Origin of the sequence: Aeromonas sp. FDAARGOS 1407, from assembly GCF_019048725.1 — a bacterium.
Lineage (GTDB): Bacteria > Pseudomonadota > Gammaproteobacteria > Enterobacterales > Aeromonadaceae > Aeromonas > Aeromonas enteropelogenes.
This window is the reverse complement of record NZ_CP077399.1, coordinates 172,501-283,982: the sequence shown is the minus strand read 5'-3', so window position 1 is coordinate 283,982 and position 111,482 is coordinate 172,501. Positions and strand designations below refer to the sequence as shown.

Below are 111,482 nucleotides of genomic sequence, written 5' to 3'. Positions count from 1 at the left end.
GATGAACACGGACTCATCATTGCCTCCGGTAATCCGGAGCGGCTCCATCAGCGTCACGAGGGGGCCGTGCTGGCGCTGGCCGAGAACCGGGTGGTGGAGATCAGCGAAGCCACCGCCCGCGAGTTGAAAGGGGTGCGCCCCGGCATCAACCTGCCCATCGCCTATCAGGGGGAGCTGCTGGGGGTCATCGGCATCTCTGGCGATCCGGACATCGTTCGTGCTTACGCCGAGTTGGTGCGGATGACCGCCGAACTCATTCTGGAGCAGGCGGCGCTCACCGAGCAGCTGCAGTGGGACAAGCGCCACAAGGAGGAGCTGGTGCTGCAGCTGATCCGGGGGGAGGGCAAGGTCGACCAGCTGCTGCAGGCGGCCCGCTTCCTCGGACTGGATCTGGCCCAGCCCAGAGTGGTAGCGGTACTGGCGCTGGAGGAGGCGGATCCGGCCCGCTTGCGGGAGCTGGTCCATCAGCTGGAACATCCGGAGCGGGACAATCTGGTGGCCATCCATGGGCTGGACGAGATAGTAGTGCTCAAACCGGCCCAGATCGTGGACGAGGTGTGGCAGTCGGAGCAGGAGCGGGGTCGCATCAAGCAGCTGCTGGCGCGCATTCCCCACTTCAAGGTGCGCATCGCGGTGGGTGATTACTTCGCCGGGATTGACGGGCTGGCACGCTCCTACCAGACGGCGCGGGATACCTTGCGCCGCGGCATGCGCCAGGCCCCCCGCAAGCAGGTCTACTTCTTCGAGGATTATCGCTTGCCGGTGCTGCTCGGCAGTCTGGCGGACTCCTGGCAGGCGGATCAGCTGCGTGCCCCCCTGCAGAAGCTGGCGCGAGAGGATGCAAAGGGAACGCTACTGAAAACCCTGCGCCAATATTTCTTGCAGGATTGTGATCTTCATCGCTGTGCCGAAATCCTGTTCATCCACCCCAATACGCTGCGCTATCGCATTGGCCGGATAGAGCAGATAACTGGCTTGAATTTCAACAAGTTAGACGACAAGTTTCTGCTCTATCTCGGGCTCAATCTCGATAACTGATTTGTTTGATGTGACAAATAGATCCTTTTCCAATAGCTAATATTTGTCTTTTTGAACAAAGCTTTCCGGTTTCGGATCACCATAATGGCCACCATTCACTCACATGCAAGGTGTCCGTCATGATCCCGGTTACAGCCCTTGGCGCCATCGCGGCGCTCTCCATCGCCATCTTTCTCATCCTGAAGAAGGTTCCTCCCGCCTACGGCATGATCGTCGGCGCCCTGGCCGGTGGCCTGATCGGTGGCGCCGATCTGAGCCAGACCGTCGCTCTGATGATCGGCGGCGCCCAGGGGATCACCACCGCCGTGATGCGGATCCTGGCGGCAGGTGTGCTGGCGGGCGTGCTGATCGAATCGGGAGCGGCCACCACCATCGCCGAAACCATCGTCAAGAAGCTCGGTGAAACCCGCGCCCTGCTGGCGCTGGCGCTGGCCACCATGATCCTGACCGCGGTTGGCGTCTTCGTGGACGTGGCGGTCATCACGGTCGCCCCGATTGCCCTGGCCATCGCCCGTCGTGCCGACCTCTCCAAGGCGGCCATCCTGCTGGCGATGATCGGTGGTGGCAAGGCGGGCAACGTCATGTCCCCCAACCCCAACGCCATCGCGGCGGCCGATGCCTTCCATCTGCCCCTCACCTCCGTCATGGCTGCCGGCATCATCCCGGGCCTGTTCGGTCTGGTGATGGCCTACTGGCTCGCCAAGCGTTTGAACAACAAGGGTAGCAAGGTTGCCGCCGATGAAGTGGTGAGCTTTGACGGAGTCAAGTTGCCCGGTTTTGCCGCCGCCATCAGCGCCCCTCTGGTTGCCATCCTGCTGCTGGCCCTGCGCCCGGTGGCCGGTATCGTGGTGGATCCGCTGATTGCCCTGCCCCTCGGTGGCCTGGTCGGCGCCCTGATGATGGGCAAGTTCACCAAGGTGAACCAGTTTGCGGTCTCGGGTCTGGCCCGCATGGCTCCGGTGGCCATCATGCTGCTGGGTACAGGTACCCTGGCTGGCATCATCGCCAACTCCGGCCTGAAGGATGTGCTGATCAGCGGCCTGACTGCCTCCGGTCTGCCCTCCTACCTGCTGGCCCCCATCTCCGGTGCCCTGATGTCGCTGGCAACCGCCTCGACTACTGCCGGTACCGTGGTGGCCTCCAACGTCTTCAGCTCCACCCTGCTTGAACTGGGTGTCAGCGGTCTGGCAGGCGCCGCCATGATCCACGCCGGTGCCACCGTGTTTGACCACATGCCGCACGGCTCCTTCTTCCATGCGACCGGTGGCAGCGTCCACATGGGGGTGAGCGAGCGTCTCAAGCTGATCCCTTACGAAACTGCCGTCGGTCTGACCATTGCTACCGTCTCCACCCTGATGTTTGGCGTGTTTGGCCTCGCCTAAGGAATTGATATGAAAATTGTGATCGCCCCCGATTCATTCAAGGAGAGCCTGAGCGCCATGGCGGTGGCCGATGCCATCGAGGCGGGTTTCAAGCAGGTGCTGCCAGAGGCCACCTACGTCAAATTGCCGATGGCCGATGGCGGCGAGGGCACGGTGCAATCCCTGGTGGATGCCACCGGGGGCCGCATCCTGCCGGTCGAGGTGACTGCACCGCTCGGCAACCGGGTGCAGGGTTTCCTCGGCCTGCTGGGGGACGGCAAGCGCGCCGTCATCGAGATGGCGGCCGCCTCCGGCCTGCATCTGGTGGAACCGGAGCGGCGCAATCCGCTGCTGACCTCGAGCTTCGGTACCGGCGAGCTGATCCTGGCCGCGCTGGAGATGGGGGTGAGCCACCTCATCCTCGGCATCGGTGGCAGCGCTACCAATGACGGTGGTGCCGGCATGATCCAGGCGCTCGGCGGCAAGCTCTTGAAAGCGGATGGCACCCCCATCGCCCTGGGGGGCGCCGGTCTGAAGGATCTGGCCAGCATCGACTTGAGCACGCTGGACTCGCGTCTGGCCGGGCTGACCATAGAGGTGGCCTGCGACGTGAACAACCCGCTGTGCGGATCCAAGGGTGCCTCCGCCGTGTTTGGTCCGCAGAAGGGGGCCACGCCGGCGATGGTGGCGCAGCTGGATGCCAACCTCTCCCACTATGCCGACTGCATCGAGCAGGCCCTCGGCAAGCAGGTGAAGGAGATCCCGGGGGCGGGCGCCGCCGGTGGCATGGGGGCCGCGCTGGTGGGCCTGCTCGGCGCCGAGCTCAAGCCCGGCATCCAGATCGTCATCGAGGCGCTCAAGCTGGCCGACGCGGTAGCCGATGCGGATCTCGTCATCACCGGCGAGGGACGGATCGACAGCCAGACCATCCACGGCAAAACTCCCATCGGGGTGGCCCGTTGCGCCAAGCAGTTCGGCAAGCCGGTGATCGGGATCTCCGGTTGTCTCACCGACGACTGTGGTGTGGTGCATGAGCACGGGCTGGACGCAGTGTTTGCCGTGGTCAATCGCGCCATGTCCCTGCCGGAAGCCCTGGCGACCGCCAGCATCAATCTCGAGCTGACCGCTCGCAACGTGGCGGCCCTCTACCGGTTGCCGCGCTGATACTCCCGGGCCGATGCGCATGCATCGGCCCGACCTCGCCCCGTCAGGACGCCGCTCTCGGCTATCGAGATCATCGGGCGCCCTTGGCACCTCTTGGCCGATCCCCTGCGATCGGCATTTTTTATGGCGGTTCGTGGCGGGATGGCGCGGTTTTGATAGGCGCTCCCGCCCCTTTGCGGCATAGTTGTTCACAACAACGACAAGGAGAGAGCCATGATCCTGCTGACCCTGGGGGTGGCGCTGTTCACCCTCATCCATCTCTATCCCTGTTACGGCGCGGAGCACCGGCACCATCTGCGCGAGCGGCTGGGGGAGAACCGCTACAAGGGGCTCTTCTCCCTGCTGGTGTTTATCGCCATCGCCTTCATCATCGCCGGGTGGCGCATGGCCAGCCCCTTGCCCCTCTATTTTCTGCCCGCCTGGGGGCCGCTGGCCATGATGGGGATGATGCCCATCGCCCTGATCCTGTTTTTCTCCGGTCAGGGACAAAACCATTTCCGGCGTTGGCTGGTGCATCCCCAACTGCTGGGCACCCTGATCTGGGCGCTGGCCCACCTGCTGGTCAACAGCGAGGCCCGCTCCCTGGTGCTGTTTGGCGGCATCGGCCTGTGGGCCCTGGTCAGCATCGTCTGGATTTCATGGCGTGACTGGCAACAAGCGCCCCGTCCCGCCGCCAACTGGAAGGCGACCGGGATCAGCACGGGTGCCGGGCTGGTGGCGACGGCCCTGCTAATCTTCTGGGGACACGGCTGGCTGACCGGTATTGCGCTTCGCTGAGGGTGAACCGGGATGAATGTCAGACAACCCCCAAGGAGGTGCGATGATGAAATGGAGTATTTTGTTGCTGTTGATGGTGAGCGGGATGGCTTCCGCCACCTGCCCCGATTATTTCAACGTGGAGATGCGGGAGCTTAATAGCACCCAACGCCACAACCTCTGCCAGTTGACCGAAGGCAAGGTGGTGCTGGTGGTCAACACCGCCTCTTACTGTGGCTATAGCGGCCAGTTTCGCGATCTGGAGAAGCTCTACCAGAACTACAAGGACAAGGGGCTGATTATTCTGGGGTTCCCCTCCAACGATTTCAGGCAGGAGGATGCCAGCGAGGGCAGGACTGCCGAGGTGTGCCGCCGCGACTATGGCGTTACTTTCCCCATGTTCAACCGGGTCGCGGTGCGGGGCTCCGATGCGGTGCCCCTGTATCGGGGGCTGACCGAGGCGGCCGACGGGGATGCGCCGAACTGGAATTTTCACAAGTATCTGCTGGGGCGCGACGGCAAGCTCATTGGCAGTTATGGCGCCAACCAGAATCCAGCCAGGGATCCCCTCAGGCGTCAGCTGGTGCAGGCGCTGGGGAACTGAGCCTACCCCTTGGCGGGCGGCTCTGGAATAATGGGCTCCTGCCTCCTCCAACTGGTTATCCCGTGCTGCAACGTCTTCCGCAAATGGTGATCTTCGATGCGCTGGTGCGCGAGCAGGGTATCTCTGCCGCCGCCCGGCGCCTTGGCGTCTCCAAATCCCATATCAGCAAGCAGCTGGCGCTGCTGGAAACCGCTCTCGGTGCCCAGCTGGTGCAGCGCACCACCCGTCGTTTCGCCCTGACCGAACTGGGTCAGGAGTATGCCCGCCATTGCCACGCCCTGGTGGCGGTCGGGCAGGAGGCGGAGTCGATGATCGCCGAGCGGCGCGGCAAGGTGAGCGGGGTGCTCCACCTCGGCGTCGGTCAGTCGTTCGGCCGGCTGCACGTCATCCCCCATCTGAAGGCGTTTCAGGATCGCTACCCTGAGCTGGAGCTGGAGGTTTCCCTGTTTGACCACAGAACCAATCTGGTGGATGAGGGGCTGGATCTCTGGATCACCACCTATGAGGACAAACCGGAGGGGCTGGTGGGCCAGCGCCTGACCGATATCGGCTTCGTGCTGGCGGCATCACCGGATTATCTCTTGAGTCACGGCACGCCGCTGCACCCCAGGGATCTGGCCCAGCACAACTGCATCACCTATCAGAGCCGTGAGCGGCGCTATCACCAGTGGTCGTTCCGTCAGGGCAAGGAACGCCAGACGGTGCAGGTGGCAGGCAACTATCGGGTCGATATGGCGGAGGCGGTGCGGGACGCGGCGCTGGCCGGGCTCGGCATCGCCTATATCGCCAACTACTTGCTGGACAAAGAGTTGCAGTCCGGCCAGCTGATCCCCCTGTTGCCCGAATGGCGGCCGAACCAGCAGATGGCGGTCCACGCGGTTTATGCCAGACGCGAGCACCTGGATCCCAAGATCCGCCTCTTCATCGATTTCCTCAAGGAGTGCTTCGGCCAGCAACCCTATTGGGAGCAGCGGCTGGCCCCCTGGCTCGGGGGCAAATTGTCCGGCACAGAGGAATAATCGTTTCCATATAAAAACACTGGCTTTCTCGTGATACTAAAATCGAGCCAAATCAGCCAGTTGCCGCAACCGGTATCGTGAAAACGTTTTTTCTAACAGAGCTGTAACCAAGCGGACTTGCAGTGGCGGGGTTGTGGGCGCAGAATCCGCGGCCATCTTTTTTGCCACCTGATGGAGTCCCTATGATTGCCCTGCTCGGCATCCTGAGTATTCTGGCCCTGGCCGTGCTCTGCTCTGATAATCGCCGCCGTATCCCATTGCGAACAGTGGGCCTCGCCCTCGCCCTGCAAGTCATGTTTGCCGCCCTGGTGCTCTGGTTGCCTGCCGGCCAGCATGTGCTGAACGGGGTCAGCGAGAGTGTCAGCAGTGTGATCAACTATGGCCAGGAAGGGATCGCCTTCGTGTTTGGCGATCTGGCCAGATTCAAGCTGGGCTTTATCTTCGCCTTCAACGTGCTGCCGATCATCATCTTCTTCTCCGCGGTGATCGCCATCCTCTACCACATCGGCGTGATGCCGCGTGTCATTGGCCTGCTGGGCGGCGTGCTGCAAAAGCTGCTGGGTACCGGCCGCGCCGAGAGCCTCTCCGCCACCGCCAACATCTTCGTCGGCATGGTGGAAGCGCCGCTGGTGGTCAAACCCTATCTCTCCAAGATGTCCGACTCCCAGTTCTTCGCGGTGATGAGCTGCGGCCTCGCCTCCGTGGCTGGCGGCACCCTGGTGGGCTACGCCAGCATCGGGGTTGAGCTGAAATACCTGATCGCAGCCGCCTTCATGTCCGCGCCTGCAGGTCTGGCCATGGCCAAGATCCTGGTGCCGCCTGCGGCCGATGAGCAGGATCACCATCAGGATGTCGAACTGCCCCGCGCCACCAACGTCATCGAGGCGGCGGCCGACGGTGCCATGGGCGGCCTCAATATCGCGGTCGCAGTCGGTGCCACCCTGCTGGCCTTCGTCGGTGTCATCGCCATGCTCAACGGTCTGCTGGGCTGGGCCGGTGATCTGGTGGGGCTGGATCTGAGCTTCCAGATCATCCTGGGCTGGTTGTTTGCCCCCGTCTCCTGGCTGATCGGTGTGCCCTGGGATCAGGCCCAGGCAGCTGGCGCCCTGATCGGCACCAAGATCGTGGTCAACGAGTTCGTCGCCTTCATCGCCCTGGTCCAGGATCAAAGCCTGAGCGAGTCGAGCAAGGCCATCGTTACCTTCGCCCTGTGCGGTTTCGCCAACATCTCCTCCATGGCGATCCTGATCGGTGGTCTGGGCTCCATGGTGCCGGAGCGCAAGGCCTTCATCGCCCGTTACGGCATGCGAGCCATCATGTCCGGTGTGCTGGCCAACCTGATGAGTGCCTCCCTGGCCGGCCTGTTCCTCTCCCTGTAAGAGCAGGTTTCAATACGGGTATCAGCAGGGGCGCCACCAGGCGCCCCTGTTTTTATCCGGCGAAAAAAAGCCCCGGCCATGGCCGGGGCTTTTTGTGCGCTCGTATCAGTCGACGTAGAAGGTCTGCTGGAAACTGAGGGTCTGTTGCTGCCCTGCGCCCATGATCTTCAGGGTGAACTGGTAGGTATCTTCGTTGCGGTAGGGGAGGGTCGCCAGATAGTAGATGGCGTTACCCTCCTTCACTTCCTGAAAGCTCAGGGTGCGGATGGTGCCGGTGAGGTTTTTCGCCTCACCCGTGATGCCTACCGCCTGGGCTTTCCCCTGTTTGTCCAGTACCGAAATGTTGATGATGCCGTTGTAGCGGCTGCGCTCCAGCCCGTAGGTTTTCGCCACCTCGGGAGTGAGGAAGCTGGAGTTGAAGGCGCTGTAGTGCACCTGCCAGGGGCCCAGCTCCTTCATCTGTTCTGCCTTGAGTGGCAGTGTCATCAGCAGTGCCAGCAGGCAGCTTATCCAGGCTGTTTTCATGGTGTCGTCCCTCTCGTGTTCACTGTTGGCTCAAGTTCAAGTATCCAGCAAGGCGCTCACTTCCGGTGGCAATTGTTTGGGGGAATCGATGGCCACCGTCTTGTGGCGACCCAGTTCCCCCCGCACTATGTTCACCTGCCCCTTGGCCACCCTGAACTGCTTGGCCAGAAACTTGATCAAATGACTGTTGGCCTGGCCATCCACCGGCGGTGCCGTGATGGCCACTTTCAACTCTTCTCCGTGCAGCCCGACGATCTGATCCCGACTCGCCTTGGGCTGGATCACCAGATGCAGTACCAGTTCATCCCCTTGTTGCTGGACGGCTGGCATCAAATCATCCACCACAGCTGACCGAACAGGTCACCCAGCAGGTAGTTGATGGCCTGCAGCCCGATGAAGGCGACCAGCACGGAGAGATCCAGCCCGCCCAGGGCCGGCAGCACGCGGCGGATGGGGGCCAGGAAGGGTTCGGTCAGCTGGTGCATCACGTATTCGATGGGGTTGCGACCCTGGCTGACCCAGCTCAGGATGGCACGGATCAGCAGGATCCAGAAGATCATCGAACCCGCCTTCTTCAGCATGGTCAGGGCGGCAAACAGGCTGATGCTGAGCCAGTCGGCCAGCAGCACGTTCATGCTTTTGAGCAGGGCCAGCTTGAGGAAGGCCACCGCCAGCGCTAGCAGCACGGAGGCCATATCGATGCCGCCAAAGCCCGGAATGATGCGACGCAGCGGCACCACCAGCGGGTTGGTCAGCTTGACCACCATCTGGCTCATGGGGTTGTAGAAGTCGGCGCGGGCCCACTGCAGCCAGACCCGCAGCAGCACCACCATCAGGTAGAGATCGAAAACGGTATTAATCAGAAAGTAAGCGGTGTTCATCTGGGCTCCTGTTAGAAAAGGGTTTCCATTTCGGCGGCGCGGGCAACGGCTGCCTGCATGGCTTGAGCAGTCAGCGGCATCAGCCCCTGCTGCTGGAATGTCTTGATGGCTTCGGCCGTAGTGCCGCCCTTGCTGGTCACCTGTTCACGCAGGGTGGCGAGCGCGAGTGTTGGATTTTGTTCCACCATGGCGGCCGCGCCAAGGGCGGTCTGCTGCACCAGCAGACGGGCCTGCTCAGGGCGAAAGCCCATGGCTTCGGCCTCTTCGGCGATGGCCTGCATGAACAGGAAGAAGTAGGCGGGAGCGCTGCCAGCGGCGGCGATGACGCCATTGATACCGGACTCCTGCTCGACCCAGAGGGTCTTGCCGACGGCCTGCATCATCTGTTCGGCAAAGTCGCGATCCTCCTGGTCAACCGTGTCGGGGGCGTAGAGGCCCGTCATGCCGAGCCCCAGCAGGGCAGGGGTGTTGGGCATGGTGCGGATGATGCGTGCATGGCCACCGGCCATCTCGCCAAGGCGCGCCACCTTGATGCCGGCGGCGATGGAGATAAGCAGCTTGCCGGACAAAGATCCCAGCTCACCGACCAGCGCCCCCAGCATATCGGCCATCAGCTGCGGCTTGACCGCCAGCACTATGATCTCGGCATGGCGGGCGGCGTCGGCGTTGTTCTGGGTGACATGGATGCCGTAGTCGCTGGTCAGGGCCTCCAGCTTGGGTAGGCTAGGGTTGGCGGCGGTGATCTTCTCTGCCGGATAACCCGCCTTGACCAGACCGGCAATGATACTGCGGCTCATGTTGCCTGCGCCGATGAAGGCGATGGTTTTATGCTGCATCAAACGCTCCTGTTGATGGGATGGTTGCAAGAGGGGACGCTGCGGCCCCCTCATGCTTATGAGTAGTCACGTGCGCCGAAGATGGCGGTGCCGACCCGCACCATGGTGCTGCCGTGGGCGATCGCCAGCTCGAGATCTTCCGTCATCCCCATCGAGAGGGTGTCGACGCTCGGGTATTGTCGCGCAAGCTCGGTGAACAGAGCCTGCATGCGAGTCATCTGGGCGGCCAGCACGGCCTCGTCACTGGTGTGCTCCGGGATGGCCATCAGGCCTCTGAGCACCAGTCGTTCGCATTGGGCAACCCGTTCGGCCAGCTGGAAAATCTCTTGTTCAGACGTTCCGAATTTGCTGCTCTCTCCGCTAATATTGATTTGCAGACAAACATTTAGCGGTGCCATCGTGGCCGGGCGCTGATTGTTAAGACGCTCGATCAGCTTGTCCCTGTCGACACTTTGTACCCAGTCGAACCGTTCGGCCACCAGCCTGGATTTGTTTGATTGCAAAGGACCGATAAAGTGCCACTCTATGTCGGCATAGCCCTCTTGCTGGCGCAGGGTATCGATCTTGGCCGCTGCTTCCTGGGCGTAGGACTCACCAAAACGGCGTTGACCCGCGGCATGAGCCGCCATGATCGCCTCAATGGGTTTGGTCTTGCTGACGGCAAGCAGGGGAATGCTTTCTACATTGCGGCCTGCCCGCCCGGCGGCCTGGGCAATGCGCTCCTTTACCTGAAGCAGGTGCTGGGCAATCTGGTTCATATTTCGTAAGTGATCTTGTGATGGGAGAATGACAAATCTATGGATATCACAGAGTTATTGGCTTTCAGTGTAAAGCATAAAGCCTCGGATCTACACCTGTCGGCCGGGGTTCCCCCGATGATCAGGGTTGACGGGGAGGTTCGCAAGATCAATTTGCCCGCCCTGGAGCACAGGGAAGTTCACGCCCTCATCTATGACATCATGAACGACCACCAGCGCAAGGAGCTGGAGGAAAATTTCGAGGTCGACTTCTCGTTCGAGGTGCCCAATCTGGCGCGTTTCCGGGTCAACGCCTTCCAGCAGGCGCGTGGATCCGGCGCCGTGTTTCGTACCATCCCCAGTACGGTACTGAGCCTTGAGGATCTTGATGCCCCCGAGATATTTCGCAAGATTGCCGAATTCCCACGGGGTCTGGTGCTGGTGACGGGCCCGACCGGCTCGGGCAAATCCACCACTCTGGCGGCCATGGTCAACTACATCAACGAGAACTTTCATCACCACATCCTCACCATCGAGGATCCCATCGAATTCGTGCACGAGAACAAGCGCTGTCTGGTCAACCAGCGGGAAGTGCACCGCGATACCAAGAGTTTCAGCGCCGCCCTGCGTTCGGCCCTGCGTGAAGACCCGGACATCATTCTGGTGGGCGAGATGCGGGACCTCGAGACCATCCGACTCGCCATGACCGCGGCCGAGACCGGTCACCTGGTGTTCGGCACCTTGCACACCTCGTCGGCGGCCAAGACTATAGACCGTATCATCGACGTCTTCCCCGGCGCGGAGAAGGACATGGTGCGCTCCATGCTGTCCGAATCCTTGCGGGCTGTCATTTCCCAGACCCTGCTCAAGCGGATCGGCGGCGGCCGGGTGGCGGCCCACGAGATCATGATGGGCATTCCGGCGGTGCGAAACCTCATTCGGGAAGACAAGATCGCTCAGCTCTACTCGGTGATCCAGACCGGGATGACCCACGGCATGCAGACCATGGATCAGAGCCTCAAACAGCTGGTCAGCCGGGGTGTGGTGGCGTCCCTCGATGCCAAGGCCAAGGCCGTCGATCCCAACAGCGTATAACAACAACGAATCCAGGGAAGGAGACATCATGAATCTGGATCAGATGCTGGCCGAGCTGGTCAGCCGCAAGGGCTCGGATCTGTTTGTGACGGTGGGCTCGCCTCCCACCCTCAAGGTCAATGGTCACCTGGTGGCGCTGGGCAACGAGCCCCTCGACAAGAAGGAGGCGCTGACCCTGGTCAGGGAGACCCTCAGCTCGGACCATTTTGAACGCTACATCCGAACCAAGGAGGCCAACTACGCCATCCATCGTGAGGAGCTGGGCCGTTTTCGGGTCAGTGCCTTCTGGCAGCAAGAGCTGCCTGGCATGGTGCTGCGCCGCATCGAGACTCGCATTCCCACCTTCGATGATCTGAGCCTGCCTCCCATATTGCAGGACGTGGCGATGGCCAAGCGGGGACTGGTGTTGTTCGTCGGGGCCACGGGGGCGGGCAAGTCCACCACCCAGGCGGCCATGATCGGCTATCGCAACCAGCATGCGGATGGGCACATACTGACGGTGGAAGATCCGGTGGAGTTCGTGCACCAACACGGCCGCAGCCTGGTGACCCAGCGCGAGGTGGGGATAGACACCGAATCGTTCGACGTGGCGCTGAAGAGCTCTCTGCGCCAGGCGCCGGATGTGATCCTGATCGGAGAAATCCGCAGCCAGGAGACCATGGAGTTTGCCCTGCAGTTTGCCGAGACTGGTCACCTCTGTCTGGCAACTCTGCATGCCAACAACGCCAACCAGGCGCTGGATCGCATCCTGCATCTGGTCCCCCAGGAGAAACACCGCCAGTTTCTGTTCGATCTCTCGTTCAACCTGCGTGGCATCGTTGCCCAGCAACTGGTGCCCAGTATCGACGGGCGGCGACGTTTTGCCGCCTTCGAGATCCTGCTCAACACCCCGCTCATCACCGACATCATCCGCAAGGGAGAGATGCACCGGCTCAAGGAAGTGATGACCAAATCCTCAGAGCTTGGCATGCAGACCTTCGATCAGGCGCTGTTTGCCCTGTTCTGTGCCGGCCAGATTGGCTACAGTGAGGCCCTCGCCCATGCCGACTCGGCCAATGACCTGCGACTGCTGATCAAGCTTTCGGGTCATGAACAGCTGGGATCCGGCATGCTGGACAATGTGACGCTAGACGAATAACGGGACCGCCCGGGCGGGCGGTTCCTCGCCATAGAGGATCCTTATGCTGATTGTGGTATCTCCGGCCAAGACGCTGGATTACGAGTCACCCCTGGTGACGTCCCGTTTCACCCAACCCGAACTGCTGGATCACTCAGCCGAGCTGATCGCCCGGGCCCGTCAGCTGAGCCCGGATCAGATCGCCAGCCTGATGAAGATCAGCGACAAGCTGGCTGGTCTGAATGCCGCCCGTTTCGCCGAGTGGCAGCCGGCATTTACCCCGAAAAATGCCCGTCAGGCCCTGCTGGCCTTCAAGGGTGATGTCTACACCGGGCTTGCGGTGGAAGATTTCAGCGACGAGGATTTCGAGTTTGCCCAGCAACATCTGCGCATGCTATCCGGTCTCTACGGTGTGCTACGACCGCTCGATCTGATGATGGCCTACCGGCTGGAGATGGGGATTCGCCTCGATAATCCGCGCGGCAAGGATCTCTACCAGTTCTGGGGCGACATCATCACCGAGCACCTGAACAAGGCGCTTGCCGTTCAGGGGGATGAGGTGCTGGTGAACCTGGCTTCTGACGAGTATTTCAAATCCGTGCGTCCCAAGGCCCTGAAGGGGCGGATTGTTACTCCGGTATTCAAGGACGAGAAAAACGGTCAGTTCAAGATCATCAGTTTCTACGCCAAAAAGGCGCGGGGCATGATGGCTCGCCATATCATCAAAAACAAACTGACCAGTGCGGAACAGCTGACCGGTTTCAACGCCGATGGCTACTACTTCGTGCCGGAAGAGTCAGATGCCACCACCCTGATGTTTAAACGTGCAGAAAATTAATTACAAAAAGAGGGAACCAATCTTCCTAGTGATGGGTCTGATTATATGAATCCTCTGTTGTAAGCACTTTTTATTCGCCGACGTTTGATACGTCGGCTTTTTTATTGTCTATCAATTGCTTTCGGTGAACCCATGTGGTTCAGATAGACTCAAGAAAGGGTGTTGTCGTCACAAGCTGGAGGTGGATGATGGAACAGAAAAATGCCATTCGGCAGGTGGCCGTCCCTTGGGCGCCCTCCCGCCAGCTACCGCCCGGCCTGGTTGTCGCCGAGCTGCATCAGGATCTCTGGAGCGACTCCCTGACCATCATGCTGGGACGGGCTCGCAGCATAGATCTGCCGCCCCAGTTGCTGTGCCGGGTTCACTTTCGCCATATCTACGCCCTGCGGGTGATGGAGGATTGCGATCTGGCGGAGGGGAAGGATAGTCATGCCATCGAGGAGCAGATCCAGATCATCACGCCGTCCCGTTTTGCCAGCTGGTTTCATCAGGAATCCGATGGCCTACATTTGGACGAAGACTTGCAGCACTACCGCATCTCGACCTGGGACTATTGCGCCGATGTGTTGACCTCCTCCGCGCCCGAGCTCTCTTTTCTTGCCCAGAGCGAATGATGGAAGTGTGATACCAGAGGCGAAGGAGCTCCTTCGCCTCATTTTTTTGTGTCGACTGACCCCCAGTAGTGGGGGAGGCTTGGCACAAAAAAAGCGCCTCAAAGGAGGCGCGGGGGAAAAAGACAGATTGGAAGCGTCACATGGGTGCTACTTGAATCGGCGATGAGCCATGCCAATCAAGTATGAGTTCATATTGCCAGGGGCTATCTGAAGTAGTGCTGAGATGATTCTTCATCCTCTGTTCATATTCTCGGCAACTATTTCCGGCCGCCGTGCCAGTCGCCAGCCTATGCCTTCGGGTATCCTGCCAGCCCGTTCCCATCTTCAGCCCGAGTCTCCATCAGCGCGGTTTTGTCAGGGGAGCAACTCGAATGTTCCCGCCGTCTGTTCCAAAGCCAGTAACCAGCGTTTGATCGGGATGCCGCCGGCATAGCCGGTCAGATCGCCGCTGCGTCCGATCACCCGGTGGCAGGGGACTATGATGCTGAGGGGATTACGGCCATTGGCGGCGCCGACCGCCCGTACCGCCTTGGGATTGCCGATGGCGGTGGCGATATCGAGGTAACTGACGGTGTCGCCATAGGGTATGTCGCACAGTGCCTGCCACACCGCTTGCTGAAACGGTGTCCCCCTGGCTGCGAGTGGTAGATCGAACTGCTGCAGGCGACCTGCAAAGTAGGCGGAAAACTGCTCTTTGTAGGGGGCGAGTGCGGCATCGTCCCGTTGCCACTCTGGCTGTGGCATGACGGGGCGTTCGCCCTGGATGAACTCCACATGGCGCAGGCCATCATCGTCGATGGCGATGAGCAGGGGGCCGCGGGCGCTTTCGCAAAAACTGTATCTCATCTTCTTTCGCTTTCGCTGTGAAGGGGGGCATCACTCCAGTACCGGCTTGCCACGGGCTGACTTGATCTCCCCCTTGCGTTTCTTGGCATCGACCCGCTTGCGTTGGGAGCTGCGGGTCGGCTTGGTGGCATGGCGAGTCTTGGGGCGCCAGGCTGCTTTTTTCAGCAGTTCCACCAGGCGGTGCATCGCCTCCTTGCGGTTCATGTCCTGGCTGCGATGGGTCTCGACCCGGATCAGGATGAAGCCATCGTGGATCCGGCTGTCGCTCAGCTTGTCGAGCCCCTCTATGTAGAGCGGCGGCAGGCTCGGTGAGTGGCGATAATCGAAGCGCAGCCAGACGGCGGAGTCGGTCTTGTTGACGTGTTGTCCGCCGGCTCCCTGGGCCCGCATGGTCTGGAATTGCAGCTCATGCCAGGGGAGGGTGACGCTATTGGAAATCACTAACATGCTGTGGTGCTCTTGTTTGGTGCAGACGTGCAGGTCGCTGCACCTTGGTGCCTCATTATGGGGCGCGCAGATCGGTTGCGGGGGCGGCTCAGGTCAAGGGGACTGCAATTAGACGCTATCTACATGAGATAACACAGTAAAAATTTTTGGCACAAGAATTGATTGCTGGTTCATGACACACCATGGATTGGGAGCAACCAGATGAAGCTGATTACTGCGATTATCAAACCATTCAAGTTGGACGATGTCCGTGAGGCGATTGCCAACCTGGGGGTGGAAGGGTTGACCGTGTCCGAGGTCAAGGGATTTGGCCGCCAGAAGGGACACACAGAATTATACCGGGGAGCCGAATATCAGGTCGACTTCCTGCCCAAGGTCAAGCTGGAGATCGCGACCGCCGACGACAACGTGGAAGGGGTGATCGAAGCCATCTGCAAGGCGGCTTATACCGGCAAGATCGGTGACGGCAAAATTTTTGTCTACGACCTGCTGCAGGCGGTGCGTATCCGGACCGGCGAAGGGGATGAAGAGGCGCTGTGATACATCCGCTGGGTAGTGAAGGCTGGTCCTTGACCATCAGCGGATGACGTATGGCTTCGTCATGAGGCCGCGCCGACCGCCTGTCTCGCTATCAACAATAAGGCCGGATGGCATGCCATCCGGCCTTATTGTCATGCCCGCTATTCGGTGAGAGGTCTCACGCTCAGCACAGGGGCCGCATCTATTTCATCGGCATTCATCATCGACGAGATGCGCTGCAGGGAGGAGAGCAGCAGAGTCTGCTCCCAGGGCTCCAGTGCCTGAAAACGCTGGATGAAGCACTCCTGCAGCGGTCTGGGGGCCTGGTTCAGCAGGGCCCTGCCTGCGTCGGTCAGGGTGGCGTGCACCTTGCGCTTGTCAGTTTCGCTGCGAATGCGTTGCACCAGCTGGCGGCTCTCCAGCCGATCCATGATGGTGGTGGCCGTCGCTTGGCTCATGTTGGTGTGATTGGCCAGTTGGCGCATGGAGATCTGGCCAAGTTCGTCTATCCCTTTGAGCAACAGCAGTTGTGGTGACGTGAGACCCGCCTCCTTGATCAAGCGCTTGGAGTGCATGTCGATGGCACGAATGATCTGGCGCAGCGCTATCAGCACTTCATCATGTTTTTCCATGGGGAACCGGGTCGTCAGGAGGATTTAAGGGGGCAAATTCTGCTCTTGCCAGAGGAAAACGTCAATATGGTTACGACTCTAATGGTTTATGTTCAAAGTATTTTTGTGTTAGTTTAGCCCCCTCTTTGCAGAATTAGCGCTGACATTTGAGGAGTGAAGATGACCAATGAACTGGATATCAAGACCCTGGTAAGTGGGTTGAAAGTGGTGCGTGTACGCTATGAACTGCCGGATACATCGGCTTTTGTACGCTACCAGCCCGCCTACGACGAAGACCCCAACAATCTGAAGGTCCATCACTATGATGGTGAGCTTCCCCTCTCTTGTAGTGAGACAGGTACTTTCAACCTAAAGGAGTTGGTCAACGAGTTGCGCTATGCCTATGTGCTGGTTCATCTCTTCCCCGACGAGAGTGCCATGAACTTCTACCTGACTGGCCTGGATACCGGTCTGGCGCAGCTGGAGTTCATCGGCGGCTCCTATGACTTCAACCGTCTCTGGATCACCAGTGGTATCTCCAACCTAGGCGTGCCCATGGCCATCTTCCTTGGCAAGCGTCATGCAGTGAATGGCCAACCGTCGGTTTCCCTGGTGGATCATCGCGAACAGGCGGCCGGCAAGCTGGTCTATCGCGCCATCGGCGGCGCCGGCGAGCACGTTGGCGAAGACTTTTTCAACCACGACTAAGGAGGCTGGATGCGAGCAAGCAAAGGGCTGTTGAAAGGCCTCAATCCCACCATGGCCATGACGGCACTCACCGTCATCACCCTGTTTCTGTTGTTCGGGGTCTTTGTTCCCGATACGGCCGCAGCCTGGTTTACCGGCGCCAAGGATCAGATCATTGCCGGGTTCAAGTGGTACTACATTCTGGTGGTCGCCCTGTTCCTGTTCTTCGCTGTCTATCTGATGTTCAGCCGTTTTGGCAACATCCGGCTGGGTGACGACGACCAGGTACCGGAGTTCGGCTACTTTGCCTGGTTTTCCATGCTGTTCAGTGCAGGCATGGGGATTGGACTGGTGTTCTGGAGCATCGCAGAGCCCATGTATCACCTGCAGGACAACCCCTTCATCACCGATGGCATGACTCCCGAGGCGGCCCAGGTCGCCATGCGCCTCACCTTCTTCCACTGGGGCCTGCACCCCTGGGCCATCTATGTGATCGTCGGTCTGTCGCTGGCCTTCTTCAGCTACCGCCGCAAGTTGCCGTTGGCGATCCGTTCCGTGCTCTACCCCATTCTCGGTGATCGCATCTACGGTTTCTGGGGCCATGCCGCCGACGTGCTGGCGGTATTCGGCACAGTGTTCGGGGTGGCGACTTCCCTTGGTCTTGGCGTCTCCCAGATGAATACCGGCCTCAACCAGATGTTCGGGATGGAAGTCTCGCAGGCCAATCAGCTGTGGCTGATCGGTGGCATCAGCCTGGTGGCCACCCTGTCGGCCGTCTCCGGTGTGGGGCGTGGGGTTAAGTTGCTCTCCGAGCTCAACATCTGGCTGAGTGTTTTCATTCTCGGCCTCTTTCTGGTGCTGGGCCCGACCACCTATATTCTCAACGCCTATGTGCAGAATATCGGTGACTACCTGCAGAACATCATTCAGCTGAGCTTCTGGACCAACACCGAAGCCAATGGCACCTCGGCCTGGCAGTCGAGCTGGACCGCCTTCTACTGGGGCTGGTGGATCGCCTGGGCGCCGTTCGTCGGCATGTTTATCGCCCGCATCTCCAAGGGTCGAACCATCCGCGAGTTCGTACTCGGCGTCTTGCTGGTGCCTTCCCTGCTCGGCATGCTGTGGCTCACCGTGTTTGGTGGCACCGCCATGAATCTGGAGCTGTTTGGCGATGGTGGCGTGGTGGCGTCCGTCAATCAGGACGTGACCCTGGCGCTCTACAAGACGGTGGATCTGCTGCACTGGGAGACCTTCGGCTGGATTGCCAAGGGGGTGTTGACCCTGCTGATCTGCACCTACTTCATCACCTCCAGTGACTCGGGCACCCTGGTCATCACGACTCTGCTCTCCATCGGGGATCAGGATCCTCCCGTGATGCACCGCGCCATCTGGGGGCTGGGCGAGGGCTTGGTAGCCGCCATCCTGCTGGTATCGGGCGGGCTGGCTGCCCTGCAGGCGGCCAGCATCATAGCCGCGCTGCCGTTCTCGGTGATCATGCTGGCCATGTGCTATTCGCTGATGCTGGGACTCAAGCAGGAGAGTCAGCGCCAGTTCGAGTATCGCCAGAACCTCAAGCGCCACGATGGCTCAACCCACATGAGCCTGCTGGACCGAATTGGTCCGGCCTGACGAGCGGATATCACAAAGGGGGCTCAGGCCCCCTTTGCATCGACAGCGGCCGTAACGACGTGTTTCCCCTATGGGAGTGCATCGTCGGTACGGCCGCTTTTTATTGGGTAGTTGTGGCCGGGAGCCTTACTCCTCGATAAAGGTCCACTCATCCTTGACCCGGCTGATGGCGTCGGTACGCCGCTTGGCCAGCTGGGCCCTGATCTCCTCTCCCTTGAAGCCTGCCGCAACAATCTCTTTCACCGGCACGGCTTGCGCGGCGGCCAGCGCCTCGGCCACATAATCCGGCTCGGCATAGACCCGTTCCTCGAAGCCGGTGCGACCGTGAAAATCGGCGCGGCAGGCATCGAGCAACTGGGCGAAACGCTCCGGTCTGCGCCAGGCGTCGGCCTTGTCGAACACCTTGAGCAGGGTGGCGGGTTTGAGTTCAAACGCGATATGGATGTGGGTGTGCAGATCGCTCACCAGCAGCGCCAGATCCCGGCACTCGTTGGGGACCCGAAAGCGCTGGCAGAAGTCGCGGATGAGGGGTAGCCCCTTCTGGCCATGGCCGTGATGGCTCGGCCAGAACTCCCTGGGCGTCAGCCCCTTGCCAAAGTCGTGGCAGAGGGCGGCGAAGCGCACTGTCAGTTCGGGGGAGAGGCGACAGGCCTGTGCCAGCACCATCATGGTGTGGATGCCGGTGTCGATCTCAGGATGCCACTTGGCGGGGGCGGGCACCCCGAACAGGGCGTCAAGCTCGGGGAACAGCGCCTTGAGGGCGCCGCACTCGCGCAATACCTCGAAGAACACCTGCGGTGTCGGGCCCAGCAACACCTTCTCCAGCTCCTTCCAGACCCGCTCCGGGGTGAGGTGGGCCAGCTCGCCTGCGGCCGTCATCTCGCTCATCAGGGCCAGGGTCTCGGGGGCAATCACGAATCCCTGGGCGTGGAAGCGAGCGGCAAATCGGGCCACCCGCAGGATGCGCAGGGGATCTTCGGCAAAGGCGGGGGAGACGTGGCGCAGCAGCCGGTTTTCCAGATCCCGGATACCGCCGTAGGGATCGTGGAGCTGGCCCTCTTCATCCTCGGCGATGGCATTGATGGTGAGATCCCGACGCAGCAGATCCTGCTCCAGAGTCACATCGGGGGCCGCATGGCAGACGAAGCCGGTGTAGCCCTGGCCCTGCTTGCGCTCGGTCCGGGCCAGAGCGTACTCCTGCTGGGTCTTGGGGTGGAGAAACACGGGGAAGTCGCGACCAACCTGGGTAAACCCCAGCGCCAGCATCTGTTCCACGGTGGCGCCCACCACCAGATGATCCCTGTCGCCCTGCGCCAGTCCCAGCAGCCGATCCCGTACTGCGCCCCCAACCAGATAAGTTTGCAAACCCTGTACCTCTTCAGCAATGATGGGGCCGAGTATATCGTCTTTGCGGCGGCTTTGCTGCCGGGGGCGAGGGAGGGAAAAAATCCCTCTGCGGCGCTTTGACTTCATCTGGGGGAGGCCTTACCCTGCCGCACACATGAGCGCTCGCCATACCCTCCGTCGCCTGTTGCAGGGCATGTCGGTATATGGTGAGCCGAAGGAGCCGGAGAGTTCCTTTTCATATCAGATACATGAGAACAATGTGAACCAATCAACCTTCGCTAGCCGGGTGCTGGACTGGTACCAGCTCCACGGCCGCAAGACCCTGCCCTGGCAGCAGGAGAAGACCCCCTATCGGGTCTGGGTCTCCGAAATCATGCTGCAGCAGACCCAGGTCGCCACTGTGATCCCCTATTACCAGCGCTTTATGGCGCGCTTTCCCGATGTGGTAGCGCTGGCAGATGCCCCCGTAGACGAAGTGCTGCACCACTGGACCGGTCTTGGCTACTACGCCAGGGCCCGCAATCTGCACAAGGCGGCCCGGCAGATCCGCGATCAGCATCAGGGGGTCTTCCCGGAGCAGTTTGACGAGGTGGTGGCCCTGCCGGGCATTGGTCGATCCACCGCTGGCGCCGTGCTCTCCCTCTCCCTCGGGCAGCCCCACGCCATTCTCGATGGCAACGTGAAGCGGGTGCTCACCCGCTGGCTTGCCCTGCCGGGCTGGCCTGGCCAGAAACAGGTGGAAAACGAGCTGTGGGAGATAGCGACCCGCCTCACCCCGAGGTTGGGGGTGGCCCAATACAACCAGGCCATGATGGACATGGGTGCCACCATCTGTACCCGCAGCAAGCCCGCTTGCGAGCGCTGTCCGGTGCGGGATGATTGCCAGGGGCTGTCGCAGGGCAAGCCCACCGACTACCCCAACAGCAAGCCCAAGAAGAGCATTCCTGCGCGCACCGGCATCATGCTGCTGATCCGCCACGGTGACGAACTGCTGCTGGAAAAACGTCCGCCACAGGGGATCTGGGGCGGACTTTATTGCTTCCCCCAGGTGGCATCGCTGGCCGAGGTCGACGGGGTGTTGCAGGGGCTGGGCCTCAATGGCAGCTGTTATCGGGAGCTGGAGGGTTTTCGCCACACGTTCAGCCACTTCCATCTCGATATCCAGCCGCTGCTGATAGAGACGGACAAGGCGCCGGCCCTGCGTCTCATGGAAGCGGATAACCGACTCTGGTATAACTTACGCCATCCTGCACAGGTGGGGCTGGCAGCCGCCACGGCCCGCCTGCTCGCCTATCCGGACTTACAACCACAGAGGTCAACATGAGCCGTACCGTATTTTGCCAACGTCTGAAAAAAGAGGCGCCGGGTCTCGATTTCCAACTCTACCCCGGTGAGCTCGGCAAGCGGATTTTCGACAACATCAGCAAGGATGCCTGGGCCGAATGGCAGAAGAAGCAGGTGATGCTGATCAACGAGAAGAAGCTCAACATGATGAATCTCGAGCATCGCCAGTTGCTGGAGAAAGAGATGGTCAGCTACCTGTTTGACGCGGGTGAAGTCCAGATCGACGGTTATACCCCTCCCAGCCAGTGAGCTGAGAGAGCGTAAAACGGTTATCCCCTCCTGGTACAAGCCAATAAGTGACGGGCGGCCCGGCCGCCCGGTTTGAGGATCCTATGGGCCGAATTCTTTGGCTGCTGTGTGCCTTGCTGTTTCTCTCTGCCTGCTCATCCTCTCCCAAGCCCAGCGGGAGCGACGATGATGATCTGGTCAACGGCAAGGACATTCGCGGTTTTGAACACATGATCAGCGCGCTTTCCCATAACGTGAACGAGATATGGGGGCGGGAGGCGCTGTTTGCGGGCAAGTTTGACTACGTCAAATACACGGATCAGTACAAGAGCCGGGCCCACATCGACTTTTCCACCGGTCACATTATGGTGGAGACGGTCTCCGGGATTGAGCCCCGTGCCCACCTGCGTCGCGCCATCATCGAAACCCTGCTGACGCCGGACGATCCGGCGGAAGTGGATCTCTACTCGGATCGGGAGATCATGCCCGGTGGCGAGCCGTTTCTTTATGGGCAGGTGCTGGACAACCAGGGGCAACCGATCCGCTCCACTTGGCGGGCCGAGCGCTATGCCGACTATCTGCTCAACACGGCGATGAAGAAACGCACCCTGGGGATCCGCAACATCTTCTTCATCGATATCCCCATGGTGGCCAACCATGAGGATAAACGTGGCTACAAGTACGCCAGCATCATCCGGGAGGCATCCCGCAAGTACGGTGTTGCCGAGAGCCTGATCTACGCGGTGATCAAGACGGAGAGCAGCTTCAACCCCTATGCGGTGAGCCATGCCAACGCCTATGGCCTGATGCAGGTGATCCCGGCCACCGCCGGACGCGATGTCTATGTGCGGGTCAAGGGCAAGAGCGGTCAGCCGACCCGGGAAGACCTGTTCAATCCCGCCTACAACATAGATGTGGGGACGGCCTATCTGCACCTGCTGCAGACCGTCTATCTGGCGGATATCCAGGATCCCCAGTCCCGTCGCTATGCGGTGATCTCCGCCTACAACGGTGGCGCCGGTGGTGTGCTCAACACTTTCTCCAGCGATCGCAAGGCGGCGCCGGGCCGGATCAACCAGCTTTCCCCCGAGGCTGTCTATCAGGTACTGACCGAGCAGCATCCCAAGGCGGAGGCGCGCCGTTACCTCTACAAGGTCAATCAGGCCGAAAAGGGGTTCAAACGATCCTTTGCCAGGCAGGCGGGATAACCGGCAATAACGACAAAGGGCGCTTGATATCAAGCGCCCTTGTTGGTTCTGACTGGCATGGTGTTGCCATTATTTACCGATGAAGCCACCTTTGGCCTGGGGAGCCGCGCCCACCTTCTCCAGTGATTCCACTTCTACCTCGGTCTTGTTCCAGCTGTGGTCTACTTCACCGCGGATGCGGATCAGGTCATCCGGACCCACTTCGACGCCACGCCATACGTCCTGATCCACTTCGACTTCTACCTCGCCGCTGGCATCACGGAACAGGTAGTTTTCGTCGCCCAGGTGTTTGACCAGCTTGCCTTCCAGAGTGGCCCAGCTGTCATCAGCCAAGTCTTTCAGTTGCGCGACGGAAACCTTGTTCTGCTCCTGGGGGCCGGTGTAGGCCGCCATGGCGAAAGAAGAGACAGACATCAGGGCCACCAGTCCGATTACGCTTGCTTTGTTCATTTTTATGCTCCTGTCGTTGGTATGGGGCCATTTTGGCGAGGCAGGCGTGAAACAAGCGTGAAAGAACGGCACTTTTTGCCGACGAATGAGAGCGCAATCGATTTAATCGCACAGCTCGGCGTGTTCAATTTCATTTGAATCTGTAATCTGTCGTCTGGTTAGTAAGGGGCTGGTTCGACGCATTCCCGACGTCGTTGCGGCTTGAGGACGAGTTGCGGGCTCTGCCTGCTCAATCAATGAGAATAACAATATGAAAAAATGGCTTGTTTGTTTATTGGGGTTACTGGCGCTGACTGCTCAGGCGGTGGAGCACCCGAGCTTTTCCCGGATCGTGATGTTTGGTGACAGCCTCTCGGACACCGGCAAGATGTACAAGAAGATGAAGGGGTATCTCCCCTCCAGCCCTCCCTATTACGAGGGGCGTTTCAGCAATGGCCCGGTCTGGTTGGAACTGTTGCGAGACGAACACTTCCCCGGGCTTCAGCTGGCTAACGAGGCTGAAGGTGGGGCGACGGCGGTGGCCTACAACAAGCTGGGCTGGCTTAACTTCTGGGCCTGGGATCCCAAGTATCAGGTGATCAACAACCTCGACTACGAGATCGATCAGTTCCTGGCGAAGGACAGCTTGCGTCCCGACGATCTGGTGGTGATCTGGGTGGGGGCCAACGACTATCTGGCCTATGGCTGGAATCAGGAGAAGGATGCCGATCGGGTGATCGAGACCATCCGCCTGGCATCCAACCGACTGGTACTTAACGGGGCGCAGCAGATCCTGCTGTTCAACATCCCGGATCTGGGCAGAACTCCATCCGCCAACAGCATGAAGGTAGTGGATCAGGTACGCCACGTAGCCAGCTATCACAACCAGCGGCTGCTCAATCTCTCGCGCGAGCTGGCCCCCCTTGGCATCGTCAAGATGTTCGAAGTGGACAAGCAGTTTGACGAGATGGTCGGTGATCCCCAGAAATTCGGGCTGAGCGACATCGAGCACGCCTGCTATGGCGGCGGGTATCTATGGAAGCCCTTCTCCGATGCGAGCGAGGCGCCAGCCTTGAGCGTCCCAGAGCGTCTGGCGGTGGCCGGCAACCCGATCCTGGCCCAGGCTGTCGTGAGCCCGCAAGCGGCCCGCAGTGCGGCAGCCCGGAACTGCGATGAGCACATGTTCTGGGATCAGGTGCATCCAACCGCGACAGTGCACAAGGCGATGGGGGAGCGGGTCGCCGCTTTCATCGAACAGCATTACGAGTTTATTCGTCGCTGATCTGCGATCTGTAAACACCGGTGCGGGGCCAACCTCATGTTGGCCCCGCATTTTTATGGTCCTCTTTCCTTTGCCGCTTACATGTCACAACTTTGTCTAAAAATCAGACGCTTGTGCTGTGTTTGTGAACGTTTCTGGGTTATGGTGTTTTTTGTTAATTGGTATCAAGCACTTGAAAATGGACTAACGTTAATATGCTGCGATCGCAGTCGATGTGGTCGTGCCCATAAGATGGGGTGGTATCAAGCAACCCCTCCTACATAAAGTTGCAGAGGCTAAAACATGAAAAAGTCATTGATTACCTTGTTGGTTACCGGCTTGCTCGCGGCCAATGCCCAGGCTGCAGGCCAAGACAACACCTGGTATGGCGGTGCCAAGCTGGGTTGGTCCAACTTCTACGGCATTGATGAAAGCAACAATTTTACCCTTGGCGATGAAACCAACGATGCACTGGGTGCCGGTGCTTTTGCCGGTTATCAGGTCAACCAGAATCTGGGTATCGAGCTGGGTTATGACTACCTGGGCAAATACAAGTATGACGCTACCACTGCCGCCGGTACTGCCTTCGGCGATAGCGTGAAGTCCCAGTTGGCTCAGCTGACCCTGAAGCTGGGTTTCCCGGTCACCGAGAGCCTGGATCTCTACGGTCGTATCGGTGGTGGTTATGGTTGGGCTGACAGCGAACGTTTCGACAGTGACAGCCGTTTCGTCGTCGTCGGAGCCCTGGGTGCCGAGTACGCTTTCAACCGTGACTGGGCCGCCCGTCTCGAATATCAATACTCAACACCTTATGGCAGCCGTGAAGACACGGGCGTGCGCATGGACAACGGTCTGCTCTCGCTGGGTGCCGTTTACCGCTTCGGTCAGGTCGCTCCCGTGGTTGCTGCACCAGCGCCCGAGCCGGCTCCCGAGCCCGTGATGGTCGAGAAGCAGTTCACCCTGAGCTCCGATGTGCTGTTTGACTTCAACAAGGCCACTCTGAAGCCGGAAGCGGGTCAGGCGCTGGACTCCCTCTATAGCCAGATTGAAGAGGCCCGACCCAAGGATGGGGTGGCAACCGTGATCGGTTACACCGACCGTATCGGTTCCGATACCTATAACCAGAAGCTCTCCGAGCAGCGTGCCCAAAGCGTAGCCAACTACCTGGTCGGCAAGGGTATTCCCGCCTCCAAGGTCAATGTGGAAGGTCGTGGCGAGTCCTCACCGGTCACCGGGGACAGCTGCGTCAGCAAGTCCAAGCGTGAGCTGATCGTCTGCCTGGCACCGGATCGTCGTGTTGAAGTGAAGGTGGAAGGGGTAGCCGAGGTTCAGGAGTAATTTCCTGATCCTGACCTGAACTAGCGGGACTGTGCGAGCAGCCTCATATTGAATAGCCAAAAGCCAGTCAATTCAATTGACTGGCTTTTTTGTTGATGGTGACGAGCAGATGGCAAGACATCAGGACGGGAGTGGCATCACCCGGTTGCGGCCCAGATCCTTGGCCTTGTAGAGCATCTTGTCGGTGCGCTCGACCAGGCTGTCGACACCCTCCTGGCCATTGTGCTCCGCCACTCCGAATGAGGCGGTGATGTGGTCGATGCGACGTCCAGATTTGCGATCCAGTACCGACATTCGCTCGATGGCGCGCCGGATACTTTCCGCCATCTGTCTGCTGAGTGCCAGATTGCGATGGGGCACCAGCAGGGCAAACTCCTCGCCGCCGAGACGATAGGCCGTTACCCCCTCCTTGCAGGCATCGCGCAGCCGCTTGCTGAAAGCCCGCAGCACCTGATCCCCCAGCAAGTGACCATACTCGTCATTGAAGTTCTTGAACCTGTCGATATCGGCCAGGATCAGCGAGAAGGGGTGCTTGCTGCGAATCAATCCTTCCAGTTCGAAATCGAAGGCGCGCCGGTTGAGCAGGTTGGTGAGGGCGTCCTCGTTGGCCAGTTTTCGAGTCTCGTTGAGCGCCTCACGCAGCTCCTTGATCTCTTTCTCGGCATTGCTGAGCTGGTTGCGAAAGTGCATGGTGGACATGCGCACATCGCGGGATTCGCGCACCAGATCCCGCAGGATCCCCATGGTGTCCTCCAGACTCAACCCCTCGTCGTCGATCTTGCTCAGCTTGTCGAAGCTCTTGTCGAGCATCTCCTGAAACAGGCCGGTATCAGAAATGGCATCCTGCATCGAGTGACCCAGCTCGTTGGCCATGGCGGCGAGGCTGAGTTTCATCGCCTCCATCTGCTGCTCATCCTGGGCGGCGAGGTGCTGGTGATAGAGGCGCTCGCAGGTGGTCAGCGAGCAGGTGCCCTGAAGCTTGATGGCCTGATCGATGGCCTGGTTGAGCTCGGGCATGCTGGCCGATACATAGTTGTACCAGAGATGATAATTGTCAGGTGTGGTGGGGATTTGGTACTTGATCATCAGGGGAACCGCCTGTTTGAGATAGGCGGCTGACTGGGCAAAAGTGTCCTTACTCATGAGTTCTGTGTCTCACATACCGGCAAACTGAGGAGAGTATGACAGAGAGAGTGGCCAAAAGGCAGCCGATGGATGCCATTCGCCCCCCCCTCCGATATAATGGCACCGTTACCACCAATCCTAAGGCCTGCTTATGTCTCAAAAAGATCCTTTCCTCGAACGCGAGGCCGAAAAATACGAGAATCCCATCGCCAGCCGAGAGCTGATTCTTGACCTCATCAAGGGCCATGAAAAGCCCATGTCCCGTGAAGAGTTGGCCAAGGTCCTCAAGCTGACCGATGAAGAGCCGTTGGAAGCCTTGCGTCGTCGCCTGCGCGCCATGGAGCGCGACGGGCAACTGGTATTCACCCGCAACCAATGTTACGCCCTGCCGGATCGCCTGAATCTGGTCAAAGGCTATGTGCTCGGCCACAAGGATGGCTTCGGTTTTCTGCGTCCGGAAGGTGGTGGTCCGGATCTGTTCCTGAACAATCGCGAGATGCAGCGCCTGATGCACGGCGACTACGCCTTGGTGCAGCCAACCGAGATTGACCGCAAGGGCCGTCAGGAGGCGCGTCTGGTGCGCCTGCTCAAGGCCCGCGAGGCGGACATCGTCGGCCGTTACTTCGTCGAGAACGGCGTCGGTTTCGTGGTACCCGACGACAGCCGCATCGGCCAGGACATCATCATCCCGGAAGGGGAGAACAAGGGCGCGCGTCAGAGCCAGGTCGTGGTCGTGCGCATCAACCAGCGCGCCACCGCCCGTTTCAACGCGGTCGGTACCGTATTGGAAGTGCTGGGTGAGAACATGGCCCCCGGCATGGAGATCGAGATCGCCCTGCGTACCCACGGCATTCCCCACACCTGGCCGGAAGAGGTGACCAAAGAGGTCGCCGGTCTGGGTGAAGAGGTGCCGGAGAAGGCCAAAGAGGGGCGCATCGATCTGCGCGCCCTGCCGCTGGTCACCATCGACGGGGAAGATGCCCGCGACTTCGATGATGCCGTCTTCTGTGAAGCCAAGCGCGGCGGTGGCTGGCGCCTGTGGGTCGCTATCGCCGACGTTTCCGCCTACGTGAAGCCGGGCACGGCCCTCGACACCGAGGCCTACCAGCGCGGCAACTCGGTCTACTTCCCCGAGTTTGTGGTGCCCATGCTGCCGGAGGTACTCTCCAATGGCCTCTGCTCGCTCAACCCACAGGTAGATAGGCTCTGCATGGTGTGCGAGATGACCATCTCCGCCGCTGGCCGCATGTCCGGCTACAAGTTCTACGAAGCGGTGATGAACTCCCACGCCCGCATGACCTACACCAAGGTGGCGGCGATCCTGGATGGCGATCCCAAGTTGCGCCAGCAGTACGAGCCGCTGGTGGGTCACATCGAGGAGCTCAACAACCTCTACAAGGCGCTCAAGCATGCCCGCCATCAGCGCGGTGCGGTGGAGTTCGAGAGCGAAGAGACCCGCTTCATCTTCAACGCCCAGCGCAAGATCGACCGCATCGTGCCGCTGGTGCGCAACGACGCCCACAAGATCATCGAAGAGTGCATGATCCAGGCGAACGTGGCCGCCGCCCGCTACATCGAGAAGAACGAGGCTGCCGCCCTGTTCCGGGTGCACGACCGCCCGGGCGAGGAGCGCCTGACCGGCTTCCGCGACTTCCTGGCCGAGCTGGGCCTGGAGCTCAAGGGAGGCCTGGAGCCCGAGCCGAAGGACTTTGCCGAGTTAGCTGCCAAGTTCGAGGGGCGTCCGGATGCGGAGCTGCTCTCCACCATGCTGCTGCGCTCCATGCGTCAGGCCATCTATCAGGCCGACAACATAGGTCACTTCGGTCTGGCCTTGAAGTCCTACGCTCACTTCACCTCGCCGATCCGTCGCTACCCCGACCTCATTCTGCACCGCGCGATCAAGTATCAGACCGCCAAGGAGCAGCAGGCCAACCTGCGCCACAAGTGGACTCCGAGCGGTGGCTACCACTACCAGCTGGAAGAAGTGGACCCGATGGGCGAGCACTGCTCCATGACCGAGCGCCGTGCCGATGACGCCACTCGCGACGTGGCAGACTGGCTCAAGTGCGAGTACATGCTGGATCACGTGGGTGACGAGTTCGACGGCGTCATCGCCAGCGTCACCGGCTTTGGCTTCTTCGTGCGTCTGGCCGAGATCCACATCGACGGTCTGGTGCACGTCAGTACCCTCACCAACGACTACTACCAGTTCGACCCGCTGCACCAGCAGCTGATCGGCGAGAACTTCCGCCGCCGCTACCGTCTGGGTGACAAGGTGCGGGTCAAGGTGATGGGCGTGAACCTGGACGATCGCAAGATCGACTTCGTGATGGTGGAAGAGCCCCTCAAGATCACCGGCAAGAACGCCAAGCAGGCGGTGCGCAAGATGGCCGAGATCAAGAAGGAGAAGGCCAAGAGCGCCGAGCGCCACGAAAAGCGCAAAGAGAAAGAGGGCAAGGATAACGGCAAACCCGCCAAGGGCGGCCGTGCCAAACCCAGCAACAGACGACCGGGCAAGAAGGCTCGCGACAAGGCCAAGAGCACTAAATGAGTACTGAACTGATCTACGGCATTCACGCTGTATCCGCGCTGCTGGAGCGCACCCCCGAGCGCTTCATCGAGGTGTGGGCCCTCAAGGGCCGCGATGATGAGCGGCTGCAGCCCCTGCTGGCCGAGCTGGATGCGCTCGGCCTCAAGGTGCAGAGCGTGAACCGCAAGACCCTTGATGACAAGGCAGAGGGCAACAATCACCAGGGCATCATGGCCCGGGTGAAGGAGGCGCCCAAGCTGGCCGAACACGATTTGGCCAGCCTGCTGGACGGCTTGGCGGTGCAAGAGACCGCCCCCTTCCTGCTGGTGCTGGACGGGGTGACCGATCCGCACAACCTCGGCGCCTGCCTGCGCAGTGCCGATGCGGCCGGGGTGCACGCGGTGATCGTGCCGCGCGACAAGGCCACCGGGCTGACCCCGATCGTGCGCAAGGTCGCCTGTGGCGCCGCCGAAGTGGTGCCGCTCATTCAGGTCACCAACCTGGCCCGCAGCCTGCGCGAGCTGCAGGAGCGTGGCGTCTGGCTGGTCGGCACCGCCGGTGAGGCGGATCACGACCTCTATCAGGCCAAGCTGACCGGCCCGATGGCGCTGGTGATGGGGGCCGAAGGCAAGGGCATGCGTCGCCTCACCCGCGAACATTGCGACGAGCTGGTGAGCATCCCGATGGCAGGGGCGGTATCGAGCCTCAACGTCTCTGTAGCTACCGGCGTCTGCCTGTTCGAAGCCGTGCGTCAGCGCCGTGCCTGACATGATGGACAGACCTCCCTTTCGCTGGGAGCAGGTCATGAATGAGCAGGAGGCCGCGCGCCTCCTCTCTTTTGCCCGCTCGCTGACGCTTGCCACCAAAAACTACCTCTGGCATGCAGGGGACAACCCGGATCTGCTGGTCAGGGTGGAACAGGGGCTGCTGCGTGCCCGAGTGGTGCTGGCGGATGGCCGCGAGTACATCAAGGAGTTCTACTGGGAGGGGGACGAGTTTCTCGACTTTCACCACCTGCTGAGCGGTGAGCCGGCCCGCTACAGCGTGGAGGCGTTGGAGCCCTGTCGGCTCTTGCTGTTCAATCTGGCCGATCTGCGTACTCTCTCCTGCTGGCCCGCCTGGTACCGGCATCTGCTGGCGGTGCAGCTGCGCATCAAGGAGGAGAAGGAGCTGCTGCTCCTGACCGAGAGCCCTCAGGCCCGCTATCAGCACTTTCTGCGCAGTTTTCCCGCGCTGGAGGCCAGGGTGCCCGATCACCAGATCGCCGCCTACCTCGGCATCACCCCCATCAGCCTGAGCCGCATTCGCAAACGGCTGAAAGCAATTAACAAAGGTTAATGCCGGCTGGCCGTGCCCGGATTATGCTGGCCGTTCGAATCGAGATGGAGTCGCCGATGAACTGGATCCTGAAGCCCTGGTCTGAACTGACCACTGACGAGTTGTACGAGTTGCTGGCCCTGCGCGCTGAGGTGTTCGTGGTGGAGCAGACCTGCCCCTTCCAGGATTTGGATGGATTGGATCGCCGCGAGGGAGTGTGGCACCTGCTCGGTTATCGCGGGGATCTGCTGGCAGCCTATGCCCGGGTCATTGCACCCGGGATCGGGGATGACAGCGGCGCCGCCATCGGCCGGGTCGTTACGTCGCCGAGGGCAAGGGGCGATGGCCTTGGCCATCAGCTGATCGGAGAGGCAGTGAAGGCGTGCGAGGTGCGCTGGCCGGCCCACAGCATCTGGCTGGGGGCACAGGCCCATCTGCAGGGCTTCTATGGCCAGCACGGTTTTGTGGCGGAAGGGGAGGGCTATCTCGAAGACGATATACCCCATATCGGGATGCGCAAAGTCGCAGTCTGACCGTCAGTCAAGGTGATGTATTATGCAGAAGGGCCATCCCGCGGGATGGCCCTTCTCTTTATCGCTAGGCGATCACTTCTTCTTTTTCTTCTTGGCGGACTTCTTCTTGTCGACCGGCTTTTTCTTCTTCACCGGCACCCGCGCCTCTTTGTGCTTGGGGCGTAGCTCATCGATCACCCGACGCTTGAGGCGCTCCTCGGTGTAGCGCTCGATCTTGGCGACCATGGCCATGTCGTGGGCTTCTACCAGGCTAATGGCACAGCCACGGTTGCCGGCGCGGCCGGTACGGCCGATACGGTGGACGTAGACATCGGCGCCGTAGGGCATGTCGTAGTTGATGACATGGCTGACGTTTGGCAGGTCGATGCCACGGGCGGCCACGTCGGTGGCGATGAGGAAGGGCACTTCCCCTTCATGGAACTTGCGGATCGACTCGATGCGCTTGCTCTGCTCCATCTCGCCGCGGATCCAGGCGCAGGAGACTCCCGCTGCCTGCAGCTGGCCGGAGAGCTCCGCCAGCCGCTCACGAGTCTTGACGAAGATGATGGCCTTCTGGGTTTCCGGGTTTTTCAGGATATGCACCAGCAGGGCCAGCTTGTGAGTGGCGTCGTCGGCCAGATGGATCCACTGGGTGATGGGACGACGCTCGCTGCGCGGCGGTTCGGCATGCAGCTCTACCGGATCCTTGAGGATCTCGCTCGCGAACTTCTCAAGGCCAGCCCCTTCCAGGGTGGCGGAGAACAGCATGGTGTGCTTGCGATAGCGCGCCTCTTCCACGATGCGGTTCACATCCTTGATGAAGCCCATATCCAGCATGCGATCCGCTTCGTCCAGCACCAGTACTTCGATGTCGTGGCTCTCGAACTCCTCTTTCTCGATGTACTCGAGCAGGCGGCCCGGGGTGGCGACGACGATGTCGGTGGTCTTGGTCAGGGCGGGCAGCTGCTCTTCATGGCTGACGCCGCCGATGATGGTTTCGATGCTGAGGTTGGTGTGGGCCGCCAGCGCCTTGGCGTGGGCGGTCACCTGCAGGGCCAGTTCACGGGTCGGGGTCAGCACCAGCATGCGGCAGGGGCCAGGCTTGCGGCGCGGGAAGTCCAGCAGGTGCTGGAGTGCCGGCAGCAGGAATGAAGCCGTCTTGCCGGTGCCGGTTGGTGCGGATGCCAGAATATCGCGGCCGTCCAGGGCTGGCTCCAGCACCATCTGCTGGATGGTGGTGGGGCGGGTGAATCCCATCTCGGCCAAGGCCCGGTTGAGGGCGGGATGCAGGTCGAAATCATCAAAGGACTGGCTCATGGCAATACTCGGTCATTTAAGGAAACGGCAGATTATAGGCGATTATCTCGTCGGCTCCTATGGCGAGAGTGGGTTAGCCGTTATAATCCCCCACCATTTTTTCGGATGACGGGGGCCAGATGGGGCGTAGCCGCGGATTTACCTTCAAGCAGTTCCATGTCGATCATGACCGCTGTGCCATGAAAGTCGGTACGGACGGCATCTTGCTGGGAGCCTGGGCCCCGGTCGCCAACGTCCGCCGGGTGCTGGATATCGGGACCGGCAGCGGTCTGATCGCACTGATGCTGGCCCAGCGCAGCAGATCTGACTGTGTCATCGATGCGGTCGAGCTGGATAATAATGCGGTGAACCAGGCCAGGGACAATGTGACTGCCTCCCCCTGGGCGGCGCGCATCAAGGTCATTGAGAGCGCCATTCAGGAGTATCAGGCAGCGCCTTATGATCTCATCGTCTCGAACCCCCCCTACTTCGTGGCAGGCCAGGCATTCAGCGATCCGGCGCGGGCGCTGGCCCGTCATACCGGCGCCCTCGACAGCCATGGATTGCTGGCAGCAAGCAACCGTCTGCTGGCGCCTTCCGGTGAATTGGCGCTGATTGTGCCGACCGCCATGGCGGATGAAATTTTATGCATTTCGGCAGATTATGATCTGCATGCCGTTTGTTATACAGCTGTTATCACCAGGGCTGGAAAAGAGGCAAATCGTGTTTTATTGCGGCTTGGCAGAGGATTAAACAGGTGTGACAGGGGTGAAATTGTGATCCATTCTGCTGATGGAACCTATTCCGACAGATACATCCAACTGACCAGCCCCTTCTATTTGAAGATGTAAATTTCGTCTTGAACTATTTTTTCACGCCATTATGCTGGTTGCAGATCGAGCGCCCGCTCCAGACCAGCGAAAATCACTGGTTGTGATGAAAAAACACGCGGCGCTCTTTTTTTTACCCACCTGAACACACCCGGTCAGCGACCGATAAAAACTATAACAAGCAATAAGTTACAAGACAGACGAGGTTGAACTTGACGAAATCACTCACATTGTCCGATGTACTCGGATTGGGGTTTATGACCTTCGCCTTCTATCTGGGCGCCGGTAATATCATCTTCCCGCCGTTGGCCGGTTACATGGCCGGTGAGCATCTCTCTCTGGCGATGCTGGGCTTCCTGGTGACCGCGGTCGGTCTGCCACTCATCACCATCATTGCCGTGGCCAAGGCCGGCAACGGTTGGGCCGGCATGACCAAGCTGCTGCCTGCCGGCGTGGCGACCGCGCTGGCCGTCGCCATCTACATCATCATTGGTCCGGCCTTTGCCGCACCCCGTACTGGCCTGGTAGCCTACGAGATGGGTCTCAAGCCTTTCATCGGTGACATGGGTCAGGCCGGCCTTGCCGCCTATACCGTGATCTTCTTCGGGCTGGCCATCGTGGTTTCCCTGAACCAGGGCAAGCTGATGGATGCCATCGGCAAGTTCCTGACTCCGGTGCTGATGGTGCTGCTGCTGGCGCTGGCTATCGGTGTCTTTGTCGCCCCGCAAGGCGCCATGCCGGATGCGACCGGTGACTACCAGAACAGCCCCTTCGTGAAGGGGATCCTGGAAGGTTACAACACCATGGATACCCTGGCTTCCCTGATGTTTGGTGCGCTGATCGTGGATCTGCTGCGCCAGAAGGGCATCAATGACTATCAGGGTCAGTTCAAGTATCTGGCGATCGCCGGCCTGATCTCGGCCGTGGGTCTGTCCGTGGTGTATGTCTCCCTGTTCCAGCTGGGTAATACCGCTGCGGGCGTGGCGACTGACGTCAGCAACGGCGGCGCCATCGTCAACGCCTACGTGCTGAGCCTGTTCGGCCAGCCGGGTCAGTTCATTCTGGCAGCCATCATCACTCTGGCGTGTTTCACCACTGCGGTCGGCCTCATCTCCGCCTGCTCCGATTTCTTCCATAACCTGACCGGTATGGCTTACAAGAAACTGGTGGTGTTGCTGGGAGCCATCTGCGCTGTGGTGGCCAACGTGGGTCTGAGCCAGCTCATCAGCCTCTCCATCCCGGTACTGGTTGCCATCTATCCGGTGGCCGTGGCCCTGGTGCTGGTCACTTTCCTGAAAGGTTACTTCGGTCGTCCCCGCCTGGTGTTCCGCGGTGTGCTGATCGTCGCCTTCCTGTTCGGCTGCCTGGATGGTCTGGGTGCTGCCGGCATGAAGATGGATGCCTTCGCCTTCCTGCCGCTGTTCGACAAGGGCCTGGCCTGGTTGATGCCGACCCTGCTGGCCTGTGTGGTAGGCATGGTGGTGCGCCCGAGCGAGAAGCTGGCTGCCGAAGCTGCCTGAATCTCGCCACTGAAATAAACAAAAAGGCCAGCATCAGCTGGCCTTTTTGTTGTCTGGTTTTTGAACCTGACCGGTTGGGAGGGTCAGATCCTCGGGCCCGTTTCGGGCTTGCCATCCATGCCATACCAGTGGGCCGCCACCCGTCCGGCATGCCACTCGAAAGTGCCCCAGGGTTTTTGGGCCTGCCAGCGGGGGAAGTTGATCACCACCCGGTTATCCTCGTACTTGTAGAGCGAGGTGCTGATCTGGATATCGGAGAGGATCAGCAGCAGGGCCCAGCAGATGAAAATCCATTTCAGTGCTTTCCACATAGAGGTTACTCGAAGCAGATTTCGATGGTGGCACGGCCATATTCGGATTCGAATGGCATCATAATCTTGGTGCCGTCGGCGCGGTGGGAGATGGTGTGGTTGGGGCCCGAGACGATGATGGGGGTGGCCATGTCGAACTCGTAACCCTTCTCACCCAGCATGCGCTTGGCGCCACCGGTGACCATGTTGGTGATCTCGCCCACCATGTCGGTCACTTCCTCGTTGATGTTGGCAGGGGCTTCACCCAGCATGCGGCGCATGATCTCCAGCGCCAGCCCCTTCTCGAAGCTGATGGAGAGGGAACCGCGGGTCTGCGGACCCACCATGCCGATGAGGCCGGAAACATCGCCACGGGCCAGTTCATCCATCTTGCGTTTCGGTTTGCCCGGTTTGAGTTCCAGCTGTGCCATGGTCGAGAGCACATTGAGCAAAGAGAGCAGGAACGGGTTTACAAAATCAGCCTTCATGATGACTTCCTACAGTGGGCGTACAGCGGGCACATTGGCCATGTGCCTCAATTGTCTTATTGGTAATAGTAAAGCCATGCTGGTGGGCCTGCTCTGAAAACGCGCTGTCGATGGCCGCATCATGCAGCTCCACCACATCCCCGCACTGGTCGCAGATGAGCAACTGCATCGGATGGGCGTGATCGAAGTGACAGCAGAAGATAAAGGCGTTGAGCGACTCCACCTTGTGGGCAAACCCCTGTTCGAGCAGAAAATCGAGTGCCCGGTAGACGGTGGGGGGCTTGGCATTGGCTTCCGTCTGTTGCAGCTGGGCCAGCAGGTCGTAGGCGCTGATGGCATTGCCGTGGGCCGCCAGCAGGCGAAACACCTGGCGACGTGTCGGGGTGAAGCGGATCCCTCTTTGTATACAGAGTCGTTCGGCCCGTTGTAAAAGTTGGTCTTGATTCATGATCGCGCAAATACCCTTTCTATTAGGCGGATACTATCACAGGGCCCCGCATGGCGCGGCGACAAAATTCATTTTCTGGGGCTGCTTCACGTTGTGATAATATCCGCCCCTTTGTTAAGCCAACCCGGATAATTCTTATGCAGGCGCAGCGTTTTTCCATCGCCCCCATGCTGGACTGGACCGATCGGCATTGCCGTTATTTTCATCGACTGATGAGCCGTCAGACCTTGCTCTATACCGAAATGGTGACCACGGGCGCCATCATCCACGGCAAGGGAGATTATCTGGGCTACAGCGAGCAGGAGCACCCCATCTCCCTGCAACTGGGAGGCAGCAATCCGGCCGATCTCGCCCACTGTGCCAAGCTGGCCCAAGAGCGCGGCTATGACGAGGTGAACATCAACGTTGGCTGCCCCTCCGATCGGGTACAGAACGGCCGCTTCGGCGCCTGCCTGATGGGCGAGCCCGCCCTGGTGGCCGACTGCGTCAAGGCGATGCGTGACGTGGTGGATATTCCGGTGACGGTGAAAACCCGCATCGGCATCGACGATCAGGACTCCTACGAATTTTTGCAGGCCTTCATCGAGCAGGTGCGCGACGCCGGCTGTGACACCTTCATCGTGCACGCCCGCAAGGCATGGCTGAGTGGCCTGAGTCCGCGGGAGAACCGCGAGATCCCGCCCCTCGACTACCCCCGTGTCTATCGACTCAAGCAGGAGTATCCCGAGTTGACCATCGCCATCAATGGTGGCGTGACCTCCATGGAGCAGACCCTTGAGCATCTGCAGCATGTGGATGGTGTCATGATGGGACGCGAGGCTTACCAGAACCCTTATATTCTGGCGCAGGTGGACAACCGGGTGTTTGGCCTGGCGGGCGAGGTGCCAAGCCGCCACGAGGTGGTGCGCATGATGCTGCCCTACATGGAGCAGGAGCTGGCCAAGGGTAACTACCTCTCCCACATGACCCGTCACATGCTGGGTCTGTTCCAGAACATGCCGGGGGCTCGCGCCTGGCGTCGCCATCTCAGCGAGAATGCCTGCCGGCCGGGAGCCGATACCCAGGTGGTGCTGGATGCCATGGCCAAGGTGCCGGAGTTTGCCGACGCAGATGCCGCCGAGTAACCCTCGGTCTGCGAGTGGCTCAAAGAGAAAGCGCGTCCATGGACGCGCTTTTTTTATGCCTGACGAATAGCCTCAATGCCTGAACTGGTTGATCAGACGGGAGAGATCCTGCAACCGCTCCACCAGCAGGGTGATGCCGTCGAGGGCCTGTTTGCTGTTGTCGGCGGTATGGCTGGCCAGCTGGTGGATCTGGTGCACCCCCTGATCCAGGGTCGATGTCACATCCGCCTGCTGGCTCACGGCCTGGGCTATTTCGTCGCTGGTGCGCGTCACCTGACCCAGCATACGGTTGATCCGATCCAGCACATCGGCCGTGGTGCCGGCATGCTGCTGGCAGCGCTCCGAGGTTTGTGCCCCCTGGGTCATGCCGTCCGAGAGCTGGCTGGTGGTCTGTTGCAGCGCCTGGATCATCTGGTGGATCTCGCCGGTGGAGGCGCGGGTCTTCTGGGCCAGGGCTCGGACCTCGTCGGCCACCACGGCAAAACCGCGCCCCTGTTCCCCGGCGCGGGCCGCCTCGATGGCTGCGTTGAGGGCGAGCAGGTTGGTCTGATCGGCGATCTGGCCGATCACCTCCAGGATGCCGCTGATCTTCTGGCTGTCATGGGTCAGTTGCGCCAGCACGGCGTGGTTGGCGTCCAGCTCCCGATGCAACTGATTGACGGCATCCCGGGTGGTGGCCAGCGCCTGCCGACCTTCGGTGGAGACTTGCTGCACCTCGGCTACCAGCTCGCTTGCCTCCTGGGCACTGTGGGCGACGTCCCGGATCGAGTGGCTCAACTCCGTGATGGCGCTGGCCATCTGTTCACTCTGGGCACGCTGTTGCTGCAGGTGGGTGTCAATGGTCTGGATATTGCCCCTGTCATCCTCCGCCGCCTGCAGGATCTGCTGGTTGGTATCGGCAGAGCGCCCGACCACGGCTTTCAGCTCCGCCTGTTTCATCTTAAGGGCCAGCTCTATGATGGCCAGAGAGTCCCGACGCCGGGTGTAAAGTACCTGGCAGAGCCGGGTGCCCTGGGCATCACCAGCCAGTGTCTGCAGATGGCCGAGGCGACGCTGCAGATGCCAGCCATAGCCGGCCAGTGCCAGTAACGACGCCAAAAGCGGGCATAGCCAGAACGGATTGCTGGTGACGGCGGTAGCCAGGGTGGCGAGCAGGGCAGTGGTGGTGAGACCAAGCATGATCTGGCCGGGTTCGATCTGTATCCGGCTCAGCCAGGGAAGCGTCTTGCCGGTGCGCAGCTGGCGATACAGCCGCTCTGCCCAGGCAACCTCGGCCTGCGCCGGTTTGGTACGAACCGACTGGTACTCAATGGTCTCCCCATTGGCGTTGAGGATCGGGGTGACATAGGCATTCACCCAGTAAAACCGGCCCTGCTTGGTGCGGTTTTTGACCAGTCCCATCCAGCTTTTGCCCTGGCGCAGCCGTTGCCACATGTCGGCAAAGGCAGCCTTGGGCATGTCGGGGTGGCGCACCAGGTTGTGGGGGACTCCCTCCATCTCCTCCACCGTGTACCCGGCCACGTCACAAAAGTGCTGGTTGGCGTAGGTGATATAGCTGGCGGGATCCGTGGTCGAGATCAGCGCAATGTTGTCGGGGAAGTGGATCTCCCCTTCCTGAACGGGTTGGCTCATGGGTCGCTCCGAGTGTAGTTAACTTATTGATAAAGTAGTGTTTTATCTGCGCTGTTTAGCTAACTATTCTAGGGGCATCATAGGGGTCAACTTTGGCCTGGGTCAATGAACAGACCCGCTTGCAGGCAAAAGAAACGGGTATTAGCTGGCGGGGGTGAAATCGTGGACCTCTCCGGCTCTCGGTTTGAGGCGTGGGTCTTCATCCTGATAACCGCGGACGAGTTGCATGGTTTTGCAGAAGCTGGCTAGTTTCTCGTAATCCTGGCGGGCGAGATCGATGGCGCGCTCGGCCCGGCGCCGCTCTATCTTGTCTGACTTGCGATTGCTGAACAACTGCTGCTGGTGCAGCATCCACTCGACAAACTCCTGCTGGCATTGGGATTCGGTATCGCTCTGGGCCTGGGCTGACAGGGTCCACAGCAGGGGCAGCAGTAACAGATAATGCATGGCAAACCGGAGTGACAGGAAGGGGATTAACAGGAAAGGCGGCATTCTATGCCTAAAAATCGGGAGTGAACAGTATCAATAAGCGAGGGCCGCCCGGTGCGGCCCTCGCTGTGCATGGCTGGATCAGTGCTTGATCAGATAGAGCTGGCGGCTGTAGGCCACATCTTCCGGGTTGTTGATGGGATATCCCTTGAGCCAGGGCTTGATCAGCCTAGCGTTGGTGTACTGGTAGATGGGGGCGATGGGGGCCTGCTCCTGCAAGATAGCCTCCGCCTTGTCGAACAGCTGGCTGCGCGCTGCCGTGACCCGGGTCTTGGCCGCCTTGGCCAGCAGTCTGTCATAGTCCGCATTGGCGAACCCGGCCATGTTGCCGCTGTGGCCCGAGCCCCACAGGCCGAGGAAGGCGGAAGGGTCGTTGTAGTCGGCGACCCAGGAGGAGCGGATCACCTCGAACTGGCCACTCTGGCGACTGTCGAGATAGGTCTTCCACTCCTGGTTGGTGAGTTCGACCTGTACCTCCAGCTTCTGCTTCCACATGCTGGCGATGGCCAGTGCCATCTTCTTGTGGATCTCCGCCGTGTTGTAGAGCAGGGTCAGCTTGAGCGGCTTGTCCGGGCCGTAACCGGCCTCCTTGATCAGGGCCTTTGCCTTGTCATCCAGCGCCTGCTGGCTGCTTTGCGAGAGCAGATTGTCCTTGGGGGTGAAGCTCGCCGTCACGTCCGGGGTGAAGTGGTAGGCCGGTTTTTCCCCGGTGCCGAGCACCTTGTCGGCAATCAGGCCGCGATCGATGGCGTAGGAGAGCGCCTTGCGCACTCGCACATCGTCGAGGGGAGGCTTGCGGGTGTTAAAGGCGTAGTAGTAGGTCCCCAGCTGCTCCGGGGTGTAGACCTCACCCGGGATCTGCGCCATCAGCCTGGCGTACTGCTCCTTGGGGAAGGATTCGGTGATGTGCAGATCGCCAGCCAGATAACGATTGGTTGCCGTGCTCTCCTGATTGATGGGCATGAAGATGACCCTGGTCAGCACCGTATGGGCTCGGTCCCAGTAATAGGGGTTGGGGGTCAGTTCCAGCTTCTCGTTGACCACCCGCTTGCCGAGCACGAAGGCGCCGTTGCCCACCAGCTTGCCGGGCTGGGTCCACTGCTCGCCATATTGCGCCATGCTGGCCTGGTGGAGCGGTGACAGGCTGGGATGGGTCAGCAGGCTCAGGAAATAGGGTACGGGCTGGGAGAGGGTTACCTGCAGGGTGCGGTCATCAAGGGCCTTCACCCCCAGCTCGTCTGGGGGCAGCGTGCCGGCCAGGATCTCGTCCACCTTGTCAAAGCGGGCCAGCTGGGCGAACCAGGCGAAGGTGGCCGCCTCTTTCGGGTCGACCAGCTTGCGCCAGCCGTAGACGAAGTCACCGGCCTTGACCGGATCGCCGTTGGACCAGCGGGCATCGGGCCGCAGGTGGAAGGTAAAGGTCTGGTTGTCCCGGTTTTCCCAGCGCGCGGCGACCCCCGGTACCGGCTTCCCGTCCGGCCCCTGGGTCAAGAGCCCCTCGAACAGATCCCGCAAAACCTGCAGCTCGGGCAGGCCGACCAGTTTGAGCGGGCTCAGGCTGGCAGGTTCATCTTTCAGGTGACGAACCACCACCTGTTCGGTCGCAAGTTCGGTGCCGGCGGGAATGTCGGCCGCCTGGACAGCGGCGCAGCCCAGCAGGGCCAACAGTGGGCTCCATCCTTTCATGGGTCGGATCCTTCAAATAGTGTGAAGCAGGGAGAAAACTCGACGAGAAACTATCGCCGGCAGATGGGAAATCATGATATCCCGTTTGCAGCTCAGACCGCCAGCGTGTGACTCACATGCTCGGGGTTGCATCCCTCCTTCATCTGGTGGCCGGCATGAGCGCGTGATTGAGGAGTGTGGGACGATGAAATCATGGTTATTGCTGGTCTGCGCCCTGAGTTCGAGCGCTTGGGCGCTGGCGCCGTGCCAGGGTGGCACCGCCGTAGGATCCTGGTGCGAGGCGGGGATAGCCGCGCTGCACCCGACCCAGGGCGGTGTGGGCCAGCTCCAGGTCGATGCAATCCAGCGCAAGCTGGCGGGCAAGAGTGCAAAGCAGCTCGACAACTTGATGAAAAAGAAAGAGATCCCCGTGGTGATCGCCCCGGATGGCGGTTACTGGCTGGTGGACAGGCATCACCTGACCAAGGCGCTGTGGCAGCAGGGGGTGAAGCAGGTTCGGGTCAAGGTGATCGCCCGCCTGCAGGATCGGGCCAACTTCTGGAGCCAGATGCAGAACAACCACTGGGCCTGGCTCAAGGATGAAAAAGGGCAGCCACTGACCCCGGAACAGCTGCCGACCCGTATCGATCAGCTGCCGGACTACCCGTACCGCACCCTGGCGGGTCTGCTGCAGGATGCCGGCTATTTCAGCAAGGATGGGCAGGTCTATTTCGTCGAATTTGCCTGGGCCAGCTGGCTTGGCCAGCAGATGGAGTGGCGGCCAATCGATAGCGCCAACCTGAGGGTGAGGCTGCAGCAGGCCAAGCGGCTGGCCTGTCGCCAGGAGGCCAGCGCTCTGCCCGGCTACCCGGGCCGGCAATGCAGCCTGAACCGGACAAAGTAAGGTCTGAGTGACGCCCTGACAACAGGGAAAGGAAGCAAAGAAGGCGACCCTTGTGTCGCCTTCTTTGTATGCACATCTTTTGCCTCACCCGTCTCAGGGGCTGCTGGGCAGGCTCTTGCCGTCGAGGTATTCGGGCAGGAACATCGACACCTGCGGCACATAGGTGATCAGCATCAGGAACAGCAGCAGGAAGCCGACCCAGGGCAGGCAGGCCCGGATCACCCAACCCATGCTCTGGCCGGTGATCCCGGCGGTCACGAACAGATTGAGACCGACCGGCGGGGTCAGCATGCCTATCTCCATGTTGACCACCATGATGATCCCCAGGTGGATCGGGTCTATGCCCAGCTGCATGGCGATGGGGAACAGGATGGGTGCCATGATCAGCACGATGGCGGAGGGCTCCATGAAGTTGCCCGCCAACAGTAGCAGTATGTTGACCACGATCAGGAAGCCCCAGGCCGGCAGGCCCCAGGTCACGATCGTCTCGGCAATGGCGTGGGGGATACGCTCAGAAGTGAGTACGTGGGCGAACAGCATGGCGTTGCTGATGATGAACAGCAGCATGATGCTCACCTTGGCGGCATCCCGTACCACATGACCCACCTCGCCGTTGAAGGGGGATTTGATCATGGAGAGGGGTAGCAGCCAGAGGTTGCGCAGTGCGGCGGCTGAGATGGACTCCCCCTCGTGGCGCCAGGGGATCCCCTTGAGGGGCCCGATGTCGCGATAGCCATACACTGCGATGAAGAAGGCGTAGACGGCGGCGACGGCTGCCGCCTCGGTCGGGCTGGCGATGCCGCCATAGATGGAGCCCAGTACCAGGATGATCAGGAACAGGCCGCCGAGCGCCTTGCCACCGCTGGCCAGCAGGGTCAGCACGCCGGGGAAGGGCTGGCTCGGTAGTCCCTTGATGCGGGCCACCACATAGATGACCACCATGATGCAGACCCCCATCAGTAGTCCCGGCAGGAAACCGGCCATGAACATGCGCGAGGCGGAGACCTCGGTAGCGGCGGCGTAGACCAGCATGACGATGGAGGGGGGGATCAGGATCCCCAGGGTGCCCGCGTTGGCGATAACGCCGGCGGCAAAGGCGCGGGGATAGCCGGAACGCACCATGCCGGCGATGACGATGCTGCCGATAGCTGCCACCGTGGCCGGGCTGGAGCCGCACACGGCGGCAAACAGCATGCACGCCATGACCGAGGCCATGGCGAGACCGCCGCGAATATGGCCGACCGAATCCATGGCGAAGTGGATGATCCGCTTCGCCACCCCTCCGGTCGACAGGAAGGCCGACGACAGCACGAAGAAGGGGATGGCGAGCAGGGTGTAGTGCTCCGAGGTGGCCTCGAACAGCTTGAGCGCCAGGGAGGCCAGGGAGTCGTTGGAAAAGAGCAGTATAGTGGTGACGCTGGAGAGGCCGAGCGCCACCGCAATGGGCATGCCGAGCAGCATGGCGCCGATCAGCAGGGTAAACAGGGTCAGGGTCGCCATGATGGTTATGCCTTCTGATTCGGGTCGTTGTCGATAAGGTGCATGCTCTCTTTGGCCTCATCGGCCAGGGCAAAGCCGCTCATCTGGCCACGCCACACCATGATGCCCACGTTGAGGAAGCGCAGGAACAGCAGGGCCAGCCCGATCGGCAGTATGCTCATGGCTTGCCAGCGGGGGATGGGCAGATCCTCCATCTCGATGCCGATCATCTTGAGCTTGCTCAGATAGACCCAGGCGCCATAGAAGTAGAGGGCGCAGTAGATAAGGCAGAGCGCCACCGCCAGCAGGGTGAGGCGTTGCTGCCAGACTCCTGGCAGGATCTTGATGAAGGCGTCCACGCCGATGTGGGCCCCGACTCGCACCCCCCATGAGGCGCCGAACAGCACCATCCAGGCACAGAGGTTCAGGGTCAGCTCCTGGGCCCAGAGCAGACCGGTATCGAAGAAGAAGCGCATCACCACTTCGAGGAAGACCAGCAGGGCCGTGCTGACCAGGAGCAGGCCTATGATGGCCTCTTCCAGCTGATGCATGAGTTTTTTCATTGGACTATCCCTGTGAGTAGGCCCGCCTCGCGGCGGGCTCATCCTGACGGCTTAGGGTTGATTGGCGGCGACGGCTGCGTCGATCAGCTCCTTGCCTATGGTGCCTTCGAACTGCTTCCAGACCGGTTTCATCGACTCGACCCACTGGTTGCGCTCGGCGTCGGTCAGGGTCACCAGCTGGCTCTTGCCGGAGGCAAAGATGGCGGCCTTGTCTTCACTGTCCTTGGCGGCCGCGATCTCGTTGCCGAAGGCGACCGACTCATCCAGCGCGCGCTTGAGCTCGTTGCGAACCTGCTCCGGCAGGCCGTTCCAGAAATCCGCATTGGTGACGATGAGGTAATCCAGCACCCCGTGGTTGGTCTCCGTGATGTAGGGCTGCACCTCGAAGAACTTCTGGGAGTAGATGTTGGACCAGGTGTTCTCCTGCCCGTCGATGGCCTTGGTCTGCAGCAGGGTGAATACCTCGGCGAAGGGCTTCTTCACCGGCACGGCATTGATCGCTTCGAACTGGGCGGCCAGCACATCCGAGGTCTGGATGCGGAATTTCTTGCCCTTGGCATCGGCCGGGGTCTTGAGGGGCTGGCTGGCGGAGAGCTGTTTCATGCCGTTGTGCAGGTAGCCCAGACCAATCAGGCCGTATTTCTCGAGGGAACCCAGCATGGCCTGCCCCTCCTTGCCCTGCTGGAAGCGATCCACCGCCGCCATGTCATCGAACAGGAAGGGGAGATCGAAGATCTGCAGCTGATCGGTGAACTTCTGGAACTTGGAGAGGGAGGGGGCAATCATCTGCACATCCCCGAGCATCATGGCCTCCAGCTCCTTGCCGTCACCAAACAGCTGGGAGTTGGGGTAGACCTTGACCTCGACCTGGCCTTTCAGGCGCTCATCCACCAGCTGCTTGAAGTGGATGGCCATCTGCCCCTTGGGGGTGTTCTCTGCCACCACGTGGGAGAACTTGAGTTCGACGGGGGCAGCAAAGGCGGAGGAGAGGCCGAGGGCCAGGGTAAAGGCGGCGGTCAGGGCGCGGAGCTTGAGTGTCATTGTTGTCATCCTTGAGTGGGTTCAGGTAAATCACCCATAGCAAGGCAACTTGTGTGCCATCTTCCTTATTTTTGAAACAAACCATTAACAACGGGCGCTGGCGCCAGGCAGGGGAAGACGGTGCGGGTCAAAAATGGGGGGAAATCCCCCCATGGGGTCGGGCAGGCGGGGGGAATGCCGCCCATGGCGGCAAGGTTAACCGGGTCAGCCGGGGGAGGAGGAGCCGAGCCTGCCCAGGCTCACTCGCCCCCGTCGTCGAACTTGTAGTCCTGCTTGTCGAGGCCGTACTTGCGCATCTTGTCATAGAGGATCTTGCGTGGCAGACCGAGGGCCTCCTGCACCTCTTTCAGTCGCCCCCTGTGCTGGCTCAGGGTGTCGGTCAGCAGGATGCGCTCGAACCGGTCTACCTGCTCGGCCAGGGTCAGCGCCTCCCGCCCCAGGGTGAGATCGGCAAAGGCGCCCTCTTCGCCCATCAGCACGCAGCGCTCCGCCAGGTTGCGCAGCTCACGCACGTTGCCCGGCCAGTCGTGGGCCAGCAGCCAGGCGCGCTGCTCGGCACCGAGCCGCGGCGGCGCCAGCTGGTAGCGGGTGGCGGCCACCCGCAGGAAATTCTCGAACAGCAGGGGCACATCCTCCTTGCGATCCCGCAATGGGGGGATATCCACCCGCACCACGTTGAGCCGGTAGTAGAGGTCGGCGCGAAAGCTGCCCTGCTCGACCAGGGTCTTGAGCTCGACCTTGCTGGCGGTCAACACCCGGATGTCGAGCGCTATCTTCTGGTTGGTGCCGAGCGGCTCGACCTCCCTGTCCTCCAGCACCCGCAGCAGCTTGATCTGCAGCGCCATCGGCATGCTCTCTATCTCGTCGAGGAAGAGGGTGCCCTTGTTGGCCCAGGCTATCTTGCCCACCCGGCGTTTCTGGGCGCCGGTAAAGGCTCCTGCCTCGTGGCCGAACAGCTCGCTCTCCATCATGGTTTCCGGCACGGCCCCGCAGTTGATGGCGACGAAGGGTTCGGCCGCGCGCACCGAGTGATCGTGCAGGAAGCGGGCGACCAGCTCCTTGCCACTGCCGGTCTCGCCCATGATCAGCACATCGGCGGGGGCATCCTTGATATGGGTGAGGATCTGGCGCAGCCGCTTGATGGCCGGATGGGTGCCGAGCAGCCTGGGACCGGGGCCGCTCTGGGCCTCCAGCTCGCTGCGCAGCTCCCGGTTCTCCAGCACCAGGCGCCGCTTGTCGCAGGCCCGGCGCACCACCTCCAGCAGCTGCTCGGTGCTAAACGGTTTCTCGATGAAGTCGTAGGCCCCCAGGCGCATGGCCTGCACCGCGGTAGAGATGTCGCCGTGGCCGGTGAGCAGGATCACCGGCAGCTCGGAGTCGCGCCCCATGATCTCCCGCAGCAGGTCGATGCCGTTCATGCCGGGCATGTTGATGTCGCTGATGATGATACCGGGCCACTGGGCACCGATATGGGGCAGGGCCTGCTCGGCGCTGGCGAAGGTGGTGACCTGCCAGTCGGCCAGCTCCAGGGTCTGGCCGAGAGAGAGGCGCAGGTGATGTTCATCATCGATCAGCATTATCTGGGTCATGGCTCTCTCCTGAAGAGGTAAAGGCTGGGGATCCTGGCTCGCTGCGCAGGCTGGGGTCGACGGCGGGCAGAGTGATGGTGAAGCAGGCGCCGCCGTGGGCCGGGCTGTTGGTCGCCTCCAGCTGGCCGCCAAAGGCGGTGACGATGCGCAGCGAAATGGTGAGCCCAAGCCCGAGCCCCTGGGATTTGGTGGTGTAGAAGGGGGCAAACAGCCGGCTCGCCTCGACCGGGAGGCCCGGGCCGTTGTCACTGACTTCGATCACCGCCCGATCATCAACCCGTTCGAGGGTGAGCCAGACCCGGGGAGGGGAGCTGGTGGCGCAGGCCTGCAGCGCGTTGTGCAGCAGGTTGACCAGCACCTGCTCGAGCTGCACCGCATCGGCCTGCACATAGAGGGGCTCTGCCGGCAACCGGGTTTCGATCAGCAGGCCCTGCTTGATCATCTGGCTGTGCAGCAGCGCCAGGCTGGCGTGGATCACCGGCTGCAGCGTCACCGCCTGCAAGGTCTGCTCCCCCTTGCGGGCGAACACCTTGAAACGGGCGACCAGCTCGCTCATGTGATGATTGAGGCTGTTGATCTGCAGCAGGTTGTCGCGGCAGCTGTCGAGGCGTCCCTTGTCGAGCAGCTGCAGCGCATTCTCGCCATAGGCGCGCATGGCGGCCAGCGGCTGGTTGAGCTCATGGTTGATGCCGGCCGACATCTCTCCCAGCAGGGCCAGCTTGGCGGCCTGTACCAGCTGCTCCTGGGTATCCACCAGTTCGCGCTGGGTCTGGCGATACTTGTCGATGGTGGCCACCAGCTCCTGGTTGCTGGTGGAGAGGGCCAAAGTCCGCTCGCTGACCTTGTGCTCCAGCTGGTTGTTGAGGCGGGCGAGACGGGCCCGGCCGAGCAGCTCCTGACGCCAGTAGAGCCAGATCATCAGCACCAGCAGAGAGACGAGGGCGAAGCTGGCCAGTGCCTTGGCCATGATGGGCAGCAGGCCGTGCAGGGGCTTGAGGGTATAGAGATGCCAGCCGGCGCTGGGCATGGCGGTGCCGGTGAAGAGGTAACCCTGCCCCCAGCGCCACTCATCCTGGCTGCGCAGCAGCCCCAGGGTGGGCTGATCGCTCAGGGGATCCCCCAGCTTGTCGCCATACTTGCGCTCATCGCTCAGGGTGGCGCGGGTCGTATCGTTCAATCTGACCAGGGGACGGTAGAGCCACTCTGCCCTGGAGGAGAAAAAGACCACGCCGTATTCGTCGGTCAGCAGGTAGTCGAAGTCATCGCGGCTGTCCCAGCGCTCCTCAATGAGGGAGAGGGCCACCTTGACCACGACCACGCCGAGGCGGTGATCCCCCTCCTGCACCGGATAGGAGAAGTAGTAACCCCGCCGCCCGGAACGCTGGCCGAGGGCGAAATAGCTGCCGGCCCGCCCCTGCATCGCCTGCTGGAAATAGGGGCGAAAGCGGTAGTTGTCACCGACAAAGCTGTCCTGCTGGCGCCAGTTGCTGGCGGCGATGACGTCCCCTTGAGCGGTCATGAGGTAGATGGCGTCCGTGCCCAGGATCTCGTTTTGCTGCTCCAGCAGGGGGTTGAGCCTAGTGGGGGAGAGCGCTCGCAAAAGCGCCTGCTGTAGTTCACTGCGGGTGGCGATGAGGGCGGGCAGGCGGCGATACTTGTCTAGCTCCACCAACAGCTGGCCCGCCAGCCGCTCATTGTCGAGCTGGGCCTGCTGGCGCAGGCTCTCCAGTCCCCATTGGCGGGCCATGAAGGCGAGCACCACCATCAGCGTGATCCAGAGGCCAATCAGCAGGCCCCGACTTCCATTGTTCATCATTCCCTTCCTTGGTTGGCCACATCTTAACCTGCGTCCGGAGGAGAGAGGATGGCGCCGGTGAAAGAGTGTGACCGGCGCAACAGGCGCCGAGATCCTGCACAGTCTGTCGGCTTGATATTCATTCTCAATTAGGCATCATGAAGGACTCCACCCAGAGGAAGGAGCCCTCCCATGACACAGGCACAAGACGGGCCGGATCAGGCCCAGACACACTGGCAGCGCTACATGATGGAAGCTGAGCACTCCCTGAGCCAGGGGGCGCTGGGCTCTGCAGTCTGCCTCTATCAACAGGCCCTTGGCACCATCTCGGCGCCGATAGAGATGACGCAGGAAGAGCCGGATCTCGAGATGCTGGCCTCCATGCGGGTTGCGACCTGCCATCGTCTGGCGGATTTCTGGCGCGCCATGGATGAACCCGCCTACGAGCTGCGTTACCTCAAGCTCGCCTCCGAGCTGGTGACGGCGCTGGTGCCGCAATGCCCTAACCGGGAGTGCGAGTCGCTGATAAGCGAACTGGGTTGCTGCCGCGCGGCCCTGCTCGGGTTTCTCAAGCGCCACCCCAACCCCGAGATTGCCAGGCTTATCCAGTTGCAGGACAAGGTGCAGGGCTGCGAGTTGATCGGACGCTTTCGCCTCAACTGACCGGCGCGCTATGGTGGCAACGGGCTAGCCCTTGCGACCGAGCCTGGCGGCGATGCGTTGCTGCGCCTCTTCCCCCTGCAGGGCCTGGGCGAAGGCGCGCGCCTCCAGATCGATGACGAAGTGGACCGCCTGCCTGAGCTCCTGCTTGAGCAGCGCCTTGCTCTTTTGCACTGCCCTGGGCGGTTTGGCGGCCAGCTTCAGCCCCTGTTCGCGGGCAAATGCCAGCAGATCCGCGCTGGCCACCACCCGGTTGGCAAGGCCGAGGCGCAGTGCTTCATGAGCATCCATGGATTCGGCCAGCAGCAACAGCTCGGCGGCCTTCAGATGGCCGACGGCGCGGGGCAGTAGCAGGCTGGAGGCAAACTCCGGCACCAGCCCCAGCTCGACAAAAGGCAGCTGCAGGCGGGCATTCTCCCCCAGATAGACCAGATCGCAGTGCAGCAGTATGGTGGTGCCGATGCCGACGGCCGGGCCCCCCACGGCGGCGATCACCGGTTTGGGAAAATCGGCCAGGGTGTGGAGGAACTGCAGTATGGGATCGTCCGGCTCCAGACTGCTCTTGCCGACAAAATCGGCCAGATCGTTGCCGGCGGTGAAGCACTCCGCCTGACCCTGCAACAGCAACACATGTACTCCCTCATCGGCTGCGGCCTGTTGCAACTCGCTCACCAGTTGGCAGTAAAGTTCGGTGTTGAGGGCATTGCGTTTGTCAGGGCGGTTGAGGGTCAGCGTGAGCAAGCCGTCCTGCTGCTCGGCAATGAGAATGGGCGCCATGTCTAAATCCTTGTTATTGAAGGGTGCATAAAAGGTTTCTGTTGGAGTAACCTTTGCCTCGTTTAACAACATCATAAAAGGATTTCAACCATGTTTAAACGTGCGTTTTATTCTCTGCTGCTGCTCGGGATGACGGCTCCCGCCCTGGCCAAGGTGGAGGCGGTCGACGGTTATGTGCGCCTGTTGCCCCCCGGTACGCCGAATACGGCGGCCTTCATGGTACTCAAGAACGATGCCGATCAGGCGGTCAAACTGGTGGCTGCTTCCTCTCCTGCCGCGGACCGCGCCGAGCTGCATACCCATCTGCACGAGAACGGGGTCATGAAGATGCGCCAGGTCGAGAGCATCGAGATCCCGGCCAAGGGGGAAGTGGTACTGAAGCCGGGCAGTCTGCACATCATGCTGTTCGAGATCGGCACCCTCTCCGAGCAGACCCCCATGCCGCTCACCCTCACCCTGGATGATGGCCAGCAGCTGGCGTTGTCGCTGCCGGTGAAGCCGATCGAGCCGATGGGCGAGATGCAGCACATGAAGCACTGACATTTGTCGTCGTTTGTTCAGGATTCTCGCTGGGTATTTTGGCTGCGCGGAGTAAAATAGTGCCCTTTCCATCCATGCAAGAGGAAGTGACGTGATGAAAAAGACACTGATTGCCGGTGTTGTTCTGGCGCTGTGCAGCCAGGCTGCCATGGCTGCCGATGACTGGCGTTTTGCCGCCGGTACCGACGTATGGTCTGCCCAGGGCAGCGGCCAGGCATACGGCAGAAGTGCCGATGGCGGTTATGACGACAACTACAACTGGAGCGGCTACCTGCAACTTGAACACGGCATCATCCTGCTGCCGAACGCCAAGTTCGAGATCTCCGATTTGAGCAGCTCGGGCGGCAACTTCAAGAACGATCTGACCGCTTACGATCTCAGCCTCTACTACCGTCTGTTCAACAACGATCTGTTCCAGATCGATCTGGGCCTGACCGGTCGTCACTACGACGGTGAGCAGATGTACTTCAGCCGCAAAGGCTATGACGAAGACATGCTGATGGCCTATGCCGGCACCGAAGTACGGATCCCGGGTACCGGCGTCTCCTTCTTCGGCGACGTGCGTTCCAAGGATTCGGACAACCTGGACTACCGTCTGGGCGGTGCCTACAAGTTCTCCTCCGTACCGGTCAAGCTGCGTGCCGGCTGGCGCGAGGCCAAGGTTGACTTCGACGGCGTCGATCAGCGCATCGATGGCTGGTTCATGGGCGGCGAATTCACTTTCTAATCTGACGGAAGTCGGCATGATGATGTCTCACGTCATGGTGCTGGCAGGTATCTAGCAAGGCAGGGAGAGGAGAGATAATGGGGCACATCATAGTGACAGGGGCGGGCTCCGGGCTCGGCCGGGCATTGACCATCGGGCTGGTTGGCCGGGGCCATCAGGTCGCCATGATGGGGCGCCGTTATCAGAAACTGCAGGAGCAGGAACAGTTGCTCGGCAAGGCGGTGATCGGCATCGCCGCCGACCTCTCTCACCACGAAGAGGTGGAGATGGCCTTTACCGCCGCGGTGGAGTGGGGAGGTCTGCCCGACCTGGTGATCCACTGCGCCGGGGTGGGCGAGTTCGGTCCGGTCGGCGTCTACACCGCCGAGCAGGTACGCAGGGTGGTGGAGAGCAACCTGGTCTCCACCATACTGGTGGCCCAGCAGACGGTGCGGCTCATCGGCGAGAAGGGCGGGGTGCTGGCTAATGTGCTCTCCTCCGCCGCTCAGGTGGGCAAGGCTAACGAGAGCCTCTATTGTGCCTCCAAATGGGGCATGCGGGGCTTTCTGGAGTCTCTGCGGGCCGAGCTCAAGGGCTCGCCCCTGCGGCTGGTGAACCTCTATCCGAGCGGGATCCGCAGCGAATTCTGGGACAACTCGGATCACGTGGATCCGAGCCGTTTCATGACCCCGGAAGACGCGGCGGTCTACATGCTGGATGCGCTGGAAGCCAGAAGCAGTTGCCACGTCACCGATCTCTTTATCGGTCGCAACGAGTAGGGCCGGCTTTTCCTGCTGTTTTGCCAACAGATAGTCAGACAAACAAAAAGCGCGCCATCTGGCGCGCTTTTTTTATCTCGGGCTGCGGGGCGATTAACGGCCCAGCTTGGCCTTGATCATGGCGACGATGTCGCTGATGGCCACTTCCTGCTTCTCGCCGGTGCGGCGGCACTTGTACTCCACCACGCCGTTGTCCATGCCGCGCTCGCCGATGACGATGGCGTGGGGCACGCCCAGCAGCTCCATGTCGGCGAACATCACGCCCGGGCGCTCTTTACGGTCGTCAAACAGCACGTCCACACCGGCGGCTTTCAGTTCGGCGTAGAACTGCTCGGCCAGCTCGGCCACGCGCACTGACTTGTGCATGTTCATCGGCACGATGGCCACTTCGAACGGGGCGATGGCGTCCGGCCAGATGATGCCGTACTGGTCGTTGTTCTGCTCGATGGCAGCAGCCACCAGACGGGAGACACCGATGCCGTAGCAACCCATCTCCATGGTGACGGACTTGCCGCCCTCGTTCAGCACGCTCGCCTTCATGGCTTCGGAGTACTTGGTGCCGAGCTGGAAGATGTGGCCCACTTCGATGCCGCGCTTGAGCAGCAGCTTGCCCTGGCCGCACGGGCTCGGGTCGCCTTCCACCACGTTGCGCAGGTCGGCAACTTCGTAAGAGGCGATGTCGCGATCCCAGTTGGCACCGGTCAGGTGGAAGCCGGTCTCGTTGGCGCCACAGACGAAGTCCGCCAGGTGGGCGGCGCTGCGATCGACGATGATGCGACCGGCAAAGCTAACCGGGCCGATGGAGCCCGCGTCGCAACCGGCGGCGGCCTTGATCTGCTCGTCATTGGCGAAGGCCAGCGGATTGGCGACACCCGGCAGCTTCTCGGCTTTGATTTCGTTCAGTTCGTGGTCGCCACGCAGCACCAGGGCGATGACCGCCTGGTTGCCGTGCTCGTCCGCCTCGCCCAGCACCAGCAGGGTTTTGGCGACGGCGCTCGGGGCCACGCTCAGGAAGGCGGCGACTTCGTCGATGGTGTGAACGTTCGGGGTGGCGACCTTGGTCAGCTCTTTGGTCGCAGCCGGGCGCTCGCCCGCCGGGGCCAGCGCCTCGGCCATCTCGATATTGGCGGCGTAATCGGAGCTGTCGGAGAAGGCGATCAGATCTTCACCGCTCTCGGCCAGCACCTGAAATTCGTGAGAACCGGTACCACCGATGGAGCCGGTATCGGCCTGCACCGGACGGAAGTTCAGACCCATGCGGGTGAAGGCCTTGCAGTAGGCTGCGTGCATCTTCTCGTAGGTCTCGACTAGGGAGGCCTTGTCGATGTGGAAGGAGTAGGCGTCCTTCATCAGGAACTCGCGGCCGCGCATCACGCCGAAACGGGGGCGTACTTCGTCACGGAACTTGGTCTGGATCTGGTAGAGGTTCAGCGGCAGCTGCTTGTAGCTGTTTACTTCATAACGGACCAGGGCGGTGATCACCTCTTCGTGGGTCGGGCCCAACACGAAGGGACGATTGTGGCGGTCGGTCAGACGGCACAGCTCGGGGCCATAGTCGTCCCAGCGGCCGGATTCCTGCCACAGCTCCGCCGGTTGCACCACCGGCATGGAGACCTCGACGGCACCCGCATTGTTCATCTCTTCGCGGACAATGTTCTCGATCTTCTTCAGGACCCGCAGACCGGTCGGCAGCCAGGCGTACATGCCGGAGGCGAGTTTACGGATCATGCCGGCGCGCAGCATCAGCTGGTGGCTGACGATTTCCGCATCGGACGGGGTTTCCTTGAGAGTGGAAAGCAGATATTGGCTGGTACGCATCGCGGTAGACCTTAGCTAAACGGGCGCGGGGCCCTGGATAAATTCAAGGGCGGAATTTTAACAGGCGCAGCGTTGCGGCCCAAGGGCTAAATTTGCCGCAATGGCCAAAGGGACGGCGAGCCAGCGCGGACTCATGGGGGATAACATCACGACAAGCAGGTTTTTTATGCCTGCAATTTGGCCGGATCTTCGCTAAACTCTGCCACCTTTTCTCGACGGGCAGGGCTATGCCACTCCCGTCCCCCCTTATTTTTTGTACTTTTGGAGCCGCTCATGCCGCTAGTGGGACATCAACACCAGATCGAGATCCTGGAACTGACCGACAAAGGAGACGGCAAGGGACGCCTGTTCGACCGCCCTCTCTTCGTCGAGGGTCTGCTGCCAGGTGAGCAGGCGTTGGTCACGCTCACCGAGGTCAAGCCCAACTACCTGCACGGCAAGGTGGCCGAGCTGCTCCAGCCCTCCGCCGATCGGGTCGCCGACTTCTGCCCCAACACCGAATGCGGTGGCTGCCAGGTGCGCCCGCTGACCTATCCGGCCCAGCTCAAGCTCAAGCAGAGTCTGGTGCAGAGTGCACTGGAACAGGTCGGGCTGGGTGAGACCAAAGTCAATCCCATCCTCGGCATGGAGACGCCGTTCGCCTATCGTAACAAGGCGCAGTACGCGGTGCGCGGCTGTGAGGCCGGCGCCGAGATCGGTTTTTATCGCAAGCACTCCCACGACCTCATCACCGCCGACGACTGTGCGGTGCAGGACTCGCTCCACGTCGAGCTCAACGCCCGGGTGCGCAGCTGGATGCGTGAGCATGACATCGCCGCCTATGACGAAGTGGCCCATACCGGCTGCGTGCGTAATCTGATGACCCGCAAGGGTTTCAAGAGCGGCGAGCTGATGGTGGTGCTGGTGACTCTGGATGAGGAACTACCGTTTGAGGCCGAGCTACTGGCAGCCCTGCAGGATCTACCGATCACCACCCTGGTGCAGAACATCAACGAAGCGCGCACCAACCGCATCCTGGGGGATAAAAACCGGGTGCTGCTGGGCAGCGGGGTGATCCGCGACAAGATCCACGCGCTCGACTTCGAGATCTCGCCGCTCTCCTTCTTCCAGAACAACCCGAGCCAGACCGATGTGCTCTACTCCAAGGCGCTGGAGTACAGCGAGCTGACCGGCAACGAGACGGTGTTCGACATCTACTGTGGTATCGGCACCATCTCCCTGTTCCTGGCCGGCAAGGCCGCCAAGGTGGTGGGGATCGAGTCGGTGGCGAGCGCCATCGAGGATGCCCGCCGAAATGCGGCCCTCAACGGCATCGAGCACACCGAGTTCCACGTCGGCAAGGCCGAGCAGCTGATGCCCGAACTGCACGCCCAGGGGGTGAGCGCCGATGTGGTGGTGATGGATCCGCCGCGCAAGGGCTGTGACAAGGCGGTATTGCAGACCTTGGTGGCCATGGCGCCGCGCCGGCTGGTCTATGTCTCCTGCAACCCGCAGACCCTGGCTCGCGATCTCGCCTGGCTGGTCAAGCAGGGCTTCGTGCTGGACGAGGTGCAGCCGGTGGACATGTTCCCTCACTCCATGCACGTCGAAGCCGTTGCTCGCCTGAGCCTGCCCGCCAAGGGCTGATCAGGGTCACACAGACGCAGGTGGCGAGGTTGCCCGACCCGCCGGCCATAAAAAAACGACTCCATTTGGAGTCGTTTTTTTATATCTGCCGCACTGCGTGAGGGGATTAACCCGCGCTCAGGCGCACCTCGGTGGCGATCTGATCGAGCAACTGCTGCCAGCCCTGACCCAGTTCGCCGACCAGCGTATTGTAGCCGTCGGCGGGCAGTACCCGTTCCTGACGGAAGGGGGCGTCGCGCAGTACGGTGCCGTCTTCCGCCAGCAGACGCCAGCGGCCGCTCAGCACGGCGTGCCCGTCGTAGCGCCCCTGAAAGCGCTCCACCACTATGCTCAGCACGGGCCCCTTGCGGGCGCCATCCTGCCGTATCACCCAACCGGGCAACCGGGCCGAGAGGCCGTTCATGGTCACCTGGTTGAGCTGATCATCCAGCGAGCCCGCCCAGCGGTGGTACTCGGTGAAGTGCAACTCCTGCCCCTCCAGCTGATAGACCATGCTGATCCGGTCGAGCTGGCTGGCCAGGGTGATGGGTCGTAGCACCAGCTGGTGCTGCGGAGTGGCCGGGGCCGTGCCGGATGACGGCTGGCTGGCGTCAAGCGAGTAGTAATGCAGGCTGGGCTGACTGGCGCTGCAACCGGCCAGCAGGCCGAGCAGGGCCAGCGTCAGGATCTGTTTTTTCATTGTGTTCCTCGCTTGGGCTCAGGGTCCGATGGTTGGGCGCGATCGAAGATCAGCGAGCTGGGTTGCTCGTTCAGGGAGTGCACCAGCGGCTGCAGTTCACGCATCAACTGATTGAGGGCCTGTACTGACTGGCGCAGATCCTGGTTGGTCTGTGAATGGCCGTCATAGGCCTGCAGCGTCTCCTGCAACTGTTTCAGGCTCTGGTTCAGGGATGCCGGTAGTTGCTGGGTCGCTTCTTTGCTGGTCAGCTTGTCCAGGTTGGCACTGACCGCACTGATGTTCTTCAGGGTCCCATCCAGGGTGGAGAGGGAGTTGTTGACCTTGCTGAGGGTGGTCGCCATGTCCATGTCGACAAACTTGTCGAGGATCAGATTCACCTTGCGTTCGATCTGATCCAGCCCTGCCTGCACGGTCGGGAAGACCTGATAGCCGGAGATCTTGGCCTGCTCGAAACGGGGCGCATCCGGGTAGAAGTTGAGATCGATGAGCTTGCCGCCGGTCAGCAGGCTGGAGGTCTTGAGGCTGGCCCTGAGACCTTCCTTGAACTGCTTGCCGAACAGGGCGCGCCACTGCTCTCTCTCCGCCTTGGCGTAGCGGTGGGAGAGGCGCTGCACCTCGATGCGGGCCAGTACCGGGATCTGGCGATCCTGGAACAGGCGTACGCCCTTCTCCTCGATGAGATAGGGGGCAGAGATAACGGTACCGACCCGGATGCCGCGATACTGCACGGCCGCGCCCGGGTGCAGGCCGGCCACGTTGTCGTCGAACAGGAAGACGTAGTCGATGAACTGATCCAGGCTACCGGCCAGCACGCTCGCCTCATCCTGGAACAGGGTGAACTCGTCGCGCTGCTTGGCCGGCTCGCCAGGAGACCAGCCGGGCGGCAGACCCATGGTGATGCCGCCGTCGATCAGGCTCTCCAGCGAGTCCATCTTCACCTTCATCCCTTCGCTGTTGACGGACAGCTCGAACCCCGGGGTCAGCCAGAAGCGGGAGTTGCTGCTGACCAGGATGTCATAGGGAGCGTTGATGAAGATCTGGTACTGCATCTCGCTCTTTTCGGGCAGGAAGGTGGCTTCTTCCACCTGGCCTATGGTGAACCCCTGATAGTTGATGGGGGAACCTTCTCCCAGCGCGCGGGCATCGCGGCTGGAGAGGATCAGGCGCAGCCCCTTGGCACTCTGCGAAGCGAGCGGCGGCTTGTCGAGCATGGCGTACTCGTCCCGCGCCTTGCCCTTCTTGCCCGGCAGGAGTTCGATATAGGCGCCGGAGAGCAGGGTCCCGAGACCCGATACCCCTTCCCGGCCGACCCTGGGCTTGACCACCCAGAACTGGCTGTCGCCCTTGAGCATGCCGGAGGCGGCGTTGGTGAGGCGGCCGCGCAATACGGCATGGCTGTAGTCGTCGCTCAGCTCGACCGTCTCGATGCGGCCGACGTCGACCTCCCGGGAGCGGATCACCGTCTTGCCCGCCACTATGCCTTCGGCAGTGGCGACCGTCAGGGTGAAGCTGGGGCCCTGGGAGTACCAGTGCTGGAACAGCATCCAGAGACCGATGAACAGCGCCAGCAGCGGCACCATCCAGATTGCGGCGGCAGAGCTCAGAAAGTCAGAGCCCGGTTTCCACCTTGTTTTACGCTCACTCACGTTCGCGTTCTCCTTGTTGTAAATCCCAGATCAGGCGGGAGTCGAAGCTCATGGCCGCGACCATGGTGATCAGCACCACCCCTGCAAAGGCAACGGCCGCGGGGCCGGGGTAGATGGTCATCAGATTATCGAGGCGGATCAGGCCCGCCAGAATGGCCACCACGAAGACGTCGATCATCGACCAGCGTCCGACAAATTCCGTCATGCGATAGAGCTTGAGCTTGCGTAGCGGCGAGGCCGCGTGGCCGTTTTGCACTGCGTAGCAGAGCCAGAACAGCGCCAGTATCTTCACCAGCGGTACCACCACGCTGGCAAAGAAGATGACGGCGGCAATGGGGTAGGAGCCCATTGCCCACAGTAGCACCACGCCCCCGAGAATGGTGGAAGGGGTGTCATCCCCGAGAAACACCGTATCCATGATGGGATAGATGTTGGCGGGAATGTAGAGAATGCTGGAGGTAATGAGCAGGGCCCAGGTGCGGTTCAACCCGCCCGGCTTGCGATCGTGCAGGTGCCCGCCGCAGCGGCCGCAGCGATGGCTGCCCGCCTTGCTCAGGGCGCCGCAGATATGGCACCCCGTCAGGCCGCTTTCCATGGCGCTGGCATCGGTTGTCTCATCGACGCCGCAGGCATCGGTCGGGCCGAGCAGCCGCTGCCATAGCCACATGGTGTCCAGCGACGAGATCATCTTGACGAGCAGCACCGTGTAACCGACGAAGGCCCAGAAGGAGAGCCCCATCTTGATGTCGGCCATCCCCATCAGCTTGACCAGGGAGATGAGCACCCCTACCAGAAACACATCCACCATCAGCCAGGGCTTTATCTGGCAGAGCAGGCGACCGAGGGAGCGCAGTGCTTTGCTGTGGAGATCCTTGTCGACCCGCCACAGCACCAGCATGATGGAACCGATGTAGATGAGCGGTAGGCCGATCAGGGTCAGGCTCAGCACGGCGCCGAGGAAAAGGTAACCCTCGTCCACCAAGGTGGAGATGCACTGGATGAACGTCATCTCCTGTCCAATTCCCTTGCTGGAGAAGGACATGAAGGTGAAAGCATTGGCGAGCACGAACATGATGAGCGCCGCAAACCCGTAGGCGATGGGGCGCAGCTCCTGATCCGGCAAGTAGCGGCTCAGGGTGTGGCCGCAGCGTGGGCAGCAACTGGCCTGGCCCACGGCGAGGGGGGTGGCCGGGATCAGCAGGTCACACTCTTCGCAGGCGGTGGCATCGTGGACATAGGTCCGAGGTAGGTGTGAAGCCGGATGCAAAATAAAACCTCGAATAAGGCTCGTCAGGAAGCCAGGACCGCCGATTATCGCAGTTGTGCCGGCCAGCGGCCAGTCCCCGTGTAGCACGATTGTTGATGAGCATGCGAATGACTTTGACAAGCCACTGGCCATTTAGCACAATCAAACGCCACTTTTTTCCGCGGGACAATAATTTATGACAACCGAATCCCCAAGTTACTCCACGATTGAGCAAGCCTTCTCCCTTGGGAACGGGCAAGATTCCGCCCTTAACTGGTTGCGCAAGAACCGCAGCCAGGTCGCGATTTTTCTGGTGAGTGGCATCAAGCTGGAAGGAACCATCAGCGGTTTCGATCAATACAGCGTGCTGCTGACCGATGCCCATGGCAACCAGCAGCTGGTCTACAAGGCCAAGATCTCCACCATCGCCATGCACACCGGTCGTCCGCAGGTGAATATCCAGCGTGCACGCAAGCCGCGGGTCTCCATGGCGCCGCGTCCGCACGGTGCTCCGGGTCGTTATGACGACAATCAGGGCGGCGGCAACCACGAATAATCCCTTGCCCCGCCTCTGCCATCATTCCTCCCGGGTCTGACGGCAGCGGTCGTTCGCTCTCATTTACATTCATGTCCCGTATGAGAGCGAACGTCATCTGTCTGCTTTCGGGCGAGATATTTGCCCGATCACGCCACCATCTCGACCGGTTTTCCTTCCCTGACCAGACAGGTTTGCATGCCTGCGGCCTGACCCGCCTGCACGCCGATGCCGGTATCTTCAAACACCAGACAGCCTGACGGCTCGACCCCCAGCTTGCTGGCCACCAGCAGGAAGGTATCCGGATTGGGTTTGTGCAGCTCCACGTCGTCGGCGGTCACCACCACCTCAAAATAGCGATCCAGACCGGTATTGCGCAGCACCGCCTGGGCGTTGACGCGGGGGGAGCCCGTGCCTATCCCCATCGGGATGAGGCCGTGGTGGCGCTCGATCAGGGCCTGCATGGCCGGGAAGACGGTCGCCTTATGCAGATTGGCCACATAGTGGTCTGTCTTGCAGCGAGTAACTTGAACGGGATCGAGTGGGATCTGCTGCTCTTCGGCCACCAGCAGGGCAATCTTGCGGCTCGGCATGCCCCCCAGTTCATAGAACCAGTCGGCATCGAAATGGAAGCCAAATTCACGGGCAGTGTGTTCCCAGGCGGCCAGGTGGAGCGGCATGGAGTCGACCAGGGTGCCATCAAGGTCGAAGACCAGGCCTTGGAATCCGGAAAGGGTCATGGTGCTGAGTCTGTCTCTGGAAAAAGGGAGCCCATTCTAGCCAGAGCTGCCCCTCCCCGCCATTGGCTAGCTGGTGAGAAACGCTTGCCCCCACATTTGCGCCTGAAAATAGATGGGTGTCAGCCTGGTCGGGTCCAGCTGATAACGAGGCGCCAGCTGGGCCAGCAACGGCCAATTGCCCTGTTCATAGGTGGTGACCAGCTGGAACAGGTGAAACAGCGGCCCCTCCCGCAGCTCGATGGCGCGCTTCACGTTCTTGGGCAGATGAGCCTTGAGGGCATCCGACAGCAGTGAACCATCCAGCACCAGTCCCACCAGAAAGGCCCAACTGGCCTCCGATTTGCCAAGGGCGGTCAGGGCGATCAGCTCGCAGAAGCGGCCACGGGCGATGGCCATACGGGTGCAGGCCTCCGGCATGTGCGGACTGATCCGGGCCAGGCCGTTGATCAGCACGAATTTGCGGATCTCCTGCTCCCCCAGATAGGAGAGGGCGCGGGAGACGGAGGTGATAGGGCTGGCGTGATCAAAGCCAGGCGCATTGACATAGGTGAGCAGCTGACCGGGCAGGTAGGCATCCTGTTCCAGCAGTTTGGCAACCTGATTGAAGGAGAACTCCTCGTGGCAGATGAGCTGGAGAATTTGCTGCACCAGCGCCATATCCGGCTGGGTGGCCCGCTGGTTCACCAGCTCGGGGCGGGCGAGGAAACCGCCGGCGAAGAAATCCACTCCAGCCTCCCTGAGGGGAAGGAAATCCTGCCAGGTATCGATATTGAGGGCCATCCGCTTGTGTTCAGTGGGCTGGCAAATGCCCTCTTCTCCCATCCAGAACACCAGCAACCGGCTGGCGCCGAGCCAGCGGGGATCCCGGTGGGCACCGTGGACGGCGAGCCGACGACGACTGTCACGCCACTGTTCCAGCACCGGAAAGGAGGTCGGAAGGCGCTCGCTGGAGGCCTCCACCAGGGGAATGGTGTCCTGATCGAACAGCAGGGGACGTTGATCATCCAATTGTTCGTGGCTGAAAGGCACCAGGTATTGGCGCCCCTGGGCCAGCATGCGGCAATGCTGGGCCAATGCTGGCCACTGGGCCGGGTCGACAAGCTGATAATCGATACCGTAGGCCACCAGGGCCAGGCGGCGATTGAAGATGGGATAGCGGCGCAGCAGCATGGGATCACCGATAGGTCAGAGTGCGAGCCCTCCCTTGCGACTTGGCGTGGTAAAGCGCCTGGTCTGCCTGTTCGGTCAGGGTTTGCCATGCCCCGTCCTGGGAGGGAACCAGATAGCTAAAGCCTATGCTAACTGTAATGAAATCAGCAACTCGGGAACCTGGATGGGGCACTTTTAGCTGGGCCAGTCCATCATGGATCCGTTCAGCCAGCTGCTCCGCCTCTCCCGGTTGGGGGGCGCACAACAGGATCACGAACTCCTCGCCACCATAACGGGCCACCAGGTTGGTACGCCGTCGCTCCGCTTCCCTGAGCACGCTGGCGATCAGTCGCAGGCACTCATCCCCCTTGGCATGGCCGAAGTGGTCGTTGTAGGCCTTGAAGTCATCCACGTCGATCATCAGCACCGCCAGCAGACTCTGGGTACGGCGGGCCCACTCCCATTCCCGTTGCATGGTGAGGTCCCACTGGCGGCGGTTGGCGATGCCGGTGAGCGGATCTTCGAGGGAAAGCAGGGAGAGGCGCTGGTTGGCCTCCTCCAGCGCCCGGTTGGTCTCGGCCAGTTGCATGGTGCGCTCGGCCACCCGAGCCTCCAGCTGGCGGTTGAGTTTCTCCAGCTCCTCCTGGGTGCGCTGGCGGATCAACAACTGCGACAGCATGGCGGCGTATTGCTTGAAGATCTCGCTCTGGTAGGCCTTGAGTGGCCGTTGCCACAGCAGGTTGTCGGCGGCAATCCAGCCGATGGGAGTGGCGCCGTCCCACAGCGAGACCATGGCGTTCCAGCCGCGGCCCACCTGCTGGCGTTCATAGTAGAGGGGGGTATCCTCCAGCACCAGTACATAGTCCTTGCTGCGCAGCGCCTGCTGTACCGTGGGATGATCAGGGATGGGGCTGATGAAGCCGCTCTCGTCCACCAATTTGCCCTCTTCATCTGTGCCCCAGGTGCCGCGCATGGTCTTGCCATCGGGCTCGATGAGGAAGATGGCGACCCGATCGAATTGCAGCTCCTCGCGGGCCAGCACCACGGCTTCACGCAGCAGCTGGTGCTCGCTCTGGCTGCGAGAGAGGGTAACGCCGACCGTGTGCAGGGCCTGCAACATCTGGAGGAAGGAGCGCTGCATCGCCTGGCTCTGCACCAGGTCGGTCTGGGTGTGACGGCGCTGATCCCGTTCATGATCAATCTGCCAGGCCAGCAGATGGTTGCTCAACTCGGCAGTCAGGTAGTGGGTCAGCAGCTGGATCCCCTGGCGCTGATGACGGGAGAGGCGATCGAGCCGGCGCCGGGTTTCCAGATAGATGACGCCATCCAGCTCCTGATGACGCTTGAGGGGGAAGCAGACGCGCAGCTTGGGCTGTACGGTTTCCACATATTCCCAGGTATCGCTCTGCGGCTGGATCTGCTCCACCACCATCTGCCCGTGCTCGACGGCCCGGGAGATCAATTCATCCGGCAACTGCAGCGTCATCAGATGAGCCGGATCCAGAGTTAGCAATCCCTGATCCGGATGAAAGCTGTAAAGCAGGGGCTCCGGCGCCTGCAACCAGAGATAGAGGCGCTCCGCCTCGGTTTTCTCCCTGATGGTCGCGAGACTCGCCTCGCAGAGCTGCGCGAAGCTGGTGAACTGCTCAGGTGCCCATTCTTGCATGCCAATGTCCCTTTGGGTGTACCCAAGCGAGTATATATACACTCCCTCTAATATATTGATTGAAATATTAAAAAAGAGAGCCAGTGCGCATAAATTCTGCTGCTTTAAGGTTGGGAGGCGGTCGCAATTTGCCTGAAGGGGGCGACAGGGTCGTTAGCAGGTGAGAAAAGCATGATCTGAACGAGGAGAACAGGTATCAGGGACATAAAAAAGCCCGCACAATGGCGGGCTTTTTCTATAAGTTGACAGGTGTTTACTCTGCCTTGGGCGTTTCTTCGGCCGGGGTTGCATCGGCTTCGGCTGCCGGTGCGACCGGCGCCGGACCCGGCACCAGTTCCACCGCCGGCTTGGCGATGAGGGAGCGGGTCTCTTCCACCGCCTCGGTCAGCTTCACCTCGATGATCTGGCCGAGCTCGTAGACTACCTCGGTCTTGTCCAGATAGACGCGGCCGTTGTCCCAGTTGCACTCAAGGCGCTCCTTGTTGTCCAGGATGTGGCGGGCGGGCATGAACACCACGGCACCGTTCTCCTGCAGGCGCAGCTTGAGGCCGGCACGCATCACGTCGATGATCTCGGCGTTGAACACCTGATCGGTACCGGCGGCAGCCTTGAGGTAGCGCACATAGAGCCAGTCGCCGATGTCGCGCTCCACCATGCGGTGCAGGCGGCGGCAGGCGGTCAGATGTTCGGTGAGCTCCTGGCTCGGGCGCTCGCCCGGGGTCTTGCCGGCGATGACGGCTTTGAGCAGGCGATGGTTGACCATGTCGCCGTATTTGCGAATAGGTGACGTCCAGGTGGCGTAGGCATCCAGACCCAGGCCGTAGTGGGCACCCGGCTCGGAGGACATCAGGGCATAGCTCTGGAAACGGCGGATCTTGCCGTCCAGCCAGCGGGTATCGAGGCCGTCGATCCAGCGGCGCAGGGCGCAGAAGCCGGACAGGCTGGCGATCTCTTCCTTCTCGAACGGAGCCTCGGCGCTTTTCAGCAGGTCGATGGCGCCGTCGAGGGACTCCTCGTCAAAGCCGGTGTGGACGTTGAAGATGCCGTAGCCGACGGTCTTGCCCAGCACGCGGCCGGCGCAGATGTTGGCGGCGATCATCGACTCTTCCACCATGCGGTTGGCGATGCGGCGTGGCTCGACGTGAATGGCCAGCACCTCGCCATCTTCGCCCAGTTCGAAGTCGTAGTCGGGACGATCCGGGAATACCAGGGCGTGCTCGGTGCGCCACTTGATGCGCGCCTCTGTCATCGCCTTCATCAGCGGCAGCTGGGCCAGGACGCCTGCGTCGATATCCAGTTCTTTGCCGTGCTCGGCCCAGTCGGAGACGTCGTCATAGTTGAGGCGGGCGTGAGAGCAGATGCGGGCGGCGAAGAACTCGGTCTCCTCCAGCAGCAGGCCATCCTCGGTGATGAGCAAGCGGGCGCACAGGGTGTTGCGCTCCTCGCCCTCTTTCAGGGAGCAGAGCTCGTCGGAGAGGGTGCGCGGGATCATCGGCACGTTGCGGCCCGGCATATAGACGGTGAAGGCGCGCTGGGCGGCCTCTTTGTCCAGCTCGCTGCCTTCGGCCACGTAGGCGGTCGGGTCGGCGATGGCGACCAGCAGCTCCCAGCCGTCGTCCAGCTTGGTGATGGCCAGGGCGTCGTCCATGTCCTTGGTCTTGGCGCCATCGATGGTAAAGAAGGGCACCTGGGTCAGATCGCGGCGGGGCAGCTCTTCCTCTTCGATCACCTTCCACTCCGGCAGATCCGCCGGCTCGACCTGGGCCAGGTTGTGGCGCGCCAGCACCACCCACCAGGGCACGTTGTGATCTTCCTGAGAGGCGATCTTCTGGGTGATCTCGGCGGAGAAGTTGCCGTCAACCAGAGCGTGGCGCTTGAGGGTGGCGACTACCCAGTCCCCTTCCTTGAATTCTTTCTCGTCCAGCCCCTTCTTGACGCGGGCCTTGATGGCATCCTTGATGAGCGGATGGTCGGCTACCACGTTGAGGCGGTCGCGGAACATCTTGACCCGGGCCACGAAGCGGGTGATGGATTGCTCCAGCAGCTCGTCCGGCTCGGCCACTTCTTTCTCTTTTTCGGTACGGATCAGGGCGGTCACCCGGTCGCCGTGCATCACCTTCTTCATGTAGGGCGGCGGCACGAAATAGCTGGTCTTCTCATCGACTTCCAGAAAGCCGAAGCCCCTATCGGAGGCGCGGATAACACCCTCTTTCTTGGGGATGTTTTCGCGGATTTGTTGCTTGAGCTGGGCCAGCAGCGGATTGTCTTGGAACATAAGTGAGGAACCTGAGTGGAGACCTGATGAAGAAACGCCCAGCACTATACGTTTTTAGCCCTCCAAAGCCAAGGTGAATGGCCTTTTCAGCTTGGTTGCAGCTGGCAACGGGCGTAGTCAATCAGTCTCAGGGAGAGTTGTTTGTGGATGCCTTTTTCCAGTACCCAGCGGTGCCAGTAGAGTCGCTCTGTCAGGCGCTGGTCCGGGCTGAGATTGACCAGGCTGCCCGTGGCCAGATGCTGGCGGATCTGCAATTCCGGGATGAGGCAACAGGCCAGCCCCTGCTCGGCCATGGCGACGAAGGCCTCCGACGAGTGCACCGTATGGCAGGGATAGCCGCCGGGCTCCAGCCCGAAGTGGCGGCGCATGAAGCTGACGTGCATGTCGTCGCGCTGATCGAACGCCACCGCAGGGGCCTTGGCCAGCGCTTCCCGGGTCAGGCCATTGGGGAAGTGGCGCGCGACGAAAGCGGGGCTGGCGGTGAGCAGGTAGTGCATCTCACCCAGCTCGTCAATGCAGCAGCCCGCCAGCGGCTGGGATTGCAGGCTGATGGCGCCAAACGCCTGCCCCTCGCGTACCTTGTCGAGGGTGCGGCTCTCGTCATCCACCAGCAGATTGAGTTCGATGGGGTGTTGCTCCAGCAAAGGGGCGATGGCGGGCAGGAACCAGGTAGCCAGGCTGTCGGCGTTGACGGCAATGCTGATGCGGATGGGGCCTTGCGGCGTGGCCGGGGTCAACTCGCCCGCCAGTTCAATCTCGAGCTGGTGCACCTGGCGATAGTGAGCCAGCAGTTTCTGGCCGAGGGGGGTGGCCTGCAGCGGCTGGCTACGGATGAGCAGGGGTTCGGCAAATTGCTGCTCCAGCTGCTTGATCCGCTGCGAGATGGCGGACTGGGTGAGGTGCAGCGATCTGGCCGCCCGTTCGAAATTCTGCTCCTGCAGTACCGCATCCAGTGCCCGCAGCAATTTGTAGTCCAGCTCTTTCATGCAATCTCCCTGTCTTGATCCCGTGGCAGACTCTACGCGAGCCGGATCCGGACAACAATGGCCGGTTGCGATGAGAATGGGGCAAGGCCGCTAGTGTGATTTTTTACAGTAGTGGTTAACCGGTTCAGAGAGGATACTGCACATCGCCGCACGGGCAGTGGCTGCCTGATGTGGCTCATAGCGATGCGTTTATCCCGGGTATGTTTTCCGGGATTTTTTATGATGATGCGGCCAGCGGATGTCGTTGGGATTGAGCAGGACGACTATGGGGCTGGTAATGACCGAGCAGGGGTTGGGAAACGGCACGGGCAAAGCGTTCATCCAGATGGAAGCGGATACCGACGCCCCGAACCGCCCCCAGATCGACGGCCTGGCGATGGCCGAGGCGTTCGATGGGCAGGCCGAGACGGCGGAAGATGCGCTCCACCGGCAGACTGACCACGGCGACCAGCTCGCGGATCCCGTGCGCCAGGGCGAAGGCATAGACTTCGCGGAAGATGACGCAGGTCAGTTCGCTGACGCCGTTGCTCATGCGCGGGGCACGGGAGGCGTCGATGGCCAGCCGGGTCAGTTCCCAGATCTGCGGGCTGCATGGCGGGCGTTCACCGGCCAGGGCGGCGGGGAAAATGGTCGGGAGCATGTAGGCATCGGCACAGTTGAGCAGGCGGATGCAGCCACACACCCCCTGTTCATCCTCAATCAGCACCCAGTGAGTGTCGGGAGTGTCGAAGCTGTCTCGCTCAAGTCCTTGACGGGACTCCACATCCCAGCCGAGTCGGTCGGAAAAAACGTCGTTTCGAAAGCGATAAAGTTCACTTTCGACCTCTTTTCGCGGGTGTTCTCTCAATTTCCCTTTGAAAACCAACATTATGGACTCTCTCTCTTGTTATTCGCGGTTATAATCACATGTCTGGCCAAGGGGGCTTTTATATGACAAGAGACCAACTGCTTGAGTACCTGGAACATTTCAGTACGGTGACGGATGGCAACCGGTTGTCCGAACTGATCGGCAGCTTCTCGCTCGGGATGGGGTACGACTATTTCCGCTTTGCGTTGATCATGCCGATGTCGATGCAAAGGCCCAAAGTGGTGCTGTTCAACCAGTGTCCGGATTCCTGGGTTCAGGCCTATACCGAGCACAACATGCTGGCCAGCGATCCCGTGATCCAGCTGGCACGCAAACAGACCCTGCCCATCTACTGGAACCGGCTGGATGAACGCGCCCGTTTCCTGCAGGAAGGGAGCATGGACGTGATGGGGCTGGCCGCCGAGTTTGGATTGCGCAACGGCATCTCCTTCCCGCTGCACGGGGCCGCCGGTGAAAACGGCATCCTCTCCTTCATCACCTCCGAGCGAGCCTCGAGCGATCTGCTGCTGGAGTCCTCGCCGATCCTCTCCTGGATGTCCAATTACATCTTCGAGGCGGCTATTCGCATCGTGCGCCTCAGCATGGTGGAGAGCCTGGACAAGGAGCCTCTGACCGATCGGGAGACCGAGTGCCTGTTCTGGGCCAGCGAAGGGAAAACCTCGAACGAGATCGCCTGCATCCTGGGGATTACCGAGCGCACAGTGAATTACCATCTCAATCAGGTCACTCGCAAAACCGGCTCCATGAACCGTTATCAGGCCGTGGCCAAGGGGGTCAGCAGTGGTCTGCTGTTGCCGAACCTGGAGCAGGTGGTGGTGACCAACTTCCCCATGGTGTTGCAATAGTGCGTATCCTGACCAGTTTGCTGGATTCTCCTGCCGTCATTGGGGAGGCCACAATTGTCAGATCCGGTAATTGACAAGCGGTCGCAAAAGGGTGTGATGAGTTATTAGCAAAATGAATCAACCAGTAAATCAATGAATTTCTCTGGATGATTTGCCCCCGCTATAGTGCCACTCACTCATCACAACCCTCGGTACTCTTATGCTCGCGACCACCCTGCAAGGCTTTACCCTCGGCCTTGCCATGATCATTCCCATCGGTGCCCAGAATGCGTTTGTCCTGAGTCGGGGCATTCATCGCAATCACCACCTGCTGACGGCAACGCTCTGCAGTTTTTGTGATCTGGTTCTGATTGCCATCGGGGTCTTTGGCGGCGCCAATCTGATCGCCGCCAACCCGGTCGGCCTGACGGTGTTGACCTGGGGAGGCGTGCTGTTTCTTGGCTGGTTCGGCGTGCGTTCCCTGCGCAGTGCCTGGCGCGACCAGGGAGAGGGACTGGCGGATTCGCCGCAGTTGATGGGTGCCAGAAGCGTGCTCGCCATGACCCTGGGGGTTACTCTGCTCAATCCTCATGTCTATCTGGATACCCTGATGCTGCTCGGTTCCCTCGGCAGCCAGGTGATTGAACCGCTGCGTCCGGCCTTTGCCGCCGGTGCCATGCTGGCGTCTCTGGTGTGGTTCTACTCCCTGGCGCTGGGAGCGGCGGCACTGGCGCCCTGGCTGGCCAGGGGAAGGGTGCAGCAGGGGATCGATCTGCTGGTGGGCCTCATCATGCTGGCCCTGGCGCTGCAACTGGCTATGGGACGCTAGGCTGGCGGCTGTTTTTATGGTCCTAGGTCATAAAAATGGGCCTCGATACCTGTCTGAGTCACTTTCTTCTGATAAATTTCAGCACTCCATTATGAGATCTGGTTCAATCAGGAGTACCCAGTGAATAAAACCATGAAGTTAGGGGTTATCGCCTCCGTCGTGCTGCTATCAGCCTGCGGAGCAGAACAACAGGAGAAGGCGCAGCCTGGCGTGGTCTCGCTGCGGCTTATCCAGACCTCCGACATTCATTCCAATGTGCTGGGGTATGACTACTACCAGAACAAGGAAGATCGCAAATTCGGCCTCTCCCGTACTGCCGTGCTGATCCGGGAGGCCCGCGCCGAAAACCCCAACAACCTGCTGCTCGACAACGGCGACCTGATCCAGGGCTCGCCGCTGGCCGACTACATCTTTGAGCAAGCGGGCGAGGGCTACCTCGACAAGCAGGCGCATCCCGTGTTCAAGGCGATGAACGAGCTGGGTTATGACGCCGGCAATCTGGGCAACCACGAGTTCAACTACGGGCTGGATTACCTCGGCAAGGTGCTGCAAGGGGCCAAGTTTCCCTACGTGAATGCCAACGTGTTCGCGGCCGACGCCTTCAAGCGCGATGGAGAGGGCAAGATCGACTGGAGCGGCAACAAGTTCACCCCCTACCTGCTGCTGGAGCGCCAGGTGACAGATGACAAGGGGCAGCCACAGACCGTCAAGGTCGGCATTCTGGGCCTGACCCCGCCGCAGGTACTGCAGTGGGACAAGCGTCACCTGCAGGGTAAGGTGGTGGTGGCCGACATGGTCGAGACCGCGAACCACTACATTCCCGAGCTGCGCGCCAAGGGGGCCGATCTGGTGGTCGTGGTGGCGCACACCGGCATCAATGCCGGCAGTTACGAGGCCATGATGGAGAATGCCGCCTGGCACCTGGCCAAGGTGGAAGGTATAGATGCCCTGATGCTGGGTCATGCCCACAAGAACTTCCCGGGGGACTTCCCCAATCTGCCGGAGGTGGACAATCAGGCCGGTACCCTGAGCGGTGTGCCAACCGTGATGCCGGGCTTTTGGGGCAATCACCTCGGCATCATCGATCTCAAGCTGGAACAGGTGGATGGCAAGTGGCGGGTGAAGCAGAGCCAGGCCAGCCTGCGCCAGATCGATGCCAGCGAAGGGAGCAAGGTGGATGCGCGAGTCACCGAGCTGGTCAAGGCAGACCATGAGGGCACCAACCAGTGGCTGGATCGTCCTCTTGGCAAGATCACCAACCCCATCCACAGCTTCTTCGCCCTGGTGCAGGACGATCCCTCGGTGCAGCTGGTGAACGATGCCCAGCGCCGGCATGCCGAACAGTTGCAAAAAGATGGCCTGCTCAAGGAGCCTTATCCGATCCTCTCGGCGGCGGCGCCGTTTCGTGGCGGGCGCAACGGCATCACGGACTTCACCTATGTGCCGGCGGGGGATATCTCCCTGCGCAACGTCTCTGATCTCTACATCTATCCGAACACCTTGCAGGTGGTCGAGGTGAACGGGGCTACTGTCAAGGAGTGGCTGGAGATGAGTGCCGGCCAGTTCAACCGGGTGGATCCCGCCAGCCGCGGGGTGCAGTGGCTGGTGAATGAGAGTTTCCCCACCTACAACTTCGACGTGATCGACGGGGTCAGCTACGAGGTGGATATCACCCAGCCCGCCCGTTACAACAAGGAAGGGGTCAAGGTGAGCGAGGGCGAGCGGATAGGCAAGCTGACCTTCAACGGCAAGCCCGTCGATCCGGCCCAGAAATTCTACGTGGTGACCAACAACTACCGCGCCAGCGGTGGCGGCCACTTCCCGGGGGGGGATGGCGGCAATATCGTCCACGAAGATCCCTTCGAGACGCGTGAAATTGTGGCCCAGTACCTGAAGTCACGTTCGGCCAGCCAGCCCCAGGGCTTCAGTCCGTTGGCCGACAACAACTGGCACATGAAGGCGTTGCCTGCTGGCGTTGATGTACGCCTCTACTCCTCTCCCCGTGAGGAGGCCAAGGCGGTGGCTGGGGCGGATCTGGCCTATCAGTCCACCTTGCCGATGGATGATGAGAAGCATCCCGGTTACGCCATCTATCGTCTGGTTCGCCAGTAACAGGGCATGGCCGGAGACAGACTTCGGCCAGTAGAAAACAACATGCCAGCCCGTTTGTCCGGGCTGGCATGTTTCGTTTCCGTGGCCGGGTCAGACCCGGAACTGGGAGAGCAGGCTCTGTTGCTGCAAGCTGACCTGATGGAGGGAGGAGGCGATATGCAGGCACTCCTGGGCCTCCTGCTCGCCGGTTCTGGCTTGTTGGCTGATCCCTGATACCTTGTCGGAAGATCTGCTCAGGGTGAGCGAGAGCTGGCCGGTGGCATCGGCTACCTGCTGCACCATGGTGGCCAGCCGGTCGATGGCCTCTTCCACCCGAAACAGGATCTGCCTGGTATTCTCGGAATCCTGCATCCCTGACTCTACCGTCTTCATGTTGCGCTGCATCATCAGGTAGGCCGTCTCCGTCTGCTGCTGGATGCTGCTGATCACCTGGCTGATTTCGGCGCTGGAGGCGGCGGTGCGGCTGGCCAGGGTACGCACCTCGTCGGCCACCACCGCAAAACCTCGACCCATTTCTCCGGCCCTGGCGGCCTCAATGGCGGCGTTGAGGGCCAGCAGGTTGGTCTGTTCGGAAATACCGCTGATGGTGGAGATGATCTGGCCGATCTGGCCCGCTTGCTCCTTGAGGGAGTTGATGGCGATGGCGCACTCGCCCACCTCCGTCACCATGCGTTGCATGCCCGTGGTGGCGGACGCCATATACTGGCTGCTCTCGACGGTCAGCTGCCGTACGTCGTTGGCATTCTGGGCGGCCATGCTGCAGTTGTCCGAGATGTGAGTGGCCACTTGCACCATCTGTTCGCTGTCCTGATGCAGCGCCTGGGCGTGTTCCGCCGTCTGGCGGCTGCTCTGGCTGATGGCTTCGACCCGGTTGACCGAGGTGTGCACGTGCTCACTGATGTGCTGGTTGTTGTCCATGGTCGAACTTATCATCTGCTGCAGCTTCTCGATGAAGCGATCCACGCTGTTGGCCAGCGAGCCAATCTCGTCATCCCGCTGCAGGTTGATGCGTACGTTGAGGTCTCCGTCCCCTGCCGCTATGTCCTGCATCCGCCTGTCGACCTGCAGCAGCGGGGCCACCAGTGTGCGGGTCAGCCAGAACCCGCAGAGGATGACCGCAATCAGGCTCAGCATCAGACAGGTCAGCAACAGGCCGTGGGTATGGCCGATGATGTCGTGCAGCCGGGCGACCTGATCTTCCACGGTGGCGTCCCCCTGGGCTTCGATATCAACCAGCTGTTTTTGCAGCTCATCGGCACTGGCCTCGTAGCTGGCCCGCTGGATTTGATAGGCGCTCAGGGCCGAAGTCCAGGTCTCCAGCAGCTGATGGTGCCGTGACATCAGGGTGCGGTACTGGCTGGCCAGCGACTGGCCGGCAAATTCGCCGCTCCCTTCGCTGTCGAACAACCCGGTGGCCAGCATGCGATCAACGGCGCTCTGGTAGAAATCGGTCGCCTCCTTGAGCTCTTCCCTGATGGCGGGGGTGACGCCCTGGCTGCGCATCTTCTCCAGCGCATAGAGTTGGCGCAAGAAACCGATGTTGGCCTCCATACCGCCATCGGCGGCTTCCCAGCGGGTGGCAAGGCCGCCATTCCAGCTGATGAGCTGGTCGGGAGACTGGGTGAGCGCCTCAACGGCGCCATCGCCGATCACTTCCAGCTGGGTCGAAATACGCCCCATGCGCTCTGCGTTATCCCGCAGCGCCTTATCCACCTCGATATAGCTGTCATGGAGGCCCAGCAGTTTTTCCTGTTGCTGCTGATACTCCTGCTTGCGCTGCGTCATGGCGGCGATGGCGGCGGTGTCGATCAGCTTGCCCTGGGCGACCCGGGACAGGGCATCGTCGGCGGTGGCCCTGGCGGCATCGAGCGCCGGACGATCAAGGGAAGTGCCGTTTTGCATCTTCTGGATATGGAGTTGCTGGTTGCCCAGTTCGATGGAGCCCTCCATGGCGCCGTCCGCGGTTTGCCAGGCGGCGCCCAGCACGTAGGAGAGCAGTGCCTCCAGCCGCTGGCTGCCATACCAGCCCGCAGCGCCCATACCCAGGGTGCAAGCGAGCAGTATGGTGAGCGCCAGGGTGAATGTGGTGACAATTTTCATCTGATGCCTTCCTTGGTATCGACACTGGTTCGAACAGAGTTCCGAGCGGATCCAGTGTGGTCGTTTATGTTCAGGCACAACGCCTGCGGCGTGGCAGGGATCGCCCGTGCCTTGTAACCAATAAGGAAAGCATGGTGGTGAAAGGCATAAAAAGCCGCTCTGACCACCCGGCGGTGTACGGCCTATGCTGGATACTTATCCAGTTATTCTTTATGCTATGAACCAATTTTTGAATCGTCGTATTGGTAAGGAGAGAGCCGTGATCGGTCGCTTGAGAGGCATTGTCATTGAAAAGCAGCCCCCCGAGGTTTTGCTGGAGGTTGGCGGGGTCGGCTACGAGGTGCAGATGCCCATGAGCTGCTTCTACGACCTGCCGGATATCGGCCAGGAGGCGACCATCCAGACTCACTTCGTGGTGCGTGAAGATGCCCAGCTACTCTATGGCTTCAACCACAAGCAGGAGCGGGCACTGTTTCGCGAGCTGATCAAGACCAACGGCGTGGGCCCCAAATTGGCGCTGGCCATTCTCTCCGGCATGACTGCCAGCCAGTTTGTCCTGTGTGTCGAGCGCGAGGAGATAAGCTCTCTGGTCAAATTACCCGGGGTGGGCAAGAAGACGGCAGAGCGGCTGGTGGTCGAGATGAAGGACAGGCTCAAGGGCTGGGTCAGCCACGATCTTTTCTCGCCGGCGGCCGTGCCCCTGCCTGCCAGCGAACCGACCCTGCGGGCGCCGGATGCGGCAGAAGAGGCGGCCAGTGCGCTGGTGGCCCTGGGTTACAAGCCACAGCAGGCCAGCCAGATCGTCAGCAAGATCGCCGCCGATGGCATGTCGGTGGAAGAGATCATCCGTGAATCCCTGCGTAGTCTGGTGTGAGGTAGTCGATGATTGAAGCGGATCGTCTCATCTCGGCAAGTGCCGCCCGTGAGGATGACATTATCGATCGGGCCATTCGCCCCAAGAAACTGGCCGATTACACAGGCCAGGATACCGTCTGCGAACAGATGGAGATCTTCATCGAGGCGGCGCGGCAACGGGGAGAGGCCCTCGATCACCTGCTGATCTTTGGCCCGCCGGGTCTGGGCAAGACGACGCTGGCCAACATTGTCGCCAACGAGATGGGGGTGAACATCAAGACCACCTCGGGTCCGGTGCTGGAAAAGGCCGGCGATCTGGCGGCGCTGCTCACCAACCTCGAGCCCAACGATGTACTGTTCATCGACGAGATCCACCGCCTGAGCCCTGTGGTGGAGGAGGTGCTTTATCCGGCGATGGAGGATTACCAGCTCGACATCATGATAGGGGAGGGGCCGGCGGCCCGTTCCATCAAGCTCGATCTGCCCCCCTTCACCCTGATCGGGGCAACCACCCGGGCCGGCTCTCTCACCAGCCCGCTGCGGGATCGCTTCGGCATCGTCCAGCGGCTGGAGTTCTACAACGTCAAGGATCTGACCGACATCGTCTCCCGCAGCGCCCGCTGCCTGGGGCTCGACATGTCGGAGGATGGCGCCATCGAGGTGGCCCGTCGTTCTCGCGGCACGCCGCGAATTGCTAACCGTTTGTTAAGGCGGGTGCGGGATTTTGCCCAGGTCAAGTCTGACGGCAAGATTGACGGCCCCATTGCAGCCCGTGCCATGGACATGCTGGACGTGGACAACGAGGGGTTCGACTTCATGGACCGCAAGCTATTGTTGGCTGTCATCGACAAGTTTATGGGAGGCCCTGTGGGGCTTGATAATCTGGCGGCCGCCATCGGGGAAGAGAAAGATACCATCGAGGATGTGCTGGAGCCTTACCTGATCCAGCAGGGATATCTGCAACGCACACCCAGAGGGCGGATAGCGACCACGCGAGCCTATGCTCATTTCGGCCTTCAGCGGCCAGATGAGAAGTGAAAACAGACACTTGAATAGAAAACCGCCGCCAACGGCGGTTTTTTTATTGGCGGGATAAAAAAAGCCCACGGCAGATGCGGTGGGCAAAGACAATTCAGGATGGATGTTCACAACCAGTGAGTACGTCCGGATACAGACCGGAAAAAAACGAGTGAGCCGTCGCGAGCTCTCAGAGTCGGTTCAATTGATAGAGTTGAACAAAAGAAAGCTTGTAGTAGCTGATGGTTTTAGCAACAAACTTTTTCATCTTCGATTCCAATAAACAGGTTCAAACGGATGGTCGGATACGTACCGTGAACCCTGATTAACCGGCCTGTATCCAAGGGGATGCCCTCACTGCGAGGCGCATTGTAGGAGTTCGAATCAGCCCGGGCAAACAAGAAAAATTGCACCATTCAAATTAGTTTAACTAATGATGAATTTGGTCTGATTGATTCGCATGAGTATGCATTGTTTGCAGTTTTAAATTGCTTTTTCGAAGCGGCCAGAACAATCCGGATAACATGATAAACATGACCTTGGCTGTTATTTTTGAATTAAACTACAGAGCAAGATGTTAAAAATTTAAATTGATTTAAATCAATGTTTTACATCAAATATAATTTTGTGATCCAGCTCTCTTCATCGCTTTGTAAATAGTTTAAAGATGCCTTTTGAAGTCATGTATTTGGGTCGCTTTTACATTGATTTCAATCAAATAAAGGTGATATAAAACCACGGTCATCATGGGCGAGAATAAATTCCAGCTGGTTGTTTTAGAATTGTTAAACATTAGCTTTCTTTGTTCTCAGATATTGCCTTGTTGTTAATATTGGTCGTTGGTGAAGGGGTTTTGTTGTGAGGATTTACAGCGAGCTCCATTTGCCAACCCCCAACGGAAGCTTTGTCCCTAAATCTTAAAATAGCCGTGCCAATAATCGGTGAGGAAACATCATGATTGCTGAGCATGTGGTCGACCTATCGCGGTTCCAGTTCGCTGCGACGGCCCTTTATCACTTCTTGTTTGTCCCCCTGACGCTGGGAATGACCTTCATTCTCGCGATCATGGAATCTGTCTATGTTATGACCAACAACCCCATCTACAAGGACATGACCAAGTTCTGGGGCAAGTTGTTCGCCATTAACTTCGCCCTCGGGGTGACCACGGGTTTGACCATGGAGTTCCAGTTCGGGACCAACTGGGCTTACTACTCCCACTATGTCGGCGACATCTTCGGGGCCCCGCTGGCCATCGAAGGGCTGATGGCCTTCTTCCTGGAGTCCACCTTCGTCGGTATGTTCTTCTTCGGTTGGGATCGTCTCTCCAAGCATCAACACCTGGCTGCAACCTGGTTGATGGCGCTGGGGACCAACCTCTCCGCCCTCTGGATCCTGGTTGCCAACGGCTGGATGCAGAACCCGGTCGGTGCCGAGTTCAACTTTGAATCCATGCGGATGGAGATGGTGAGCTTCGCCGATCTGGTGTTCAACCCGGTAGCTCAGGTCAAGTTCGTGCACACTGTTGCAGCGGGCTACACCTGCGGCGCCATGTTTGTACTGGGCATCTCCTCCTACTACCTGCTGAAGAATCGTGATGTGGCCTTCGCCCGTCGCTCCTTCGCCATCGCTGCCGCGTTTGGTATGGCCTCCATCCTCTCCGTGCTGGTGCTGGGTGACGAGTCCGGTTACGAGACAGGTGAAGTGCAGAAGGTGAAACTGGCTGCCATCGAAGCCGAGTGGGAGACTGAACCCGCGCCGGCTGCCTTTACCCTGTTCGGTATTCCGAATCAGGAAGAGATGCGCACCGACTACGCCATCAAGATCCCTTATGCCCTTGGCATCATCGCGACCCGTTCCCTGGACGGTCAGGTGACCGGCCTCAAGGATCTGAAGAGCGAGCACGAGCTGCGCGTGCGCAACGGCATGACCGCCTACGACCTGCTGACCAAGCTGCAATCCGGCGACAAGTCTGACGAGACCCGCGCTCGCTTCGACGAAGTGAAGCAGGATCTGGGTTACGGTCTGCTGCTCAAGCGTTACACCAACAATGTGACCGATGCGACCGAGGAGCAGATCATGGCTGCGGTGGATGACTCCATCCCGCACGTACTGCCGCTGTTTTTCGCCTTCCGCATCATGGTGGCGACCGGCATGGTGATGCTGGTGCTGATCGGCCTGGCCTTCTATGACAGTGCCCGTCACCGCATCGGCGAGCGCAAGTGGCTGCTCAAGGCCCTGCTGTGGGGTATCCCGCTGCCGTGGATCGCCATTGAAGCCGGTTGGTTTGTAGCTGAGTACGGCCGTCAGCCCTGGACCATTGCGGAAGTGCTGCCGACCTTCGTCTCCGCTTCCAACGTGCCTGCGTCCGAGATTTGGTTCTCTCTGATCGGTATCTGCCTGTTCTACACAGTGCTGCTGATTATCGAGATGTACCTGATGTTCAAGTTTGCCCGCCTCGGCCCTAGCAGCCTGAAGACCGGCAAGTATCACTTCGAACAGCTCAAGGCATAAGGAGAGTAACCATGTTTGATTACGAAACTCTGCGTGTCATCTGGTGGGTGCTGGTCGGTGTGCTGCTGATCGGTTTCGCCATCACTGACGGCTTCGACATGGGGGTGGGCGCACTGCTCCCCTTCGTCGGCAAGAAAGACATTGAACGTCGTGTCATGATCAACTCCATTGCCCCCCACTGGGATGGCAACCAGGTGTGGTTGATCACCGCAGGTGGCGCCCTGTTCGCCGCCTGGCCGCTGGTTTATGCCACCGCATTCTCCGGCTTCTATGTGGCGATGATCCTGACCCTGATGGCGCTGTTCTTCCGTCCGGTCGGTTTTGACTACCGCTCCAAGCTGGAAAGCCCGAGATGGCGCAACAACTGGGACTGGTGCCTATTCATCGGTGGTGCCGTACCGCCCATCGTGTTTGGCGTGGCGTTTGGCAACCTGCTGCAGGGCGTGCCGTTCGAGTTCAACCAGTTCCTGATGTCCACCTATCACGGCAACTTCTTCGGCCTGCTCAATCCGTTTGGCCTGCTGGCCGGCGTGGTGAGCCTGTGCATGTTCCTGGCGCAGGGCGCAACCTGGCTGATGATGAAGACCGAAGGTGAAGTGCTGGCCCGCTCCCGCACCGCCGCCATCGGCAGCTCCCTGCTGACCATGGTGCTGTTTGCCCTGGCCGGTTGGTGGGTCAGCGGCATGGATGGCTATGTCATCGTCAAGGCCGCCGCGACCGATGCCGTCTCCAACCCGCTCGGCAAGGAAGTGGTGCAACAGGCCGGCGCCTGGATGAACAACTACAGCCTCTACCCGTGGATGGTGGCAGCCCCCGTGCTGGGCCTCTCCATGAGCCTGCTGGTTGCCGTGTTTGCCAAGCTGAACAAGGGTTGGCTGGCGTTTACCTGCTCCTCCCTGGCGATGACAGGCATCATCCTGACCGCCGGTTTCTCCATGTTCCCGTTCGTGATGCCTTCAAGCCTTGAGCCGTCACAGAGCCTGACCATGTGGGATACCACTGCCTCCTTCAACACCCTGCAGGTGATGACGGTGGCCGCTGCTATCTTCGTGCCGATTGTGCTGGGTTACACCCTCTGGACCTACATCAAGATGTATGGCCGGGTGACCAACAAGCACATCGAAGATAACCAACATTCGGCCTACTAAGAAGGAGCCCTGACAATGTGGTATTTCACCTGGATCCTGGGTCTGCTGCTGGCCTGCGCATTTGGCATCATCAATGCGCTGTGGTTGGAACACACCGAGAACATGGATCGCCAGATCGATGAAGACAAGTGATCGACTCGCCAGGCTGGCCGCTCCCCTGGAGCGCCAGCCATGGCAGGGATTGATGTTGTTGGCGGCGGCCCTGTTGGCCGTCGCCATCTTGCAGGCCCCGAACCTGATCGCGGCCAATACCAGTGAACACGGTCACTGGCTGGCGCCCTGGCTGATGTGGGCAGTCTGCTGCGGTGTGCTGCACGGGCTGGGATTCCACCCCCGCAGCCTGTTCGGACGCCTGTTCTTCAACCCCTGGCTCGCCTTGCCCAGTTTGTTGTACGGGCTCTGGTTGATGCAGTCATATTTCCTTTCATAAAAAACGGGGGGAGGCAGGATTTCCCTGTCTCCCCCTGCTTCTTTCCTATTCAGCCCTGCGCTATGATAGCCCCCCATCTGACTGTCGAATGGATCACAGATTGCTATGGGGGAAGTCTTTGAGTTTCCGGTGCGTGTCTACTACGAAGATACCGACGCCGGGGGCATCGTCTACAACGCCAATTATCTCAAGTTTATGGAACGTGCTCGCACCGAGTTTCTTCGTGCCATGGGCGTCGAACAGGACGTCCTGCTGCAGGAGGGATTCGCCTTCGTGGTGACTCGCACTGAGATCGATTTCCGCTCGGCGGCCCGTTTTAATGAATTACTGAATGTGTTAACGCAAGTGACTGAAATGAAACGCGCATCCCTGCGCTTTTCCCAGCAGATCCTGGCGGCCGACGGGCGACTTGTCGCCCGGGCCATGGTACAGATAGCCTGTGTCAGTCATCCGCAAATGAAACCTGTCGCAATACCTGAAAATATCAAGGGAGTGCTGTTAAGTGCACGCTGAAATTTCGTTTATTGGCCTGTTTTGGCAAGCCAGCCTGTTGGTCAAACTGGTCATGATCACCCTGATGGGGATGTCCGTGGTCTCCTGGGCGCTGATTATCCAGCGCTCCAAGGTGATCAAGGCGGCCAATCTTGCCTCCGAGCAGTTTGAAGACAGATTCTGGTCCGGGGTCGATCTCAACCGCCTCTATCAGGAGTCTTCCTCCCGCCGTGACGACATCGAAGGCATGGAAGACATCTTCTACTCCGGCTTCAAGGAGTACGCCCGTCTGCTCAAGGCCGGCGCCCGTGGCCAGGATGCGGTGATGGACGGTACCTACCGTGCCATGCGTGTCTCCCTTTCCCGCGCGGTGGACGATTTGGAATCGAACCTGCCGGTGCTGGCGACCATTGGCTCCATCAGCCCCTATATCGGTCTGTTTGGTACCGTATGGGGGATCATGAATGCCTTTATCGCCCTGGGTCAGGTGCAGCAGGCGACCCTGCAGATGGTGGCTCCGGGTATCGCGGAGGCGCTGATCGCCACCGCCATGGGTCTGTTTGCGGCGATCCCGGCGGTTATCTTCTACAACCGCTTCTCCAACAAGGTCGAGCGGCTGGAGAACGCCTATGCCAACTTCATGGACGAGTTCTCCACCATTCTGAACCGTCAAATTGCTCAGCAGCAGGGTGATCAGTAATGCAAACCTATCAGCGGATCCGGCGCAAGAAGGTGGCCGAGATCAACGTGGTTCCCTATATCGACGTCATGCTGGTGCTGCTCATCATCTTCATGGCGGTGACGCCCGTGATCACGCAAGGGGTCAAGGTCGATCTGCCGCAGGCTGAATCCGAGCAGCTGCCGGAAGATGCCAAGCCGCCCTTCATTGTCAGCGTCAACACTGACGGTGAATACGTGATCAAGGCGGGCGAGGCGGATGACGAGCCGGTCCCCAGTGGCACGCCCGAGGCGATGCAGCAATACATCACCGAGAAGGCCATGGGCTATCTGGCCATCAACCAGAACGCCCCCGTGGTCGTCGCCGGTGACAAGGCTGTGCGCTACGAGGAGGTGATCCTGTTGATGGTGGCCCTCAAGAATGCCGGTGTGCCTCAGGTTGGTCTGATGACGGATCCGGTGAACTGACGGAGATGGATGTGAAGCGTGGTATTTCCGGTTATCTCGTTGCATCGTTCCTGCTGCATCTGATCATCGGCATCATCCTGTTTGTCGGTCTCGACTTCAGCAAGCCCAAGCGACCCGAGTCAACGGGGCAGATCGTCAATGCGGTGATGCTGGACAGCGAATTCCTGGAGCAGCAGGCGAAGCAGATCCAGCAGCAGAAGGCCCAGCCCAAGGCTGCCGAGCAGAAGAAAAAGGAAGAGGCGGAGCAGGCCAAGCGTGAGCTGGCCCAGGAACAGGAGCGTCTGCGCATCGCCGAGACCAAGCGCAAGGAGGCCGAAGAGGCAACCCGCAAGGCCGAGGCCGAAAAACAGAAAAAAGTAGCCGAGCAGAAGCTGGCGGAAGAGAAGGCCCAGAAAGCCGAGGAAGCCCGCAAGCTGGAAGAGCATAAGGCCAAGAAGGCGGAAGCCGAGCGCAAGGCCGCAGAAGATGCCAAGGCGCTGGCGCTGAAAAAGAAAAAGGAACAAGAGAAGAAAGAAGCTGAGGAGAAGGCCAAGGCAGAAGAGGCCAAGGCCAAGAAAGCGGAAGCGGAGAAAAAAGCCAAGGCCGAAGCCGAGAAGAAAGCCAAGGCGGAAGCAGAGAAAAAAGCCAAAGCCGAGGCCGAAAAGAAGGCCAAGGAAGAGGCGGCCAAGAAGGCAAAAGCTGACGCAGAGAAGAAAGCCAAGGAGGAGGCCGAGAAGAAGGCCAAGGCCGAGGCTGAACGCAAGCGCAAGGCGGCGGAAGAGGCCAGATTGCAAAAAGAGATGGAAGCCATGATGCAACAGCAGCTGGCAGCCGAGGCCAATGCCCGCAGTCAGGCGGCATCGGCGGCGGCGCAGGGAGAGGTCGACAAATACGCAGCCCTCATCAAGGCCACTGTTGAGCGGTATATGATTTTGGATCCCACAATGCGGGGCAAAACCTGTACTATCGGTGTACGTCTTGCGAGCTCCGGTTTTGTCATCTCGGTGGATAATGGCCAGGGTGATCCGGCTGTTTGTCGCTCCGGCAAGGCGGCGGTCCTGAAGGCTGGCTCCTTGCCGGTACCCAAGGATCCTGCGGCATTCGAGATGTTGAAGGAGTTCAACCTCAAGTTGGAACCGAACATCTAAACACGGGATAACGGGGTCATTGACTGTGGTGGGCAGCATCTTGCTGACAAAGGAATTGAACCTCTCATTTTTATTGGAACCGAGTATTTAAGCCATGATCAGAAAAGTGTTTTTTGCTTTGGTTGGCTGTTTGTTGCTGGGCCAGAGTGCCCAGGCGGCCCTGGACATCGTCATCACAGGCGGTATCGATAGCGCACGTCCCATCGCCATCGCTCCCTTCAAGTGGGAAGGCAATGGCCAGCTGCCGCAGGACATCGCCGAAGTGGTTTCCAACGACCTGATGCGCAGCGGCAAGTTCAAGCCGCTGGCCCGCAGCCAGATGCCGCAGACCCCGAGCACCAGCGGCGAGATCAACTTCGCGCCCTGGGCTGCCCAGGGGGTAGAAGCGGTCGTGGTCGGTACCATTGCGCCGGTCGGGGATGGCACCTACAAGGTCAACTTCGAGCTGGTCGATGTGCTCAAGGGCCAGCTGGCCAAGGCACAGGGCGGTGAAAGCAGCGGCTACATCCTGGACAGCCGGATGGCGACCATCCCGGGTGCCCAGATGCGCCAGTTTGCCCACCGTATCTCCGACATCGTCTATGAGCGTCTGACCGGCGAGCGTGGCGCCTTCCTGACCCGTCTGGCCTATGTGGCGGTCCAGCAGGGTGCCCAGTTCCCGTATCAGCTGCGTATCTCCGATTACGACGGCTACAACGAGAAGACTCTGCTGCGCTCCCGCGAGCCGCTGATGTCTCCCTCCTGGTCGCCGGATGGCAGCAAGCTGGCCTATGTGAGCTTCGAGAACCAGAAGTCCGAGATCTACGTGCAGGATATCTACACCCAGCAGCGCAGCCTGATCACCAGTTTCCGTGGCATCAACGGGGCGCCTGAGTGGTCTCCGGATGGTCGTCGTCTGGCTATCGTTTTGTCCAAAGATGGTCAGCCTGATCTCTATGTCGTTGATGTGGCTAGCAAGCAACTCACTCGAGTCACCAATAACCGCACCATCGACACCGAACCGTCCTGGATGCCGGATGGGCAAACTTTGCTGTTCACCTCCGAACGTGGTGGCAAACCCCAGATTTATAGCGTAAATTTGTCGACTGGCGTGACTCGCCGGATGACCTGGGAAGGTGAATCCAACCAGGGGGCATCCATTACTCCGGACGGCAAGACCATGGTGATGGTGACCCGGGTTCAGGGACAATATCGCATCGCACGTCAGGACATGGAAACCGGTGCTCTGTTGGTGTTGACCCAAAGTGCTCTGGACGAGTCGCCCAGTGTGGCTCCCAATGGCAGCATGATCATTTATGCCACCATCTATCAGGGTCGTAAGAGTCTGGCATTGGTGTCGACTGATGGTCGCTTCAAGGCTGTGCTTCCGACCAGTAGCGGTGAAATACGTGCACCAGCTTGGTCGCCCTTCTTGAATTGATAAAAATCCGATTGTTTTTTGTTTTGTTATAAAGGTTTAAGGAAATAGCATGCAACTCAATAAACTGCTCAAGGGTTTGGCCATCGCACTGCCACTGTTCACCCTGGCCGCTTGTAGCTCTTCTTCTGATTCCGACGCCGCTGGTGCCGAATCAGGCATGACCGACGGCATGGGCGGTGTACAAACCGGCGGCGCCAACGGTATGTTGTCCCCGGAAGAGCAGATGCGTCAGAAGTTCGAAGCACTGCAGCGTGACAACGTCATCTACTTCCCGTTCGACGGTTATGACATCCAGGGTCAGTACGCTGATCTGCTGGATGCCCACGCCAGCTACCTGCGTGAGCGCCCGTCCGTCAAAGTGCTGATCGAAGGTCACGCCGACGAGCGTGGTACTCCAGAGTACAACATCGCGCTGGGCGAGCGTCGTGCCAAGGCTGTTGCCAAGTATCTGCAAACCCTGGGTGTGCAGGCTGAGCAGCTCTCCATCGTCAGCTATGGCGAAGAGAAGCCGCTGGATCTGTCTCACACCGAGGATGCCTTTGCCAAGAACCGTCGTGCGGTCCTGGTTTACTAAGGTTTGATTCGGATGAATTTTGTGTATAAGCAAGCGGCCATTTCGATGGCCGTTTTATTTGCAGTCACTGCTCATGCCGCGGCTCCGGTCAGCGATCTGGGCGGTGATTCGAGCGGTGGCGTTATCCTCAGTGGCAATAACGGCGCCATAGTCCCGTCTGGCAGCCTGGAAGACAGGGTTGCCCTGCTGGAGCGTACCCTCAACGCCCGTCTGCGGATGCAGGCCGAGCTGCAGCAGCAGGTTGACTCCCTGCAAGGTGAAGTCTCCGAGCTGCGTGGTCAGCTGGAGCAACAGACCTATCAGATGGAACAGTCGCAGGAGCGTCAGCGTCAGCTCTATCAGGAGCTGGACAAGGTCGCCAGCAGCCAGCAGGCCGCTCCAGCAGCCCCTGCCGCGCCCGCCACCACTCCAGCAGCAGCGGCCAACTACTCGACCAACCAGGACGAGAATCAGGCCTATGACGCCGCGGTGAACATGGTGCTCAAGGAGAAGAACTACGACAAGGCGATTCCTGCCTTCGAAGGGTTCATCAAGCAGTTCCCGAACTCCAGCTATGTCCCCAATGCCCACTACTGGCTGGGTCAGCTGCTGTTCAACAAGGGGGACAGAGCCGGTGCCACCACCCAGTTTGCCACTCTGGCCAACAAATACAGCAAGTCGCCCAAGCGCGCCGATGCCCTGCTGAAGCTGGGAATGCTGGCACAGCTGGATGGCAAGAAGGCGGAAGCCAAGAGCTTCTATGAGCAGGTGATCAAGGGATATCCCAACACCTCGCCAGCCCAGTTGGCCAAGCAGAGCCTGAGCAAGCTGTAACATTGCCGTATGTTACTGTTTTCGTAACGGTACTGTAAAAATGGCGCGCATTTGTATGCGCAGTGAGCAAACGGATTTAAATTACGAATTTTAGGTTGCACCGGAAATTTAAATCCGTAATATAGGCCGCCGTCAGAGCCGAAGCGGAAACGCGGTCGGAGCTGGTCGTGGTGAGGGTCGTTAGCTCAGTCGGTAGAGCAGTTGACTTTTAATCAATTGGTCGCTGGTTCGAATCCAGCACGACCCACCATTTTCTCCACCAGGTGGAGACAGAATTCCCAGGTCGTTTAGCTCAGCTGGGAGAGCACCTCCCTTACAAGGAGGGGGTCACTGGTTCGATCCCAGTAACGACCACCATATTTGCAGTAAAAAGTTTAAAAAATGATACAGATGGGTCGTTAGCTCAGTCGGTAGAGCAGTTGACTTTTAATCAATTGGTCGCTGGTTCGAATCCAGCACGACCCACCATCATTTAGCAATATCCCAGGTCGTTTAGCTCAGCTGGGAGAGCACCTCCCTTACAAGGAGGGGGTCACTGGTTCGATCCCAGTAACGACCACCAGTTTTAAAAAATGATACAGATGGGTCGTTAGCTCAGTCGGTAGAGCAGTTGACTTTTAATCAATTGGTCGCTGGTTCGAATCCAGCACGACCCACCATCATTTAGCAGTATCCCAGGTCGTTTAGCTCAGCTGGGAGAGCACCTCCCTTACAAGGAGGGGGTCACTGGTTCGAGCCCAGTAACGACCACCAGTTTTGAAAAAAAATGATACAGATGGGTCGTTAGCTCAGTCGGTAGAGCAGTTGACTTTTAATCAATTGGTCGCTGGTTCGAATCCAGCACGACCCACCATCATTTAGCAATATCCCAGGTCGTTTAGCTCAGCTGGGAGAGCACCTCCCTTACAAGGAGGGGGTCACTGGTTCGAGCCCAGTAACGACCACCAGTTTTGAAAAAAAATGATACAGATGGGTCGTTAGCTCAGTCGGTAGAGCAGTTGACTTTTAATCAATTGGTCGCTGGTTCGAATCCAGCACGACCCACCATCATTTAGCAATATCCCAGGTCGTTTAGCTCAGCTGGGAGAGCACCTCCCTTACAAGGAGGGGGTCACTGGTTCGATCCCAGTAACGACCACCAGTTTTAAAAAATGATACAGATGGGTCGTTAGCTCAGTCGGTAGAGCAGTTGACTTTTAATCAATTGGTCGCTGGTTCGAATCCAGCACGACCCACCATCATTTAGCAGTATCCCAGGTCGTTTAGCTCAGCTGGGAGAGCACCTCCCTTACAAGGAGGGGGTCACTGGTTCGAGCCCAGTAACGACCACCATCTTTGCAAGAATGCTGAAACCTGTAGCAATGTTTCAGAAAAAATCCCCACTCAGGTGGGGATTTTTTTTGCCTGTCGTTCGGCGTGCCGGCTGTTCTTCTGCCGCATTGCAGCCTCTCTTTTCTTCGCCTTACTGCCACCACCCGTCGTCATCAATTTGACGGCCTGCGGCTATATTCGCTTGCTTTACCAAGGTTCACCCAGGATTCCGGACAAGAAAAAAGGGCAGGCCAGGGCCTGCCCTCTGGCATGGGCTTACAGGATGCCGCGGATCAGGATCCCGGCGATCAGCAGGGGGGCCACGATGCGCCAGCACCAGAGCAGGGCGAGCCGCAAGGCAGGTGACAACCCTGCCGGCAGGATGCGTTCCCCCAGCCGCCATCCCAGCAGCAGGGTCAGCACCAGGCCAAACAGCGGCATCATCAGATTGGAGGTGAGGTAGTCGAGCAGTTCGAAGATGGTCTTGCCAAACAGGGTCAGATCGCTCCAGGGGCCGAACGACAGGCTGACCGGGATGCCCGAGGCCATGATGAGCAGGGTCAGCACCCGGCAAGCCCCACGGCGTGACCAGCCCCACTCTTCGGTGGTGAAGCGCACCAGGTGCTCCAGCATGGAGATGGAGGAGGAGAGGGCGGCGACCAGCAGCAGCAGGAAGAAGACTATCCCCAGTCCCTGACCGAACGGCAGATGGTTGAATACCGCAGGCATGGTCATGAAGGTCAGACCCGGGCCTGCTGCCGGATCGATGCCGGTCGATGCCAGCGCCGGGAAGATCATCAGGCCCGCCAGCACCGAGATGAAGCTCGCCAGAGTGACCACCCAGACGCCTGAGCGCACCACCCCCTCGCTATTGGGCAGGTAGGCGCCATAGGTGGTGTGTACCCCCAGACCAATAGAAAGGGAGAAGAAGGCCAGTCCCAGCGCATCCAGCACGCTTTGGCCGGTCAGCATGGTGAAATCCGGCAGCAGCAGCTGGCGTACCCCAGCCACGGAGCCAGGCATGGATAGACCCACACAGACCAGCAGCAGCATCATGACGAACAGGGCCGGCATCATCCAGCGCAGGGCCCGCTCCACCCCTTTCTGGATCCCGCCCTGTACGAACCACCAGGTCAGCCCGGCAAATACCAGATGGGTCAGCACAGGCCACCAGGGATTGCTGACATAGCCGTTGAACAGGGCTGTGAGGGCGCTTCCCTCGCTCAGGTTGAGCTGGCCACTCACGGCCAGTGCCGCATAGCCGACGGTCCAGCCGCCGACCACGCTGTAGAAGCTGTAGATGAAGAAGCCACACAGGATCCCCATGTACCCCATCCAGCGCCAGTTCGGACCCACCAGTTTGCGGAAGGCGCCGAGCACCCCTCGCTGACTATGGCTGCCGAGCAGGGTTTCGCCGACCTGCACCGCCACCCCCAGGGTGAAGCTGAACAGCAGAAACACCAGCAGGAAGGCGCCCCCGCCATTGGTGGCCGTCACATAGGGAAACTTCCAGATCGCGCCAAGGCCGATCGCCGTGCCGGCGGCTGCCAGCACATGACCAAGACGGGAAGACCACTGAACCTGACTCATGCAACCTCCGGGTAATGCAACATCGAATCGATACTCCTTGGGCAAACAACAATATGGGCAACAACAAAAAAGGCCGCCCGAGGCGACCTTTGCAATGAACTTTCAGACAAGCTGTGAGTGCAAGGTCACCTCTCTTGCGAGCTAAAAAATCGACCAAACAGCACGAGGATGGCAGACATGAAGAGATGACCCGAGCAATAAACCGAGTCGACAGCCTAAACTATGGAAAGAAAAATTGACACATAAAATAAAAAATTTTTATATGTATCTATCTCGCCATTTTCCCACAGGGCGATCATCGGGCAGCCGCTTCGCTACCTTGTCCTTGATGGCTGGGGGATAATCCCCCTCGTTTCCTATGGCGTGTGTGGCCGCAAGCCGGTATCGCAGCAGCAAAGGCAGGATTGCATATGAAATGGATCTTCATCCACTTGTTGTTCCTCAGCCTGAGTCTCTCGGCCCAGCCAGCCCTGACGCTGCTCAGCCATGAGCTCCCCCCCTTTACGCATCTCCATGAGGGCAAGCTGGATGGGCTGGCTGTGCGACTGGTGGAAGAGGTTCAGCAAGAACTGGGCGAGCATCAACCTATCCGGGTCTATCCCTTCAAACGGGGGTTGGCACTGACCAGGCTGGAGCCGGGCTATGCACTGTTTGTGACCCAATGGACGCCGGAGCGCGCTCCCCATTACAAATGGGTCGGGCCGCTTTTTCTCAATCGGGTCGTGATTTACCAGCCTCCCGGCATCCGGCAAACGCTGACCCGGCTGGACCAATTGCGTCATCTGCCCAGAGTCGGGGTGGTGCTGGGCAATGCCGATGACGAGCGGTTGACCCGGGAGGGCTATACCAATCTGGTTCGTTATCAGACCGTAGATGAAGCCTTGCAGCGCCTGCTGCTTGGCAAGATAGACGCCCTGCCGGTAGGGGAGATGGTGCTCGATGCCGCGCTGGAGCGGCTGGGCCTGTCTGCCAAGAGTGTCACTAACAGCGGGGTCATATTGCACGACTCCTGGTTGTATCTCGCCTTTGGCAAGTCACAGGATGATGCCGCGATTGCCCGTTGGCAGGCGGCCCTCGACAAGGTCAGGGCCGCCCATCGCGAAGGCAGGCTCCCTGACCACAAGCGCTGAGGATCAGACCAGTCCCCGCACCAGGATCCCGCCGATCAGCAGCGGTGCCAACCAGCGCCAACCATTCATCAGCAGGTGATGCCAGTGGGCTGCCAGCCCCTGCGGCAGTGCCTTGCGTCCCAGTTTCCAGCCCAGCAACAGGGTCACCATCAGGCCGAACAGCGGCATCATCAGGTTGGAGGTGATGAAATCCAGCAGCTCAAAGATGGTTTTGCCAAACAGGGTGGCATCTTGCAGGGGGCCGAACGACAGGCTGACCGGAATGCCGTTGAGCATGATGACCGCCGTGATGGCGCTGCAGGCCTTGCGACGGGACCAGCCCCAGCTCTCGCACAGGAAGCATTGCAGGTGCTCCAGCAGGGAGATGGCAGAGGAGAGGGCGGCAAACACCAGCAGGCCGAAGAAGATGACCGCCAGCCCCTGGCCGAATGGCAGCAGCTGGAACACAGCCGGCATGGTCATGAAGGTGAGGCCGGGCCCTGCCGCCGGATCGATGCCGGTCGCGGCCAGCACGGGGAAGATCATCAAGCCGGCCAGTACGGCGATCATGCTGGCCAGCAGCACCACCCAGAGGCTGGAGCGTCCGACCCCTTCGCTGGAGGGCAGATAGGCGCCATAGGTGGTGTGAATGCCAAGGCCGATGGAGAGGGAGAAGAAGGCCAACCCCATGGCGTCGAGCACGCCGGACATCCCCAGCTTGCTGAAATCGGGCATCAGAAAGTGGCGCACACCCGCCATGGCATTGGGCAGGGTCAGGCCAAATGCCACCAGCATCAGGATCATCAGGAACAGGGCCGGCATCATCCAGCGCAGGGTGCGTTCCACCCCGCGCTGGATCCCCCCTTGCACCACGATCCAGGTGAGGGCAGCAAACAGCAGATGGGTGAGGATAGGCCAGGTGCCATTGCTAACGTAATCATTGAAGCGGGCGGTGAGGGCGGCAGCATCCCCCTGGTTGAGCTGGCCCGAGATGGCCATGCCGGTGTAGCCCAGGGTCCAACCTCCCACCACGCTATAGAAGCTGAAGATGAGCAGGGTGCAGAGAATGCCCATGACGCCGACCCAGCGCCAGCGCTTGCCGAGCAGTTCGGAGAAGGCACCCACCACCCCGCAGCGGCTCATGCTGCCGAGCAGCGTCTCCCCCATCAGAACTATGACCCCCAGGGTGAAGCTGAACAGCAGGAACACCAGCAGGAAGGCGCCACCGCCATTGGTGGCCGTCACATAGGGGAACTTCCAGATAGCGCCGATCCCCACAGCGGAGCCGGCGGCGGCCAGGATATACCCGAGGCGGGATGACCATTGGGACTGCTTCATAAGAACTCCAATCGAGCGCCCCTTGATGGGGCTAGAAACTAGGGCCTGAAAATGGGGCTGGAACGGCACTCAGATTACGGAGGGAGGCGGGCAATCACAACGACGCTTATGGGGATGAAGACAGAATTTTTGGCATGATTAACCAATAAGTCATATCTTTGCATGCAATCATGCCAAAAAATAAAAACCGGAGCGTTTTTGCTCCGGTTTGAGGTCTGGTTGGCGTGTCGCGCCGGGTCAGATCACCCCCAGCTCCCGCAGCCGCTCCATCAGGTAGCTGTGGGCGGTATGACGCTCGGAGAGCACCACGTCCGGCCGCGGATGGAGGAACAGCGGCAGGGAGATGCGCGATTTGCTGGCACTGCCGCCGGTCGGGTTGATGACGCGGTGGGTGGTAGAGGGGTAATAGCCACGGGAGGCCTCCTGCAGCATGTCACCAATGTTGATGATGAGGGTGCCAAAATCGCACGGCACGTCCATCCACTCGCCGTCGGAACCCTTCACCTGCAGGCCAGGCTCGTTGGCAGCGGGCAGTATGGTCAGCAGGTTGATGTCCTCGTGGGCGGCGGCGCGGATGGCGCCCGGCTCCTCGGTGCCGTCGAACGGCGGATAGTGCAGCACCCGCAGCAGGGTCTTCTGGCTCTCTTCGATCATCGAGGAGAGCGGGCAGCTGTAGTGGGTGGCGATGTCGGCCGGTGTGTATTGCTCGACCCAGCCCAGCAGCTCGGCGGCCAGGTTGTTGGCGAGGGCATAATACTCCATCGCCTGATCCTTGAGCTCTGCCGGCATCTGACCCCAGGGGTAGATGTGGAAGTACTCCTTGATGTCTTTCTGGCTGTGGCCCTTGGCCACCTCGGAGACCGACGGCGGGAAATAGCCGTCCTGGGTCTCGCGATTGAACAGAAAATCCTGTTTCTGCTCGCTTATGAAGAAGCGATACCAGTTGTCATAGATGGACTGCACCAGCTCCCTGGGGATGGGGTGGTTGGTCAGTACCCCGAAGCCGGTGGTTCGCAGGGATTCGGTAAAGCGCTGCGCCGCATCGGGCGAGCGGTAATCGACGGTCAGGACTTTCATTGTTTTTGTTACGTGCCAGTTAAAAGATGGCGCAGTGTACCCCGCACGATGCGCCAAGGAAAGCGGGCCGCGAGCCCGGTTCTGGAAAGCCGTAAATAGTGACAAAAAAGTCAAAAAAAGGTATCCGTCAGAACCCGCCTCCATCCCTTGTTCTGACCCGGCATCCTCACTAGAATGCCAGCCACTGTCTTTTCCGGAGCCCTCTCATGTCCCCCAAGATCCTGTTGTTGACCCTGCCCTTGCTGCTCGCCGGTTGCAGCTCGCTGTCGGAAGAGGAGTGCCGTTCCATGAGCTGGTACAACCTGGGGTATCAGGATGGAGAGCAGGGCAAGAGCCGTCAGCAGGCGCGGGACTATGTTGCCACCTGTGGCGAATATGGCCTCAGGGTGGATGAGGGCGAGTGGCTGCGGGGTTACAACAAGGGGCTGGAGCTCTACTGCATTCCGGAACTCGCCTATAGCAAGGGCAAGTCCGGCGTCACCTACCAGGGAGTATGTCCCAACGATGCCAGCTTCCTGCAGCAGTATCAGCGCGGTTATCAGGAATATCAGCTGGAAACCCGCCTGAGCGAAATTCGCAACGAGCTGGCCCGCAGCGAGCGGGAGATCGATCAGCTTGAGCGCAGCATCCGCAGCGAAAAGGATACCCAGCAGCGGCAGTACTACCGTGACAAGCGCTATCGCGCCATTCGTCATTACGAATCCCTGCGCCGCGAATATGATCGGCTGCGCTTTCCGGATCGGGTGATCCAGTTCTCCTTCGGAGGCTGAACCGGTCCGGTACCTGGTCAGGAGAGTACCCAGCGCTGCAGCGCCAGGGCGATACCGTCCTCGTTGTGATCGGCGGTGACCCGATCCGCTGCCGCCTGGATCTGTGACGCCGCATTGCCCATGGCGACCGCCAGCCCGACCTGTTCGAACATGCTGAGGTCGTTGTTGTTGTCGCCGAAGGCCACCACGTTTTCCATCGCGATCCCCTCACTTTCGGCCCACTGGGCCAGCCGGTTGCCCTTGCTGCAACCCGGTTGCACCAGCTCTACCGCGTAGGGGGCCGCCCAGTCACGGGTGAAGGGCATGGCATCCACCACATTGCTCATGAAGGCGTGCAGGCGAGCCGGATCCTGGTTGAACAGCTCCAGCTTCCAAATTGGCTGCGCCAGCCAGCTTGCCGGATTTTCTGCCGGCAACAGGGAGACCTTGAGATGTTCCGGTTGCCGGGCTGACCAGTGGCGGATCCGGGTGACGTGCTCTTCGCAGCCAAGAAAGCCAATGCCTTCGCTTAAGTGAAACAGGGCCCCCATCGCCTGGGCCTCAATCTGTCCCAGTAGCTGGTCAAGGGGGGCGATCGCCAGGGGATCGCCATCCAGGATCCGATCCTGCTCCGGATCGTATAAGTAGGCGCCGTTGCTGCAGATGATGGGGGTATCGAGAGCGAGTTCGTGATGGAAGGGGCGTGCCGTCATGAAGTGGCGTCCCGTCACCAGCAGCACCTTGATGCCCCGGGTACGAGCCTGATCAAGAGCCGCTCGGGTAGCAGACGAGATCCTGTGATCCCGGGTCAGCAGGGTGCCATCCATATCAAGAGCAATGGCCTGAAAATTACTCATATCATCTCCAGCAATGTCGGTCCGAGCGAGGTGCCATACCATCTCGCGGCGAGTGGGGTTGTCCGTGTCGGTTATTGGTTCATTCCGGATCCGGCATCCGACACGGGACAAGGCTTCTACCCTCCCAAACCCGACGTGTGGATGCAAGTCCTGACAGGGAGCCGGACGGCAATCTGTGTTCGGGCGGCAGTGCAGACTCTTTACTTCCTCACTCCGCCTGCACTTCAAGCCGGTTCGGGGCAGCTGCCACTGGTTGTCGCCGATCGGCCCGTCTGCGCAGGCCATAGAAACCGGCAGCACATAGCACACCGTAGAGGGTGGCCAGATAGAAGGGCCATTCGGTGCCAGCCAGCAGCACCAGACTGCCAACCACGACCGCCAGTATCTCGCTGCCTACCGCCAGGCCGCGGTAAATGCCCATCGCCTGTCCCTGTTGTTCGGCATGGCTGCGGTTGGAGATGGCCACCGAGGTCGCCAGCTCTCCGAGGCTCATGCCGATACCGGCGGGGATGAAGGTCAGTGCCAGTCCCCACCAGTGAGTTGGCAGCACGAACATCAGCATGCCTGCCGCCATCACCAGGTGGCCGACAATCCCCAGACTGCTGCCACGCCAATGGCGGGCGAGACGGGAACCCAGCCAGGAGCCCAGCATCATGGGCACGCTCACCAGTACGGCGGCCTGTGCCAACTGCACCGGATCCCAGGCCAGCCGCTCCACCAACCAGACGTTGAAGTAGGTGAAATAGAGCTGCACGGCGCCATAGCTGAGCAGGGTCAGCACGAAGTAGGGCAGCAGGGCGGGTTGCAACAGCAGCTCACGGAAAGAGAGGGAGGGCGCCTGCTGGCAAGTGGCCGCCGGTGCCTGGTTGGGGAGCAGCCAGTACGCCAGCAACAGGTTGATGGCGGTCATGGCTACCGCCAACCAGGCGGCCAGGCTGTAATCCCCCGAAATCACGGCGGCATAGCCGCCTATCATGGGGCCCAGCACCCAGCCTAGGTTCATGCCGATGTTGATCCAGGCGAAGCTGCGCGCCTTGGTCTTGGTGGTGCTCAGATCCGCCGCCATTGCCTGGACGATGGCGATATTGCCGTTGAAGAAGCCTTCCACAATCCGGCTCAGCAGCAACAGTGGCAGGGAATGCCAGGCGATCCCCAGCGCCATCAGGGCATACCCCGCCAGCACGCCGATCAGGCAGAGTATCAACACCGGCTTGCGGCCGTGGCGATCCGACTGTTTACCCAGCCAGGGTGAACCTACCAACTGAAACAGCGGATAGAGCCCCATGATGACGCCGAGCCACACCTTGCGGCTCCAGTCTGAAGTATCCGGCGTCAACATGCCCTGCGCCGGATCCAGCAGCAGTGGCGCCAGCACGGGTGACGGCAGGCTGAAACCCGCTACCGCCAGTGTCACCGTCATCACCAATACCCAGAGAGTTGCCTGTCCTTTGCGCGCTTCCATGTCAGCCTCATTAAATAAAGTTATTGGTTTATTTATGTTGGGTGAGAAGCAATATTAAGTAAAGTGAATAGTTGATTTAAAAGTCACACTTCCCATAATGAGCCCATGGACACCTGCACCGGCAAGCTCCTGATCAAGGAGCCATAGCACCCCGGAGCGTAATTATCGATAACCCAGTGTCGATAGCGAGAGTCACTCAATGAATGCCAGTACCGACAAGATCCTGTTCTTGCTCAAATCCCATGGTCCCCAGAGTGCCGCCGCACTGGGAGAGCAGTTGCAGATGACATCCATGGGCGCCCGTCAGCATCTGATGACGCTGGAGGCCGAAGGCTGGGTGGGGTTTAGCGACGAGGCTCGTGGTCGCGGCCGTCCGGTGCGGCTGTGGCACCTGACCGAACAGGCCTGGCAACGCTTCCCCGATACCCACAGCGATCTGACCCTGCAGCTTATCGACAACATCCAGCAGCTGTTTGGCGAGGTCGGCATGGAGCGGCTGATCCTGCAGCGGGAGCAGCAACAGCTGGCTCGCTATCAGGCGTATCTGAACCAGGCCGGGCTGGCCGACAAGTTGAGTGCATTGAAGGCTCTTCGCACACGTGAAGGCTATATGGCGGATATACGTCAGGAGGAGGATGGCAGCTGGCTGTTGTGGGAGAGCCACTGCCCCATCTGCGCCGCCGCCCGGGCCTGTCGGGGATTTTGTCGCAGTGAATTGGAGATGTTTCGCCAGTTGCTGGCGCCGGCCGGAGTCGAACGGGAGCAATACTTGCTGGACGGGGATCACCGCTGTCTCTACCGGATCCGCCCGGCAAAGCCCTGATGCGGGAGACCAGAAACAACAAAGCAGGCGCCGGGATGCCTGCTTTGTTGCCTTCGGGGAGGGGATGCTCTCGTTCCAGCCCGTCTGTTCCCGATAAGGTCGGACGGCTGATGGGGCTCTTGACCCGGTAAGGTCCTTCACCGCAGAGACCTGGTTGGGCATCTGCTTTACCACCGGAAGATGTAACCATGGTATCCCTCCCGGGCCGGTGAGTGGTTGCAAAGTGAGCAGTTATTTCGGTTGTTTTTGCAATAGTTCACCCTTAATCTAGAAAAAGTGGATTAGTCATTGCAACGAGGATGGGTGAATGCTGAAACTTGATCGCATAGACAGACATATTCTTGAGCTGATGCAGGAGAACGGCCGCATCAGCAATCTGGAACTGGCCGAGCTGGTTGGCCTCTCACCTTCCCCCTGTTCCCGCCGGGTCAAGGCACTGGAAGATGCCGGCCTCATCGACACCCACGTTACTCTGCTCAACGCCCGCCAACTGGGTCTGACCCTCACCGCCTACATTCACATCTCCATGGACAGGCATACGCCGGAGCGGTTCGAGAATTTTGACCGGGCCATCAGTGAGCTGCCAGAGGTGCTCGAGTGTGACCTCATCACGGGCAACGATGCCGACTATCAGCTCAAGGTGGTAGTGCGTGACATGGAGCACTACCAGCACTTCCTGCTGGACAAGCTGACCCATATTCCGGGGGTGACCGGAGTGCGTTCCAGCTTCGTGCTGCGCCGGATCAAGCACAAGACGGCGCTGCCGCTCAACCATCTGGGTTAGGCTCTTTACTCTGCGCCGGGTGGAAGAGGTGACTCCTTCACCCGGCCATCTCTGCCTCATGCGGATCGTCTGGTGGCAGTTGATGGCCCTCATGGTGCATTTGCCCTTCCTCTTTCCCATGTTCTCCCAAGATGAAACGTACCGATTGGCTACATGCAGTCAGCATATCTGACACATCTGGTCACAATTGGTCGAACTTTCCCCATACAATTCCCCCCTGTTCGTGGCATCATATTCAATTGACTGCACTTATCGAGTGCGAACAAGAAGCCGCAATGTCATCTGATAAGGAAATACCATGTTGAAAACTGTACGCCCCCTGCTGTTGCCCCTGATGTTTGGCTTGATGACCCTGCCTGCCATGGCCGGTGATCTGGAACAGCCCATGAAGAAGATCGGCTTCAATTACAAGCAGGCCGTCAAGGCGGAAGATCCCGCCACCATGGAGAAGTACATCAACGAGATGAAGGCCCAGCTGGATGTGGCCAAGCAGAAGAACATGCCTGCAGCCAAGAAAGAGAAGTTCCTCGAAGGCATGAACGAGGTGCAAGCCGAGCTGGATGCCAGCCTGGTTGCGCTCAAGGCTGGTGATGAGAGCAAGGCGCGTGAGCATCTGGACAAGGTCAACGACCTGAAGAAGGAGTACCACAAATATGCCAAGCAAAAAGGGTGAGCCTTTTCGCTGGGATGGAGTAGTCCGCCTGACTCATTGGGGGTTGGCGGCGATCTGCATCGGCAACCTCTGGTTTAATGAGGCGGGAGAGGGGTGGCACGAGTGGCTTGGTTATGGCGCCATTTCCCTCGTCGCCTTGCGGTTGTTATGGGGAGTGACATGGGCCAGGGGATATGCCCGTCTCGATGCCTTGCTCCCCAGCCGCGCGGACTTTCGCCAGCAAGCGGAAGAGATGCGTGAGCGTCAGCCTCCAGCGCCTGGTCATCACGGTACCGGCAAGCTGGCGGTGTGGGCTTTCTGGCTGCTGGTGTTGGCGACAGCAGGATCAGGCTGGTTTCAGAATACCGAGACGGGTTTCGAGCTGGGAGCCGATGATTGGCACGAGTGGTGTACCTGGGCGCTGCAAGGGCTGATAGCCCTGCATCTGCTGGCCATCCTGTTCACCTCATGGCGTCAACGCAGCAATCTGGTCAGACGGATGCTGCCTGGGCGGGATCGCCTACCATCCGGACAGAGCGAAAACGCATAAACCAGAATTCTATTTCAGTGTGAAGCTTTGCATCCTGTTGCCAGCCCAAGACCCGCCCACGGCGGGTCTTTTTGTATCTGGTGCGCAGCGTTTCATGGTCTGGGCTGAATGCAAAAAGGCCGCTCCTGATGAGCGGCCTTTTTCAATTTGGTGGCCCCTGGGGGACTTGAACCCACGACCAATCGATTATGAGTCGACTGCTCTGACCAACTGAGCTAAGGGGCCAAATTGTACGTTTAGCGGCGTGGATTATAGGGGAAGTACAAAGGGCAGTCCATAGGCAGATCAACCACTTGGCGACTAATTATCCTGCTGTGACGATGAAAGGGGTTATATCTTTCGGGCTGGCGCCAGATAAAACAAAGCCCCGCATGGCGGGGCTTTTGAGACAGCAATAAAGGGCACATGCCTTTGGACTATTCGTCCAGGAAGCTGCGCAGCACTTCGGAGCGGCTCGGGTGACGCAGTTTGCGCAGAGCCTTGGCTTCGATCTGACGGATACGCTCACGGGTAACATCGAACTGCTTGCCCACTTCCTCGAGGGTGTGGTCAGTGTTCATGTCGATACCGAAACGCATCCGCAGTACCTTGGCCTCGCGGGCGGTCAGGCCGGCCAGCACTTCGCGGGTCGCGTTGCGCAGGCTTTCGCTGGTGGCCGCATCGGCCGGCAGGGCCAGGGTGGTATCTTCGATGAAGTCGCCCAAGTGGGAGTCTTCATCATCACCGATGGGCGTCTCCATGGAGATGGGCTCTTTGGCGATTTTCAGTACCTTGCGGATCTTGTCTTCCGGCATGCCCATGCGCATGGCCAGCTCTTCCGGGTTCGGTTCGCGACCCATCTCCTGCAGCATCTGACGGGAGATACGGTTGAGCTTGTTGATGGTCTCGATCATGTGCACCGGGATACGGATGGTACGGGCCTGATCCGCGATGGAGCGGGTAATGGCCTGACGGATCCACCAGGTGGCATAGGTCGAGAACTTGTAGCCACGACGGTATTCGAACTTGTCGACAGCCTTCATCAAACCGATGTTGCCCTCCTGGATCAGATCCAAGAACTGCAGACCACGGTTGGTGTACTTCTTGGCGATGGAGATAACCAGACGCAAGTTGGCTTCGACCATCTCTTTCTTGGCGCGGCGGGCCTTGGCCTCACCGATGCTCATGCGACGGTTGATGTCCTTGATCTGGGCGATCGACAGACCGGTTTCTTCCTCGATCTGCTGCAGCTTGCCGATGGCACGCTGGACATCTTCGTCCATCTCGACCAGACGGGGGGACCAGGCCTTGCCAGCTTGCTTCTGGTATTCAAACCAGGCAGTTTCGCACTCGTTGTTGGTGAAGGCCGCGACGAAGGTTTTCTTCGGCATCTTGGCCTGTTCAACGCAGAGTTTCATGATGATGCGTTCCTGCACACGTACGCGCTCCATCATCTCGCGCATGTTGTTGACCAGGCGATCGAACTGCTTGGGCATCAGGCGGAATTGGCGGAACACATCGGCCAGCAGGGCGATGGCTGCCTGGGTATCGTCGTGCGCGCGGCCATTCTTCTGAATAGAGAGACGAGTCACTTCATATTGAGCACGCAGTTCGGCAAATTTCTCGCGAGCGACTTCCGGATCCGGGCCACCGTCACCGTCATCGTCCGAGCTGTCACCGTCTTCGTCTTCGTCCTCATCTTCTTCATCTTCGTCGGCGAGATCGTCTTCGCCGAGTTCGGAGCCGATATGAGTAGCGGTCGGTGCCATATCTTCCGCTTCGTTGGGATCGATAAAGCCGGAGATGATGTCGGAGAGGCGCAGCTGCTCGGCTTCATACTTATCGTACTGTTCGAGCAGATAGGTTATTGCTTCCGGGTACTCGGCCACGGAGCTTTGTACCTGGTTGATACCATCTTCGATCCGCTTGGCGATGTCGATTTCGCCTTCACGGGTCAACAGTTCGACGGTACCCATTTCCCGCATGTACATGCGGACAGGATCGGTCGTACGGCCGATCTCGGATTCAACAGATGCCAGAGCCTGGGCCGCTGCTTCGGCAGCGTCCTCATCGGCGGTACCACCTTCAGCCATGATAAGGTCATCGGCATCCGGAGCGTTTTCAACGACTTGAATGCCCATATCGTTGATCATCTGGATGATGTCTTCGATCTGGTCTGAATCGACGATGTCTTGCGGGAGGTGATCGTTCACCTCGGCATAAGTCAGGTAGCCCTGTTCTTTACCTTTGGCAACGAGGAGTTTAAGCTGAGACTGCGGGGTTTGCTCCATAGAACTCATCCGGTTGGTGTTGCTAGGTTGCGCTTACAGTGCGCTGCTGCGCAAATAGCCAATTCTAATAGAAAACCGCCAGACATGCTATGTCTGGTTGCGGCGTCGGTCATGAGAAACCCCTGCCCGCAGTATTGTCGGGGCCAGGCGGTTATAAATTTTTTGCTTTTTATCCCGTCGATTCGGGCAACGTTATCCATATTGGGACTAATCACTCAAATATCAAGCCCCGCTCTCATTTCTTTTCTCAATTTGCCCTTCTTTGATCAGCATCCATAGCTCTTTGGTTTCCTCAGAGCTTAGTCCTTCCTGAGCCCCCTTGGCCTGCAATTCGTCGATTCGCTGTTTCAGAAACTGGTTGATGAAGCGGACAAAGGTATCCTCTAACTCCATCAGCACATCCTGAGCTTCACGTTCGATCCCTTCAAACAGATCGTGCATCGCCAGTTGCGCCAGGATTTCCCCTTCCTTGGTGCCGCGCCAGTGTTCCAGCAGAATGCCCGTGGTGATCCCCGGTTGGGTCAGGATCTGCTGGTGCAGTTGCAGCAGGAATTTGATGCCCTGTAAGCGCAATCCGGCCAGCTCCGGCATGGCTGGCAGCTCGGCAGTGATCGCTGGATACTGCACCATCAGGGCCAGCGCCCGGCGCAGCGGTGTCAGCTTGGCAGCCTTGGGTTTGTTAACCTCGGCCTTGGGCTGGCTGTTACGGGCAAACAGTTCGGCGATGCGCTGTTTGTTTTCCCCCCAGCGCATCATGCTGGAGAGGCGAGTGATCAATCCCTCGCGGGTAAATCCTTCCGGCACTCGGCGGATCAGCTCGGCGGCCTTGTTGGCCACTTCGAACTTGCCTGCTTCACCCGAGAGTGCGGTATCGCGCCCGAGACGCTCGAACATGAAGTCGGCAAAGGGTTGTGCTTGGTCGAGCAGAGCCTCGAACCCTTCTTTGCCGATCTGACGCACCAGGGAATCGGGATCCTCGCCGTCCGGCAGAAACACGAACTTGAGCTCGCGGCCATCCTGCAGATGGGGGAGGGCGTTATCCAGTGCTCGCCAGGCGGCTTCTCGTCCTGCATTGTCACCGTCGTAGCAGCAGACCACTTCGGCGGTAGTGCGAAACAGGGTGTGGATATGGTCGCTGGTCGTTGCCGTACCCAGGGCGGCCACCGCATAGTCGATGTCGTACTGGCCCAGGGCCACCACATCCATATAGCCTTCCACCACAAGGATCCGGCGAGGATCCTTGTGCGCCTGTTTCACCTCATAGAGACCGAATAGCTCCCGTCCTTTGTGGAAGATGGGGGTTTCCGGCGAGTTGAGGTATTTGGGCGTACCATCACCCAGTACTCGGCCACCGAAGCCGATGACCCGACCCCGCTTGTCACGGATCGGGAACATGATGCGATCGCGGAAGCGATCATAGCTGCCGGGGCCGCTATCGCGCGGGATCAGCATGCCACCGGAGATGAGCAGTTGCTCGTGATCCCGGCTGGCTCCAAAGCGGCGACGCACCTGATCCCAGTCACCCGGGGCATAGCCTATATTGAAGCGCTTGACCACTTCGCCAGTCAGACCACGCCCTTTCAGGTACTCCACTGCCTGGGGAGCACTTTTCAGGTTGCTCTCGTAAAAGCGGGCGATCTGGTTCATCAGCTCGAAGAGATCCTTGCTGACTGCTGGCTGGTTGCTGCTAGCGCCTCCGGCGCTCTGCTCACGCGGGACCTGCATGCCATGCAGGCTGGCCAACTCTTCGATGGCATCGGGGAATTCAAGGCCGTCATACTCCATGACAAAGCCGATGGCATTGCCGTGGGCGCCACAGCCGAAACAGTGGTAGAACTGTTTCTCCTGGCTGACGGTAAACGAGGGGCTTTTTTCGTTATGAAAAGGGCAGCAAGCCTGGTAGTTTTTACCGGCTTTTTTCAGCCGCACACGGGAGTCGATCAGCTCGACAATATCTGTGCGTACGAGCAGATCATCGATAAAGGATTGAGGGATCCTGCCTGCCATAACCGTCCTGTTTCATTGCGGAAAAATAAAAAAGCCGCGCATTCCCAAGGAAGCACGGCTTCTTCGACCAAACAAGAGAGTTGCCTGTTACGCCAAGCGGGTTTTCACCTGAGCACTGACGGCGCCAATATCGGCGCGTCCCTGAATGTTAGGCTTCAAAACAGCCATGACCTTGCCCATGTCGGCCATGACGGCAGCACCGCTTTGCGCGATGGCTTGCTCGATCAGGGCGGAGATTTCATCTGCGGTCAGTTGTTGTGGCAGGAATTCCTGCAGCACAACGATCTCTGCGGACTCTTTGTCGGCGAGATCCTGGCGACCGGCAGCTTCAAACTGGCTGATGGCATCACGGCGCTGTTTGACCATTTTGGTCACGACGGCGAGGATATCTTCATCAGTGAGTTCGACACGAGTATCAACTTCACGCTGCTTGATTTCTGCCATCAACAAACGGATAGCACCCAGCCGTTGCTTGTCTTTGGCAAGCATGGCGAGTTTTTGCTGATCCTTGAGTTGATCCTTCAGAGACACGGCACAGTCCCCTGATTAGTACAGGCGGATACGACGTGCGTTTTCGCGAGACAGCTTCTTGGCGTGACGCTTAACGGCAGACGCTTTGGCACGCTTACGAATGGTAGTCGGCTTCTCGTAGAACTCACGGCTACGAACTTCGGACAGGATACCGGCTTTTTCGCAAGAACGCTTGAAGCGACGCAGAGCAACGTCAAACGGCTCATTTTCACGGACTTTGATTACTGGCATGTGCCTTTCACCTCAGTGATAAATTGTTAGCTGACCTTCAATCGATCAGCATCTCTTAAAATGGTGCGAAATTATACTCTGGACAGGGAATGAAAGTAAACCCGCAGAGATCGCTCTGGTTTAAAAAACCCGCGAAGGTTACCATAGCCGTCTCATTTTAGCAGTGAAATTTTTTAGCAATGCGTGTATTGGGCATAGAGACATCCTGTGACGAAACCGGGATCGCGATCTTCGACGATCAAAAAGGGATCCTTTCCCACCAGTTATACAGCCAGGTCAAGCTGCATGCGGACTACGGTGGCGTCGTCCCCGAGTTGGCCAGCCGGGATCATGTTCGCAAGACGATCCCCTTGATCCAGGCCGCATTGCAAGAGGCGGGACTGGGTCAAGATGACATCGACGGCATCGCCTACACAGCAGGCCCGGGTCTGGTCGGCGCCATACTGGTCGGGGCCACCATTGGCCGTTCGCTGGCCATGGCGTGGAACAAGCCAGCCATCGCCGTGCATCATATGGAAGGACATCTGCTGGCCCCCATGCTGGAAGAGCGTGCGCCCGAGTTTCCCTTCGTGGCACTGCTGGTCTCCGGCGGCCACTCCATGCTGGTGCGGGTCGATGGCATCGGCAGCTACCAGCTGCTCGGTGAATCCATCGACGATGCGGCGGGTGAAGCATTCGACAAGACCGCCAAGCTGATGGGGCTGGATTATCCGGGCGGCCCGCTGCTCTCCCGTCTTGCCGAAAAGGGTACCAAAGGGCGCTTCCATTTCCCGCGACCCATGACCGATCGCCCCGGACTCGACATGAGTTTCTCCGGTCTCAAGACCTTTGCCGCCAACACCATCGCTGCCAATGGGGATGACGAGCAGACTCGTGCCGATATCGCCAGAGCCTTTGAAGATGCCGTAGTCGATACCCTGGCCATCAAGTGTCGTCGCGCCTTGCAGGAGACCGGTCTCAATCGCCTCGTGGTGGCCGGTGGTGTCAGTGCCAACCATCACCTGCGGGCCCAGCTTGCCGAGCTGATGGAGAGCCTTAAGGGCGAAGTCTTCTATCCGCGTACCGAATACTGTACCGACAATGGCGCCATGATTGCTTACGCCGGTATGCAGCGTCTGAAGGCCGGTGTGTTCGAGCCTCTGGTGGTCAAGGCTGTGCCGCGCTGGCCGCTGGACACTCTGGATCCGGTCTGATCCGCAGGATCCGGCATATCGAAGGGGTGGGTAATGGTGTACAAGCGCTTTGCCCTTTCGATGCCGCAGACCCCCTGTCAGAGGCCCGGATAAGCAGATGATGAGGCCGTGTGCGCGATAGTCTTGCCGAATCATCCGGCGCAGGCTTGGTTTGAGCGTGATATAAATAAAAAATCCCCGCCAATTGGCGGGGATTTTTGTTGGTGGCAAGCAACCGGATTAGATCATGATGCCGCCGAAGAAGAAGCCCAGCGCCACGGCGATGGCGATGGTGGCCACACCCGGGATGAAGAAGGGGTGGTTGAACACAGCCTTGCCGATACGGGTAGAGCCGGTGTCATCCATCTCGACCGCGGCCAGCAGGGTCGGATAGGTCGGCAGTACGAACAGGGCGCTTACGGCCGCGAAAGAGGCGATAGCAGTCAGCGGGCTGACGCCCAGGGCTAGGGCGGCCGGCATCAGGGCCTTGGTGGTGGCACCCTGTGAATAGAGCAGCATGGCGGCGAAGAACAGCACCACGGCCAGCAGCCAGGAGTACTGGTTCAGCAGGTCACCAGCGATGAGCTGGATGGTGTCCATGTTGCCTTTCACGAAGACGTTACCCAACCAGGCCACACCCAGTACGCAGATACAGGCGGACATACCGGACTTGAAGGTTGGCATGTTGGTGACCTGGGTCACGTCCAGTTTGCACACCAGAGTCATGATGGTGGCCGCGGCCAGCATGATGCCCATGATGGCGCCGTCGCGGGGGATCGGCGGGTTGGTGATCAGGCCCACTTTGCCGGAGATGGCAGTGGCGTAAGCCATGACGGCGACGATGGCGGCGATGAAGATCCAGACGGACAGTTTGGCATAAGGCTTGATTTCAAGCTGGGTAGCGCCACGCAGCTTGATGAGGCCCTTGGCCTTGCGCTCCAGATAGACTTCGTCCTGATCCAGCGGCTTGCCCAGCATATTGGCGACGAAGGCACCCAGGATACAGGCGATGAAGGTGGACGGGATGCAGATGGCCAGCAGAGTCAGATAGTCAACGCCAAGCGGTTCCAGCATGCCGGAGAAGGCAACCACGGCCGCGGATATTGGCGAGGCTGTGATGGCGATCTGGGAGGCAACGACCGCGATGGAGAGCGGACGGGAGGGGCGGATGCCCTGCTCCTTGGCCACTTCGGCGATCACCGGCAGGGTGGAAAACGCGGTGTGACCGGTACCGGCCAGCATGGTCATCAGGTAGGTGACGACCGGGGCGGCGAAGGTGATGTATTTGGGGTTTTTGCGCAGGGCTTTTTCAGCCAGGTGTACCAGGTAGTCCATCCCGCCGGCCAACTGCATGCAGGCAATGGCGCAGATGACGGACGCGATGATCATGATCACGTCCCAGGGGATGTAGGATACCAGCTGATCGCTCGGGATCTGTACACCCAGACCCCAGGTCAGGACCAGTACACCCAGACCACCGGCGAAGCCGATGCCGATGCTGCCTATCCGGGCCCCCAGATAGATAGCGGCGAGTACGACAAGTAACTCGATTCCAATCATAGCGATAACTCCATTTTTAGTTTTTTGGTTTTTCTTTGGCAAAAGCCAATTCCCGATGGGACTGGGTGAGGCCGATCGGGAACTGACTTTAAATGGGCCGGGAAGATCCCAGCCCATGCTCGCTTATACGGTGGTTTCGCGGGTGAAACGCTTGGCCTTGTATTGCGGGTTCATCAGGTTCTCGATGGAGAGGATTTCATCCAGCTGCTCGGCGCTCAGCAGACCACGCTCCAGTACGACTTCGCGTACGTTCTTGCCGGTCTGGGCACAGATTTTGCCGACGATGTCACCTTCGTGGTGGCCGATGAAGGGGTTCAGGTAAGTCACGATACCGATGGAGTTCAGCACGTGGTTCATGCAGATTTCCGGGTTGGCAGTGACACCTTCCACGCACTTCTCGCGCAGGGAGATACAGGCTTTTTCCATCAGGCTCAGGGATTCGAACATTGCCTGACCGATCACCGGCTCCATGACGTTCAGCTGCAGCTGGCCAGCTTCGGCGGCGAAGGTGATGGTGATGTCGTTACCGAATACCTTGAAGCAGGATTGGTTGACTACTTCCGGGATAACCGGGTTGACCTTGGCCGGCATGATGGAGGAACCAGCCTGCATTTCCGGCAGGTTGATCTCTTTGAGTGCAGTACGCGGGCCGGAGGAGAGCAGACGCAGGTCATTACAGATCTTGGACAGCTTCATGGCCAGACGCTTGATGGCGCCGTGCAGCATGACGTAGGCGCCGCAGTCGGAAGTAGCTTCGATCAGATCTTCTGCCGGGACGTAGGCACGACCGGTGATCTCTGCCAGACGCTGAATGGCCAGCTTGGAGTACTCGGGCGGAGTGTTCAGACCGGTACCGATGGCGGTGGCGCCCAGGTTCACTTCCAGCAGCAGTTCCTGGCAGCGTTTGATGGATTTAATCTCTTCGCGCAGGGTAACGGCGAAGGCGTGGAACTCCTGACCCAGGGTCATGGGCACGGCGTCTTGCAGCTGGGTACGACCCATCTTCAGGACTTTCTTGAACTCTTCAGCCTTGGCGTCGAAGGCGGCGATCAGGTGCTCCAGGGCATGCAGGGTCACGTCGGTGCTGTTGACCACGGCGACGCGGAAACCGGTCGGGTAGGCGTCGTTGGTGGACTGGCACTTGTTGACGTGATCGTTGGGGTTGATGACGTCGTAGCGGCCTTTCTCCAGACCCATCAGTTCGAGGGCAATGTTGGCCAGTACTTCGTTGGTGTTCATGTTGACGGAGGTACCCGCACCACCCTGATAGACATCGACCGGGAACTGGTCGAAGCATTTGCCGGTGTTCAGCATCAGGTCACAGGCTTCCACGATCTTGTCTGCAATTTCAGGACGGATGGTACCCAGCTCGCCGTTTGCCATGGCGGCCGCTTTCTTGGTCAGCACCATGCCGCGTACGAATTCCGGAACGTCAGAAATCTTCTGAGAGCTGATCTTGAAGTTCTCGACGGCGCGCAGGGTGTGTACGCCGTAGTACATGTCGTTGGAAACTTCTTTGGTGCCCAGCAGGTCTTCTTCAATGCGGACGTTCTTGATGTCGCTCATTGTAATGCCTCAGAAATCAGATAAATGGAAAAAACCTCACCGAGTGGTCGCGAGTTCCTTGCGCACAGCTCATCCTGAAGCACCACACATCGAGTGGGGCGGTGGGGAGGATAACCTCCCGAATTACTGAAGAACATACTACTCCAATTGAGGTATCAATTATTAGAGATGGATCACTAATCTTTAGACATTTTCAAATTGCGTTGATGAAAGTACACATCTGTTGTGGCACATCTATCGCGCTGATTTTTATCAATTTAAAGACAGAATTGCTGATTTTTTATGATGTAGGTGATTTGGGGCTCAATGGCGAGACTTGAAAAAGCCTGAACTGGCCCCATTTATTCAGGGTAGAAAGTTGCGACAATGCCGACAGCAATCGGGCATTGCTCCGCCGTGCGGAGTGGCTTTCTCCCAATTTACCGAGAGTGGAGCTGATATGGGCAAGTTGTTTCTGTTGTTGGTGGGGCTGGTGGTACTGGAACTCACCGTGATGATCGAGGTTGGCGCCGTCATTGGTGCGCTGCCAACCGTCGGCTTGCTCATACTGACGGCAGTATTGGGCTCCTCCCTGGTGCGTAGCGAAGGGCTCAAGACCCTGTTCAGCGCCCAGCAAAAGATGCAGCAGGGCGAAATGCCCGGGCGCGAGGTGATGGGCGGCATGATGCTGGCGCTGGCCGGTCTGTTGCTGATCATCCCTGGGTTTGTCACCGACTTTTTCGGTATCCTGCTGCTGCAACCCTGGCTGCGCAACAAGCTGGCCGACAAACTGATTGGCAGCAACCAGTTCCGGATGCAAATGGGTGGGTTCCAGGGTTCGCAACCGCCATTCGGTCAGGCACCCTCTTCTGATGAACAGCCGGGACAGAGTCATCGCGGTGGCACCACCATCGAAGGTGAATTCGAGCGCAAGGAATAAGTCTCGTAGCAGGGGGCGTTGTGCGTCAGGGATTGCCCAGATGGCACAACGCCTCGAAGCGGTGGCGGGCATACCACCAGGCCAGTGAACCCGCCAGCAGGTTGGCCAGCAGTATTCCAAGATAGATCCCCTGTTCCCCCCCCAGCTTTGCCCCCAGCCAGGCCCCTGGCAACAAGAAGACAAACAGCCGCAGACCGTTGAACAGGAACGAGATACTGGATGCCCTTACGCCATTCAAGGCGGACGCCAGCAACATCACCATTCCCTGAAAGCCGTAACCGATGGGGACCAGATGCAGATAAAGGATGATGAGGCGCACCACTTGCGGATGATCGCTGAACAGGTTGGCAATCAGGGGCGCCAGCAGCCAGGTCAGGCCGTAAACGGCGAACTGGAACAGCAGGGCAAATCGCATGCAACTCTGTAGCGCCATCCTGGCTCTGGCCGGATTGCCTGCCCCGCAGTTTTGTGAAATGAAGGGGGCGAGCACCGAGGAGAGCGCCATCATCACGATCAGTAGCAAGGCCTCGACCCGTGACGCAGCACCGTAGGCGGCCACTACCTCGGTGCCCAGACCAGCAAAGATGGTCATCAACACGGCATTGGCCAAGGGATTGAGCATGTTGGTAAAGGAGGCCGGCACGGCGACATGAAGCAGGGCCCGCCAGTGGGCGAGCAATCTGGGGCGAGCAGAGAGACGCCACAACAGTAACCCTTCCCGGTGGCGCAATATATAGAGGCTGACCAGCATGGCCATCATCCAGGAGATGGAGGTGGCGATGGCCGCGCCCCGGATCCCCCACTCGGGGAAGGGACCAATGCCGAAGATGAGCAGGGGATCCAGCACCCCGTTGACCAGTCCTGCGACTGTCATCACCAGGCTGGGGGTCTTGGTATCCCCGGTAGCCCGGATGGCGGCGTTGCCCACCATGGGCAGTACCAGCATGGGAACAGTCAGGTACCAGATCAGCATGTAATCGTGGATCAGCGAAATCAGTTCGCGACTGGCGCCCAGCAGAGTGAAGAGGGGGTCTATGGTCAGGGCGCCGCCGATGGAGAGCAGGCTCACCATGGTTACTGCCAGAAACAGGCTGTCGGTGGTGATGCGTGCCGCCTCCTCATGCTTGCCTTGTCCCAGGGTATGGCCGATCACGGCGGACAACCCGGCCCCGAGCCCCATGGCCAGCGAGGTAACCACAAAAGTCACCGGAAAGGTAAAGCTGATAGCCGCCAGCGCCTGGGTGCCCAGCATGCCAATAAAGAAGGTATCAATCAGGTTGAAGGCCAGAATGGCGACGATGCCGAGGATCATGGGCCCCGTCATCCGGCGCAGTACGACTGGTGCGGGCGCTGTCAGCATGGGGTTGGTGTGGGTCAAGGGCTCGTCTCTACATCTGGCGTTGACGGTTCTGACATGAAAGAGACGGGTTGGCCGGTCCGTTCCATGGTGAGGGCACCGATGAACAATCGAAGGTGCTCATAGTACGTGAAAAAATTTTTTTTGTATTTGCCCTTGAAGGGTTAACAACTCTGCCCCACATCAGGGACATACCTGATTTGGCCCGGAACGGCCATTCCTCAAAGCAACAATGAGACTCATTTTGGGAGAGTTATCGATGAAAATTCGTCCACTGCACGACCGCGTCATTATCAAGCGCATCGAAGCTGAAGCCAAATCCGCCGGCGGTATCGTGTTGACTGGTACTGCGGCTCAGAAGTCCACCCGTGGTGAAGTGCTTGCCGTAGGGACTGGCCGGATCCTGGATAATGGCGATGTCAAAGCGCTGGCCGTCAAGGTCGGTGACAAGGTGATCTTCAACGAAGGTTACGGCGTGAAGACCGAGAAGCTGGATGGCCAGGAGGTACTGATCCTGTCCGAGACCGACATCCTGGCGATTGTCGAAGAGTAATCCATCCTCACTTTTCCCCGAATTGATTTAAGGATTGAAGAAAAATGGCAGCTAAAGACGTTAAGTTTGGTAACGAAGCCCGCATCAAGATGCTGGAAGGCGTAAACATCCTGGCCGATGCCGTCAAGGTCACCCTGGGCCCGAAAGGTCGCAACGTGGTGCTGGACAAGTCCTTCGGTGCCCCGACCATCACCAAGGACGGCGTCTCCGTGGCTCGTGAGATCGAGCTGGAAGACAAGTTCATGAACATGGGCGCCCAGATGGTCAAGGAAGTCGCCTCCAAGGCCAACGATGCCGCCGGTGACGGTACCACTACTGCGACCGTACTGGCCCAGGCCATTGTCAACGAAGGTCTGAAGGCCGTTGCCGCCGGCATGAACCCGATGGATCTGAAGCGTGGTATCGACAAAGCCGTCGTTGCCGCCGTTGCCGAGCTGCAGGCTCTGTCCCAGCCGTGCGCTGATGGCAATGCCATCGCTCAGGTTGGTACCATCTCTGCCAACTCCGACGAGAAAGTAGGCAAGCTGATTGCCGAAGCCATGGACAAAGTGGGCCGTGACGGTGTCATCACCGTTGAAGACGGTCAGGGCCTGGAAGACGAGCTGGCAGTGGTTGAAGGTATGCAGTTTGACCGCGGCTACCTGTCCCCTTACTTCATCAACAAGCAAGAGACTGGTTCCGTCGAGCTGGACGATCCCTTCATCCTGCTGGTTGACAAGAAAGTCTCCAACATCCGTGAAATGCTGCCGGTGCTGGAAGGCGTGGCCAAGGCAGGCAAACCCCTGCTGATCATCGCCGAAGACGTCGAAGGCGAAGCGCTGGCGACCCTGGTGGTCAACACCATGCGTGGCATCGTGAAAGTGGCTGCCGTCAAGGCGCCGGGCTTCGGTGACCGTCGCAAGGCCATGCTGCAGGATATCGCCGTACTGACCGGTGGTACCGTGATCTCCGAGGAAGTGGGCATGGAGCTGGAAAAAGCGTCCCTGGAAGATCTGGGCCGTGCCAAGCGCATCGTCATCACCAAAGAGAACACCACCATCATCGATGGCGTGGGTGATGCGAGCGTGATCGAGGGCCGCGTTGCCCAGATCCGCCAGCAGATCGAAGAGACCTCTTCCGACTACGATCGTGAGAAGCTGCAAGAGCGTGTAGCCAAGCTGGCTGGCGGTGTTGCCGTGATCAAGGTTGGCGCAGCCACCGAAGTCGAGATGAAAGAGAAGAAAGCCCGCGTTGAAGATGCTCTGCACGCGACTCGCGCTGCTGTGGAAGAAGGCGTGGTTGCCGGTGGTGGTGTAGCGCTGGTTCGCGTTGCGACCAAGCTGGCCGATCTGCGCGGTGATAACGAAGACCAGAACGTGGGTATCAAGGTTGCCTTGCGCGCCATGGAAGCCCCGCTGCGTCAGATCGTCATCAACGCCGGTGAAGAAGCATCCGTCATTGCCAATGCCGTCAAGAATGGCGAAGGCAACTTCGGTTACAACGCTTACTCCGAGCAGTATGGCGACATGCTGGCCATGGGTATCCTGGATCCGACCAAGGTAACCCGTTCTGCCCTGCAGTTTGCATCCTCCATCGCCGGTCTGATGATCACCACCGAGTGCATGGTCACCGAACTGCCGAAGAAAGACGCTCCTGCCATGCCTGACATGGGCGGCATGGGTGGCATGGGCATGATGTAATCATTGCTCCCTGTCTGTTTGAGAACGGCTCGCCCAAGGCGGGCCGTTTTTTTATCTACGGCTAAACTGAGTCTGTCTGGATAACAACAAGAGCGAGGTTGATATGAAATTATTGGGATGGATCCCTGTGCTGTATGCGCTGCTTGCACTCCCCGTCGCCGTGGCCGAGACCCTCTCCGGTCCCGTGATCCTGAGCGTGAGTGGCAATATCAAGTCGACCGAAGATGTGGGGGGCAAGGTGCAGTTTGATTTGGCCAGGCTCCAGGCATTGCCGCAGCACGAGATAGTGACGGGGAATCCATGGGTTGATAAACCGCACACCTATCGTGGTCCCAAGCTTTCTGATGTGTTGGCTGTGGTTGGTGCGGATGGCGACAACATTACCCTGACGGCGTTGAATAGCTATCAAATAGGTATCGAATGGAGCAAAGTGGCCAAGTATGATCCCATACTTGCATGGGAAGATGATGGGGTTGTGATGCGGGTGCGTGACAAGGGGCCCCTCTGGTTCATGCTACCTCTGGATCAGTATCCCGAGCTGAAACGCTCCGAATATACCGATATGATGATCTGGCAGCTTGGTTCCATCGACATACAACACTGATAGTTGACGCGACAGGAGAAGGGGTGAAAGGAAAGACCAGGGCTTGGCCATTGCTCGTTATTCTGTACATTTCCATCCTGTCGTTTACTGGGAGTACCCTCTACAGCCTGATGCAGATCCAGAATGCGACGAGGGCGATGGA

108 protein-coding genes and 13 tRNA genes (2 of these 121 only partly in view) are annotated in these 111,482 nt (G+C 59.8%); 73 read left to right on the top strand and 48 right to left on the bottom strand.

Features of this window, described 5'->3' with window-relative positions:
• From I6L37_RS01405 to I6L37_RS01375, 7 genes are all read left to right on the top strand, one after another.
• Positions 1–1,038, top strand: the 3' portion of a protein-coding gene (locus I6L37_RS01405; RefSeq protein WP_026457864.1) for a sugar diacid recognition domain-containing protein. It extends 78 nt beyond the left edge of the window; 1,038 of the gene's 1,116 nt are visible here — the last part of the coding sequence; the start codon falls outside the window, past its left edge; its stop codon occupies positions 1,036–1,038.
• Between the two features lie 119 nt (positions 1,039–1,157).
• On the top strand, positions 1,158–2,420 hold the full coding sequence (locus I6L37_RS01400; protein WP_042026662.1) for a GntP family permease: 1,263 nt from the start codon (positions 1,158–1,160) through the stop codon (positions 2,418–2,420).
• A 9-nt stretch (positions 2,421–2,429) separates the two neighbouring features.
• Positions 2,430–3,563, top strand: coding sequence for a glycerate kinase (locus tag I6L37_RS01395; protein WP_216993093.1), 1,134 nt, complete (start codon positions 2,430–2,432; stop codon positions 3,561–3,563).
• 213 nt (positions 3,564–3,776) lie between these two features.
• Positions 3,777–4,340, top strand: a complete 564-nt coding sequence (locus tag I6L37_RS01390; protein ID WP_042026659.1) for an NnrU family protein — start codon at positions 3,777–3,779, stop codon at positions 4,338–4,340.
• Positions 4,341–4,386: 46 nt separating this feature from the next.
• On the top strand, positions 4,387–4,923 hold the full coding sequence (locus tag I6L37_RS01385; RefSeq protein ID WP_216994105.1) for a glutathione peroxidase: 537 nt from the start codon (positions 4,387–4,389) through the stop codon (positions 4,921–4,923).
• 83 nt (positions 4,924–5,006) lie between these two features.
• Positions 5,007–5,942 carry a LysR family transcriptional regulator gene (locus tag I6L37_RS01380; protein WP_026457679.1) on the top strand — a complete coding sequence of 312 codons (936 nt, stop codon included), beginning with the start codon at positions 5,007–5,009 and terminating at the stop codon, positions 5,940–5,942.
• A gap of 182 nt (positions 5,943–6,124) precedes the next feature.
• Positions 6,125–7,321 carry a NupC/NupG family nucleoside CNT transporter gene (locus tag I6L37_RS01375; RefSeq protein WP_026457680.1) on the top strand — a complete coding sequence of 399 codons (1,197 nt, stop codon included), beginning with the start codon at positions 6,125–6,127 and terminating at the stop codon, positions 7,319–7,321.
• 105 nt (positions 7,322–7,426) lie between these two features.
• Here the strand turns inward: I6L37_RS01375 and I6L37_RS01370 are convergent, their stop codons facing one another.
• The 5 genes from I6L37_RS01370 to I6L37_RS01350 are packed head-to-tail and all read right to left on the bottom strand — an operon-like array spanning position 7,427 to position 10,321.
• The gene (locus I6L37_RS01370; protein ID WP_026457681.1) at positions 7,427–7,846 is read right to left on the bottom strand and encodes a DUF4426 domain-containing protein; all 420 of its coding nucleotides are present in this window, start codon (positions 7,844–7,846) and stop codon (positions 7,427–7,429) included.
• A 36-nt stretch (positions 7,847–7,882) separates the two neighbouring features.
• Positions 7,883–8,176, bottom strand: a complete 294-nt coding sequence (yggU, locus tag I6L37_RS01365; protein WP_042026655.1) for a DUF167 family protein YggU — start codon at positions 8,174–8,176, stop codon at positions 7,883–7,885.
• Entirely contained in the window at positions 8,176–8,727 is a 552-nt protein-coding gene (locus I6L37_RS01360) for a YggT family protein (RefSeq protein WP_216993092.1), read from the bottom strand. Before I6L37_RS01360 ends, yggU begins: the two co-directional genes overlap by 1 nt.
• Positions 8,728–8,738: 11 nt before the next feature.
• Positions 8,739–9,563, bottom strand: a complete 825-nt coding sequence (gene proC / locus I6L37_RS01355) for a pyrroline-5-carboxylate reductase (protein WP_216993091.1) — start codon at positions 9,561–9,563, stop codon at positions 8,739–8,741.
• Positions 9,564–9,619: 56 nt separating this feature from the next.
• Positions 9,620–10,321 carry a YggS family pyridoxal phosphate-dependent enzyme gene (locus tag I6L37_RS01350; RefSeq protein WP_216993090.1) on the bottom strand — a complete coding sequence of 234 codons (702 nt, stop codon included), beginning with the start codon at positions 10,319–10,321 and terminating at the stop codon, positions 9,620–9,622.
• A gap of 39 nt (positions 10,322–10,360) precedes the next feature.
• On the opposite strand from I6L37_RS01350, the gene tapT reads away from it, so the two are divergent.
• The 4 genes from tapT (at position 10,361) to I6L37_RS01330 (ending at position 13,964) form a co-directional block, all read left to right on the top strand.
• Complete coding sequence (gene tapT / locus I6L37_RS01345) at positions 10,361–11,395, top strand: type IVa pilus ATPase TapT (RefSeq protein WP_026457847.1); 1,035 nt, start codon at positions 10,361–10,363, stop codon at positions 11,393–11,395.
• 28 nt (positions 11,396–11,423) lie between these two features.
• A complete protein-coding gene (gene tapU / locus I6L37_RS01340; RefSeq protein WP_042026652.1) occupies positions 11,424–12,533 on the top strand; it encodes a type IVa pilus ATPase TapU in 1,110 nt (369 codons plus the stop codon).
• 43 nt (positions 12,534–12,576) lie between these two features.
• Positions 12,577–13,350 (top strand): peroxide stress protein YaaA, encoded by a 774-nt coding sequence (yaaA, locus tag I6L37_RS01335; protein ID WP_216993089.1) that lies wholly within the window; start codon positions 12,577–12,579, stop codon positions 13,348–13,350.
• A gap of 188 nt (positions 13,351–13,538) precedes the next feature.
• Positions 13,539–13,964, top strand: coding sequence for a hypothetical protein (locus tag I6L37_RS01330; protein ID WP_042026650.1), 426 nt, complete (start codon positions 13,539–13,541; stop codon positions 13,962–13,964).
• A gap of 354 nt (positions 13,965–14,318) precedes the next feature.
• On the opposite strand, the gene I6L37_RS01325 is transcribed toward I6L37_RS01330, so the two are convergent.
• Complete coding sequence (locus I6L37_RS01325; RefSeq protein ID WP_216993088.1) at positions 14,319–14,810, bottom strand: methylated-DNA--[protein]-cysteine S-methyltransferase; 492 nt, start codon at positions 14,808–14,810, stop codon at positions 14,319–14,321.
• A 30-nt stretch (positions 14,811–14,840) separates the two neighbouring features.
• Positions 14,841–15,257 carry an alternative ribosome rescue aminoacyl-tRNA hydrolase ArfB gene (gene arfB / locus I6L37_RS01320; protein WP_026456194.1) on the bottom strand — a complete coding sequence of 139 codons (417 nt, stop codon included), beginning with the start codon at positions 15,255–15,257 and terminating at the stop codon, positions 14,841–14,843.
• A gap of 201 nt (positions 15,258–15,458) precedes the next feature.
• On the opposite strand from arfB, the gene glnK reads away from it, so the two are divergent.
• Positions 15,459–15,797 (top strand): P-II family nitrogen regulator, encoded by a 339-nt coding sequence (gene glnK, locus I6L37_RS01315; protein WP_026456195.1) that lies wholly within the window; start codon positions 15,459–15,461, stop codon positions 15,795–15,797.
• Positions 15,798–15,937: 140 nt separating this feature from the next.
• On the opposite strand, the gene I6L37_RS01310 is transcribed toward glnK, so the two are convergent.
• Positions 15,938–16,408 carry a MarR family winged helix-turn-helix transcriptional regulator gene (locus I6L37_RS01310; protein WP_026456196.1) on the bottom strand — a complete coding sequence of 157 codons (471 nt, stop codon included), beginning with the start codon at positions 16,406–16,408 and terminating at the stop codon, positions 15,938–15,940.
• 159 nt (positions 16,409–16,567) lie between these two features.
• Here I6L37_RS01310 and I6L37_RS01305 point away from each other — a divergent pair, with 159 nt between their 5' ends.
• Both I6L37_RS01305 and I6L37_RS01300 read left to right on the top strand, forming a co-directional pair.
• The gene (locus tag I6L37_RS01305) at positions 16,568–17,095 is read left to right on the top strand and encodes a hypothetical protein (protein ID WP_042026648.1); all 528 of its coding nucleotides are present in this window, start codon (positions 16,568–16,570) and stop codon (positions 17,093–17,095) included.
• Between the two features lie 9 nt (positions 17,096–17,104).
• Complete coding sequence (locus I6L37_RS01300; protein WP_216993087.1) at positions 17,105–18,703, top strand: BCCT family transporter; 1,599 nt, start codon at positions 17,105–17,107, stop codon at positions 18,701–18,703.
• Positions 18,704–18,829: 126 nt separating this feature from the next.
• Here the strand turns inward: I6L37_RS01300 and I6L37_RS01295 are convergent, their stop codons facing one another.
• Positions 18,830–20,068, bottom strand: coding sequence for a multifunctional CCA addition/repair protein (locus I6L37_RS01295; protein ID WP_216993086.1), 1,239 nt, complete (start codon positions 20,066–20,068; stop codon positions 18,830–18,832).
• Between the two features lie 241 nt (positions 20,069–20,309).
• On the opposite strand from I6L37_RS01295, the gene mutY reads away from it, so the two are divergent.
• The 3 genes from mutY to mltC all read left to right on the top strand — a co-directional run bounded on the left by mutY (position 20,310) and on the right by mltC (position 22,830).
• Positions 20,310–21,374 carry an A/G-specific adenine glycosylase gene (gene mutY, locus I6L37_RS01290; protein WP_254203532.1) on the top strand — a complete coding sequence of 355 codons (1,065 nt, stop codon included), beginning with the start codon at positions 20,310–20,312 and terminating at the stop codon, positions 21,372–21,374.
• Positions 21,371–21,643 carry an oxidative damage protection protein gene (locus tag I6L37_RS01285; RefSeq protein ID WP_216993085.1) on the top strand — a complete coding sequence of 91 codons (273 nt, stop codon included), beginning with the start codon at positions 21,371–21,373 and terminating at the stop codon, positions 21,641–21,643. Before mutY ends, I6L37_RS01285 begins: the two co-directional genes overlap by 4 nt.
• 83 nt (positions 21,644–21,726) lie before the next feature.
• Complete coding sequence (gene mltC / locus I6L37_RS01280) at positions 21,727–22,830, top strand: membrane-bound lytic murein transglycosylase MltC (RefSeq protein WP_026456201.1); 1,104 nt, start codon at positions 21,727–21,729, stop codon at positions 22,828–22,830.
• 69 nt (positions 22,831–22,899) lie between these two features.
• On the opposite strand, the gene I6L37_RS01275 is transcribed toward mltC, so the two are convergent.
• On the bottom strand, positions 22,900–23,280 hold the full coding sequence (locus I6L37_RS01275; RefSeq protein WP_042070422.1) for a YgiW/YdeI family stress tolerance OB fold protein: 381 nt from the start codon (positions 23,278–23,280) through the stop codon (positions 22,900–22,902).
• 250 nt (positions 23,281–23,530) lie between these two features.
• Here I6L37_RS01275 and I6L37_RS01270 point away from each other — a divergent pair, with 250 nt between their 5' ends.
• Both I6L37_RS01270 and ompA read left to right on the top strand, forming a co-directional pair.
• Positions 23,531–24,541, top strand: coding sequence for an SGNH/GDSL hydrolase family protein (locus I6L37_RS01270; protein WP_216993084.1), 1,011 nt, complete (start codon positions 23,531–23,533; stop codon positions 24,539–24,541).
• A 282-nt stretch (positions 24,542–24,823) separates the two neighbouring features.
• A complete protein-coding gene (gene ompA, locus I6L37_RS01265; protein WP_042070420.1) occupies positions 24,824–25,858 on the top strand; it encodes a porin OmpA in 1,035 nt (344 codons plus the stop codon).
• Positions 25,859–25,978: 120 nt separating this feature from the next.
• On the opposite strand, the gene I6L37_RS01260 is transcribed toward ompA, so the two are convergent.
• Positions 25,979–27,001, bottom strand: a complete 1,023-nt coding sequence (locus tag I6L37_RS01260; RefSeq protein ID WP_042026641.1) for a GGDEF domain-containing protein — start codon at positions 26,999–27,001, stop codon at positions 25,979–25,981.
• Positions 27,002–27,134: 133 nt separating this feature from the next.
• On the opposite strand from I6L37_RS01260, the gene rnr reads away from it, so the two are divergent.
• The 4 genes from rnr to I6L37_RS01240 are packed head-to-tail and all read left to right on the top strand — an operon-like array spanning position 27,135 to position 31,363.
• The gene (gene rnr / locus I6L37_RS01255) at positions 27,135–29,534 is read left to right on the top strand and encodes a ribonuclease R (protein WP_216993083.1); all 2,400 of its coding nucleotides are present in this window, start codon (positions 27,135–27,137) and stop codon (positions 29,532–29,534) included.
• Entirely contained in the window at positions 29,531–30,280 is a 750-nt protein-coding gene (rlmB, locus tag I6L37_RS01250) for a 23S rRNA (guanosine(2251)-2'-O)-methyltransferase RlmB (protein ID WP_216993082.1), read from the top strand. The genes rnr and rlmB overlap by 4 nt, the downstream gene beginning before the upstream one ends.
• A gap of 4 nt (positions 30,281–30,284) precedes the next feature.
• Entirely contained in the window at positions 30,285–30,851 is a 567-nt protein-coding gene (locus I6L37_RS01245) for a Crp/Fnr family transcriptional regulator (protein WP_216994103.1), read from the top strand.
• Between the two features lie 56 nt (positions 30,852–30,907).
• The gene (locus tag I6L37_RS01240; protein WP_216993081.1) at positions 30,908–31,363 is read left to right on the top strand and encodes a GNAT family N-acetyltransferase; all 456 of its coding nucleotides are present in this window, start codon (positions 30,908–30,910) and stop codon (positions 31,361–31,363) included.
• 72 nt (positions 31,364–31,435) lie between these two features.
• Here I6L37_RS01240 and srmB read toward each other — a convergent pair whose 3' ends face one another.
• Positions 31,436–32,659: an ATP-dependent RNA helicase SrmB gene (srmB, locus tag I6L37_RS01235; protein ID WP_216993080.1), complete on the bottom strand. Its 1,224-nt coding sequence runs from the start codon at positions 32,657–32,659 to the stop codon at positions 31,436–31,438.
• 119 nt (positions 32,660–32,778) lie between these two features.
• Between srmB and I6L37_RS01230 the strand changes: the two genes are divergently transcribed.
• Positions 32,779–33,489 (top strand): tRNA1(Val) (adenine(37)-N6)-methyltransferase, encoded by a 711-nt coding sequence (locus tag I6L37_RS01230; protein ID WP_216993079.1) that lies wholly within the window; start codon positions 32,779–32,781, stop codon positions 33,487–33,489.
• A 236-nt stretch (positions 33,490–33,725) separates the two neighbouring features.
• Positions 33,726–34,988, top strand: coding sequence for a branched-chain amino acid transport system II carrier protein (gene brnQ / locus I6L37_RS01225; RefSeq protein WP_234923496.1), 1,263 nt, complete (start codon positions 33,726–33,728; stop codon positions 34,986–34,988).
• A gap of 83 nt (positions 34,989–35,071) precedes the next feature.
• Here the strand turns inward: brnQ and I6L37_RS01220 are convergent, their stop codons facing one another.
• The 3 genes from I6L37_RS01220 to zur are packed head-to-tail and all read right to left on the bottom strand — an operon-like array spanning position 35,072 to position 36,214.
• Positions 35,072–35,299 carry a hypothetical protein gene (locus tag I6L37_RS01220; RefSeq protein WP_042026626.1) on the bottom strand — a complete coding sequence of 76 codons (228 nt, stop codon included), beginning with the start codon at positions 35,297–35,299 and terminating at the stop codon, positions 35,072–35,074.
• 5 nt (positions 35,300–35,304) lie between these two features.
• Entirely contained in the window at positions 35,305–35,766 is a 462-nt protein-coding gene (locus I6L37_RS01215; RefSeq protein ID WP_026457367.1) for a chemotaxis protein CheX, read from the bottom strand.
• On the bottom strand, positions 35,756–36,214 hold the full coding sequence (zur, locus tag I6L37_RS01210) for a zinc uptake transcriptional repressor Zur (protein ID WP_026457366.1): 459 nt from the start codon (positions 36,212–36,214) through the stop codon (positions 35,756–35,758). Before zur ends, I6L37_RS01215 begins: the two co-directional genes overlap by 11 nt.
• Positions 36,215–36,351: 137 nt before the next feature.
• Between zur and dusA the strand changes: the two genes are divergently transcribed.
• Complete coding sequence (gene dusA / locus I6L37_RS01205) at positions 36,352–37,338, top strand: tRNA dihydrouridine(20/20a) synthase DusA (protein ID WP_026457365.1); 987 nt, start codon at positions 36,352–36,354, stop codon at positions 37,336–37,338.
• Between the two features lie 72 nt (positions 37,339–37,410).
• Here the strand turns inward: dusA and I6L37_RS01200 are convergent, their stop codons facing one another.
• From I6L37_RS01200 to I6L37_RS01190, 3 genes are all read right to left on the bottom strand, one after another.
• A complete protein-coding gene (locus I6L37_RS01200) occupies positions 37,411–38,970 on the bottom strand; it encodes a PAS domain-containing methyl-accepting chemotaxis protein (protein ID WP_216993078.1) in 1,560 nt (519 codons plus the stop codon).
• A gap of 141 nt (positions 38,971–39,111) precedes the next feature.
• Entirely contained in the window at positions 39,112–39,417 is a 306-nt protein-coding gene (locus I6L37_RS01195; protein ID WP_216993077.1) for a hypothetical protein, read from the bottom strand.
• A 123-nt stretch (positions 39,418–39,540) separates the two neighbouring features.
• Complete coding sequence (locus I6L37_RS01190; RefSeq protein WP_216993076.1) at positions 39,541–41,145, bottom strand: ABC transporter substrate-binding protein; 1,605 nt, start codon at positions 41,143–41,145, stop codon at positions 39,541–39,543.
• 184 nt (positions 41,146–41,329) lie between these two features.
• Between I6L37_RS01190 and I6L37_RS01185 the strand changes: the two genes are divergently transcribed.
• Complete coding sequence (locus I6L37_RS01185; RefSeq protein WP_026457282.1) at positions 41,330–42,028, top strand: ParB-like protein; 699 nt, start codon at positions 41,330–41,332, stop codon at positions 42,026–42,028.
• A 93-nt stretch (positions 42,029–42,121) separates the two neighbouring features.
• On the opposite strand, the gene I6L37_RS01180 is transcribed toward I6L37_RS01185, so the two are convergent.
• The 5 genes from I6L37_RS01180 to I6L37_RS01160 form a co-directional block, all read right to left on the bottom strand.
• Positions 42,122–43,528, bottom strand: a complete 1,407-nt coding sequence (locus tag I6L37_RS01180) for a TRAP transporter large permease (protein ID WP_061476436.1) — start codon at positions 43,526–43,528, stop codon at positions 42,122–42,124.
• Positions 43,529–43,533: 5 nt separating this feature from the next.
• Positions 43,534–44,070 carry a TRAP transporter small permease gene (locus I6L37_RS01175; protein WP_216993075.1) on the bottom strand — a complete coding sequence of 179 codons (537 nt, stop codon included), beginning with the start codon at positions 44,068–44,070 and terminating at the stop codon, positions 43,534–43,536.
• 51 nt (positions 44,071–44,121) lie between these two features.
• Positions 44,122–45,111: a TRAP transporter substrate-binding protein gene (locus I6L37_RS01170; protein WP_156130480.1), complete on the bottom strand. Its 990-nt coding sequence runs from the start codon at positions 45,109–45,111 to the stop codon at positions 44,122–44,124.
• A gap of 239 nt (positions 45,112–45,350) precedes the next feature.
• The gene (locus I6L37_RS01165; RefSeq protein WP_216993074.1) at positions 45,351–46,700 is read right to left on the bottom strand and encodes a sigma-54 dependent transcriptional regulator; all 1,350 of its coding nucleotides are present in this window, start codon (positions 46,698–46,700) and stop codon (positions 45,351–45,353) included.
• Positions 46,675–48,516 carry an ATP-binding protein gene (locus I6L37_RS01160; protein ID WP_216993073.1) on the bottom strand — a complete coding sequence of 614 codons (1,842 nt, stop codon included), beginning with the start codon at positions 48,514–48,516 and terminating at the stop codon, positions 46,675–46,677. Before I6L37_RS01160 ends, I6L37_RS01165 begins: the two co-directional genes overlap by 26 nt.
• A gap of 171 nt (positions 48,517–48,687) precedes the next feature.
• On the opposite strand from I6L37_RS01160, the gene I6L37_RS01155 reads away from it, so the two are divergent.
• The gene (locus tag I6L37_RS01155) at positions 48,688–49,158 is read left to right on the top strand and encodes a DUF2753 family protein (protein ID WP_042070405.1); all 471 of its coding nucleotides are present in this window, start codon (positions 48,688–48,690) and stop codon (positions 49,156–49,158) included.
• Between the two features lie 24 nt (positions 49,159–49,182).
• Here the strand turns inward: I6L37_RS01155 and I6L37_RS01150 are convergent, their stop codons facing one another.
• Positions 49,183–49,932 carry an enoyl-CoA hydratase-related protein gene (locus tag I6L37_RS01150; RefSeq protein ID WP_216993072.1) on the bottom strand — a complete coding sequence of 250 codons (750 nt, stop codon included), beginning with the start codon at positions 49,930–49,932 and terminating at the stop codon, positions 49,183–49,185.
• A gap of 90 nt (positions 49,933–50,022) precedes the next feature.
• Here I6L37_RS01150 and I6L37_RS01145 point away from each other — a divergent pair, with 90 nt between their 5' ends.
• The 3 genes from I6L37_RS01145 to I6L37_RS01135 all read left to right on the top strand — a co-directional run bounded on the left by I6L37_RS01145 (position 50,023) and on the right by I6L37_RS01135 (position 51,957).
• Positions 50,023–50,472 carry a copper chaperone PCu(A)C gene (locus tag I6L37_RS01145; protein WP_216993071.1) on the top strand — a complete coding sequence of 150 codons (450 nt, stop codon included), beginning with the start codon at positions 50,023–50,025 and terminating at the stop codon, positions 50,470–50,472.
• 94 nt (positions 50,473–50,566) lie between these two features.
• Positions 50,567–51,199: a TIGR04219 family outer membrane beta-barrel protein gene (locus I6L37_RS01140; protein WP_216993070.1), complete on the top strand. Its 633-nt coding sequence runs from the start codon at positions 50,567–50,569 to the stop codon at positions 51,197–51,199.
• Positions 51,200–51,276: 77 nt separating this feature from the next.
• The gene (locus I6L37_RS01135) at positions 51,277–51,957 is read left to right on the top strand and encodes an SDR family oxidoreductase (protein ID WP_216993069.1); all 681 of its coding nucleotides are present in this window, start codon (positions 51,277–51,279) and stop codon (positions 51,955–51,957) included.
• Positions 51,958–52,050: 93 nt separating this feature from the next.
• On the opposite strand, the gene I6L37_RS01130 is transcribed toward I6L37_RS01135, so the two are convergent.
• Positions 52,051–53,775, bottom strand: coding sequence for a proline--tRNA ligase (locus I6L37_RS01130; RefSeq protein ID WP_201941836.1), 1,725 nt, complete (start codon positions 53,773–53,775; stop codon positions 52,051–52,053).
• 273 nt (positions 53,776–54,048) lie between these two features.
• Here I6L37_RS01130 and rlmD point away from each other — a divergent pair, with 273 nt between their 5' ends.
• On the top strand, positions 54,049–55,401 hold the full coding sequence (gene rlmD, locus I6L37_RS01125) for a 23S rRNA (uracil(1939)-C(5))-methyltransferase RlmD (RefSeq protein ID WP_216993068.1): 1,353 nt from the start codon (positions 54,049–54,051) through the stop codon (positions 55,399–55,401).
• 106 nt (positions 55,402–55,507) lie between these two features.
• Here the strand turns inward: rlmD and I6L37_RS01120 are convergent, their stop codons facing one another.
• Genes I6L37_RS01120 through I6L37_RS01110 form a run of 3 tightly spaced genes read right to left on the bottom strand, consistent with a single transcriptional unit; the run spans position 55,508 to position 58,993 of the window.
• The gene (locus tag I6L37_RS01120; RefSeq protein ID WP_216993067.1) at positions 55,508–56,080 is read right to left on the bottom strand and encodes a membrane integrity-associated transporter subunit PqiC; all 573 of its coding nucleotides are present in this window, start codon (positions 56,078–56,080) and stop codon (positions 55,508–55,510) included.
• Positions 56,077–57,726 carry an intermembrane transport protein PqiB gene (pqiB, locus tag I6L37_RS01115; RefSeq protein ID WP_216993066.1) on the bottom strand — a complete coding sequence of 550 codons (1,650 nt, stop codon included), beginning with the start codon at positions 57,724–57,726 and terminating at the stop codon, positions 56,077–56,079. The genes I6L37_RS01120 and pqiB overlap by 4 nt, the downstream gene beginning before the upstream one ends.
• Entirely contained in the window at positions 57,719–58,993 is a 1,275-nt protein-coding gene (locus tag I6L37_RS01110) for a PqiA/YebS family transporter subunit (RefSeq protein WP_216993065.1), read from the bottom strand. The genes pqiB and I6L37_RS01110 overlap by 8 nt, the downstream gene beginning before the upstream one ends.
• 175 nt (positions 58,994–59,168) lie before the next feature.
• On the opposite strand from I6L37_RS01110, the gene hfq reads away from it, so the two are divergent.
• A complete protein-coding gene (hfq, locus tag I6L37_RS01105) occupies positions 59,169–59,528 on the top strand; it encodes an RNA chaperone Hfq (protein WP_026457968.1) in 360 nt (119 codons plus the stop codon).
• A gap of 128 nt (positions 59,529–59,656) precedes the next feature.
• Here the strand turns inward: hfq and I6L37_RS01100 are convergent, their stop codons facing one another.
• From I6L37_RS01100 to I6L37_RS01075, 6 genes are all read right to left on the bottom strand, one after another.
• Positions 59,657–60,247, bottom strand: a complete 591-nt coding sequence (locus I6L37_RS01100) for an HAD family phosphatase (RefSeq protein WP_061476425.1) — start codon at positions 60,245–60,247, stop codon at positions 59,657–59,659.
• Positions 60,248–60,313: 66 nt separating this feature from the next.
• The gene (locus tag I6L37_RS01095; protein WP_042070392.1) at positions 60,314–61,417 is read right to left on the bottom strand and encodes an EAL and HDOD domain-containing protein; all 1,104 of its coding nucleotides are present in this window, start codon (positions 61,415–61,417) and stop codon (positions 60,314–60,316) included.
• 4 nt (positions 61,418–61,421) lie between these two features.
• Positions 61,422–63,062 (bottom strand): sensor domain-containing diguanylate cyclase, encoded by a 1,641-nt coding sequence (locus I6L37_RS01090; protein ID WP_216993064.1) that lies wholly within the window; start codon positions 63,060–63,062, stop codon positions 61,422–61,424.
• Between the two features lie 253 nt (positions 63,063–63,315).
• Positions 63,316–65,337 carry an exoribonuclease II gene (locus I6L37_RS01085; RefSeq protein WP_216993063.1) on the bottom strand — a complete coding sequence of 674 codons (2,022 nt, stop codon included), beginning with the start codon at positions 65,335–65,337 and terminating at the stop codon, positions 63,316–63,318.
• An 86-nt stretch (positions 65,338–65,423) separates the two neighbouring features.
• The gene (locus I6L37_RS01080; RefSeq protein WP_216993062.1) at positions 65,424–66,323 is read right to left on the bottom strand and encodes a LysR family transcriptional regulator ArgP; all 900 of its coding nucleotides are present in this window, start codon (positions 66,321–66,323) and stop codon (positions 65,424–65,426) included.
• Positions 66,324–66,540: 217 nt separating this feature from the next.
• Positions 66,541–67,191: an acyl-homoserine-lactone synthase gene (locus tag I6L37_RS01075; protein ID WP_201981079.1), complete on the bottom strand. Its 651-nt coding sequence runs from the start codon at positions 67,189–67,191 to the stop codon at positions 66,541–66,543.
• A 62-nt stretch (positions 67,192–67,253) separates the two neighbouring features.
• Here I6L37_RS01075 and I6L37_RS01070 point away from each other — a divergent pair, with 62 nt between their 5' ends.
• The 3 genes from I6L37_RS01070 to I6L37_RS01060 all read left to right on the top strand — a co-directional run bounded on the left by I6L37_RS01070 (position 67,254) and on the right by I6L37_RS01060 (position 70,956).
• The gene (locus tag I6L37_RS01070) at positions 67,254–68,036 is read left to right on the top strand and encodes a LuxR family transcriptional regulator (protein ID WP_216993061.1); all 783 of its coding nucleotides are present in this window, start codon (positions 67,254–67,256) and stop codon (positions 68,034–68,036) included.
• Positions 68,037–68,235: 199 nt separating this feature from the next.
• Entirely contained in the window at positions 68,236–68,844 is a 609-nt protein-coding gene (lysE, locus tag I6L37_RS01065; protein WP_216993060.1) for an L-lysine exporter, read from the top strand.
• Positions 68,845–68,976: 132 nt separating this feature from the next.
• Positions 68,977–70,956, top strand: a complete 1,980-nt coding sequence (locus tag I6L37_RS01060) for a bifunctional 2',3'-cyclic-nucleotide 2'-phosphodiesterase/3'-nucleotidase (protein ID WP_216993059.1) — start codon at positions 68,977–68,979, stop codon at positions 70,954–70,956.
• Positions 70,957–71,046: 90 nt separating this feature from the next.
• Here I6L37_RS01060 and I6L37_RS01055 read toward each other — a convergent pair whose 3' ends face one another.
• The gene (locus tag I6L37_RS01055; protein ID WP_216993058.1) at positions 71,047–73,056 is read right to left on the bottom strand and encodes a methyl-accepting chemotaxis protein; all 2,010 of its coding nucleotides are present in this window, start codon (positions 73,054–73,056) and stop codon (positions 71,047–71,049) included.
• A gap of 259 nt (positions 73,057–73,315) precedes the next feature.
• On the opposite strand from I6L37_RS01055, the gene ruvA reads away from it, so the two are divergent.
• The 25 genes from ruvA to I6L37_RS00930 all read left to right on the top strand — a co-directional run bounded on the left by ruvA (position 73,316) and on the right by I6L37_RS00930 (position 85,921).
• The gene (ruvA, locus tag I6L37_RS01050) at positions 73,316–73,930 is read left to right on the top strand and encodes a Holliday junction branch migration protein RuvA (RefSeq protein ID WP_026457701.1); all 615 of its coding nucleotides are present in this window, start codon (positions 73,316–73,318) and stop codon (positions 73,928–73,930) included.
• An 8-nt stretch (positions 73,931–73,938) separates the two neighbouring features.
• Positions 73,939–74,949 carry a Holliday junction branch migration DNA helicase RuvB gene (gene ruvB / locus I6L37_RS01045; protein ID WP_042026598.1) on the top strand — a complete coding sequence of 337 codons (1,011 nt, stop codon included), beginning with the start codon at positions 73,939–73,941 and terminating at the stop codon, positions 74,947–74,949.
• Positions 74,950–75,882: 933 nt separating this feature from the next.
• The gene (locus tag I6L37_RS01040) at positions 75,883–77,439 is read left to right on the top strand and encodes a cytochrome ubiquinol oxidase subunit I (protein ID WP_026456929.1); all 1,557 of its coding nucleotides are present in this window, start codon (positions 75,883–75,885) and stop codon (positions 77,437–77,439) included.
• Positions 77,440–77,450: 11 nt separating this feature from the next.
• Complete coding sequence (cydB, locus tag I6L37_RS01035) at positions 77,451–78,587, top strand: cytochrome d ubiquinol oxidase subunit II (protein ID WP_061476411.1); 1,137 nt, start codon at positions 77,451–77,453, stop codon at positions 78,585–78,587.
• 15 nt (positions 78,588–78,602) lie between these two features.
• Positions 78,603–78,719, top strand: coding sequence for a cytochrome bd-I oxidase subunit CydX (cydX, locus tag I6L37_RS01030; protein ID WP_026456928.1), 117 nt, complete (start codon positions 78,603–78,605; stop codon positions 78,717–78,719).
• A complete protein-coding gene (locus I6L37_RS01025; protein ID WP_061476408.1) occupies positions 78,706–79,017 on the top strand; it encodes a cyd operon YbgE family protein in 312 nt (103 codons plus the stop codon). The genes cydX and I6L37_RS01025 overlap by 14 nt, the downstream gene beginning before the upstream one ends.
• 105 nt (positions 79,018–79,122) lie before the next feature.
• Complete coding sequence (gene ybgC / locus I6L37_RS01020) at positions 79,123–79,530, top strand: tol-pal system-associated acyl-CoA thioesterase (protein ID WP_026456926.1); 408 nt, start codon at positions 79,123–79,125, stop codon at positions 79,528–79,530.
• The gene (tolQ, locus tag I6L37_RS01015; protein ID WP_026456925.1) at positions 79,520–80,209 is read left to right on the top strand and encodes a protein TolQ; all 690 of its coding nucleotides are present in this window, start codon (positions 79,520–79,522) and stop codon (positions 80,207–80,209) included. Before ybgC ends, tolQ begins: the two co-directional genes overlap by 11 nt.
• Positions 80,209–80,655: a protein TolR gene (tolR, locus tag I6L37_RS01010; RefSeq protein WP_026456924.1), complete on the top strand. Its 447-nt coding sequence runs from the start codon at positions 80,209–80,211 to the stop codon at positions 80,653–80,655. Before tolQ ends, tolR begins: the two co-directional genes overlap by 1 nt.
• 5 nt (positions 80,656–80,660) lie before the next feature.
• On the top strand, positions 80,661–81,782 hold the full coding sequence (tolA, locus tag I6L37_RS01005) for a cell envelope integrity protein TolA (protein WP_216993057.1): 1,122 nt from the start codon (positions 80,661–80,663) through the stop codon (positions 81,780–81,782).
• Positions 81,783–81,876: 94 nt separating this feature from the next.
• Positions 81,877–83,202: a Tol-Pal system beta propeller repeat protein TolB gene (tolB, locus tag I6L37_RS01000; RefSeq protein WP_061476402.1), complete on the top strand. Its 1,326-nt coding sequence runs from the start codon at positions 81,877–81,879 to the stop codon at positions 83,200–83,202.
• Between the two features lie 49 nt (positions 83,203–83,251).
• Entirely contained in the window at positions 83,252–83,776 is a 525-nt protein-coding gene (gene pal, locus I6L37_RS00995; protein WP_005313284.1) for a peptidoglycan-associated lipoprotein Pal, read from the top strand.
• A gap of 12 nt (positions 83,777–83,788) precedes the next feature.
• The gene (gene ybgF, locus I6L37_RS00990; RefSeq protein ID WP_042026593.1) at positions 83,789–84,589 is read left to right on the top strand and encodes a tol-pal system protein YbgF; all 801 of its coding nucleotides are present in this window, start codon (positions 83,789–83,791) and stop codon (positions 84,587–84,589) included.
• A gap of 174 nt (positions 84,590–84,763) precedes the next feature.
• Positions 84,764–84,839, top strand: a tRNA-Lys gene (locus I6L37_RS00985).
• A gap of 31 nt (positions 84,840–84,870) precedes the next feature.
• Positions 84,871–84,946: transfer RNA gene (locus I6L37_RS00980), tRNA-Val, on the top strand.
• 35 nt (positions 84,947–84,981) lie between these two features.
• Positions 84,982–85,057: transfer RNA gene (locus I6L37_RS00975), tRNA-Lys, on the top strand.
• Positions 85,058–85,075: 18 nt separating this feature from the next.
• Positions 85,076–85,151: transfer RNA gene (locus I6L37_RS00970), tRNA-Val, on the top strand.
• Positions 85,152–85,172: 21 nt separating this feature from the next.
• Positions 85,173–85,248, top strand: a tRNA-Lys gene (locus tag I6L37_RS00965).
• 18 nt (positions 85,249–85,266) lie between these two features.
• Positions 85,267–85,342: transfer RNA gene (locus I6L37_RS00960), tRNA-Val, on the top strand.
• 24 nt (positions 85,343–85,366) lie between these two features.
• Positions 85,367–85,442: transfer RNA gene (locus I6L37_RS00955), tRNA-Lys, on the top strand.
• Between the two features lie 18 nt (positions 85,443–85,460).
• Positions 85,461–85,536 (top strand) — tRNA-Val (locus I6L37_RS00950).
• 24 nt (positions 85,537–85,560) lie between these two features.
• A tRNA-Lys gene (locus I6L37_RS00945) sits at positions 85,561–85,636 on the top strand.
• Between the two features lie 18 nt (positions 85,637–85,654).
• Positions 85,655–85,730 (top strand) — tRNA-Val (locus I6L37_RS00940).
• 21 nt (positions 85,731–85,751) lie between these two features.
• Positions 85,752–85,827, top strand: a tRNA-Lys gene (locus I6L37_RS00935).
• Between the two features lie 18 nt (positions 85,828–85,845).
• Positions 85,846–85,921: transfer RNA gene (locus I6L37_RS00930), tRNA-Val, on the top strand.
• Between the two features lie 255 nt (positions 85,922–86,176).
• Here the strand turns inward: I6L37_RS00930 and I6L37_RS00925 are convergent.
• Complete coding sequence (locus tag I6L37_RS00925) at positions 86,177–87,490, bottom strand: sodium-dependent transporter (protein ID WP_042073393.1); 1,314 nt, start codon at positions 87,488–87,490, stop codon at positions 86,177–86,179.
• A gap of 410 nt (positions 87,491–87,900) precedes the next feature.
• Between I6L37_RS00925 and I6L37_RS00920 the strand changes: the two genes are divergently transcribed.
• Complete coding sequence (locus I6L37_RS00920; RefSeq protein ID WP_216993056.1) at positions 87,901–88,620, top strand: ABC transporter substrate-binding protein; 720 nt, start codon at positions 87,901–87,903, stop codon at positions 88,618–88,620.
• A gap of 3 nt (positions 88,621–88,623) precedes the next feature.
• On the opposite strand, the gene I6L37_RS00915 is transcribed toward I6L37_RS00920, so the two are convergent.
• Both I6L37_RS00915 and I6L37_RS00910 read right to left on the bottom strand, forming a co-directional pair.
• Entirely contained in the window at positions 88,624–89,937 is a 1,314-nt protein-coding gene (locus I6L37_RS00915; RefSeq protein WP_216993055.1) for a sodium-dependent transporter, read from the bottom strand.
• A 237-nt stretch (positions 89,938–90,174) separates the two neighbouring features.
• A complete protein-coding gene (locus I6L37_RS00910) occupies positions 90,175–91,014 on the bottom strand; it encodes an isopenicillin N synthase family oxygenase (protein WP_216993054.1) in 840 nt (279 codons plus the stop codon).
• 206 nt (positions 91,015–91,220) lie between these two features.
• On the opposite strand from I6L37_RS00910, the gene I6L37_RS00905 reads away from it, so the two are divergent.
• Positions 91,221–91,784: a DUF2799 domain-containing protein gene (locus I6L37_RS00905; protein ID WP_216993053.1), complete on the top strand. Its 564-nt coding sequence runs from the start codon at positions 91,221–91,223 to the stop codon at positions 91,782–91,784.
• Positions 91,785–91,801: 17 nt separating this feature from the next.
• Here I6L37_RS00905 and I6L37_RS00900 read toward each other — a convergent pair whose 3' ends face one another.
• Positions 91,802–92,620, bottom strand: coding sequence for a Cof-type HAD-IIB family hydrolase (locus I6L37_RS00900; protein WP_216993052.1), 819 nt, complete (start codon positions 92,618–92,620; stop codon positions 91,802–91,804).
• Between the two features lie 208 nt (positions 92,621–92,828).
• A complete protein-coding gene (locus I6L37_RS00895) occupies positions 92,829–94,082 on the bottom strand; it encodes an MFS transporter (RefSeq protein WP_216993051.1) in 1,254 nt (417 codons plus the stop codon).
• 199 nt (positions 94,083–94,281) lie between these two features.
• On the opposite strand from I6L37_RS00895, the gene I6L37_RS00890 reads away from it, so the two are divergent.
• The 4 genes from I6L37_RS00890 to I6L37_RS00875 all read left to right on the top strand — a co-directional run bounded on the left by I6L37_RS00890 (position 94,282) and on the right by I6L37_RS00875 (position 96,891).
• Positions 94,282–94,905, top strand: coding sequence for a metalloregulator ArsR/SmtB family transcription factor (locus I6L37_RS00890; protein WP_216993050.1), 624 nt, complete (start codon positions 94,282–94,284; stop codon positions 94,903–94,905).
• Between the two features lie 307 nt (positions 94,906–95,212).
• Complete coding sequence (locus I6L37_RS00885) at positions 95,213–95,689, top strand: Lrp/AsnC family transcriptional regulator (RefSeq protein WP_005304871.1); 477 nt, start codon at positions 95,213–95,215, stop codon at positions 95,687–95,689.
• Positions 95,690–95,987: 298 nt separating this feature from the next.
• Positions 95,988–96,362 (top strand): cytochrome b562, encoded by a 375-nt coding sequence (locus I6L37_RS00880; protein WP_216993049.1) that lies wholly within the window; start codon positions 95,988–95,990, stop codon positions 96,360–96,362.
• Positions 96,343–96,891: a cytochrome b/b6 domain-containing protein gene (locus I6L37_RS00875; RefSeq protein WP_216993048.1), complete on the top strand. Its 549-nt coding sequence runs from the start codon at positions 96,343–96,345 to the stop codon at positions 96,889–96,891. The genes I6L37_RS00880 and I6L37_RS00875 overlap by 20 nt, the downstream gene beginning before the upstream one ends.
• A gap of 148 nt (positions 96,892–97,039) precedes the next feature.
• Here the strand turns inward: I6L37_RS00875 and I6L37_RS00870 are convergent.
• From I6L37_RS00870 to rpsU, 5 genes are all read right to left on the bottom strand, one after another.
• A tRNA-Ile gene (locus I6L37_RS00870) sits at positions 97,040–97,116 on the bottom strand.
• Positions 97,117–97,307: 191 nt separating this feature from the next.
• Positions 97,308–99,170 carry an RNA polymerase sigma factor RpoD gene (rpoD, locus tag I6L37_RS00865; protein ID WP_082037513.1) on the bottom strand — a complete coding sequence of 621 codons (1,863 nt, stop codon included), beginning with the start codon at positions 99,168–99,170 and terminating at the stop codon, positions 97,308–97,310.
• A gap of 213 nt (positions 99,171–99,383) precedes the next feature.
• Positions 99,384–101,168 carry a DNA primase gene (gene dnaG, locus I6L37_RS00860; protein ID WP_216993047.1) on the bottom strand — a complete coding sequence of 595 codons (1,785 nt, stop codon included), beginning with the start codon at positions 101,166–101,168 and terminating at the stop codon, positions 99,384–99,386.
• Positions 101,169–101,255: 87 nt separating this feature from the next.
• Positions 101,256–101,699: a GatB/YqeY domain-containing protein gene (locus I6L37_RS00855; protein ID WP_042026581.1), complete on the bottom strand. Its 444-nt coding sequence runs from the start codon at positions 101,697–101,699 to the stop codon at positions 101,256–101,258.
• A gap of 15 nt (positions 101,700–101,714) precedes the next feature.
• Complete coding sequence (rpsU, locus tag I6L37_RS00850) at positions 101,715–101,930, bottom strand: 30S ribosomal protein S21 (protein WP_005309452.1); 216 nt, start codon at positions 101,928–101,930, stop codon at positions 101,715–101,717.
• A gap of 179 nt (positions 101,931–102,109) precedes the next feature.
• On the opposite strand from rpsU, the gene tsaD reads away from it, so the two are divergent.
• Entirely contained in the window at positions 102,110–103,123 is a 1,014-nt protein-coding gene (gene tsaD, locus I6L37_RS00845) for a tRNA (adenosine(37)-N6)-threonylcarbamoyltransferase complex transferase subunit TsaD (protein ID WP_216993046.1), read from the top strand.
• A gap of 219 nt (positions 103,124–103,342) precedes the next feature.
• Here the strand turns inward: tsaD and I6L37_RS00840 are convergent, their stop codons facing one another.
• Together I6L37_RS00840 and aspA are read right to left on the bottom strand one after the other, a co-directional pair.
• Complete coding sequence (locus I6L37_RS00840) at positions 103,343–104,662, bottom strand: anaerobic C4-dicarboxylate transporter (protein WP_042026579.1); 1,320 nt, start codon at positions 104,660–104,662, stop codon at positions 103,343–103,345.
• 123 nt (positions 104,663–104,785) lie between these two features.
• Positions 104,786–106,228: an aspartate ammonia-lyase gene (gene aspA, locus I6L37_RS00835; RefSeq protein WP_216993045.1), complete on the bottom strand. Its 1,443-nt coding sequence runs from the start codon at positions 106,226–106,228 to the stop codon at positions 104,786–104,788.
• Between the two features lie 439 nt (positions 106,229–106,667).
• Here aspA and I6L37_RS00830 point away from each other — a divergent pair, with 439 nt between their 5' ends.
• Positions 106,668–107,147, top strand: a complete 480-nt coding sequence (locus I6L37_RS00830) for an FxsA family protein (protein ID WP_201941794.1) — start codon at positions 106,668–106,670, stop codon at positions 107,145–107,147.
• Positions 107,148–107,172: 25 nt separating this feature from the next.
• Here I6L37_RS00830 and I6L37_RS00825 read toward each other — a convergent pair whose 3' ends face one another.
• Positions 107,173–108,525 (bottom strand): MATE family efflux transporter, encoded by a 1,353-nt coding sequence (locus I6L37_RS00825; RefSeq protein WP_216993044.1) that lies wholly within the window; start codon positions 108,523–108,525, stop codon positions 107,173–107,175.
• 238 nt (positions 108,526–108,763) lie between these two features.
• Between I6L37_RS00825 and I6L37_RS00820 the strand changes: the two genes are divergently transcribed.
• The 4 genes from I6L37_RS00820 to I6L37_RS00805 form a co-directional block, all read left to right on the top strand.
• On the top strand, positions 108,764–109,057 hold the full coding sequence (locus I6L37_RS00820) for a co-chaperone GroES (RefSeq protein ID WP_042026576.1): 294 nt from the start codon (positions 108,764–108,766) through the stop codon (positions 109,055–109,057).
• A gap of 44 nt (positions 109,058–109,101) precedes the next feature.
• Positions 109,102–110,736 (top strand): chaperonin GroEL, encoded by a 1,635-nt coding sequence (groL, locus tag I6L37_RS00815; RefSeq protein ID WP_026457381.1) that lies wholly within the window; start codon positions 109,102–109,104, stop codon positions 110,734–110,736.
• A gap of 103 nt (positions 110,737–110,839) precedes the next feature.
• On the top strand, positions 110,840–111,340 hold the full coding sequence (locus I6L37_RS00810) for a molybdopterin-binding oxidoreductase (protein WP_216993043.1): 501 nt from the start codon (positions 110,840–110,842) through the stop codon (positions 111,338–111,340).
• A 23-nt stretch (positions 111,341–111,363) separates the two neighbouring features.
• Positions 111,364–111,482 carry the 5' end (the start) of a bifunctional diguanylate cyclase/phosphodiesterase gene (locus tag I6L37_RS00805; RefSeq protein WP_042026574.1) on the top strand. Its footprint extends 1,813 nt past the window's final position, so only the first 119 of its 1,932 coding nucleotides appear in the window; it begins with the start codon at positions 111,364–111,366; its stop codon lies off the right edge, out of view.

Coding starts and splice junctions, on each gene's coding strand:
- I6L37_RS00895 (WP_216993051.1), bottom strand. CDS start 94,082: ATGGAAGCGCGCAAAGGACAGGCAACTCTCTGGGTATTGGTGATGACG.
- tsaD (WP_216993046.1), top strand. CDS start 102,110: ATGCGTGTATTGGGCATAGAGACATCCTGTGACGAAACCGGGATCGCG.
- srmB (WP_216993080.1), bottom strand. CDS start 32,659: ATGAGCCAGTCCTTTGATGATTTCGACCTGCATCCCGCCCTCAACCGG.
- I6L37_RS01075 (WP_201981079.1), bottom strand. CDS start 67,191: ATGTTGGTTTTCAAAGGGAAATTGAGAGAACACCCGCGAAAAGAGGTC.
- I6L37_RS01390 (WP_042026659.1), top strand. CDS start 3,777: ATGATCCTGCTGACCCTGGGGGTGGCGCTGTTCACCCTCATCCATCTC.
- I6L37_RS00885 (WP_005304871.1), top strand. CDS start 95,213: ATGCTGAAACTTGATCGCATAGACAGACATATTCTTGAGCTGATGCAG.
- I6L37_RS00910 (WP_216993054.1), bottom strand. CDS start 91,014: ATGAAAGTCCTGACCGTCGATTACCGCTCGCCCGATGCGGCGCAGCGC.
- I6L37_RS01350 (WP_216993090.1), bottom strand. CDS start 10,321: ATGAACCAGATTGCCCAGCACCTGCTTCAGGTAAAGGAGCGCATTGCC.
- I6L37_RS00840 (WP_042026579.1), bottom strand. CDS start 104,662: ATGATTGGAATCGAGTTACTTGTCGTACTCGCCGCTATCTATCTGGGG.
- I6L37_RS01305 (WP_042026648.1), top strand. CDS start 16,568: ATGACCAATGAACTGGATATCAAGACCCTGGTAAGTGGGTTGAAAGTG.
- ybgC (WP_026456926.1), top strand. CDS start 79,123: ATGGGGGAAGTCTTTGAGTTTCCGGTGCGTGTCTACTACGAAGATACC.
- tolA (WP_216993057.1), top strand. CDS start 80,661: ATGGATGTGAAGCGTGGTATTTCCGGTTATCTCGTTGCATCGTTCCTG.
- I6L37_RS01175 (WP_216993075.1), bottom strand. CDS start 44,070: ATGAAAAAACTCATGCATCAGCTGGAAGAGGCCATCATAGGCCTGCTC.
- proC (WP_216993091.1), bottom strand. CDS start 9,563: ATGCAGCATAAAACCATCGCCTTCATCGGCGCAGGCAACATGAGCCGC.
- I6L37_RS00915 (WP_216993055.1), bottom strand. CDS start 89,937: ATGAAGCAGTCCCAATGGTCATCCCGCCTCGGGTATATCCTGGCCGCC.
- glnK (WP_026456195.1), top strand. CDS start 15,459: ATGAAGCTGATTACTGCGATTATCAAACCATTCAAGTTGGACGATGTC.
- I6L37_RS01385 (WP_216994105.1), top strand. CDS start 4,387: ATGAAATGGAGTATTTTGTTGCTGTTGATGGTGAGCGGGATGGCTTCC.
- I6L37_RS01070 (WP_216993061.1), top strand. CDS start 67,254: ATGACAAGAGACCAACTGCTTGAGTACCTGGAACATTTCAGTACGGTG.
- I6L37_RS00820 (WP_042026576.1), top strand. CDS start 108,764: ATGAAAATTCGTCCACTGCACGACCGCGTCATTATCAAGCGCATCGAA.
- I6L37_RS01220 (WP_042026626.1), bottom strand. CDS start 35,299: ATGTGGAAAGCACTGAAATGGATTTTCATCTGCTGGGCCCTGCTGCTG.
- I6L37_RS01165 (WP_216993074.1), bottom strand. CDS start 46,700: ATGACCCAGATAATGCTGATCGATGATGAACATCACCTGCGCCTCTCT.
- yggU (WP_042026655.1), bottom strand. CDS start 8,176: ATGCCAGCCGTCCAGCAACAAGGGGATGAACTGGTACTGCATCTGGTG.
- tolB (WP_061476402.1), top strand. CDS start 81,877: ATGATCAGAAAAGTGTTTTTTGCTTTGGTTGGCTGTTTGTTGCTGGGC.
- I6L37_RS00905 (WP_216993053.1), top strand. CDS start 91,221: ATGTCCCCCAAGATCCTGTTGTTGACCCTGCCCTTGCTGCTCGCCGGT.
- I6L37_RS00900 (WP_216993052.1), bottom strand. CDS start 92,620: ATGAGTAATTTTCAGGCCATTGCTCTTGATATGGATGGCACCCTGCTG.
- ompA (WP_042070420.1), top strand. CDS start 24,824: ATGAAAAAGTCATTGATTACCTTGTTGGTTACCGGCTTGCTCGCGGCC.
- rnr (WP_216993083.1), top strand. CDS start 27,135: ATGTCTCAAAAAGATCCTTTCCTCGAACGCGAGGCCGAAAAATACGAG.
- tolR (WP_026456924.1), top strand. CDS start 80,209: ATGCAAACCTATCAGCGGATCCGGCGCAAGAAGGTGGCCGAGATCAAC.
- I6L37_RS01300 (WP_216993087.1), top strand. CDS start 17,105: ATGCGAGCAAGCAAAGGGCTGTTGAAAGGCCTCAATCCCACCATGGCC.
- I6L37_RS00920 (WP_216993056.1), top strand. CDS start 87,901: ATGAAATGGATCTTCATCCACTTGTTGTTCCTCAGCCTGAGTCTCTCG.
- I6L37_RS01245 (WP_216994103.1), top strand. CDS start 30,285: ATGGACAGACCTCCCTTTCGCTGGGAGCAGGTCATGAATGAGCAGGAG.
- I6L37_RS01145 (WP_216993071.1), top strand. CDS start 50,023: ATGTTTAAACGTGCGTTTTATTCTCTGCTGCTGCTCGGGATGACGGCT.
- I6L37_RS00925 (WP_042073393.1), bottom strand. CDS start 87,490: ATGAGTCAGGTTCAGTGGTCTTCCCGTCTTGGTCATGTGCTGGCAGCC.
- I6L37_RS01375 (WP_026457680.1), top strand. CDS start 6,125: ATGATTGCCCTGCTCGGCATCCTGAGTATTCTGGCCCTGGCCGTGCTC.
- I6L37_RS01190 (WP_216993076.1), bottom strand. CDS start 41,145: ATGAAAGGATGGAGCCCACTGTTGGCCCTGCTGGGCTGCGCCGCTGTC.
- I6L37_RS01195 (WP_216993077.1), bottom strand. CDS start 39,417: ATGCATTATCTGTTACTGCTGCCCCTGCTGTGGACCCTGTCAGCCCAG.
- arfB (WP_026456194.1), bottom strand. CDS start 15,257: ATGTTAGTGATTTCCAATAGCGTCACCCTCCCCTGGCATGAGCTGCAA.
- dnaG (WP_216993047.1), bottom strand. CDS start 101,168: ATGGCAGGCAGGATCCCTCAATCCTTTATCGATGATCTGCTCGTACGC.
- ybgF (WP_042026593.1), top strand. CDS start 83,789: ATGAATTTTGTGTATAAGCAAGCGGCCATTTCGATGGCCGTTTTATTT.
- I6L37_RS01055 (WP_216993058.1), bottom strand. CDS start 73,056: ATGAAAATTGTCACCACATTCACCCTGGCGCTCACCATACTGCTCGCT.
- I6L37_RS01155 (WP_042070405.1), top strand. CDS start 48,688: ATGACACAGGCACAAGACGGGCCGGATCAGGCCCAGACACACTGGCAG.
- aspA (WP_216993045.1), bottom strand. CDS start 106,228: ATGAGCGACATCAAGAACGTCCGCATTGAAGAAGACCTGCTGGGCACC.
- I6L37_RS00875 (WP_216993048.1), top strand. CDS start 96,343: ATGCCAAGCAAAAAGGGTGAGCCTTTTCGCTGGGATGGAGTAGTCCGC.
- I6L37_RS01230 (WP_216993079.1), top strand. CDS start 32,779: ATGGGGCGTAGCCGCGGATTTACCTTCAAGCAGTTCCATGTCGATCAT.
- rlmB (WP_216993082.1), top strand. CDS start 29,531: ATGAGTACTGAACTGATCTACGGCATTCACGCTGTATCCGCGCTGCTG.
- I6L37_RS01260 (WP_042026641.1), bottom strand. CDS start 27,001: ATGAGTAAGGACACTTTTGCCCAGTCAGCCGCCTATCTCAAACAGGCG.
- I6L37_RS01240 (WP_216993081.1), top strand. CDS start 30,908: ATGAACTGGATCCTGAAGCCCTGGTCTGAACTGACCACTGACGAGTTG.
- mltC (WP_026456201.1), top strand. CDS start 21,727: ATGGGCCGAATTCTTTGGCTGCTGTGTGCCTTGCTGTTTCTCTCTGCC.
- I6L37_RS01185 (WP_026457282.1), top strand. CDS start 41,330: ATGAAATCATGGTTATTGCTGGTCTGCGCCCTGAGTTCGAGCGCTTGG.
- dusA (WP_026457365.1), top strand. CDS start 36,352: ATGCAGGCGCAGCGTTTTTCCATCGCCCCCATGCTGGACTGGACCGAT.
- I6L37_RS01135 (WP_216993069.1), top strand. CDS start 51,277: ATGGGGCACATCATAGTGACAGGGGCGGGCTCCGGGCTCGGCCGGGCA.
- I6L37_RS01025 (WP_061476408.1), top strand. CDS start 78,706: ATGAAGACAAGTGATCGACTCGCCAGGCTGGCCGCTCCCCTGGAGCGC.
- I6L37_RS01140 (WP_216993070.1), top strand. CDS start 50,567: ATGAAAAAGACACTGATTGCCGGTGTTGTTCTGGCGCTGTGCAGCCAG.
- I6L37_RS01095 (WP_042070392.1), bottom strand. CDS start 61,417: ATGCTGCTGCGCCGCTATCCCATCTTCAATCGCCGCCTGGCCCTGGTG.
- I6L37_RS01310 (WP_026456196.1), bottom strand. CDS start 16,408: ATGGAAAAACATGATGAAGTGCTGATAGCGCTGCGCCAGATCATTCGT.
- I6L37_RS01325 (WP_216993088.1), bottom strand. CDS start 14,810: ATGAGATACAGTTTTTGCGAAAGCGCCCGCGGCCCCCTGCTCATCGCC.
- I6L37_RS01080 (WP_216993062.1), bottom strand. CDS start 66,323: ATGAAAGAGCTGGACTACAAATTGCTGCGGGCACTGGATGCGGTACTG.
- I6L37_RS01200 (WP_216993078.1), bottom strand. CDS start 38,970: ATGAGCCAACCCGTTCAGGAAGGGGAGATCCACTTCCCCGACAACATT.
- I6L37_RS01360 (WP_216993092.1), bottom strand. CDS start 8,727: ATGAACACCGCTTACTTTCTGATTAATACCGTTTTCGATCTCTACCTG.
- I6L37_RS00810 (WP_216993043.1), top strand. CDS start 110,840: ATGAAATTATTGGGATGGATCCCTGTGCTGTATGCGCTGCTTGCACTC.
- I6L37_RS01130 (WP_201941836.1), bottom strand. CDS start 53,775: ATGCGTACCAGCCAATATCTGCTTTCCACTCTCAAGGAAACCCCGTCC.
- rlmD (WP_216993068.1), top strand. CDS start 54,049: ATGCCGCTAGTGGGACATCAACACCAGATCGAGATCCTGGAACTGACC.
- tapU (WP_042026652.1), top strand. CDS start 11,424: ATGAATCTGGATCAGATGCTGGCCGAGCTGGTCAGCCGCAAGGGCTCG.
- pal (WP_005313284.1), top strand. CDS start 83,252: ATGCAACTCAATAAACTGCTCAAGGGTTTGGCCATCGCACTGCCACTG.
- I6L37_RS01170 (WP_156130480.1), bottom strand. CDS start 45,111: ATGACACTCAAGCTCCGCGCCCTGACCGCCGCCTTTACCCTGGCCCTC.
- I6L37_RS01330 (WP_042026650.1), top strand. CDS start 13,539: ATGGAACAGAAAAATGCCATTCGGCAGGTGGCCGTCCCTTGGGCGCCC.
- I6L37_RS01395 (WP_216993093.1), top strand. CDS start 2,430: ATGAAAATTGTGATCGCCCCCGATTCATTCAAGGAGAGCCTGAGCGCC.
- I6L37_RS01275 (WP_042070422.1), bottom strand. CDS start 23,280: ATGAACAAAGCAAGCGTAATCGGACTGGTGGCCCTGATGTCTGTCTCT.
- I6L37_RS00830 (WP_201941794.1), top strand. CDS start 106,668: ATGGGCAAGTTGTTTCTGTTGTTGGTGGGGCTGGTGGTACTGGAACTC.
- yaaA (WP_216993089.1), top strand. CDS start 12,577: ATGCTGATTGTGGTATCTCCGGCCAAGACGCTGGATTACGAGTCACCC.
- I6L37_RS01120 (WP_216993067.1), bottom strand. CDS start 56,080: ATGAAAAAACAGATCCTGACGCTGGCCCTGCTCGGCCTGCTGGCCGGT.
- I6L37_RS01090 (WP_216993064.1), bottom strand. CDS start 63,062: ATGCAAGAATGGGCACCTGAGCAGTTCACCAGCTTCGCGCAGCTCTGC.
- I6L37_RS01180 (WP_061476436.1), bottom strand. CDS start 43,528: ATGGCGACCCTGACCCTGTTTACCCTGCTGATCGGCGCCATGCTGCTC.
- I6L37_RS01085 (WP_216993063.1), bottom strand. CDS start 65,337: ATGTTCCAAGACAATCCGCTGCTGGCCCAGCTCAAGCAACAAATCCGC.
- rpoD (WP_082037513.1), bottom strand. CDS start 99,170: ATGAGTTCTATGGAGCAAACCCCGCAGTCTCAGCTTAAACTCCTCGTT.
- I6L37_RS00890 (WP_216993050.1), top strand. CDS start 94,282: ATGAATGCCAGTACCGACAAGATCCTGTTCTTGCTCAAATCCCATGGT.
- cydB (WP_061476411.1), top strand. CDS start 77,451: ATGTTTGATTACGAAACTCTGCGTGTCATCTGGTGGGTGCTGGTCGGT.
- I6L37_RS01285 (WP_216993085.1), top strand. CDS start 21,371: ATGAGCCGTACCGTATTTTGCCAACGTCTGAAAAAAGAGGCGCCGGGT.
- hfq (WP_026457968.1), top strand. CDS start 59,169: ATGACAACCGAATCCCCAAGTTACTCCACGATTGAGCAAGCCTTCTCC.
- cydX (WP_026456928.1), top strand. CDS start 78,603: ATGTGGTATTTCACCTGGATCCTGGGTCTGCTGCTGGCCTGCGCATTT.
- brnQ (WP_234923496.1), top strand. CDS start 33,726: ATGACCTTCGCCTTCTATCTGGGCGCCGGTAATATCATCTTCCCGCCG.
- I6L37_RS00880 (WP_216993049.1), top strand. CDS start 95,988: ATGTTGAAAACTGTACGCCCCCTGCTGTTGCCCCTGATGTTTGGCTTG.
- I6L37_RS01270 (WP_216993084.1), top strand. CDS start 23,531: ATGAAAAAATGGCTTGTTTGTTTATTGGGGTTACTGGCGCTGACTGCT.
- I6L37_RS01370 (WP_026457681.1), bottom strand. CDS start 7,846: ATGAAAACAGCCTGGATAAGCTGCCTGCTGGCACTGCTGATGACACTG.
- ruvB (WP_042026598.1), top strand. CDS start 73,939: ATGATTGAAGCGGATCGTCTCATCTCGGCAAGTGCCGCCCGTGAGGAT.
- I6L37_RS01150 (WP_216993072.1), bottom strand. CDS start 49,932: ATGGCGCCCATTCTCATTGCCGAGCAGCAGGACGGCTTGCTCACGCTG.
- groL (WP_026457381.1), top strand. CDS start 109,102: ATGGCAGCTAAAGACGTTAAGTTTGGTAACGAAGCCCGCATCAAGATG.
- zur (WP_026457366.1), bottom strand. CDS start 36,214: ATGAATCAAGACCAACTTTTACAACGGGCCGAACGACTCTGTATACAA.
- I6L37_RS01100 (WP_061476425.1), bottom strand. CDS start 60,247: ATGACCCTTTCCGGATTCCAAGGCCTGGTCTTCGACCTTGATGGCACC.
- lysE (WP_216993060.1), top strand. CDS start 68,236: ATGCTCGCGACCACCCTGCAAGGCTTTACCCTCGGCCTTGCCATGATC.
- I6L37_RS01215 (WP_026457367.1), bottom strand. CDS start 35,766: ATGAAGGCTGATTTTGTAAACCCGTTCCTGCTCTCTTTGCTCAATGTG.
- tapT (WP_026457847.1), top strand. CDS start 10,361: ATGGATATCACAGAGTTATTGGCTTTCAGTGTAAAGCATAAAGCCTCG.
- I6L37_RS01060 (WP_216993059.1), top strand. CDS start 68,977: ATGAAGTTAGGGGTTATCGCCTCCGTCGTGCTGCTATCAGCCTGCGGA.
- I6L37_RS01160 (WP_216993073.1), bottom strand. CDS start 48,516: ATGATGAACAATGGAAGTCGGGGCCTGCTGATTGGCCTCTGGATCACG.
- I6L37_RS01400 (WP_042026662.1), top strand. CDS start 1,158: ATGATCCCGGTTACAGCCCTTGGCGCCATCGCGGCGCTCTCCATCGCC.
- rpsU (WP_005309452.1), bottom strand. CDS start 101,930: ATGCCAGTAATCAAAGTCCGTGAAAATGAGCCGTTTGACGTTGCTCTG.
- I6L37_RS01380 (WP_026457679.1), top strand. CDS start 5,007: ATGGTGATCTTCGATGCGCTGGTGCGCGAGCAGGGTATCTCTGCCGCC.
- I6L37_RS01040 (WP_026456929.1), top strand. CDS start 75,883: ATGATTGCTGAGCATGTGGTCGACCTATCGCGGTTCCAGTTCGCTGCG.